The organism is uncultured Selenomonas sp., from assembly GCF_963528755.1.
Classification (GTDB): Bacteria; Bacillota; Negativicutes; order Selenomonadales; family Selenomonadaceae; genus Selenomonas.
In genome coordinates, this window is sequence record NZ_CAURXA010000001.1 from 115052 (window position 1) to 228764 (window position 113713).

The 113713-nt window shown below is 57.7% G+C and carries 117 protein-coding genes, 2 tRNA genes, 1 other RNA gene, 1 pseudogene and 2 riboswitches (2 of these 123 cut by a window edge); of the genes and pseudogenes, 107 read left to right on the forward strand and 14 right to left on the reverse strand.

Going from position 1 to position 113713, the window contains the following annotated elements:
* Positions 1-721 carry the 5' portion of an ABC transporter substrate-binding protein gene (locus RWS31_RS00550; RefSeq protein WP_314595262.1) on the reverse strand. 269 nt of this gene lie to the left of the window's left edge, so only the first 721 of its 990 coding nucleotides appear in the window; its start codon is at positions 719-721; its stop codon lies off the left edge, out of view.
* A gap of 266 nt (positions 722-987) precedes the next feature.
* Between RWS31_RS00550 and RWS31_RS00555 the strand changes: the two genes are divergently transcribed.
* The 13 genes from RWS31_RS00555 (at position 988) to RWS31_RS00615 (ending at position 20431) form a co-directional block, all read left to right on the forward strand.
* Positions 988-2484 (forward strand): PAS domain-containing protein, encoded by a 1497-nt coding sequence (locus RWS31_RS00555; RefSeq protein ID WP_314595264.1) that lies wholly within the window; start codon positions 988-990, stop codon positions 2482-2484.
* Between the two features lie 182 nt (positions 2485-2666).
* A complete protein-coding gene (locus tag RWS31_RS00560) occupies positions 2667-3455 on the forward strand; it encodes an amino acid ABC transporter substrate-binding protein (RefSeq protein WP_314595266.1) in 789 nt (262 codons plus the stop codon).
* Positions 3456-3702: 247 nt separating this feature from the next.
* Positions 3703-4500: a diaminopimelate epimerase gene (locus RWS31_RS00565; RefSeq protein WP_314595269.1), complete on the forward strand. Its 798-nt coding sequence runs from the start codon at positions 3703-3705 to the stop codon at positions 4498-4500.
* A gap of 182 nt (positions 4501-4682) precedes the next feature.
* Entirely contained in the window at positions 4683-5138 is a 456-nt protein-coding gene (locus tag RWS31_RS00570) for a MarR family transcriptional regulator (RefSeq protein ID WP_314595271.1), read from the forward strand.
* Between the two features lie 29 nt (positions 5139-5167).
* Entirely contained in the window at positions 5168-6244 is a 1077-nt protein-coding gene (locus RWS31_RS00575; RefSeq protein WP_314595274.1) for an efflux RND transporter periplasmic adaptor subunit, read from the forward strand.
* Positions 6241-9288: an efflux RND transporter permease subunit gene (locus RWS31_RS00580; protein WP_314595275.1), complete on the forward strand. Its 3048-nt coding sequence runs from the start codon at positions 6241-6243 to the stop codon at positions 9286-9288. The genes RWS31_RS00575 and RWS31_RS00580 overlap by 4 nt, the downstream gene beginning before the upstream one ends.
* A gap of 141 nt (positions 9289-9429) precedes the next feature.
* A complete protein-coding gene (locus RWS31_RS00585) occupies positions 9430-11370 on the forward strand; it encodes a diguanylate cyclase (RefSeq protein WP_314595277.1) in 1941 nt (646 codons plus the stop codon).
* Between the two features lie 184 nt (positions 11371-11554).
* The gene (locus RWS31_RS00590) at positions 11555-11830 is read left to right on the forward strand and encodes a YhdT family protein (protein WP_314595279.1); all 276 of its coding nucleotides are present in this window, start codon (positions 11555-11557) and stop codon (positions 11828-11830) included.
* On the forward strand, positions 11827-13311 hold the full coding sequence (panF, locus tag RWS31_RS00595) for a sodium/pantothenate symporter (protein ID WP_314595280.1): 1485 nt from the start codon (positions 11827-11829) through the stop codon (positions 13309-13311). Before RWS31_RS00590 ends, panF begins: the two co-directional genes overlap by 4 nt.
* Before the next feature lie 51 nt (positions 13312-13362).
* Positions 13363-14526, forward strand: coding sequence for an exonuclease SbcCD subunit D (locus RWS31_RS00600; protein WP_314595283.1), 1164 nt, complete (start codon positions 13363-13365; stop codon positions 14524-14526).
* Positions 14523-17597 carry an SMC family ATPase gene (locus RWS31_RS00605; protein ID WP_314595285.1) on the forward strand — a complete coding sequence of 1025 codons (3075 nt, stop codon included), beginning with the start codon at positions 14523-14525 and terminating at the stop codon, positions 17595-17597. The genes RWS31_RS00600 and RWS31_RS00605 overlap by 4 nt, the downstream gene beginning before the upstream one ends.
* A gap of 38 nt (positions 17598-17635) precedes the next feature.
* Positions 17636-18673: a type I restriction-modification system subunit M gene (locus tag RWS31_RS00610; protein WP_314595287.1), complete on the forward strand. Its 1038-nt coding sequence runs from the start codon at positions 17636-17638 to the stop codon at positions 18671-18673.
* Positions 18674-18766: 93 nt separating this feature from the next.
* The gene (locus RWS31_RS00615) at positions 18767-20431 is read left to right on the forward strand and encodes a methyl-accepting chemotaxis protein (protein ID WP_314595289.1); all 1665 of its coding nucleotides are present in this window, start codon (positions 18767-18769) and stop codon (positions 20429-20431) included.
* 81 nt (positions 20432-20512) lie between these two features.
* On the opposite strand, the gene RWS31_RS00620 is transcribed toward RWS31_RS00615, so the two are convergent.
* From RWS31_RS00620 to RWS31_RS00630, 3 genes are all read right to left on the reverse strand, one after another.
* Positions 20513-21919, reverse strand: coding sequence for an MATE family efflux transporter (locus RWS31_RS00620; RefSeq protein WP_314595291.1), 1407 nt, complete (start codon positions 21917-21919; stop codon positions 20513-20515).
* A gap of 352 nt (positions 21920-22271) precedes the next feature.
* Positions 22272-23180: an IS3 family transposase gene (locus RWS31_RS00625; protein WP_314595293.1), complete on the reverse strand. Its 909-nt coding sequence runs from the start codon at positions 23178-23180 to the stop codon at positions 22272-22274.
* Positions 23177-23515, reverse strand: a complete 339-nt coding sequence (locus RWS31_RS00630) for a transposase (protein WP_314595295.1) — start codon at positions 23513-23515, stop codon at positions 23177-23179. Before RWS31_RS00630 ends, RWS31_RS00625 begins: the two co-directional genes overlap by 4 nt.
* A gap of 40 nt (positions 23516-23555) precedes the next feature.
* On the opposite strand from RWS31_RS00630, the gene RWS31_RS00635 reads away from it, so the two are divergent.
* The 4 genes and pseudogenes from RWS31_RS00635 to RWS31_RS00650 all read left to right on the forward strand — a co-directional run bounded on the left by RWS31_RS00635 (position 23556) and on the right by RWS31_RS00650 (position 27944).
* The gene (locus RWS31_RS00635; protein ID WP_314595297.1) at positions 23556-24074 is read left to right on the forward strand and encodes a restriction endonuclease subunit S; all 519 of its coding nucleotides are present in this window, start codon (positions 23556-23558) and stop codon (positions 24072-24074) included.
* A 243-nt stretch (positions 24075-24317) separates the two neighbouring features.
* Positions 24318-24588 (forward strand): annotated as a pseudogene (locus tag RWS31_RS00640) (type II toxin-antitoxin system RelE/ParE family toxin).
* A gap of 1 nt (position 24589) precedes the next feature.
* Positions 24590-24862 (forward strand): helix-turn-helix transcriptional regulator, encoded by a 273-nt coding sequence (locus tag RWS31_RS00645; protein ID WP_314595300.1) that lies wholly within the window; start codon positions 24590-24592, stop codon positions 24860-24862.
* 22 nt (positions 24863-24884) lie between these two features.
* Positions 24885-27944 carry a type I restriction endonuclease subunit R gene (locus RWS31_RS00650; protein ID WP_314595302.1) on the forward strand — a complete coding sequence of 1020 codons (3060 nt, stop codon included), beginning with the start codon at positions 24885-24887 and terminating at the stop codon, positions 27942-27944.
* A 312-nt stretch (positions 27945-28256) separates the two neighbouring features.
* Here RWS31_RS00650 and RWS31_RS00655 read toward each other — a convergent pair whose 3' ends face one another.
* Complete coding sequence (locus RWS31_RS00655) at positions 28257-29129, reverse strand: RsiV family protein (RefSeq protein WP_314595303.1); 873 nt, start codon at positions 29127-29129, stop codon at positions 28257-28259.
* Between the two features lie 158 nt (positions 29130-29287).
* Between RWS31_RS00655 and RWS31_RS00660 the strand changes: the two genes are divergently transcribed.
* Positions 29288-30445 (forward strand): MFS transporter, encoded by a 1158-nt coding sequence (locus RWS31_RS00660; protein WP_314595305.1) that lies wholly within the window; start codon positions 29288-29290, stop codon positions 30443-30445.
* 74 nt (positions 30446-30519) lie between these two features.
* Here the strand turns inward: RWS31_RS00660 and recQ are convergent, their stop codons facing one another.
* Entirely contained in the window at positions 30520-32301 is a 1782-nt protein-coding gene (recQ, locus tag RWS31_RS00665; RefSeq protein WP_314595307.1) for a DNA helicase RecQ, read from the reverse strand.
* Between the two features lie 155 nt (positions 32302-32456).
* On the opposite strand from recQ, the gene RWS31_RS00670 reads away from it, so the two are divergent.
* From RWS31_RS00670 to sucD, 8 genes are all read left to right on the forward strand, one after another.
* Complete coding sequence (locus RWS31_RS00670; protein ID WP_314595309.1) at positions 32457-34064, forward strand: TolC family protein; 1608 nt, start codon at positions 32457-32459, stop codon at positions 34062-34064.
* Positions 34061-35200: an efflux RND transporter periplasmic adaptor subunit gene (locus RWS31_RS00675; protein WP_314595311.1), complete on the forward strand. Its 1140-nt coding sequence runs from the start codon at positions 34061-34063 to the stop codon at positions 35198-35200. Before RWS31_RS00670 ends, RWS31_RS00675 begins: the two co-directional genes overlap by 4 nt.
* Before the next feature lie 18 nt (positions 35201-35218).
* Positions 35219-35959: an ABC transporter ATP-binding protein gene (locus tag RWS31_RS00680; protein WP_009645082.1), complete on the forward strand. Its 741-nt coding sequence runs from the start codon at positions 35219-35221 to the stop codon at positions 35957-35959.
* 12 nt (positions 35960-35971) lie between these two features.
* A complete protein-coding gene (locus tag RWS31_RS00685) occupies positions 35972-37189 on the forward strand; it encodes an ABC transporter permease (RefSeq protein ID WP_399553714.1) in 1218 nt (405 codons plus the stop codon).
* A gap of 278 nt (positions 37190-37467) precedes the next feature.
* Positions 37468-38892, forward strand: a complete 1425-nt coding sequence (locus tag RWS31_RS00690; protein WP_314595313.1) for a carbon starvation CstA family protein — start codon at positions 37468-37470, stop codon at positions 38890-38892.
* Positions 38893-39087: 195 nt separating this feature from the next.
* The gene (locus tag RWS31_RS00695) at positions 39088-40068 is read left to right on the forward strand and encodes a KpsF/GutQ family sugar-phosphate isomerase (RefSeq protein ID WP_314595315.1); all 981 of its coding nucleotides are present in this window, start codon (positions 39088-39090) and stop codon (positions 40066-40068) included.
* 250 nt (positions 40069-40318) lie between these two features.
* Positions 40319-41509, forward strand: coding sequence for an ADP-forming succinate--CoA ligase subunit beta (gene sucC, locus RWS31_RS00700; RefSeq protein WP_009645122.1), 1191 nt, complete (start codon positions 40319-40321; stop codon positions 41507-41509).
* A gap of 21 nt (positions 41510-41530) precedes the next feature.
* Positions 41531-42436: a succinate--CoA ligase subunit alpha gene (sucD, locus tag RWS31_RS00705; protein ID WP_264919468.1), complete on the forward strand. Its 906-nt coding sequence runs from the start codon at positions 41531-41533 to the stop codon at positions 42434-42436.
* A 440-nt stretch (positions 42437-42876) separates the two neighbouring features.
* Here the strand turns inward: sucD and RWS31_RS00710 are convergent, their stop codons facing one another.
* The 5 genes from RWS31_RS00710 to RWS31_RS00730 form a co-directional block, all read right to left on the reverse strand.
* Positions 42877-44208, reverse strand: a complete 1332-nt coding sequence (locus RWS31_RS00710; protein WP_314595319.1) for a threonine/serine exporter family protein — start codon at positions 44206-44208, stop codon at positions 42877-42879.
* Positions 44209-44335: 127 nt separating this feature from the next.
* Positions 44336-45667 (reverse strand): threonine/serine exporter ThrE family protein, encoded by a 1332-nt coding sequence (locus RWS31_RS00715; RefSeq protein WP_265071132.1) that lies wholly within the window; start codon positions 45665-45667, stop codon positions 44336-44338.
* A 213-nt stretch (positions 45668-45880) separates the two neighbouring features.
* Positions 45881-47641, reverse strand: coding sequence for an NADH-dependent [FeFe] hydrogenase, group A6 (locus RWS31_RS00720; protein ID WP_314595321.1), 1761 nt, complete (start codon positions 47639-47641; stop codon positions 45881-45883).
* Positions 47641-48891, reverse strand: coding sequence for an NADH-ubiquinone oxidoreductase-F iron-sulfur binding region domain-containing protein (locus tag RWS31_RS00725; protein ID WP_314595322.1), 1251 nt, complete (start codon positions 48889-48891; stop codon positions 47641-47643). The genes RWS31_RS00720 and RWS31_RS00725 overlap by 1 nt, the downstream gene beginning before the upstream one ends.
* A gap of 126 nt (positions 48892-49017) precedes the next feature.
* Positions 49018-49509: an NAD(P)H-dependent oxidoreductase subunit E gene (locus RWS31_RS00730; RefSeq protein ID WP_006191644.1), complete on the reverse strand. Its 492-nt coding sequence runs from the start codon at positions 49507-49509 to the stop codon at positions 49018-49020.
* 157 nt (positions 49510-49666) lie between these two features.
* On the opposite strand from RWS31_RS00730, the gene RWS31_RS00735 reads away from it, so the two are divergent.
* From RWS31_RS00735 to RWS31_RS00745, 3 genes are all read left to right on the forward strand, one after another.
* Positions 49667-50821: a metallophosphoesterase gene (locus RWS31_RS00735; RefSeq protein WP_314595325.1), complete on the forward strand. Its 1155-nt coding sequence runs from the start codon at positions 49667-49669 to the stop codon at positions 50819-50821.
* Positions 50822-50830: 9 nt separating this feature from the next.
* Positions 50831-51835, forward strand: coding sequence for a hypothetical protein (locus RWS31_RS00740; RefSeq protein ID WP_314595326.1), 1005 nt, complete (start codon positions 50831-50833; stop codon positions 51833-51835).
* Between the two features lie 279 nt (positions 51836-52114).
* A complete protein-coding gene (locus tag RWS31_RS00745; RefSeq protein ID WP_314595328.1) occupies positions 52115-52399 on the forward strand; it encodes a glutaredoxin domain-containing protein in 285 nt (94 codons plus the stop codon).
* Between the two features lie 120 nt (positions 52400-52519).
* On the opposite strand, the gene rpsT is transcribed toward RWS31_RS00745, so the two are convergent.
* Entirely contained in the window at positions 52520-52783 is a 264-nt protein-coding gene (gene rpsT, locus RWS31_RS00750) for a 30S ribosomal protein S20 (protein WP_009645094.1), read from the reverse strand.
* A 148-nt stretch (positions 52784-52931) separates the two neighbouring features.
* On the opposite strand from rpsT, the gene RWS31_RS00755 reads away from it, so the two are divergent.
* The 7 genes from RWS31_RS00755 to RWS31_RS00785 all read left to right on the forward strand — a co-directional run bounded on the left by RWS31_RS00755 (position 52932) and on the right by RWS31_RS00785 (position 58709).
* Positions 52932-53387 carry an RpiB/LacA/LacB family sugar-phosphate isomerase gene (locus RWS31_RS00755; RefSeq protein ID WP_265071139.1) on the forward strand — a complete coding sequence of 152 codons (456 nt, stop codon included), beginning with the start codon at positions 52932-52934 and terminating at the stop codon, positions 53385-53387.
* Positions 53388-53498: 111 nt separating this feature from the next.
* Positions 53499-53574, forward strand: a tRNA-Asn gene (locus RWS31_RS00760).
* A gap of 5 nt (positions 53575-53579) precedes the next feature.
* Positions 53580-53654: transfer RNA gene (locus RWS31_RS00765), tRNA-Glu, on the forward strand.
* A gap of 242 nt (positions 53655-53896) precedes the next feature.
* Entirely contained in the window at positions 53897-54496 is a 600-nt protein-coding gene (locus RWS31_RS00770; RefSeq protein ID WP_265071140.1) for a hypothetical protein, read from the forward strand.
* A 209-nt stretch (positions 54497-54705) separates the two neighbouring features.
* Complete coding sequence (locus RWS31_RS00775; protein ID WP_294175692.1) at positions 54706-55809, forward strand: M48 family metallopeptidase; 1104 nt, start codon at positions 54706-54708, stop codon at positions 55807-55809.
* Between the two features lie 9 nt (positions 55810-55818).
* The gene (trpB, locus tag RWS31_RS00780; protein WP_009645073.1) at positions 55819-57042 is read left to right on the forward strand and encodes a tryptophan synthase subunit beta; all 1224 of its coding nucleotides are present in this window, start codon (positions 55819-55821) and stop codon (positions 57040-57042) included.
* Between the two features lie 293 nt (positions 57043-57335).
* The gene (locus RWS31_RS00785) at positions 57336-58709 is read left to right on the forward strand and encodes a DUF389 domain-containing protein (RefSeq protein ID WP_314595331.1); all 1374 of its coding nucleotides are present in this window, start codon (positions 57336-57338) and stop codon (positions 58707-58709) included.
* Positions 58710-58860: 151 nt separating this feature from the next.
* Here the strand turns inward: RWS31_RS00785 and RWS31_RS00790 are convergent, their stop codons facing one another.
* Entirely contained in the window at positions 58861-59397 is a 537-nt protein-coding gene (locus tag RWS31_RS00790; protein ID WP_314595333.1) for an OstA-like protein, read from the reverse strand.
* A gap of 186 nt (positions 59398-59583) precedes the next feature.
* Here RWS31_RS00790 and RWS31_RS00795 point away from each other — a divergent pair, with 186 nt between their 5' ends.
* The 71 genes from RWS31_RS00795 (at position 59584) to RWS31_RS01145 (ending at position 113016) form a co-directional block, all read left to right on the forward strand.
* The gene (locus RWS31_RS00795) at positions 59584-60591 is read left to right on the forward strand and encodes a deoxyguanosinetriphosphate triphosphohydrolase (protein WP_314595335.1); all 1008 of its coding nucleotides are present in this window, start codon (positions 59584-59586) and stop codon (positions 60589-60591) included.
* A gap of 219 nt (positions 60592-60810) precedes the next feature.
* Positions 60811-62595, forward strand: a complete 1785-nt coding sequence (gene dnaG, locus RWS31_RS00800; protein WP_314595336.1) for a DNA primase — start codon at positions 60811-60813, stop codon at positions 62593-62595.
* A 78-nt stretch (positions 62596-62673) separates the two neighbouring features.
* Entirely contained in the window at positions 62674-63801 is a 1128-nt protein-coding gene (gene rpoD / locus RWS31_RS00805) for an RNA polymerase sigma factor RpoD (protein WP_009645128.1), read from the forward strand.
* 29 nt (positions 63802-63830) lie between these two features.
* Entirely contained in the window at positions 63831-64526 is a 696-nt protein-coding gene (locus RWS31_RS00810) for a class I SAM-dependent methyltransferase (RefSeq protein WP_314595338.1), read from the forward strand.
* The gene (locus RWS31_RS00815) at positions 64520-65314 is read left to right on the forward strand and encodes a Nif3-like dinuclear metal center hexameric protein (RefSeq protein ID WP_314595339.1); all 795 of its coding nucleotides are present in this window, start codon (positions 64520-64522) and stop codon (positions 65312-65314) included. Before RWS31_RS00810 ends, RWS31_RS00815 begins: the two co-directional genes overlap by 7 nt.
* 117 nt (positions 65315-65431) lie before the next feature.
* Positions 65432-65790: RNase P RNA component class A (gene rnpB / locus RWS31_RS00820), an RNA gene on the forward strand.
* A gap of 27 nt (positions 65791-65817) precedes the next feature.
* Positions 65818-65987: riboswitch (cyclic di-AMP (ydaO/yuaA leader) on the forward strand.
* 18 nt (positions 65988-66005) lie between these two features.
* Entirely contained in the window at positions 66006-66656 is a 651-nt protein-coding gene (locus tag RWS31_RS00825) for a C40 family peptidase (RefSeq protein WP_399553723.1), read from the forward strand.
* 121 nt (positions 66657-66777) lie between these two features.
* A riboswitch (FMN riboswitch) is annotated at positions 66778-66891 on the forward strand.
* 186 nt (positions 66892-67077) lie between these two features.
* Positions 67078-68181, forward strand: a complete 1104-nt coding sequence (gene ribD / locus RWS31_RS00830) for a bifunctional diaminohydroxyphosphoribosylaminopyrimidine deaminase/5-amino-6-(5-phosphoribosylamino)uracil reductase RibD (protein WP_314595343.1) — start codon at positions 67078-67080, stop codon at positions 68179-68181.
* 3 nt (positions 68182-68184) lie between these two features.
* Positions 68185-68838: a riboflavin synthase gene (locus RWS31_RS00835; protein ID WP_314595344.1), complete on the forward strand. Its 654-nt coding sequence runs from the start codon at positions 68185-68187 to the stop codon at positions 68836-68838.
* 50 nt (positions 68839-68888) lie between these two features.
* Positions 68889-70103, forward strand: coding sequence for a bifunctional 3,4-dihydroxy-2-butanone-4-phosphate synthase/GTP cyclohydrolase II (locus RWS31_RS00840; protein WP_314595346.1), 1215 nt, complete (start codon positions 68889-68891; stop codon positions 70101-70103).
* Positions 70104-70139: 36 nt separating this feature from the next.
* Positions 70140-70754, forward strand: a complete 615-nt coding sequence (locus RWS31_RS00845) for a DJ-1/PfpI family protein (protein ID WP_314595348.1) — start codon at positions 70140-70142, stop codon at positions 70752-70754.
* A gap of 12 nt (positions 70755-70766) precedes the next feature.
* On the forward strand, positions 70767-71234 hold the full coding sequence (gene ribE / locus RWS31_RS00850; protein WP_009645130.1) for a 6,7-dimethyl-8-ribityllumazine synthase: 468 nt from the start codon (positions 70767-70769) through the stop codon (positions 71232-71234).
* Between the two features lie 12 nt (positions 71235-71246).
* Positions 71247-71804, forward strand: a complete 558-nt coding sequence (gene yfcE, locus RWS31_RS00855; protein ID WP_314595350.1) for a phosphodiesterase — start codon at positions 71247-71249, stop codon at positions 71802-71804.
* A gap of 29 nt (positions 71805-71833) precedes the next feature.
* Positions 71834-72637, forward strand: a complete 804-nt coding sequence (gene cas6 / locus RWS31_RS00860; protein WP_314595352.1) for a CRISPR-associated endoribonuclease Cas6 — start codon at positions 71834-71836, stop codon at positions 72635-72637.
* 174 nt (positions 72638-72811) lie between these two features.
* The gene (locus tag RWS31_RS00865; RefSeq protein WP_314595355.1) at positions 72812-73075 is read left to right on the forward strand and encodes a ribosomal L7Ae/L30e/S12e/Gadd45 family protein; all 264 of its coding nucleotides are present in this window, start codon (positions 72812-72814) and stop codon (positions 73073-73075) included.
* A gap of 94 nt (positions 73076-73169) precedes the next feature.
* Positions 73170-73547 carry a 30S ribosomal protein S12 gene (rpsL, locus tag RWS31_RS00870; protein ID WP_006191709.1) on the forward strand — a complete coding sequence of 126 codons (378 nt, stop codon included), beginning with the start codon at positions 73170-73172 and terminating at the stop codon, positions 73545-73547.
* A gap of 42 nt (positions 73548-73589) precedes the next feature.
* Positions 73590-74060 carry a 30S ribosomal protein S7 gene (rpsG, locus tag RWS31_RS00875; protein ID WP_006191712.1) on the forward strand — a complete coding sequence of 157 codons (471 nt, stop codon included), beginning with the start codon at positions 73590-73592 and terminating at the stop codon, positions 74058-74060.
* Between the two features lie 39 nt (positions 74061-74099).
* Positions 74100-76178, forward strand: a complete 2079-nt coding sequence (fusA, locus tag RWS31_RS00880; RefSeq protein ID WP_314595358.1) for an elongation factor G — start codon at positions 74100-74102, stop codon at positions 76176-76178.
* A gap of 19 nt (positions 76179-76197) precedes the next feature.
* Positions 76198-77385, forward strand: a complete 1188-nt coding sequence (gene tuf, locus RWS31_RS00885) for an elongation factor Tu (RefSeq protein WP_314595359.1) — start codon at positions 76198-76200, stop codon at positions 77383-77385.
* Positions 77386-77564: 179 nt separating this feature from the next.
* Positions 77565-77918 carry a 30S ribosomal protein S10 gene (gene rpsJ / locus RWS31_RS00890; protein WP_006191717.1) on the forward strand — a complete coding sequence of 118 codons (354 nt, stop codon included), beginning with the start codon at positions 77565-77567 and terminating at the stop codon, positions 77916-77918.
* 15 nt (positions 77919-77933) lie between these two features.
* Positions 77934-78593 carry a 50S ribosomal protein L3 gene (gene rplC / locus RWS31_RS00895; RefSeq protein ID WP_006191718.1) on the forward strand — a complete coding sequence of 220 codons (660 nt, stop codon included), beginning with the start codon at positions 77934-77936 and terminating at the stop codon, positions 78591-78593.
* A 23-nt stretch (positions 78594-78616) separates the two neighbouring features.
* Positions 78617-79240, forward strand: a complete 624-nt coding sequence (gene rplD / locus RWS31_RS00900) for a 50S ribosomal protein L4 (RefSeq protein WP_006191719.1) — start codon at positions 78617-78619, stop codon at positions 79238-79240.
* Positions 79240-79521: a 50S ribosomal protein L23 gene (gene rplW / locus RWS31_RS00905; RefSeq protein ID WP_009645115.1), complete on the forward strand. Its 282-nt coding sequence runs from the start codon at positions 79240-79242 to the stop codon at positions 79519-79521. Before rplD ends, rplW begins: the two co-directional genes overlap by 1 nt.
* 25 nt (positions 79522-79546) lie before the next feature.
* The gene (rplB, locus tag RWS31_RS00910; RefSeq protein ID WP_009645099.1) at positions 79547-80371 is read left to right on the forward strand and encodes a 50S ribosomal protein L2; all 825 of its coding nucleotides are present in this window, start codon (positions 79547-79549) and stop codon (positions 80369-80371) included.
* 49 nt (positions 80372-80420) lie between these two features.
* Entirely contained in the window at positions 80421-80702 is a 282-nt protein-coding gene (rpsS, locus tag RWS31_RS00915) for a 30S ribosomal protein S19 (protein WP_009645084.1), read from the forward strand.
* A 23-nt stretch (positions 80703-80725) separates the two neighbouring features.
* A complete protein-coding gene (rplV, locus tag RWS31_RS00920) occupies positions 80726-81058 on the forward strand; it encodes a 50S ribosomal protein L22 (RefSeq protein ID WP_009645138.1) in 333 nt (110 codons plus the stop codon).
* Positions 81059-81074: 16 nt separating this feature from the next.
* Positions 81075-81746: a 30S ribosomal protein S3 gene (rpsC, locus tag RWS31_RS00925; protein ID WP_006191728.1), complete on the forward strand. Its 672-nt coding sequence runs from the start codon at positions 81075-81077 to the stop codon at positions 81744-81746.
* Positions 81746-82195 (forward strand): 50S ribosomal protein L16, encoded by a 450-nt coding sequence (rplP, locus tag RWS31_RS00930; RefSeq protein WP_009645139.1) that lies wholly within the window; start codon positions 81746-81748, stop codon positions 82193-82195. The genes rpsC and rplP overlap by 1 nt, the downstream gene beginning before the upstream one ends.
* Positions 82185-82397 (forward strand): 50S ribosomal protein L29, encoded by a 213-nt coding sequence (gene rpmC / locus RWS31_RS00935; protein ID WP_006191731.1) that lies wholly within the window; start codon positions 82185-82187, stop codon positions 82395-82397. The genes rplP and rpmC overlap by 11 nt, the downstream gene beginning before the upstream one ends.
* Before the next feature lie 28 nt (positions 82398-82425).
* Positions 82426-82683 (forward strand): 30S ribosomal protein S17, encoded by a 258-nt coding sequence (gene rpsQ / locus RWS31_RS00940; RefSeq protein ID WP_006191734.1) that lies wholly within the window; start codon positions 82426-82428, stop codon positions 82681-82683.
* A 51-nt stretch (positions 82684-82734) separates the two neighbouring features.
* On the forward strand, positions 82735-83085 hold the full coding sequence (rplN, locus tag RWS31_RS00945; protein WP_006191735.1) for a 50S ribosomal protein L14: 351 nt from the start codon (positions 82735-82737) through the stop codon (positions 83083-83085).
* A 14-nt stretch (positions 83086-83099) separates the two neighbouring features.
* Positions 83100-83432: a 50S ribosomal protein L24 gene (gene rplX / locus RWS31_RS00950; RefSeq protein ID WP_009645091.1), complete on the forward strand. Its 333-nt coding sequence runs from the start codon at positions 83100-83102 to the stop codon at positions 83430-83432.
* Positions 83433-83453: 21 nt separating this feature from the next.
* The gene (rplE, locus tag RWS31_RS00955; RefSeq protein WP_009645131.1) at positions 83454-83993 is read left to right on the forward strand and encodes a 50S ribosomal protein L5; all 540 of its coding nucleotides are present in this window, start codon (positions 83454-83456) and stop codon (positions 83991-83993) included.
* A gap of 17 nt (positions 83994-84010) precedes the next feature.
* Positions 84011-84196, forward strand: coding sequence for a type Z 30S ribosomal protein S14 (locus tag RWS31_RS00960; RefSeq protein WP_009645105.1), 186 nt, complete (start codon positions 84011-84013; stop codon positions 84194-84196).
* A gap of 200 nt (positions 84197-84396) precedes the next feature.
* Positions 84397-84795, forward strand: a complete 399-nt coding sequence (gene rpsH / locus RWS31_RS00965; protein ID WP_009645148.1) for a 30S ribosomal protein S8 — start codon at positions 84397-84399, stop codon at positions 84793-84795.
* Positions 84796-84813: 18 nt separating this feature from the next.
* On the forward strand, positions 84814-85365 hold the full coding sequence (gene rplF / locus RWS31_RS00970; RefSeq protein WP_314595366.1) for a 50S ribosomal protein L6: 552 nt from the start codon (positions 84814-84816) through the stop codon (positions 85363-85365).
* Positions 85366-85393: 28 nt separating this feature from the next.
* Complete coding sequence (gene rplR / locus RWS31_RS00975; RefSeq protein ID WP_314595368.1) at positions 85394-85753, forward strand: 50S ribosomal protein L18; 360 nt, start codon at positions 85394-85396, stop codon at positions 85751-85753.
* Between the two features lie 19 nt (positions 85754-85772).
* Positions 85773-86303 (forward strand): 30S ribosomal protein S5, encoded by a 531-nt coding sequence (gene rpsE / locus RWS31_RS00980; protein WP_006191759.1) that lies wholly within the window; start codon positions 85773-85775, stop codon positions 86301-86303.
* 12 nt (positions 86304-86315) lie between these two features.
* Entirely contained in the window at positions 86316-86495 is a 180-nt protein-coding gene (gene rpmD, locus RWS31_RS00985) for a 50S ribosomal protein L30 (protein ID WP_006191760.1), read from the forward strand.
* 25 nt (positions 86496-86520) lie between these two features.
* The gene (rplO, locus tag RWS31_RS00990; RefSeq protein WP_314595370.1) at positions 86521-86961 is read left to right on the forward strand and encodes a 50S ribosomal protein L15; all 441 of its coding nucleotides are present in this window, start codon (positions 86521-86523) and stop codon (positions 86959-86961) included.
* A complete protein-coding gene (secY, locus tag RWS31_RS00995; protein ID WP_009645098.1) occupies positions 86962-88218 on the forward strand; it encodes a preprotein translocase subunit SecY in 1257 nt (418 codons plus the stop codon). It begins immediately after the preceding gene.
* 13 nt (positions 88219-88231) lie between these two features.
* Entirely contained in the window at positions 88232-88876 is a 645-nt protein-coding gene (locus tag RWS31_RS01000; RefSeq protein ID WP_314595372.1) for an adenylate kinase, read from the forward strand.
* 172 nt (positions 88877-89048) lie between these two features.
* Positions 89049-89267 carry a translation initiation factor IF-1 gene (gene infA, locus RWS31_RS01005; protein WP_009645081.1) on the forward strand — a complete coding sequence of 73 codons (219 nt, stop codon included), beginning with the start codon at positions 89049-89051 and terminating at the stop codon, positions 89265-89267.
* Positions 89268-89311: 44 nt separating this feature from the next.
* On the forward strand, positions 89312-89425 hold the full coding sequence (gene rpmJ, locus RWS31_RS01010) for a 50S ribosomal protein L36 (RefSeq protein WP_005842139.1): 114 nt from the start codon (positions 89312-89314) through the stop codon (positions 89423-89425).
* Positions 89426-89439: 14 nt separating this feature from the next.
* Complete coding sequence (gene rpsM, locus RWS31_RS01015) at positions 89440-89814, forward strand: 30S ribosomal protein S13 (protein ID WP_006191768.1); 375 nt, start codon at positions 89440-89442, stop codon at positions 89812-89814.
* A gap of 16 nt (positions 89815-89830) precedes the next feature.
* The gene (gene rpsK, locus RWS31_RS01020; protein ID WP_006191770.1) at positions 89831-90223 is read left to right on the forward strand and encodes a 30S ribosomal protein S11; all 393 of its coding nucleotides are present in this window, start codon (positions 89831-89833) and stop codon (positions 90221-90223) included.
* 18 nt (positions 90224-90241) lie between these two features.
* Positions 90242-90835, forward strand: a complete 594-nt coding sequence (gene rpsD / locus RWS31_RS01025) for a 30S ribosomal protein S4 (RefSeq protein ID WP_264919413.1) — start codon at positions 90242-90244, stop codon at positions 90833-90835.
* 62 nt (positions 90836-90897) lie between these two features.
* Positions 90898-91857, forward strand: coding sequence for a DNA-directed RNA polymerase subunit alpha (locus tag RWS31_RS01030; protein WP_314595376.1), 960 nt, complete (start codon positions 90898-90900; stop codon positions 91855-91857).
* Between the two features lie 14 nt (positions 91858-91871).
* A complete protein-coding gene (rplQ, locus tag RWS31_RS01035; protein ID WP_314595377.1) occupies positions 91872-92210 on the forward strand; it encodes a 50S ribosomal protein L17 in 339 nt (112 codons plus the stop codon).
* Positions 92211-92369: 159 nt separating this feature from the next.
* Complete coding sequence (gene nikB / locus RWS31_RS01040; RefSeq protein WP_314595378.1) at positions 92370-93329, forward strand: nickel ABC transporter permease; 960 nt, start codon at positions 92370-92372, stop codon at positions 93327-93329.
* Complete coding sequence (locus tag RWS31_RS01045; RefSeq protein WP_314595382.1) at positions 93326-94144, forward strand: ABC transporter permease; 819 nt, start codon at positions 93326-93328, stop codon at positions 94142-94144. The genes nikB and RWS31_RS01045 overlap by 4 nt, the downstream gene beginning before the upstream one ends.
* A 23-nt stretch (positions 94145-94167) precedes the next feature.
* A complete protein-coding gene (locus RWS31_RS01050; protein WP_314595384.1) occupies positions 94168-95724 on the forward strand; it encodes an ABC transporter substrate-binding protein in 1557 nt (518 codons plus the stop codon).
* Positions 95721-96488, forward strand: a complete 768-nt coding sequence (locus RWS31_RS01055; protein ID WP_314595386.1) for an ABC transporter ATP-binding protein — start codon at positions 95721-95723, stop codon at positions 96486-96488. The genes RWS31_RS01050 and RWS31_RS01055 overlap by 4 nt, the downstream gene beginning before the upstream one ends.
* Before the next feature lie 18 nt (positions 96489-96506).
* Complete coding sequence (locus tag RWS31_RS01060; RefSeq protein WP_314595696.1) at positions 96507-97295, forward strand: dipeptide/oligopeptide/nickel ABC transporter ATP-binding protein; 789 nt, start codon at positions 96507-96509, stop codon at positions 97293-97295.
* Position 97296: 1 nt separating this feature from the next.
* Positions 97297-98043: a class I SAM-dependent methyltransferase gene (locus tag RWS31_RS01065; protein ID WP_314595388.1), complete on the forward strand. Its 747-nt coding sequence runs from the start codon at positions 97297-97299 to the stop codon at positions 98041-98043.
* A gap of 83 nt (positions 98044-98126) precedes the next feature.
* A complete protein-coding gene (locus RWS31_RS01070; RefSeq protein WP_314595390.1) occupies positions 98127-99131 on the forward strand; it encodes a protein tyrosine phosphatase in 1005 nt (334 codons plus the stop codon).
* A 169-nt stretch (positions 99132-99300) separates the two neighbouring features.
* Positions 99301-100326: a branched-chain amino acid aminotransferase gene (locus RWS31_RS01075; protein ID WP_314595391.1), complete on the forward strand. Its 1026-nt coding sequence runs from the start codon at positions 99301-99303 to the stop codon at positions 100324-100326.
* Positions 100327-100404: 78 nt separating this feature from the next.
* A complete protein-coding gene (locus RWS31_RS01080) occupies positions 100405-101340 on the forward strand; it encodes a DUF1848 domain-containing protein (protein WP_314595392.1) in 936 nt (311 codons plus the stop codon).
* Positions 101341-101409: 69 nt separating this feature from the next.
* Entirely contained in the window at positions 101410-102180 is a 771-nt protein-coding gene (locus RWS31_RS01085; protein ID WP_314595394.1) for a Fic family protein, read from the forward strand.
* Between the two features lie 103 nt (positions 102181-102283).
* Positions 102284-103006, forward strand: a complete 723-nt coding sequence (locus tag RWS31_RS01090; protein ID WP_314595395.1) for an MBL fold metallo-hydrolase — start codon at positions 102284-102286, stop codon at positions 103004-103006.
* Positions 103003-103581, forward strand: coding sequence for a peptidylprolyl isomerase (locus tag RWS31_RS01095; protein WP_313972322.1), 579 nt, complete (start codon positions 103003-103005; stop codon positions 103579-103581). Before RWS31_RS01090 ends, RWS31_RS01095 begins: the two co-directional genes overlap by 4 nt.
* Position 103582: 1 nt before the next feature.
* The gene (locus RWS31_RS01100) at positions 103583-103891 is read left to right on the forward strand and encodes a GIY-YIG nuclease family protein (protein WP_314595397.1); all 309 of its coding nucleotides are present in this window, start codon (positions 103583-103585) and stop codon (positions 103889-103891) included.
* A 145-nt stretch (positions 103892-104036) separates the two neighbouring features.
* Positions 104037-104507: a transcription elongation factor GreA gene (greA, locus tag RWS31_RS01105; protein WP_006191814.1), complete on the forward strand. Its 471-nt coding sequence runs from the start codon at positions 104037-104039 to the stop codon at positions 104505-104507.
* Positions 104508-104592: 85 nt separating this feature from the next.
* Entirely contained in the window at positions 104593-106074 is a 1482-nt protein-coding gene (lysS, locus tag RWS31_RS01110; protein WP_399553724.1) for a lysine--tRNA ligase, read from the forward strand.
* A gap of 45 nt (positions 106075-106119) precedes the next feature.
* The gene (locus tag RWS31_RS01115) at positions 106120-106359 is read left to right on the forward strand and encodes a hypothetical protein (protein WP_313972325.1); all 240 of its coding nucleotides are present in this window, start codon (positions 106120-106122) and stop codon (positions 106357-106359) included.
* Positions 106360-106554: 195 nt separating this feature from the next.
* Positions 106555-107241 carry a cell division ATP-binding protein FtsE gene (gene ftsE / locus RWS31_RS01120; RefSeq protein WP_314595401.1) on the forward strand — a complete coding sequence of 229 codons (687 nt, stop codon included), beginning with the start codon at positions 106555-106557 and terminating at the stop codon, positions 107239-107241.
* Positions 107231-108118, forward strand: coding sequence for a permease-like cell division protein FtsX (gene ftsX / locus RWS31_RS01125; RefSeq protein ID WP_009646532.1), 888 nt, complete (start codon positions 107231-107233; stop codon positions 108116-108118). Before ftsE ends, ftsX begins: the two co-directional genes overlap by 11 nt.
* Positions 108119-108130: 12 nt before the next feature.
* Positions 108131-109276, forward strand: coding sequence for a peptidoglycan DD-metalloendopeptidase family protein (locus tag RWS31_RS01130; protein WP_314595403.1), 1146 nt, complete (start codon positions 108131-108133; stop codon positions 109274-109276).
* Between the two features lie 15 nt (positions 109277-109291).
* The gene (locus RWS31_RS01135) at positions 109292-110443 is read left to right on the forward strand and encodes a S41 family peptidase (protein WP_399553716.1); all 1152 of its coding nucleotides are present in this window, start codon (positions 109292-109294) and stop codon (positions 110441-110443) included.
* A 183-nt stretch (positions 110444-110626) separates the two neighbouring features.
* Positions 110627-112645 carry an OPT family oligopeptide transporter gene (locus RWS31_RS01140; RefSeq protein ID WP_314595407.1) on the forward strand — a complete coding sequence of 673 codons (2019 nt, stop codon included), beginning with the start codon at positions 110627-110629 and terminating at the stop codon, positions 112643-112645.
* Between the two features lie 152 nt (positions 112646-112797).
* Positions 112798-113016, forward strand: a complete 219-nt coding sequence (locus tag RWS31_RS01145; RefSeq protein ID WP_314595408.1) for a cell division protein ZipA — start codon at positions 112798-112800, stop codon at positions 113014-113016.
* Positions 113017-113095: 79 nt separating this feature from the next.
* Here RWS31_RS01145 and RWS31_RS01150 read toward each other — a convergent pair whose 3' ends face one another.
* Positions 113096-113713: the 3' portion of an aminotransferase class I/II-fold pyridoxal phosphate-dependent enzyme gene (locus RWS31_RS01150; protein ID WP_314595410.1), read on the reverse strand. It continues 558 nt past the right edge of the window; the window shows 618 of its 1176 coding nt (coding positions 559-1176); its start codon lies beyond the right edge, outside the window; the stop codon is at positions 113096-113098.

Genomic DNA, 113713 nt, shown 5'->3' on the forward strand with positions numbered 1-113713 from the left:
TGGAAAGAAGCGTCGGGACGGCAGAGGCCATGATGTTGTCTGTCGGCTCGAAGAAGGCGTCGACGTCGCCGACGAGGCTGTTCGCCGCCTGCTGGATGTCATTGACGGTCGAGATCGTCGCCGTGCGAACCTTCAGCCCGCGGCTCTCGGCGTATTCGGCAATCGCCTTCGCCTGTACCTCGGAGTTGACCTCGCTCGAGCAGTAGATGATGCCGATGGTCTTGACATCGGGGCAGATCTTCAGCATGAGGTCGACCTGCTCCTTGATGGGGCTCATGTCGCTTGTTCCCGTGACGTTGCCGCCGGGCTTCTCGTTCGAAGCGGCGAGCTTCGCGCCGACGTAGTCCGTGATCGCCGTGCCGACGATGGGAATGTCGTGCGTCGCGTTCGCCATGCTCTGTGCGGCGGGCGTCGCGATCGCACAGACGAGATTCATCTTCGCGTTGACGAAACGCTGCGCAATGTTCTGCAGGTTCGATTGATCGGCCTGCGCGTTCTGGCGGTCAATGGAGATGTTTTTGCCTTCCTCGAAGCCGCGCTCCTTGAGTCCGTCGGCGAAGCCCTTGTTCGCCGCATCGAGTGCATTGTGCTCGACGAGCTGCACGACGCCGATCTTCACGTCCTTCGTGTCGGCGCTTTGGCCGCAGCCGACAAAGCCGAGGCTCGCTGTGAGAAGAGAAGCGCCAAGGATGAGCGCCTTGAACTTTTTGGAAATGTGCATGAGGATTCCGCCTTTCTTCTGTGTGGGCAACGCATCTGAGGCCGCGTTGCCGAACAGTTCTTGATAAAGATTCCAGATGGATACATGTAGAGAATGTTGACGCAATATGGATATTATACATGTTTACAGAAAGAAATGCCATAGCTCTATGGAAATCAGGACAAAGCTTTTGGTTGACAATTGCCCATAAGAGATATATTCTAGTACTTAAGGCGAAAGCATATTTGGAATTCGCTCGGTAACTAGTATCATTGGAGGAGATTTTGATGTTTAGCATGAAAAAAGCTGCGGCCGCTCCGAATGACGGGCAGAATCTGGCGGCAGCCATTCAGAGAGTTGCGCAGAGGCATGAGAAGAACCAGCTTTTCTCCAAGGCGGATTCACGCGAACCATGGGCGGACGCGTTCAATGCGCTCATCGACAAGGTGAATGAGGAGATCGAGTACCAAAAGTTCCGCATCCGCACGATCAATGATGCCGTCCATTCGGGGCTTTGGTATATGAAGATCAATGCGGACTTTAGCATAGCCTATGCCATTTGGTCGGATGAGTTCCGTCGTATGGTCGGCTTCCATGACGAGAACGATTTCCCGAATACGATCGAGGCTTGGAGTTCGCGCCTGCATCCCGACGATGTGGATGGTACACTTGCTTCCTTCACGCGGTGCATCAAGGATCTGAGCGGCAATACGCCTTATGACGTCGACTACCGCATGAAGGTACACGATGGCAGTTACAAATGGTTTCATGCCTCAGGCAACGTCGTGCGCAGCCAGAGCGGACATCCCGAGGAGATCATTGGCGTCTTTGTTGACATCGATGAGGAAGTCAAGAACAAGGAATATCTCGATTACACACTGAAACGCTATGAGGCAATCGACAGCATCCTGGCGGAAGGCTCGTGGAACATGAAGGTCATCGGCGATGATCCGACGAATCCAAACAATGAGTTCTGGTGGTCGGATCGCTTCCGCCACCTCTTGGGTTTCTCCAATACGACGGACTTCCCGAACAAACTGAACTCGTGGGCCGATCGCCTGCATCCTGAGGACAAAGAGCGCACCTTGCAGGCGTTCCGATCGCATATCATGGATCGCAGCGGCAGGACGCCGTTCGACCTTGAGTATCGCTTGAAGACGAAGACGGGCGAATACCTGTGGTTTCACGCCGTGGGCAAGACGATCCGAAAGCCCGACGGCACGCCCGTCCTGGTCGCCGGCGCCATCGAGGACATCACGCTGCTGAAGACTGGCAAGGAGCAGTTCTACAAGGAATTTGGCTCAAGGATGGACGGACTGTACAATTCGATCGAGACGATCACGACGCGCGTGGGCGAAACGACGCAGCGCACGACCGAGATCACCGACGTACAGGCGGAAATCACGCGGGCAGCGGAAGATACGCGTGCGCAGACCGAGAATACGCTGAAGATGACGGAGCTCATCATGAACATCTCGAAGCAGACGAACCTCCTCGCGCTCAATGCCTCGATCGAGGCGGCACGCGCGGGCGATGCGGGCAGGGGATTCTCCGTCGTCGCCGAAGAGGTGCGAAAGCTCGCTGACAGCAGTCAGGAGGCCGTCGGCAAGATCGTTGAGGCGCTCGGCTCGATGGAAAAGGCGTCGGCCAACATCGAGGAAAAGATCAAGTCGATCAACCTTCTGCTTGAAGAGCAAGCGGCAAACATGAAGGAGATCAATACGTCCGTAGTGCAGGCGAAGGAGATTTCAGGCGACATCGAGAAGCTTTCGAAGAGCATGTAAGGAAACGTTGATCATCGGAAAAACGCCGCGAGGGAGCATGGTTTCATGCTTCTTCGCGGCATTTTCACGCAGTTGGGGAAGAAAATAGAAAATCATGACGAGATTCCCCCTTGGCAAATCCTCGCTGTCCATGTATAATATCACTATGATAATACTTTAACGGAGAAAAGGAGTGCTTTGTTTTGAAGAAAATTTTATTCGTCTGTTTGTCCCTCGTGCTCGCGGCAGGCCTTATGGCAGGCTGCGGCGGACAGAGGGCGGCAAACGATGCGCCGAAGAAGATCGTCATCGGTCTGGACGACAACTTCCCGCCGATGGGTTTCCTCGACGAGAAGAACGAGATCACGGGCTTCGACGTAGAACTGGCGAAGGAGGCAGCGAAGCGTCTCGGCACGGAGGTCGAGTTTAAGGGCATCGACTGGGCAAGCAAGGAGGCTGAGATTCAGAGCGGCCGCATCGACGCACTGTGGAACGGTCTGGAAATCACGGAAGAGCGCAAGAAGAACCTGCTCTTTTCCGAGCCGTACATGAACGATCAGCAGGTGATCTTCAAGCGTGCGGACGACACCTCGATCGCGAAGGAAGACGACCTCAAGGACAAGATCGTCGCGACGCAGAGCGCCTCAGGCACGGCGGAGGACTATGTGGATGGTCACAAGGACGTGACGGGCTACAAGGACGTCAAAAAGTACGCGGACTATTTGTCGGCATTTATGGATCTTGAAAACGGCCGCGTCGATGCGATCGTCTGCGATGAGATCATCGGCCGCTACTACATGTCGAAGCATCCCGACAAGATCGCCGCGCTCGACGGTCATGTCGGCCCCGTGACGCAGTTCGGCGTCGCTTACCGCAAGGATGATACGGCGCTCAAGGAGAAAATGCAGAAGGTTCTCGACGAGATGCGCGCCGACGGCACGATGGCGAAGATCTCGGAGAAGTGGTTCGGCAAGGACATCACGAAGTTGTAGGAAGCGCTGATAAAATGAGGTCGCCCAGATTTGCACAGATGCGCTGTATCTATCGAGGAGACAAACCACAGGCGTAGCGGTGCTACGTCGAGGATTTGTCGACGACGAGAGGACAGCGTAGATGTGTGAAGATGGGTGGCTGGATTTATCAGTGATTCCTTTAATGTTTTAGCTGGTTTGGAGGCTGTGCGCGAGCTTGGGGCTTGTGCACAGCCTTGCTGTATCTTGAGGTTTTGGGAGATAGATCATGGAATTGGATTTCATCAAGCTGAGTCCGTTGGGAAATACGACGGTGTTTTTGCGCGGGGAAGCCGCACAGGAGGCGCGTGCCGCGCTTCTCTCTGAGGCGATGGATTACGATCATCTGGCGGCGGAGCAGGCGGCTTTCCTCGTTGCGCCGCATTCCGAGGAGGCGCTTCTTCGCATCGAGATGTCGGGCGGCGAGTTCTGCGGCAATGCGACGCTTTCAGCGGCGGCTCTGGCGGCAGCTGAAGGTGCTGAGTCACCTTTTTTTATTGAGTGCTCGGGTGCGGAAGGGCCTCTTCGGGCGGAGGCGCGTCCGCTCGGTGCAGGACATTGGCTGGCACGCGCCGAGATGCCGCAGGCGCATGAGCTGAGGCGGTTTTCGCTTGCGGGGCTTTCGTTTGGGGATGCGGCTATATGTGTATCGATTCCGGGCATCACGCATCTCGTTGTCGAAGCTGCAGACCTTTCGGCGTCAGATTACGACGCGCTGCTTGCGCGCCTGATGCGTGAGACGGGCGCTGATGCTTACGGAGTCGTGCCGTTTGAGCGCATGGGACGCGATCACTTTCGCATCCGTCCCTACGTCGCTGTGCCGAGCGCTAAAAGCTGCGTCTTTGAGCGTGCCTGTGGTTCGGGAAGTCTGGCTCTTGCACTTGCCGAAGGAAGTGAGTGTGGGCGCATTGCCGTCGAGCAGCCGGGTGGCACGCTCTTCGTTGAGACGGGTAAGCAGTTTTTCCTCGAAGGCGAGGTACTCATTTCTTGCCGTGGTACGGTGGAACTGGGAAACGTGGGACTGTGAGATGACGGAGGCTCATATCCACAATCGATCCTATGGGTTCTCAGAAAGGTTGTAGGAAGAGTACAGCCATGGACATTTGTTGAAATATAAGGAAAATGTTGATATAATCAACTAAGAGAAAATATGTACGCATGGATGTGAGCTTGCTGCTGCATTTGATCGTGTATGAGAGGGGGATCTTGATGGAGAATTTGCAGGTGGCGCGTTGTTTTTCTATTTTGGACGGACGTTCGCGCAGCTATGTGTTGGAAGCATGTCGTCCTTTGCAGCTTACGTATTCGGAGTACGTCCTGCTGTTGCGCCTTTTTGACTGCGAGGGGGCGAGTCAGGAGGATTTGTCGCGTGCTCTGCAGACGGACAAGTCCGCCGTGGCGCGCACGCTCAAGCTCCTGGAGCAGAAAGGCTTCATCTGTCGCGAGAAGGACACGGAGGATCGCCGCATCAAGCGCATCCGCCTGACGGAGTACGGACGCATGCAGCATCCGTTCCTGCTGTCCGTGATGAACTCGTGGGTTAATTATCTGATCGATACGTTGTCGCCGCAGGATGTCTCCTGTGTGGAACGCAACTTCCGGATTTTGGCGGAACGCTCGTCGAAGGCGGATTTTCGCGAGCTCATTGGGAAGATGGCGCGGTGAAACCCGCAATGCGGAGAGGGGGAAACGATGTGAGATATGGGGCACGCAGTATTCTGACGCTCCTTTTGGCAGGGCTGCTCGTCAGTGCCGCAGGCTGCGGCGATACGCCGCCCGAGAAGGTGAAGCCGCCGTTGGTGCGCACCGAGCGCGTCGAGACGAATGAGGCGGCGCACGCGGTCAACTATGCGGGCAGTGTGCGCGGCCGCTACGAGAAGAATCTGGCATTCCAGGTAGGCGGCCGAGTCATCGCGCGTGCGGTCAACGTCGGCGACCGCGTGGAAGCGGGAGCGCCGCTCCTGCGCCTCGACGCCTCCGACATCGTGCAGAGGTCGAGGCAGGCCGATGCCGCAGTCGATGCAGCGAAGGCGCAGCTCGATCTCGCGGCGGCAAATGCGGCGCGCTACCGCGAGCTTTACGCGGCCGAGGCCGTGCCCGCCGCCGTGCTCGACCAGTACGAGACTGCCTATGAGGCGGCGGCGGCGAGCTACCGGCAGGCGCTCGCCCAAGCGGCAGAGGGGCACAATGCCGTTTCTTACACGGAGCTTCTTGCTGATGCGCCCGGCGTGATTTCTGCCGTGGCAGCAGAGGCAGGACAGGTTGTCGCCGCAGGACAGACGGTCGTGACACTTGTCGAGTCGGGCGACCTTGAGGTCGAGATCGCCGTGCCCGAAGATCGTCTTGCCGATGTGCCGCCGGGCAAGGAAGTCGCCGTCTCCTTCTGGGCGCTCGGCGCAGGCGTCGTTTCCGGCACGGTGCGCGAGGTCGCGCCGATGGCGGACGCCGTCTCGCGCACCTACCGCGTGCGCGTCTCTGTGCCCGCACCGCCGGCCGGCATGGCGCTTGGCATGACGGCGAATGTGGCTGTGGGACGGGCGCAGACTTCTGCTGTGCGCCTGCCGCTCGCTGCCATTTACCAGACGGGCGGCACGCCTTCGGTCTGGCTCGTCGGTGCGGACAACAAGGTGTTCTTGCAGGAGGTCGTGGTCGACGGCTATGATGGCAACGACGTGCTCGTCCGGGGACTTCCCGACGGCGCTCTTGTCGTGACGGCGGGCGTCCACAAACTGCGCGAGGGCGACGAAGTGCGGACGGGGGATGCGCCATGAGGAATCTTACGGAAATCTCCCTCAAGCACAAGGGTCTCGTCTGGTATTTCATTCTCGTCGTCTTTATCGGAGGCATTTTTTCCTATGGCAAGCTCGGCAGGATGGAAGATCCCGACTTCACGATCCGCCAGATGGTCGTGTCCGTCGCCTGGCCGGGTGCGACAGCGCAGCAGATGGAAGAGCAGGTCACGGACAAGCTGGAGAAGAAGCTGCAGGATGTGCCGGGACTCAAGGAGCTCAAGAGCTATTCACGCGAGGGACAGGCGGTCATCTATGTGACGCTGGACGACGCTGTGGCGAAGGAGGATATTCGTCCGACGTGGCGTGACGCACGCAATCTTTGCGAGGATGAGAAGCGCAGCCTGCCCACAGGCGTTTACGGCCCTTTCTACAATGACCGCTTCGACGATGTCTTTGGCTCGGTCTACGCTGTGACGGGAGATGGCTGGTCCTACGAGGAGATGCGCGAGCAGGCGGAAAAGACGCGCCGTGCACTGCTTGCGATCGAAAACGTGCAGAAGGTCGAATTGATCGGCGTGCAGCCGGAGAAGATCTACGTCGAGGCCGCGCGCGAGCGTCTCGCGGAGCTTGGCATACCGCCCGACGCGATTCTTTCTGCCATTCGCACGCAGGAGGAGATGACGCCGGCGGGCATGATTGAGACGCAGACGGACAACGTCTACGTGCGCGTCTCGGGCGCTTTCGACGACCTTGAGGCGATCCGCGCCCTGCCGATCGCCGCCAGCGGGCGCACCTTCCGCCTCGGTGACGTCGCGAGCGTCACGCGCCGCTACGCCGAGCCGGCCGAGCCGAAGATGTACTTCAATGGCGAGCCTGCCGTGGGCATCGCCGTTTCCATGCGCCCGGGCGGCAACATCCTGACGCTCGGCAAGGATTTGCAAAAGAAAATCGCCGCGCTCAAGGACGACTTGCCGCTCGGCTTGGAAATTCATCAGGTGTCCGACCAGCCGCAGGTTGTCGCCGAGTCGATCGATGATTTCGTCGACACGCTCAGAGAAGCCGTCATCATCGTGCTCGCCGTGAGCTTTCTGACGCTCGGCCTTCGCACGGGTTTCGTTGTCGCCTGCTGCATCCCGCTCGTACTGACGGGCGTCTTCCTCTTCATGTACGGCGCAGGCATCGACTTGCAGAAGGTGTCTTTGGGTGCGCTCATCATCTCCCTCGGGCTTCTGGTCGACGATGAGATCATCGCCGTCGAGATGATGAGCGTCAAGCTCGAAGAGGGGCTTGACCGCTTCAGCGCCGCCTCGCACGCCTTTCGTGCGACGGCGCTTCCGATGCTGACGGGCACGCTCATCACATGCGCGGGCTTCATCCCCGTCGCTTTCTCGAAGGGCATGGCAGCGGAGTTTTGCGCCTCGCTCTTTCCCGTCATCGCCGCCGCGCTGCTGCTCTCTTGGATCGTTTCCGTCATGGTCGCGCCGCTCCTCGGTTATCACATCATCCGCATTGAGCCGAAGCGCGATGAAAAGGGCGAAGCCTTGCTCCATCAAGGCCGGTTCTATCGCGTGTTTCGCCGTGTGCTGGAGGCATTTTTAGCACATCGCCGTCTCGTGCTCGGCGCGACGGCGCTCGTTTTCGCTGCATCCATCGCGCTTTTGGGCGCTTGCCGGCAGGACTTCTTCCCGCCGTCTTTGCGACCTGAGATCATCGTCGAGATGCACCTCGCCGAAGGCTCTTCCATGAAGAATACGGACGGCGAGGCGAAGCGCTTCGCTGCCTTCCTCGACGGCCTTGCGGACGAGTATAGGAACTATTCCGTCTATGTGGGTGAAGGTGCGCCGCGCTTCGTGCTGACCTTTGAACCCGTCTTGGCTGCGGACAATTACGCGCAGTTCGTCATCGTCGCGAACGACAAGGAGTCACGCGAGGATTTGACGGCGAAGATCCGCAAGGAGCTTTCCGAAAACTTCCCGAACGTGCGTGCAAACCTCAAGTTCATCCAGACGGGGCCGCCTGCGGCGTACCCCATCATGCTGCGCGTCGAGGGAGAAGACAAGGAAAAAGTCATGTCGCTTGCCAATGAGGTTGCCGACCTCGTGGCGAGCGATGCGAACACGCGCGACGTGAACCTCGACTGGCAGGAAAAGAGCAAGGTTCTGCACCTCGCGCTCGATCAGGACAAGCTCAAGGCGCTCGGACTTTCGACGCAGATGGTGCAGCAGATGCTTTACACGGAACTGGCGGGAGTGAAAGCGGCGGAACTCTACGAGGGTGACCGCACGGTGGACATCGTGCTACGTCTCAGGGAGGAGGCGAGGGACGACCTCTCGCGCCTCGAAGAATTGCCGATCTACCTGCCGCGGGCGGGCTACGTGCCGCTCGCGCAGGTGGCGAAGATTTCCTATGATGCGGAAAACGGCATCATCTGGCGGCGCGACTTGAAGCCCGCCGTGACCGTACGCGCCGACATCATCGCGGGCACGCCGACGGATGCGGCGAAAAAAGCGTACGCGGCGACGAAGGAACTACGCGAGAATCTTCCTGCAGGATACGCCATCGAGCCGGACGGAAGCCTTGCAGACAGCGAGGATTCGATGAAATATCTTCTCGTGCCCGTGCCCGCCATGATCTTCCTCATCATGACGCTTTTGATCTTCCAGGTGCGCGAAGGCCGCGCCATGCTCATCACACTCTTGACAGCTCCTTTGGGCATCATCGGCGTCGCCTGCGGCATGTTCCTCACGGGCGAACCGATCGGCTTCGTCGCCGACCTCGGCATCCTCGCTCTCTCGGGCATGATCATAAGGAACTCAGTCATCCTCATCGACCAGATTCAGAAGCATATCAAGGCGGGCGAGTCGCCGTGGCAGGCGGTCATCGACTCCGCCGTGCTGCGCTTTCGTCCTATTATGCTGACGGCCGCTGCTGCGATCCTCGGCATGATTCCGCTGATGACGAGTTCCTTCTGGGGACCGATGGCGGTGGCGATTGCGAGCGGGCTTTCTGTGGCCACCGTGCTGACGCTGCTCGTCCTGCCCGTCATGTACGTCACCGTCTATCGCGTGAAGCGGGAGACTTGAATGTGACGGGAGAAAAAATGCTCTCCCAATCGCTGGACTTTTGTACTAATATGTGATATATTATGGCAAAAGGGTCTTGCTTTTGCAGGAATGACGGTTGGAAGGCTTTCGCGGTCAGCAGCGAGAGGGCGGTGCATGGCGATGTTGGGGAAAAGAGGGCGCAGAACGGCGCACGATTTTCTGCGGATTCTTGTGTTCGCAGCTGTTCTCTTTGTCATCGCCGCCTCCCTGCCGAAGGCTTTGCCTGCAGTCGCCGCGCATGGTCTCTCTCCAGATTCCCACGAAATGGCCGGATTTTCCTTGCAACATTCTGCTAAAGAGGAAGCTGAGCCTACGGAACTGCACTATTGGCAGAGCGCGAACCTTCCAGATGAGGAAGAAATGCAGGAGCTTCTGCAGAAGGCGCAGGACGGCGCCGAAGGATGGCAGTGTGTGACTTATCCCGCACAGCCGCTCCTTTCGAGCGAGACGCGCTATGTCTATCTGACAACGAGTCTGCCCGAAGAGGGGCGCAGCGGCACGGGCCTGTTCTTCAAGACGACGAACCAGTCGGTTCGCCTGTGGCTCGACGGCAAGCTCCTTTACGAATATGGCTCGATGGAGGACGGCGACTACAGCTACGGCACGCGCTGGCATCTCGTTCCTCTGCCAGAAGGATATGCAGGGAAGACACTGACCTTCGGAATGCATTCTTTGAGCACGGTCGATCTCGGACGCTTTGACCACCTGCGTCTGCGCGACATGCGTGCGAGCGTGGCGGAGCTTTTCTTCGCCGATCTGCCCTTTGTCTTCGGACTTTCTTTGATCTTCATGATGGGGGCTATCGTCGCCATCTACAGCTGCACCTTGCGCCGCAACCGAGGCGCCTACGTCTTTCTGTTGCTGTTCTTCCTCGTCTACGGCGTCTGGATGGTCAGCGTGATGAATGTGAAGTATTTCCTTTTCGATTCGCCGCGCTTCTGGTGGTTCGTGCAGCTTACGGCAGTGTATGGCATAGCGATCTTGGCGTTTCAGTTCCTCGCAGGCTTCCTGCCCACCGCGCAGCGCCGCACGATGCGTCTCTTGGCCGTCCCCTTCGTGCTCCTTTTGGCTGCGTCTGCTCTCAGCGAAATCTTCGTCGCACGCGGCAGTTTCTTCGCCTGCATGAACTTTTACTATCCGCTGGCGGGCATCTTTGCGCCATGGGCGAGCCTCTTGCTCTGGCGCGAGGCGAAGCGCGGCAACGAGTACTGCCGCACGGCGCTCGTCCCGCTCCTTTCGATCGCGCCGCTCGGGCTTTTCGACGGACTTTGGTTTCAGTACCATCTGTTTGCGTGGGACACGTACATCACGCCTTTCGCGCTGCTGTCCTTCGTCGTCTTCGTCCTGAGCACGATCCGCATGCGCATCCGAGACGAGGTGCGCAGTGAAGCGGTGCAGAAGTCTCTGGAGAATGAAATTGTCGAGGTGAAGGAAAAAGCGCAGATCGATCCCTTGACGCGCTGCTTCAACCGCTACAAGTTCAACGATACGTTCCCCGAATGGGTGAAGGTGGCGCAGAATACGGACGGACATCTCGCGTTCATGATCCTCGACATCGACTTTTTTAAGCGCGTGAACGACGACTATGGACACGACGAGGGCGATCATGTGCTGCGCTCCTTCGCCGGGATTTTGCACACCTCGCTTGACCGTCGTCACCTTCTGGTTCGCTGGGGCGGTGAGGAATTCGTCATTCTCTGCCTACACTATTCGCTGAAAGAGGCGGAAGTTTTCGCTAATCATCTGCGCGAGCGGATCGCACAGGCACCAATTTGCAATTATCGTCCTATCCAGTGCAGCATCGGCGTTTCACGATGGCATGGCATCCAGAAGGACACGGTGGAGGCGCTCTTGAAACGTGCAGACGATGCGCTCTATCGGGCGAAGCAGGAAGGGCGCAACTGCGTGCGCATCGAGCAGATGGAAAGCTCTTCGCCCGATGGCGAGAGGTCGAAGAGCGCAGAAGGCTCGCTGCTCGACAGCGAGAAGACGAAATGCACCGAGAATCCAATGGTTGCCGGCGAGCGTGCGGAGTGCACCGAAAGCGTGCCCGTGCATTGAGCAGGAAAACAAGAGTCACATGGAGAAATAACAGGGGTCGGCTGTATGCCGCGAAGTTTCGCGAAAAGCGTCTTCGCGCTGCAGGCGGCTCCTGTTTGCTGTTTCTGGCAGACGCCGATCAGACGGGGATTCCCGCTGATACATTTGGGGAGGAGACTCCTCAAGGAGAAAGGAAAATCATACAATGACAACAAAAGAGAAGTACCGTCAGGTAAGGCGCGAGGCCATAGCCACAGGACTGGCACTCGTCGCTCTCATCGTCTATTGGCTCTTCGCTGGTTTCGGCACGGCGAATCTTCTTGACAATAGCATCCGCATCGCGGGGCTGCCGCTCTGGGTCGTCCTTGGTACGTTCGGCACATGGGCGATGGCGCTCGTCATCGTCACACTCCTGCTGCGCTTCGTCTTCCGCGACATGCCGCTCGACGACGAGGAGAGGCGGAAGGGGGGCGAGGCATGATGGAAAAGCTCTCTGTCCTCTTGCCGCTCCTCGCCTTTATGGGGCTGATGCTCGCCGTCAGCTTCGCCGTGCGCGTGCGCAGGGAAAAGGAAGGCGCAGGCTTCGTCTCGCAGTACTTCATCGGCAATCGCGCGATCGGCGGCTTCGTGCTCGCCATGACGACGGTCGCGACATACAGCTCCGTCAGCTCGTTCGTCGGCGGCCCCGGCATGGCGTGGAAGGTCGGCTTCGGCTGGATCTACATGGCGGTCGTGCAGGTCACGGCGATCTTCCTCGTGCTCGGCATCTTCGGCAAGCGCGTCGCGCTCCTCTCGCGCCGCCTTGACGCCGTGACCATCGTCGACATCATCCGCGCACGCTTCGGCTCGGATATGCTCGCGAACCTTTCCGCCTTCGTCATCGTGCTGTTCTTTCTCGGTACGATGACGGCGCAGTTCGTCGGCGGCGCGAAGCTCTTCGAGGCGGTTACGGGCTACAGCTATTTTACGGGACTCGTGCTCTTCGGTGCCGTTGTCGTCATCTACACGGCGATCGGCGGCTTTCGCGCCGTCGCCTTGACCGACACGCTGTGCGCCGTCATGATGATGGTCGGCATCGTGCTGCTCTTTTACTTCGTGCTTGAGGCGGGCGGCGGCTACTGGGCGATCCTGGAGACGATCGAGCGCGAGCATCCGGCGATGCTCACGCCCCTGTCTGCCGGCGACATGCCGCTCGGCCTCTATTTCACGCAGTGGCTGCTCGTCGGCATCTGCACGATCGCGCTGCCGCAGTCCGTCGTGCGCGGCATCAGCTACCGCGACACGCGCGGACTGCATCAGGCGATGCTCATCGGCACGTTCGTCATCGGCTTCATGAACATCGGCATCAACTTCACGGGCATCCTCGCGCACGGCGTGCTGACAGGTCCTGTGACGGACTATGGCACGGTCGACAACATCATCCCGCAGGCAATCGCACGCTCGATGCCGCCCGCACTTGCAAGCATCGCCATCATCGGCCCTCTGGCGGCATCGATCTCGACGATCTCGGGGCTTCTGATCGTCGCTTCGTCGGCGATCATCAAGGACGTCTACATGCACGAGAAAATGAAGAAGGGGCGCGTCCCCTCGATGCGCCGCCTGCGCCTCCTGTCCATGACCTCGACTGTCGTCATCGGTGCGCTCGTCTTCTTTCTCGCGGCTTCGCCGCCGAACCTCATCTGGCTCATCAACATGTTCGCCTTTGGCGGACTTGAGACGGCGTTCCTCTGGGTCATGCTCTTCGGCCTCTATTGGCGGCGTGCCAACAGGGCGGGCGCGATGCTCTCGATGGCGGGCGGCACCGTCGTCTACTGCGCGGCGCAGGCGCTGAAGATCCACGTCTTCGGACTGCATCCCATCGTGCTGGGGCTTTCGTCGTCGCTCGCCTTCTTCCTGCTCGGCACGTATCTGGGCAAGCCGACCGCCGCGGAAAGGCTTCGCGTGTTCTTCCCCGACAAATAAATCCGCCTTGCGGCCATCTCGCGCCGCCTTCGTATGAAAGGAAGGTTTCCCATGCGCTTCATCCATACCGCCGATTGGCATCTCGGGCGGCTCTTTTTCGGCCGCCATCTGACGGACGATCAGGCGCACGTCCTCGACGAGCTTGTGCAGCTCGCGAGAGACGCACGCGTCGAGGCCGTCGTCATCGCGGGCGACATCTACGATCGCGCCGTGCCGCCCGTCGAGGCGGTCGAGCTCTTCGACGATACGCTCTCGCGCCTTTTGCTCGACGAAAAGCTCAAGGTGATCTACATCGCGGGCAACCACGACAGCGCTGCGCGTCTCGGCTTTGGCAGCCGCCTCCTTGCAGGGGGCGGCGTTTTTGTCGCGGGGCAGCTGCAGGCGGATGCCGCGCCCGTCGTCCTCGATGACGCGCACGGCAAGGTCGCCTTTTCGCTCCTGCCCTACATGGAGCCGGCGACGGTGCGCTTCGCTTACGGCGAGGAAGCGCAGGACCTCATGGGTTTCGACGAGGCGACCTCGTTTGCCGTCGCACGCGCGGCGGCGCTCGTGCCCGAGGGCTGCCGCAGCGTCGCCGTCGCCCATGCCTTCATTGCGGGCGGCGCATCGTCCGAGTCGGAGAGGCCGCTTTCCGTCGGCGGCTCGGACAGCGTGAGTCCCGCGTGCTTCGCGCGCTTTTCCTACACGGCGCTCGGGCATCTGCACGCGCCGCAGCAGGCGGGGGCGGCAAACATTCGCTACGCAGGCTCGCTCATGAAGTATTCGTTCAGCGAGGCGGGGCAGAGGAAGGGCGCGACCATCGTCGACCTCGCCGCCGACGGCTCTGTGAGCGTCGAGAAAGCCGCGCTCGCCGCGCCGCACGACCTCCAAGTCGTGCGCGGCACGCTTCAGGAAATCCTCGAAGACCGCGAGCGCTTTCCGAAGAGCGAGGACTATACGGCCGTCGAGCTTATGGACAAGGGGCCAGTGCTCGACGCGCACGGCAAGCTCAGCCGCATCTATCCGAATGTCCTGCAGGTCACGCGCCCGGGACTCATGGAGCAGGCCGGCGCTCTGCGCGAGCAGGGCAGGAAGAAGCTGGAGCGTCCCGACGACGTGCTCTTCGGTGAGTTCTTTGCCGACATGACGGGCGAGACGCTCGACGAGGCGCAGAAGAAGGAGCTTTTTGATGTGCTCGAAGAGCTGCTGCGCGAGGAAAGGGAGGCGAAGATATGAGGCCGCTGCGATTGACTATGGAGGCGTTCGGCTCGTATGGGAAGAAGACCGTCGTCGATTTCACGGAACTCGGCGAGAGGAGCTTTTTCCTCATTCACGGCCGCACGGGATCGGGCAAGACGACGCTGCTCGACGCCATCTGCTTCGCCTTTTACGGCGAGGCGAGCATGGCGGGGCGCACGGGCACGATGATGCGCACGGACGAAGCGCCGCGCGAGGCGAGGACGAGCGTCGACTTCGTCTTTGCTTTGGGAACGCAGAAGTACCATATATGCCGCACGCCGTCCTATGAGCGCATGAAGAAGGACGGCACGGGGCTGACGCCGGTGCAGGCGTCGGCGATGCTCTGGCAGGTTGAGGAAGGAGAAGCAGCAGAAAATGAGGAGCGCGTGCTCGCACAGCGTCCGTCGTCGGTGACGCAGAAGATGACGGAACTTCTGGGCTTCGGCCCTGCCGAGTTCCGCCAGGTAGTCCTCCTGCCGCAGGGCGCGTTCCGCGATCTTTTGACGGCGAAGGTGGACGAGCGCGAGGCGCTCCTCGCGATGCTCTTCAAAACGGAGCGCTACCGCAGATTGGAGGAACTCTTCAAAAGCCGCGCCAAGGCGATGGAAGCGCGAAGAGCGGAAATCAAGGCGCAGGAAGGGGCTCTCCTCGCGGGCGGTGCGGCAGATTCGCTCGACGCGCACCAGGCGGCGAGCGAGGAGAAGGAAAAGGCGCTCGCCGTCCTCGAAAAGCAGGCGGTAGCGCTGCAGGAAAAGCAGGAAGCGGCGCAGCGTGCCGAGCAGGAGGGCATCCGTGCGGCGGAAATCCTGACGCGCTGGGAAACGGCGCGAAAGACGCTCGCCGACCATGAGGAGAAGCGCGGCTCTGTCGAGCGCTACCGCGCACAGCTCGAAGAGGCGCAGCGTGCGGCACAGATCGAAGACGTGGCGGCGGGCGCGGCGCGTGACTGCGAGAAGGCGAAGGAGCGCGAGGCTGAGTGCGCCGCGCAGGAGAAGCGGCGCGAGAAGGCGGCACATGAGCTGAAGCGTGCCGAAGACGCGCTGACGCACGAGAAGGCGCGGGAAGGCGAGCTGGAAGAGGGTAAGGCGCAGGTGCGCAAGCTCGAAGAATACGGCGCGTGCGCGATCGACTTGGCACAGGCGCGGGCGCGTGCGAAGAGCCGTGAAGAGGCGGCGCATGAGGCGGCAGAGAAGGCGGCGCAGGCGAAGGCAGCGCAGGAAAAGCTCGCCGCCGATCTTCTCGCGCTCGGCACGCGCGAGAAGGAGCTTGCCGAGCGTGCGGCAAAGGCCGAAGGGCTTTCCCTTGCGCTCGCGCAAAAGGAAAAGGAGCGCGAGGCGCGGCAGAATCTCGCCCTATTGCAGAAGCGTGCAGCAAAGGCGCAGGAAGCCGCCGAGAGCGCAGGCGAAAAGGCGCGTGCAGCGCGAGAGGAGCACGAGACGAAGCGCAGGAATCAGCGCGCCTTGGAACACGTCTACATGGAAGGCCAGGCGGCGCTCCTAGCACGCAGTCTGGAAGACGGCAAGGCCTGCCCCGTCTGCGGCTCGACCGCGCATCCGCATCCGACGGTGAGCAAAGATGAAGTGCCTGAAAAGGCGGATGTGGAGCGCGCGCGAAGCGAGGCGGAAAAGGCGGAGAAGGCGCGCGAGCAGGCGGAAAAGGCGCAGACGGCGGCAGAAGCCGACCTCGCCGCCGTGCGCGGCGAGTTGGCGGCGGCGCAGAAGTCGCTGACGCAGACGACGGAGGACGAGGGAAGCCTCGCCGCCGCCATTGCCTCCTTGCAGGCCGAAGTCAAGGCGGCCGAGCAGGCGGCAGCGGCACAGAAGGAGGCCGCCGCCGGGCGCGAGACGCTTGCCGCAAGACTCGCGCAGGCGGAAGCCGCAGAAAAGGAGGCGGCGAAGGGCGCGGAAGCAGCCAAAGCCGAGGCTGCACAGGCGGCGGGAGCGCTGCAGGAAAAGAGCGCGTCTCTGCCCGAAGCATACCGCGAGCCGAAGGCGGTTGAGACGGCGCTCACGGCGGCAAGACGCGGCATCGCAGAGCGGGAGAAAGCGCTGGCCGCGGTGCAGGACGCCTTCTCCGGCGCAGAGAAAGAGCTTGTCGCAGCCAAGGCAGCCGCCGAGGCGGCAAAGACGACAGCGGCGCTCGCGCAGGAAGAAGCGCGAAAGAGCGAGGCGCTTCTCGCCGAGCGCTTGAAGAGCGCGGGATTCTCGGATGAAGCGGCGTTTCGTGCCGTGCTCACAGGACACTTCGCGACAGCAGAAGGCCGCAAGGAAGTCTCCGATCGTATCCGCGCCTATGAGGACAAGCGGACGGCCTTCGCCGAGGCAGAAAAAAAAGCCGCCGAGGAGGCGGCAGGCATCGCTCCGCCCGACCTCGCCAAGCTCAAAGTAGCGCGGGAGGAAGCGGCTGCCGCGTGGACGGCAGGCACGCGCGAAGCCGCTGCACTGGCACAGGAGCTGAAGGAACGCAGGTCGCGCGAGGAGCAGCTGCAAAAGCTCGCTCTTGAAGCGGCTTCACTTGAAGCCGCCTACCATACGACGGGCAGGCTCGCGGAAGTCGCCGCCGGGCAGAACGCCCATCGCATGCACTTTCAGACGTATGTCCTGCGCTCCATTCTCGCCGACGTGGCGGACGCCGCGAACATGCGCCTCCTGCGCATGACGCACGGGCAGTACCGCCTGGAGCGCAAGGAAGGCATCGCCGATATGCGCAGGAGCGCGGGACTTGACCTCGAAATCTTCGACGAGAACACGGGCTACGCACGCCCTATGGCGACACTCTCGGGCGGCGAATCCTTCCTCGCCGCCCTCGCCCTTGCGCTTGGCCTCGCCGACGTCGTCACCAACTACGCCGGCGGCATCCGCCTCGACACCATCTTCATCGACGAAGGCTTCGGCACTCTCGACGCCGAGACCCTCGACCTCGCCATAAAAACTCTCATGGACCTCCAAAAAGGCGGCCGCCTCGTTGGCATCATCTCTCACGTGGAGGAACTAAAAAACCGCATCGACGTGCGGCTTGAAGTGGAAAAGGGCGAGGACGGGAGCACGGCGAGGTTTGTTGTGGGGTAGGGAGATTGCGAGTACATACGCACTATGGAGGCGATACGATGGACAATAAGAAGGAAATGGAGCGGGCGGAGCTGCATCGGGCGATTTGGCAGATTGCGAACGATCTGCGCGGCTCGGTGGATGGCTGGGATTTCAAGCAGTATGTCTTGGGCACGCTCTTTTATCGTTATATCTCGGAGAAGCTGACGAACTACCTCAACCGTGAGGCGCAGGAGGCGGGGGAGGCGGATTTCGACTACGCCGCTCTGCCCGATGAAGAGGCGGAGACGGAGCGCGAGAATCTCGTGGAGGAGCAGGGATATTTCATCCTGCCGAGCGAGCTTTTTGCCAATGTGCGAAAAAGTGCGCCGACGAATGAAAACCTCAATGAAACGCTGGAAAAGGTGTTTCACAACATTGAAGCCTCGGCGACCGGCACGGCGAGTGAAAACGATCTTGCGGGGCTTTTTGAAGACCTCGACGTCAACAGCAACAAGCTCGGCGCTACGGTCAAGGAGCGCAATGCAAAGCTCGTGAAACTCCTCGATGGCATCGGCGAAATGCAGCTTGGGCACTATCGAGACAACACGATTGATGCCTTCGGCGACGCCTATGAATATCTCATGGGCATGTATGCTTCAAACGCCGGCAAGAGCGGCGGCGAATACTACACGCCGCAGGAAGTCTCCGAGCTTCTGACGCGCCTCACGGTCATCGACAAGGCGCGGGTGAACAAAGTATACGATATATTCATACCGTCTTTGATACAATCGCATATTGCACAAAAAGCCCGAAACCGCATGGTACAAGCGGTCTCGGACTTTTTGTGTTTTTTTGCGAAGCACGCGGAGGTCACTGAAGCTTTGGAAGGAGTCAAATTTTACTTTCCCCCACCACATCATCCTTGGGAACGAGGATCAAACGAGAATACAAATGGACTGCTTCGCGAATACTTTCCTAAAGGACAAGACATCACCGACATACCGGATGCATACATTCAGGAGATGTTTGATAAATTAAATCGACGTCCACGCAAATGCCTAGGATACAGAACTCCCTACGAGGTCTATTATTCAAAGACGTTGCACTTGACTTGACAATTCACGTCACAAAAGTATAACATAGGAACCGTGCGCATGTTTTGCCCCGGTATAATAGCTTCACGTTATGCAAGAAAGGTTCTGAAAGCAATGTCTATCCGCGTCAAACTCCTCTCCATTCTCATCACGCTCTTTGTCTTCATCGTTGCGCTCGTCGGATTCAACTTCCACACGTTCGATCAGCTCAAGGGCGACTCGCCGATGGTGAACGCTTCCGGCTCGCTGCGCATGAAGGCGTACCAGCTATCGTGGCTCTCCGCGCGCCTCGTCTCGGCGGACGGCGCGGATGCCGAGACGATCCGAAAAAATATTGAGGAATTTATCGCCCAGTACGACAAGATCCTCAAAGGGCTCGATGCGGGTGATCCTGCGCTGAACCTCACGAAAACGGAAGATCCTGCCGCACGTGCGCAGCTCGATGTGGTAAAGCCGCGCTGGGAGGCCTACCGCGCGCAGGTCACCGCCGTGATGAACGCGGACACCCCCGAGGCACGCGCATCAGCGGACGCCAAGGTCGCCGCCTCGGTTGCAGACTACGTTGCCGAGGTCAATAAGCTCGTCGGCGCGTACGATGCCGCAAGCCAGGAAAAGATCGCCGCCTCCAAGACCGTACAGGAGATCGTCATCCTGCTCGCCCTCATCATCGTAGGCGGTGCATTTTTCGTCATATTCACGCAGATTCTCCGCCCGCTCGCCATGCTGACACACTCTTTTGCAGATATCGCAGAGGGCGACGGCGATCTCACACAGCGGATGCACGCCGAGCGCGACGATGAGATCGGGCAGATCGTGCAGTATTTCAACAAATTTGTCGCGAATTTGCAGACCATCATGCGCGGCGCACAGGACGCCGCCGAGCAGGTCTCCGCACTCTCGACGAACCTCTCGCAGGCGAGCAGCGAAAGCAGCCGTGCCGTCGAACATGTCGCGCACATCATTACGGATGTCGCGGGCGACGCGAACGCACAGAATGCAGACATGCAGGGGCTTGCCGACCGGGTCACTGCGATTGCGGGCAACATGACGCAGATGCTTGACTATGCGCAGCATTCGTCCGAACTCTCGGTCGGATCGAAGGAGAATGCGGAAGCAGGACGCACGAACGTCAGCAATGTCTCGGCGCAGACGGATCGACTGCGCGGCATCGTTGACGAGATGAACGAAAATGTCCGGACGCTCACCCAATACGCGGAGGACATCAACCAGATCGTCGACATCATCAAGGAACTCTCCGGGCAGACCAACCTCCTCGCCCTCAACGCCGCCATCGAGGCCGCACGCGCGGGAGAGTCGGGACGCGGCTTTGCCGTCGTTGCCGAGGAGGTGCGCAAACTCGCCGAGAACTCCGGCAATGCCGCCGATGAGGTGACGAAAAAAATTGCCGACATCCGCGGTCAAGTCACGCAGACGCGCACGGCAAACGATACGCTCGTGCGCGAGCTCGACGAGATCATCACCGTTGTGAAGGGGCTCACAGGCGCACTTGACACCATCCTGGAGAGCTCGCGCGCCAGTGCCGACGCCGTTGCCGAGATCAGCGCGCTCAGCCGCTCGACTTCGTCCGATACGAAGGACATGGAGACAACGACGCAGGGCGTCGCAAAGAGCGCCACGCATATCGCGAGTCTTTCCGAGGACTCCGCCGCCGCCATCGAGCAGCAAACCGCTTCCATCGAAGAGTTCACCGCCACCGCCGAAAACCTCGCACAGCTCGCGGCGAACCTCGAGGGGCTGGTCGGCAAGTTTAAGGTATGATATTGCAATCGTCCGACACATAGAAAAGAGCGCAGGCAACAATGTCCGCGCTCTTTTTTTATGCCGGAACAGGTTCGCGTCTCAGAGCTCTTTGGTCAGCCAAATGCCTTTACCGATGCGGTACTGTGTCAAGAGCATCTTGAGCGCTTCGTCGATGAGCAGCGCGCCCCATATCCCATAGAGCCCCATCCCGAGGGGAAAGGCTAAAACATATGCAATGCCGGAGCGCAGGATCGCGCTGACAAAGAGCGAATACTGCGCGATGAAGCGGCTGTCCCCCGCCCCGCGCAGTGTGCCCGCAAGCACCTGCGCCTGCGTCTGCGGCACGACGAGAACAGCGACAATGGCGAGGATGCCCGCACCGAGCGCGACGGCATCCATGTCTGCAATCATCGCGGAAAAAATTGTTCCGCGCAGCAGCAGAATCGCGGCGGCGACGGCGAGCGAGATGATAAGCCCCGACTTTTGCGCCGCTTTCATATAGAGACGCGCGAGGTCGCGGCGCTTCTCCCCGAGCTTTCGCCCGGCAAAGGATGCGCTTGCCGTACTCATGCCGCGCCCGAAATAATAATAGAGATCCCACAGGATGATGCAGTAGTGGTGCGTCCTGACGGCAACCGTGCCGAGCTCGGCGATCAGGCGGGCAAAGACGAGCAGTCCGAACCGCTCAAAGATCTGCTCCAGGAAGGAATTCGTGCCGACCTCCAGCACGGGGGACAGGGTTTTCCGCTCGAAGGCAAATGTTCCCTGCTCGCGCAGATCGACGCCTTCTTGTCGCTGCCGGAGCACGGCATAGAGGAGGACGAGGACGATCACCGCTTCCCCGATGATCGTCGCGATCGCCGCGCCCTTGATCTCCATCCGCGGGAAGCCGAATGCGCCGAAGATCAGCACATAGTTCAGGCAGACGTTGACGAGGTTTCCTGCGACGCTCGCCTGCAGGATGATCTTCGTTTGCCCGATGCCGATCTGCACGGCAGTGAGGATCGCCGACATCGCCTTGAAAAACAGCGCGCCGATCAGATATGTGAAATAGACGAGCGCGTATCTGATGTATTCGTCGTTCGCGCCCATGAGCCGCAGAATCTCTTCGCGGTATATATAGCCAAGGCTCGCAAGCACGGCGTAGACCGGAACGGTCAGCGCCAGCGACTGCTTGATGCAGCTGTTGAGCGAGCGGTAGTCGCGCGCGCCTTTTCTGCGCGCAGTGACCGCCGTGACACCCGTGCCGAGCGCCTTGCCGAACATCTGCATGAGCATCTTCGGCTGGCTGACGATCCCGATCGCCGCCGCCTGCGCGATGCCGAGACTCCCGACCATGACGAGATCCGCGAGCAGGATGAGGTTGATGAAGATGCCCTTGAGCGCCGTCGGCCACGCCACGCGCCAATAATCCCGGTACAGCGCCTTTGCCGGCGGGATATTGCCCTGTTTTTCACCTGCACCCAAATGGGGTTCGAGTGCAAAGAACCGTACGATCGGATTCATGTCCCGCCCTTATACTTCCGTGCGGCAGGGCGAAATAGGAACTATTACCGTATGCCCTGCGGCAGTTCGGCAGAACTCCACGTCCATCCGGTACACATCGCGGAACATGCGCTCCGTGAGGATGTCCTTGACGGATCCCTCCGCATACAGCTTCTTTTCGTGCAGGACGACGACCTGATCTGCGGCGGATGCGAGCAGATTCAAATCGTGCAGGACGATAATGCTCGGCGAATGTACAATCTAAGTGCAACAATTGTTGAAATAAAAGAATGACACAAGGGTGCTTCTGGTATAATGGTGGTTTTGATATTGTCAAGATCAGTTGACAAATTCCCCACAAGGAAATGAAATCTTAAGAAACTACGTCCAGGGAATCATAGAACTGTTGGCGTTTCACCATCGGAGGAAGTCCGCCATTTCTTGAACAAATTCGGCGGTTGTTCCAATAGCTCATGAAATATCGCCAAATTAACACCTTCAATTCTTCCGTCGTCACCTTTTGCGTGTCATAACGACCATAAAGCAGTTCCGACTTCATTCGAGCCCACATGCTCTCACAGCGTGCGTTGTCATGACAGCGACCACCAGCGCTGTTCATGCTTTGCTGAATCCCGTAGTCTTGAACAGCTTTTCGATATAACTGACTCGTATATTGGCTGCCGCGATCGGAATGCAGAATTGCCCCTTTGAGTTTCGGATAGGAAAGCATAGCGTTAGCGAGCATCTTGACACACAAGGGGGCTTTCATGTTCGTATCCACGGAAAGACCGAGTACACCAGAGTCAAAGCAATCGAAGAGCGCTGAAATATAGAGTTTTCCATCACATGCCTTGATTTCCGTCACGTCCGTAATGCATTTGGAAAGAGGCGTATCGGCATGAAAATCGCGCCGCAGAAGATCTTCCGACATTTGTGCCGCTCGATCTGCTTTGGTGATACCGTTCGGCTTTCGGTTGGGGCGATGGCTAAGTCCGATTTCTTCCATGACGCGGTAAACCGTTCGCCCGCTCGGGATATGGACGCCTTCCGGCTGCTTGATTTTGAGTGCTTGCCACATGCGGATTCTTCCGTAGGTGTCATTGCATTCATCCTCCGCATGAATCTGCATCATGGCATCGGCTAGCGCCTGATATTTCCACGGACGATCTTTGTTTGACAAGTACTGATAGAATCCCTGCCTCGTGATATCGAGAATCTTGCAATAGAAGCTGATGTTTCCTTTGATTGCGCCATCTGAGGTCTTGATCGCGATGAAATTCATGCGTTCGTTTTTGTTGACTTCAGACGGCTGGCGGCGAAAAAAGCGCTTGCTTCTTCCAGAAAGTCGTTCTCTTTCTTTAGCCGCCGAATCTCTTTATCCTGCGCTTTGAGTTGTGCACGAAGCTGGGTGATTTCTTCATGCAGGGACATGGCGCTCGTGGGTGTTTGTGTACCGTGTCCAAGATCAAGATATCCCATACGGTGGGCACGGCTCCACGTGTACATGGTGTTTTTTGAAATCCCCAATTCACTAGCAGCCTTCGCCTGACCGATTTCTTGGGCGAGTTTTACTGCTTGAACTTTGAACTTGTGATCATATTGCTTGTTTGTTGCCATTTTGACCTCTCCTTCTCAGCGTTAATTATACATCAATTCCTTGCGAAGAAGTTGTCAACTTTATTTATACAACATCAGAATATTATATGACGCCATTCAACACATACATCCTTCTAGTATAAAGAGCAGTCTATATCCTGCAAATTCTCTTTTGATGGCAACCACTGCCACGATCGGCGAATATGCGTTACTTATGAAGCCATCTTTATCTAACCAGCAAATGACAAATTTCTCGATAAAGGAGGGATTTCAAGAAATACTTAACATAAAATTCGCGTTTTATTATTTTCATGTGCTTGCAGTGTGGTGCAAGAAGAACGCCAACCAGAGAGGTGGAATGCCAATTATTACTGTTGCAAAACTAAAGACCTTTTCATTCCCCATCCCACCGCTCGAAGTCCAGGCAAAAATCGTCTCCATCCTCGATCGTTTCGACACGCTCTGTAATGATCTCACGCAGGGCCTCCCCGCCGAGATCGCCGCACGCAAGAAGCAGTATGAATACTACCGTGACCGACTGCTGACCTTTCCAAGAAGCAAGCTCGAAGAGCGCAGCTGATTGGCGAAAAGGTCGTATGCGAAAACGCCCCAAGAGCGCAAGCCGAAAGCGCGGCGCGATTGGCAGGCGTTGAAAGATAGCAACGATATAGGAACACGGCAAGCGATATGATAGATTTGATTATATTCCTCAAAAGGAATATAATCAAGCTGAGGAGCTGTTTTGGTGTTTGAAATAATTTTTTTCTCAACTGATTCTGGGAAACAACCAGTGAAAGAGTTTCTTGATGAATTGGATGTCAAGATGAGAAACAAGATTCTTGATAATCTCAAACATTTGCAGATTCACGGGACGTTCTTGCGTGAACCCTATTCCAAGCCGTTGGGGGATGGGATTTTTGAACTCCGGACAAGATGGGGAAAAGATATTTACGCGCGTGCTGTATTTCTTCTTTGCGGAAAAGAGGATAGTTTTAACGCATGGATTCATTAAGAAAACGCAGAGGACTCCGGTACGAGAAATCGAACGTGCGAAAAGATATCGTGTGATTTATTGCGAGAGAGAGGGGAAATGACATGGACGATTTAGATCGCTATATTGCAGAGCAGATGAAAGATCCCGCTTTTCGCGAAGAACACGAACGGACACGTTTGGAATTTGCCCTTACAGAACTTCTTATTACGGCACGCATGGAGCAGGATTTGACGCAAAAAGAATTGGCGGAGAAATCGGGGGTTCGCCAATCGAACATCAGTCGCATTGAAAAAGGACAGGCGATGCCGTCTTTGGTGACGCTCGATAAGATTGCAAAGGCACTGGGAAAGGAAGTCCGAGTGAGTTTTGTCTGATGGGGGTGAGGAGGTCAGTATATTGTACTATAACCTGATTGCAAGCGCAGAAGAGAGCACGGTGCTTGCGCAGTATGTTCGCGAGGAGCGTGCGCCGTATGCGGCGTATCAGTCGGAGGCGGCGCTTGAGCGGGCTTTGATCGCTCTGCTGGAAGAGGAGGGCTATACGTATCTTCGGATTCACGACGAGGCGGAGCTGATCGCGAATCTTCGGGAGCAGCTTTCGGCGCTCAACGAGTATGCGTTCAGCGATGCGGAGTGGGAGCGGTTCTTCAAGGCGTCGATCGCGCCTGCGGGCGACGGCATTGCAGAGAAGACGCGGCGCATTCAGACGGATTACATTCAGAATCTTCGGCGCGATGACGGAACGACGAAGAACATCAAGCTGATCGACAAGGAGAACATTTACAACAATCGTTTGCAGGTCATCAACCAATATGCGGTGAAGGGCGGCGCGGACGCTCAAGCAGAGACGGCGGCGGCTCATGCGAACCGCTACGATGTGACAATTCTCGTCAACGGCTTGCCGCTCGTGCATTTGGAGCTGAAGCGGCGCGGCGTGGAGATTCGGCAGGCGTTCAACCAGATCAACCGCTACCAGCGCGACAGCTTCTGGGCGGGTGCGGGGCTGTATGAGTATGTGCAGGTGTTCATCATTTCGAACGGGACGAATACGAAGTATTATTCCAATACGACGCGTGCAAGTCATATCCGCGAGATGGATGCGGCGGGGCGCAGGGCGAGCAGGAAGACGAGCAACAGCTTTGAGTTCACGTCGTTTTGGGCGGATGCGAGCAATCGCCTCATCACGGATCTCATGGATTTCGGACGTACGTTCCTCGCGAAGCATACCCTGCTCGCCGTCTTGACGCGCTATTCGATCTTTACGACGGAAGAGGTGCTGATGCTCATGCGTCCGTACCAGATTGCGGCGACGGAGCGCATTTTGTCGCGCATCAAGATCGCGTCGAATTACAAGACTTGGGGCAAGATCGAGGGCGGCGGCTATATCTGGCACACGACGGGTTCGGGCAAGACGCTGACTTCGTTCAAGACGGCGCAGCTTGCCGCAGGGCTTTCGGATATCGACAAGGTGCTCTTCGTGGTCGACCGCAAGGATCTTGACTATCAGACGATGAAGGAGTACGACCGCTTTGAAAAGGGCGCGGCGAACGGCAATACGTCGACGCGCGTGCTCGCGGGGCAGCTCGCGCATGACGCGGCGCGAATCGTCGTCACGACGATTCAGAAGCTCGCCATGTTCATCAAGCAGAACAAGACGCACGCGATTTACGGCAAGCATGTCGTGCTGATTTTCGATGAGTGCCATCGTTCACAGTTCGGCGACATGCACACGGTGATTGCGAAGGCGTTCAAGAAGTATCATATCTTCGGCTTTACGGGAACGCCGATCTTCGCGCCGAATGCGTCGGGCGCGGGCAAGCCTTCGGCGCGGACGACGCCGCAGCTTTTCGGCGACAAGCTCCATACCTATACGATTGTGAACGCCATCAACGACGGCAATGTACTGCCGTTTCGCATTGACTACATCAACACGATGAAGAGCAAGGCGGAGATCGAGGACAAGGAAGTGCGTGCCATCGACCGCGAGAAGGCGCTCGCCGCGCCCGAGCGCATCCGTGTCGTGACGGAATATATCCTCGCGCATTTCGATCAGAAGACGATGCGCGGCAAGGCGTATTCGCTCAAGGGACAGCGCGTGCTGGGGTTCAATTCGATGTTCGCGGTCGTGTCGATTCCTGTCTGCATGAAGTATTACGAGGAGTTCAAGCGTCAGCTTGCAGCGGCGGGGCGCGACCTTGCGGTTGCGACGATTTTCAGCTATGCGGCGAACGAGGACGATCCCGAGGACGCTTTGCCCGATGAGGATTTTGATACGGCGGGGCTTGACCGCACGAGCCGCGACTTTCTTTCGGACGCGATTGCGGACTATAATGCGCGTTTTTCTACGAATTTTTCGACGGACAGGGATTCCTTCCAGAATTATTACAAGGATCTTTCTCAGCGCATGAAGAAGCGCGAGATCGATTTGCTCATCGTCGTCAATATGTTCCTCACCGGCTTTGACGCGACGACGCTCAACACGCTTTGGGTGGACAAGAACCTCAAGTACCATGGGCTGATTCAGGCGTTTTCACGCACGAACCGCATTTTGAATTCGGTCAAGACGTTTGGCAATATCGTTGCTTTTCGCAATCTGGCGAAAGCGACGGACGATGCAATCTCGCTTTTCGGTGATGAGAATGCCGAGAGCGTCGTGCTACTGCGCGGTTTTCGTGACTACTACGACGGCTATGACGATGCGAGCGGTCGTCACCACAAGGGCTATGCGGAGCTTATCCTGGAGCTGCGCGAGAAGTTCGCTGTCGGTGAGCCGATCTTGGGCGAGCAGGCGCAGAAGGATTTCGTGCGCATCTTCGGCAACATTCTGCGCCTCAGGAACATTCTCACGGCGTTTGATGATTTTGAGGAAAATGATCCTCTCCTGCCGCCGCGCGATTTGCAAGATTACCAGAGCATGTACTTGGACATTCATCGCGAGATGATGGGTGCAGGAAATGCGGAGAAGGAGAACATCAACGACGATGTCGTGTTCGAGCTGGAATTGATCCGGCAGGTGGACATCAATATCGACTACATTCTTCTGCTCGTGGAGAAGTATCATGCATCGAACGGCCTCGATCAGAGCATCATCGGCGCGATCGACCGCGCGGTCGGCGCAAGTCCCGAGCTTCGGAGCAAGAAGGAGCTGATTGACGGCTTCATCAAGACGGTCAACACGAGTACGAAGGTGATGGAGGACTGGCGCACCTATGTCGATGCGGAGAAGGAAAAGGCGCTTGAGAAAATCGTGCAGGAGGAGAAGCTGAAGCCCGAGGAGACGGAGAAGTTCGTCCGAAGTGCGCTGCGCGACGGCAGGTTCAAGACGACGGGCACGGCGATCGACACGATTCTGCCGCCCGTGCGCCGCTTCGGCGGCGCTCGCGCCGAGAAGAAGGCGGGCGTCATCGAAAAGCTCAAGGCGTTTTTCGCGACGTTTATGGGGCTGGTGGAGGAGTGAGGGAATCGCCTGCAAAAAACAGATGCGGTCTGTATTGAAACTATACAGACCGCATCTGTTTTTTATTTTTGCACTGCACTAGAACAGATCCTCCATCAGGCGGATTTCGTAGATTGTGTCGTCTTCATGGGTGTAGAAGATGAGGGAGGAGTCGGATCTTTCATAGCTATAGGCATAGTCGGGTTCGCCGCTGTTGCCTTCAAGTCCCTCGGGCAGATAGCTGAAGGCGCGCTCGATATCGGCGGTGGTGCTGCCGACATGCAGACCTTGCGGCGTCTCGATGTCGTTGGTGACGGCAGAGGGCGTCTGTTGTCACTTCAACGGATAAGCCTCGGTGAAAAGCTCGGGGGCGTCCGCGCGCTCGATGGTCAGCGTGAAGTCGCCGGAGGCGTAGGGGGCGAGAGCGTAGGGCGGGTAGAGGAAGACGAGTTCGCCGCGCGTACCCATGTACCAGGAGAAGGTATCAAATCCTTTTTCCGGCCTGTGGAATCGTTTGAGCTGCTCTTCAATGTCGTAGGCGAAGAGATCCTCCTCGCGTCTAGGGTATTGGGTGCGGAAGGCGGCGGCGAGCGCTCGGAGCAAAGCTTCGCGGCTTGTGACGATGGAGGCGAGGGGGACCTCTTTTCCTGTCTTTGCGTCGAAGGTCGTGCCGCCTTCGCCGTGCATCGGGTGTATGCCGCCGGTGTAGGAGATGCCGAAGCTGCGGAAGCTGATCATTTGTTTGTCGACGCGTCCCCACTTCGTGATGACAGAGTAGTCGAAGTAGGCGATGTCTTCGAGGAAGCCGCCTTGGCGGTCGCCGTTCTTGCATTCATAGGCGAAATCGAAGCCCTTTTTTGCAGCTTGCGCCTCGTGCTTGTTCCAGGCGTCGAGGGCGCGAGAGAGCGTTTCGCGCTCTTCGCCTTTGACGTGAAGTACAGGATGACTGCTGTAGGTCACGCATTTGCCGTTGGCATTCAAGGCCTCGATGCGATGGTCTTCGACGAGGAGCCACGGCACGGGAGCTTTGACGGAGCGTTCCTCGTCTTTGTCGGCGGAAGTCTTTGCCGGACGCGTGTACTCTTTGATTGTATCTTGCTGCGCTGCCGCATGGGCGGTGGATGCAAGGGGCAAGGTGTCTGAGACAGGCGCAAAAGGAGCGAGCAAGAGGACGGTTGCGAGGGAGAGTGCGTGGATTTTTTTCATGGGATGAACCTCCTTTTTGATGGCTCTGCAATATATTTTACTTTTTTCGTGTGCAAAATCGTATGTGAAGTTGCAGCAAGACTTCGTTTAGGCTGCTGTTTATCGGTTGACAAGCCATCGGGAATGTGTTAGTCTCCCCTAGAACAAGGGGGTTGAATATGCAAAACAACAGTTTGCCCGTTGATCGCTCGCGCAGTTTGCTGCATCGCGCCAATCAGGCTTTTTTCTTTGTCGGCGGCTTCGGCGTGGCATCTTGGGCGCCTCTCGTGCCGCTTTTGAAGGCGCGGCTCGGCGTCGCTGAGGATGTGCTTGGACTCTTGCTTCTTTGCATCGGCGTCGGCTCACTGGTGACGATGCCTTTTGCAGGAGTATTGGCCGGGCATTTCGGCTGCCGCCGCGTGATCGCTGTCGATTCGCTCGTCTTTGCGGCGCTTCTTGTGGCTCTTGTCAGGGTGGACAATATCGTTCTTGCTGTGCCGACGCTTCTTTTGTTCGGCTCTTCCATGGGAATTATCGATGTCACGATCAATATCCATGCCGTGCGCGTAGAGCAGCTTTTGAAGAGACGCGTGATGAGCGGCATGCACGCGCTTTGGAGCGTGGGCGGTTTCATGGGGGCGGGACTTTTCGGCGTTTGGATGGCGCTCGGATTCACCCCCTTGGGCGCGACGGCGTGTTCGGCGGGCATCATCGTGCTCTTGGTGCTCGCATTCGCGCGATTTTTGCTCGCGGGCAGGAGTGCACCCGAGGGCAGAGCGCTCGCCGTGCCGCACGGCATCGTCGCCTTTGTCGCGGCGGTCGCCGGTATATCCTTCCTCGTCGAGGGCGCTGTCATGGACTGGTCGGGCGTGTTTCTCACGGAGGTGCGCGCGATGGACATGTCTCTTGCGGGCACGGGCTTCGCTGTCTTTTCTGCGGCGATGCTCCTCATGCGGCTCTTGGGTGATGCGACTGTCAATCGCCTGGGTGCGCGCCGCGTCGTATTCTTCGGTTCGGTCATTGCCATCGCGGGTTTCTTGCTCGTGATTGTTTCGTCTTCCGCGTGGCTCATCTTCCCTGGTTTCTTCGCGATCGGGTTCGGCTGCGCGAACATCGTGCCGATTTTCTTCTCATTGATGGGAAAGCAGCAGGATATGACGATCAATGCGGCGGTCGCGGCGGTGTCGACGTGCGGTTACCTCGGCGTGCTCATGGGGCCTGCCGCCATCGGTTTCATCGCACACAGCACGAGCCTTTTGGCGTCGTTCGCACTATTGGCTGTGCTGCTCTTCGTACAGCTTCTCATTGGGCTGCATGTGTTCCGTAAGGTGGCGTGAGAAAAATTTCATCGGCGTGCGCTTCCAAAGGCGGCGCAAGGGCAGCAGCAAAAACTCTTGCGCCGCCTTTTCGCTTATGGGCGATGCTCTTTGATGCACGCGAGAAAAGCCTCGCCGTAGCGCGCGCATTTTCTTTCGCCGACGCCCTTGACGTGCAGGAAGTCGTCGAGCGTTTCGGGCAGTACTTGGCACATGTCGCGCAGTGTTGCATCGGAGAAGATGACGTAGGGCGGCACGCGGTCGCGTGCGGCTAGCTTTTTTCTGAGTGCGCGGAGGTAGTCGAAGAGTGAGATGTCTACGGGCTTTTCCTTCTGTTTTCGGGGGAAGTTTTGGAAGACTTGCTCCTTGCCGCGCAGCACAGCGTAGGCGGGTTCTGCGAGCTGCAGCACGGGGTATTCGCTCTCGGTGAGCGAGAGATACCCCGTGGCGATGAAGCGTTGAATCGAGCGCTTGATCTCGGCGAGCGTCTGCTCCTGCATGATGCCGTAGGTCGACAGTTCGTCGAGGTGCAGCGTGCGCACGCGCTGCTCGGCGGAGCCTTTGAGCACCTGCGCTGTCAGCGTCATGCCGTAGCGTCCTCTCATGCGGTAGACGCACGAAAAGATTTTCTGCGCATCAAGCGTCACGTCTCGTCGCTCGAAGTCGCCCTTGCAGCTGCTGCAGCGCTCGCACGAGACGGCGGGGCTTTCCTCGCCGAAGTAGCGCAGGATGAAGGAGCGCAGGCATTCGGGCGTGTGGCAGTAGTCGGACATCTTCTGCAGGCAGCCGAGTTCGTGCGCCTTACGCGCGGCATCCTCGGTCGAGATGTCGATCAGGTATTTCTGCGTCATGACGTCCTGCGGCGAGAAGAGCAGGATGCATTCGCCCGGTTCGCCGTCGCGTCCCGCGCGTCCCGCCTCCTGATAGTACGACTCGATGTTTTTCGGCATGTTGTAGTGGATGACGAATCGCACGTTCGACTTGTCGATGCCCATGCCGAAGGCATTTGTCGCGACGATCGCCTGCACGTTGTCGTAGAGAAAGTCGTCCTGCGCCTTTGAACGCTCTTCGTCGCTGAGTCCCGCATGGTAGGGACTGACGGCGAATTTTTTTTGCTGCAGAAAGCGGCTCAGGGCGTCCGTCTCCTTGCGCGTCGCACAGTAGATGATGCCGGCTTCTTCGCGATGCGTGCGCAGGTAGTTCGCAATGAAGTCCCTGCGGTCGACGCCTGTGAGGACGCCGAAGAAGAGGTTTGGTCGGTCGAAGCCTGCGACGTGCACGGCGGGGCGGTGAAGCGCGAGGAGTGAGATGATGTCGTCTTTGACGCGCGGCGTCGCCGTCGCCGTGAAGGCGCCGATCAAAGGACGCTTCGGCAGACGTTCGATGAAGGGCGCGATGGCGCGATAGCTTGGGCGAAAGTCGTGCCCCCACTGAGACAGGCAGTGCGCCTCGTCGATGGCGATGAAGGAAACGGTCTGCTCTTGCAGCAGGGATTGGAAGAAGTCGGTTTCGAGCCGCTCGGGCGCGACATAGACGATCTTGTACGCGCCTTGTGCGATGGCACTGAGCCTTGTGCGAGCCTCCGCCTGCCCAAGCGAGCTGTTGATGAATGTCGCGGGCGCACCGGCCTCCGTAAGCGCGTCGACCTGATCTTTCATCAGCGAGATCAAAGGCGAGATGACGAGCGTGATGCCCGGGAGCAGCAGCGCGGGCACTTGGAAGCAGATGGATTTTCCCGCGCCCGTGGGCATGATGGCGACGGTCTCGCGGCCTTCGAGCAGGCTCTTGACGACGGTCTCCTGTGCAGAGCGGAAGCTCTTGTAGCCGAAGGTCTGCTGCAGGATCTGCAGCGCACGGGCGAAGTTTTGCTCAGGCATGGATGGACTTCCTTTCCTTATTTTTTATTCTACACCTTTCGCGAAAAATCGTTAAATCCCTCTAAAGCTCAGCGATTTCTTATTGTTAGACGAGGGAACGGGCAGTATAATAAGCAACATAAGTGGAAATATATCCCTTGGGGAGGAGAGAGACGATGAAGAAATGGCGCAGGAAGCCTTGGTCGCTTTTGTTGGCGGGAGCTTTCCTTTACAGCATGTCATCCGTGGGAGCGGCAGCTGACCTTTCGCTTGCGGGAGCGGTCGAGCTTGCGCTTTCGCAGAATGCGGATCTGAAGATCACGAAGCAGGCGGAGGAGTCGGCGCTTGCTTCACTCGGCGAGGCGAAGAGCGAAAAAGGCTTCTCCGTCAGCGCTTCGGGCGGCTATTCCGTAGGCAGAAATTGGAATGATCGCGGCAACACGACGTCGTCGGGACTTAATGCATCTGTCAAGGGCGGCATCAATATCTGGGACGGCGGCAAGGCGAGCGGCGGTATCGACAGCGCCAAGATCGCCATCTTGACGGCGCGCCTCAAGACGGCACGCGCCGAGGAAAAGCTGCGTCTTTCTGTCATTGAGGCGTATTACAACGCGCTACAGGCGAAGAAGACCGTCGGTGTGAACAAGGCGTCCGTCGACAATTACCAGGCGCATTTGACGAACGTCGAACAGCTTTTCTCGGCGGGCAGCAAGGCGCGCATGGACGTGCTGCGTGCCTCCGTGGAGCTTTCCGATGCACGCCAGACGCTCATCAAGTCGGAGAACGACTATGAAATCAGTCTGGCGAAGCTTAGGAATCTTGTGAACATGGACAGGGATGAGCCGCTTCGCCTCACCGACGATGCCGTATACAGCCCGTTCGCCTCTGCGCTTTCCGACTGCCTCGCCTTCGGTGTCGAGAACCGTAAGGAGCTTTGGATTGACAATTACGATGTTGTACGCAAGGAGCTTGACATCGAGGTGGTCAAGGCCGGCTATACGCCGCAGGTCGACTTCTCACTGAGCGCGTCGGCGAACAAGGACTTTGAGCCTGCGTCGGCCAGCAGCCGCGGCGTGACGGCAGGCATCAATATGAATTGGAACATCTTTGACGGCGACAGGAAGAAGGCGCGCATCGAGGCGGCGGAAGCGGCGCTCGATGCGGCGCGGCTGCAGCTGGAAAAAGACAGGAACGATGTGGATTACGACATCCGCGCGGCGTACTTCTCGATGAAGGAGGCGGAAAACCGGCTGAACTCGACGCAGGACGCCGTAGACAAGGCGAAGGAGGACTACTTCATCGCACGCGAGAAGTACCGCGCGGGTGAAGGCATCATGCTCGATGTCATCGACGCGCAGCTCGCGCTCTCGAAGGCGGAGACGAACCACATCAGTGCACAGTACGACTTTGCACGCGGCAAAGCGCAGGTGGAAAACGCCATGGGGCAGAGCCTCACGGAGAGCGAGCAGCGTGCGGCAGACGCCATGGATGCCGTGCCGCTGGCGAGAGGAGAGATCAGCCGCAGGGATGCGGTGCGTGCTTACGAAGAGAATGAGAAGGCGATGAAGGAGCGTCAGGACAAGACGGTCATTCCCTTCCGCGCGTCTGAGGTGGATGCGGCGAAGCAGCCCGCCGTGCAGAAGGAAAGAGTGGCAGGCGCGAAGGATTCGAATACAATGAATACAGCGAATGCGGCAAGTGCGGCAAATGCGACGCATGCAGCTGATCCAGACAGTGCAGCGAATGCGGCGGCAGCGGCAGCTGGAAATGGAGGACGGGCATGAAGATTTTCGGCAAAGACATCACCTTCGGTACGAAGGCGAAGATAGCAGTGACCGCGCTCGTCCTCGCTGGCTGCGCTTTCGGCGGCTACAGCTACTATGAGGCGCAGCAGGCGGAAAAGGCCATGCGGGAGTCTGCGGGCGAGACGGCGACAGCAGTGCGCATGGAGATGAAGTCCACCGTGTCGGCGACGGGCACGATCATTCCTGTCGATTCCGTCGAGGTTAGCTCGAAGATCACGGCACGCATCAAGAATGTGCTTGTCAAGGAAAACGACATCGTGACGGCGGGCGAGACGGTTGCGACGCTCGACGCCAAGTCGCTCGTGACGAAGCGCGATCAGGCACAGTTCAAGGTCACGAATGCAAAGGCGAAGTACGACCGCGAAGCCTACCTCTACAGCATCGGCGCGAATCCGCAGACGACGTTCGAGGACGCGCAGTACAACTACGATGCTGCCAAGAGTGTCCTGGAAGAGACGGAGTCCGATCTCGCTGAGACGATCATCCAGGCGCCGATCAGCGGCATCGTCGTCGGAAAGCCCAAGACGGCGGGCACGATGGCGACGGCGGGCACGGACTATCCGACTGTCATCATGCGCATCGCCGACCTCTCGAAGAAGCAGATCATGGCGAAGGTCGATGAGACGGACATCGGCAACATCAAGGTCGGCCAGCAGGCGACGTTCACGGTCGATGCTCACTCGGGCAAGACCTTCACGGCACGCGTCTCGAAGATCAGCCAGACGGATACCGCGAACACTTGGCAGACCGTGTCCTCTTCGAGCAGTACGACGACTTCGACGGCGAGCGTTATCTACTACTATGTGACGCTCGATGTCGACGATCCCGAGAATCTGCTGCTGCCGGCCATGACGGCACGTCTTGAAATCGAGACGGCGACGAAACCCAGCGCACTCGCCGTTCCCATCGCCGCATTGAAGACGGACGCCTCGGGATCCTACGTCGTCGTTGAGATGCCCGACGGCACGAAGGAGAACCGCCCTGTCAAGACGGGCATCTACAGCGATGATTATGTGGAAATCCTCGATGGTCTCATCGAAGGCGAAACCGTATCGATTTCCTACACGGCGACGCAGCCACAGGTTGTGATGGGCGGCGGCCACCCGCCGATGTAAGTGCGGAAAGGAACGATCATGGAGCAAAAGGCGAAGGAAGAGCGAGCGGCGCAGGAAAAGGCAACGATTGAGCTTCGGGGCATCAAAAAACTCTATCCGATGGGTGATCAGATCGTCGCCGCGCTCGCGGGCGTCGATCTTACGATACGAAAGGGCGAGTTCGCCGCCCTCATGGGGCCATCCGGCTCGGGTAAGTCGACGCTCATGAACATCCTCGGCTGCCTCGACCGTCCGACGGAAGGCTCTTACAAACTCGACGGCGAGGAGGTCGCGCACCTCTCGGATGACGCGCTCGCTCTCACGCGCAATAAGAAGATCGGCTTCGTATTTCAGAACTTCAACCTGCTCTCGAAGAGCAGCGCGGCTGAAAACGTCGCCCTGCCGCTCATCTATGCGGGCGTTGGAAGAGGCGAGCGGCGTGAGCGTGCCATGCACCTCTTGGAGGCCGTCGGTCTCGCTGACCGCGCCGACCACCAACCCAACGAGCTTTCGGGCGGACAGCGCCAGCGCGTCGCCATCGCCCGCGCCCTCGTCAACGATCCGCACATCGTCATGGCAGATGAGCCGACGGGCAACCTCGATACGAAGTCGACGCATGAGATCATGGAACTCTTCGAGAAGCTTCACGCCGCCGGGCGCACGATTATCCTCGTCACGCACGAGCCGGACATCGCCGCCTGCGCGAGTCGGCAGCTCCTCGTGCGCGACGGTCTCATCACGCGCGACGAGGGCAGGGGCGTCAAGATGGATGTCGTATAGGAGGGAAGTCGCTTGTTAATTTGGGAAAGCATCACCATCGCCCTGCATGAACTCTTTGCGAACAAAATGCGCTCCATCCTCACCATGCTCGGCATCATCATTGGCGTCGCCGCCGTTATCGCCATGGTCTCCATCGGCATGGGGGTCAAGAGCAACGTTGAGGACTCGATGGCGAGCCTCGGCAGCAACATGCTCATCGTCACGCCTGGCGCGGCGAACTCGGGTGGTATTCGCGGTGCGGCAGGATCGCGCGAGACGCTCAAATACGACGATGCCGTAGCGATCAAGAAGAAGATCAAGAACATCGACTACGTTTCGCCCATCGTGCAGCGCTCCTATCAGATCGTCTACGGCAATCAGAACTGGAACACCGTCGTCATGGGCGTGACGCCCGAGTACATGGCGATTCGCTCGCTCACGCTGACGGTCGGCACCTTCATCTCGCAGGCCGACAACGACAAGCGTCAGCGCGTCGCCGTCATCGGTCCGACCGTCGCCGCGAACCTCTTCGGCAGTGAGAACCCCATCGGCAAGAATATCCGCGTCCACAACCAGCCGTTCAAGATCATCGGCGTCCTTGCGAGCAAAGGGCAGTCCTCCATGGGGCAGGATCAGGATGATGTGGTCATCGTGCCTCTGATGACGGAGCAGGAGCGACTTCTCGGCATCACGCACATCCAGATGATCAATCTGCAGGTCAGCGAGGCCTCGAAGATCGTCCAGGTACAGAGCGAGGTCGAAACGTTGCTGCGCCAGCGTCATCACATCCTGAATGGCAAGGAGAACGACTTCACCGTCAACAACCTCACGAGTCTCGTAGAGACGATGTCGCAGCAGACGACGATGCTGACGATCCTCCTCGGCAGCATCGCGGGCATCTCGCTCCTCGTCGGCGGCATCGGCATCATGAATATCATGATGGTCTCCGTCACGGAGCGCACGCGCGAGATCGGCATACGGAAGGCGCTCGGCGCGACCTTCGGCAACATCATGCTGCAGTTCCTCATCGAGTCTGTCGTCATGGGCGTCGTCGGCGGCATCCTCGGTATCTGCCTCGGCTGCGCCATCTCCGTTGCCATCTCCCACCTTGGCGAATTCAAGACCGTCATCACGGCGACTCCGATCCTCGTATCCTTCTCGTTCGCCGTCGGCATCGGCCTCTTCTTTGGCATCTATCCGGCAAGGAAGGCCGCGAAGCTTGATCCGATCGACGCGCTTCGTTACGAGTAAAAAGTTGCTGGAAATAGGGAACTGAATAAGTTCGTTGCGGTGAGATGCGTGAAGAACTCGGTGCAGCAGCGCATAGAAGAATGGGGCTGTGACAAAATACGAGAGCATGTTGTCACAGCCTCTTTTTCTTTGGAAAACACTATTGACAACTTGGCGAAAAAGGTTTACATTGAATCCGTAAACATGTTTCAACAATAGTCCGAATATTGCCTATATGAAGGAGAGGAGGGGCGGCACGACGGTCTATAGACTGACGGACAGAAGGAGAGTGATTTGCGATGGTTACATTTTTGGTGGCATTGCTCGCTTTGATTCTGGGCTACGTCATCTACGGCAGGGTTGTCGACGTGATTTTCTCGCCTACGGACAAGCCGACGCCTGCATTGGTGCACGATGACGGTGTGGATTACATTCCTCTGCCGACGTGGAAGGTCTTCATGATCCAGCTTTTGAATATCGCTGGTCTCGGACCTATTTTCGGCGCTTTGCAGGGGGCGCTTTGGGGGCCGTGCGTCTATTTCTGGATCGTTCTCGGCACGATCTTCGCGGGCGGTGTGCACGACTATATGTCGGGCATGATTTCTCTGCGTGAAGACGGCAAGAGCATCTCAGAGGTCGTCGGCAGTCACATGGGCAAGACGATGCTCTTCATCATGCGCATTTTCTCAGTTGTGCTTCTCGTCCTCGTCGGCACGGTTTTCGCGACAGGACCTGCTATGCTTATTGATGGCAAGCTGTTGTCACTCGGCTCTATCGGCGCGATCAAGATCTGGCTCATCATCATCTTGATTTATTACTTCCTTGCGACACTTTTGCCGATCGATACGTTGATCGCGCGTTTCTATCCGATTTTCGGCGTCTGTCTCATCGTCATGGCGTTCGGCATCATGGGGGCGATGCTTGCGGGCGTCGGCGGTCACGTCATGCCGGAGATGGTTTTGGCGAATCTCCATCCGCAGAATATGCCGATCTGGCCGCTGATGTTCATCACGGTCGCCTGTGGCGCTATTTCGGGGTTTCATGCCACGCAGTCGCCCATGATGGCGCGCTGCCTGAAGAATGAGCGTCTCGCGCGCCCTGTCTTTTACGGCGCAATGGTTTCTGAGGGCTTCATCGCTCTCGTCTGGGCGGCGGCGGGCGTGACCTTCTACGAGAGCACGGGCGGCCTCGGTGCCGTGCTTTCGTCCGCGGGTCCTGGCGGCGTCGTCTACGATATCTGCGTCGGCTTCCTCGGCCCTGTCGGGGCGGCTCTCGCACTGCTTGGTGTCGTCGCCTGCCCGATTACTTCGGGCGATACGGCGTTCCGCTCGGCGCGCCTGACGATCGCTGACTGGCTCGGTCTTGATCAGAAGTCGACGAACAAGCGTCTCGCGCTTGCCATGCCGATTCTTGGTGTCGGCGCTGTCCTCACACAGATGGATTTCTCGATCATCTGGCGCTATTTCTCATGGACGAACCAGACGCTGGCCATGATTGTCCTGTGGACGGGATCGGTCTACCTCTATCGTACGTTCCGCGGCAAAATCTACTACATCATCGGCATGATTCCTGCGACCTTCATGTCGGCCGTCACGGTGACGTACATCCTGCAGGCGAAGGAAGGCTTTGGCCTTTCAACGGATGTTACATATCCCGTCGGTATTGCCGCCGCTGCGCTCTTTTTATTCCTCTTTTTGCGCACGACGGTGTTGCGACATGAGTGAATCCCTCTTCTGCCCGTGCGGCAGAGGCGGACGAGTCATGGAATGACAAGAAAGAACAGCGAATTAGAAGCTGCCGAGTCACCCGAAAAGATTCGGCAGCTTTTTTTGTCTGCTCTACACATAATGCATTTCGGGGTGTATAATAGAGTGCAGGGTTTTAGTAAAATTGTAGGTATAGCTAAAGGAGAGCAACGAATGAGACGAGATGTGATACGAGAAAAGGCGAGGGAGACGCTGGCGATGGAAGCAGCGGCGGTGAGGAAATTGATGGAGAATGTGGATGAGGAGTTCTGCCGCGCGGTTGAGTGTGTGCTTGACTGCACGGCTCGCATCATTGTCACAGGCATGGGAAAATCCGGGCATGTCGGGCGCAAGATTGCCGCGACACTTGCGAGCACGGGCACGCCTTCGTTTTTCATGCATCCGGCGGAGGCGTTTCACGGCGACCTTGGTATGGTGACGGACAAGGATGTAGTCCTGGCGATTTCCAACAGCGGCGAGGTGCAGGAAGTCGTGAAGATCCTGCCCGTCATCCATCGCATCGGTGCGACCATCATCGCCATGACAGGTAACCGTTCTTCGCAGCTCGCCGAGTACTCAGACTACGTCGTCGATATCGGGCATGAGCCAGAGGCTTGCCCCTTGGGACTCGCGCCGACGACGAGCACAACGGCAACGCTCGCCATGGGCGACGCCATCGCCGTCGCCGTGATGTCCGTGCGAAATTTCAAGAAGCAGGATTTCGCGCTCTTCCATCCGGGCGGCGCCCTCGGTCGACGCCTCTTGCTCAAGGTGCAGGACGTTATGCACACGGGCGAGGAAAACCCTGTCGTCTCGGGGGAGAAAACGGCGAAGGATGCGCTCTTTGTCATGACGGAGAAGGGCTTGGGCGCCGTCTCTGTCACGAATGAAGAGGGCCAATTCATCGGGCTTCTGACCGACGGCATCATTCGCCGCGCACTTGCGAAGGACTATGCTTTCCTCGATGAGCCTGTGCACGAGATCATGTTTACCGAGCCGCTGACGATCCGTGCCGATGAACTGGCGACGGCCGCGCTATCCGTCATGGAGAAGCATGAGCCGCGCCCCGTGACGGTGCTGCCCGTCATCGACGAGAAGGGGGCGCCGGTCGGCATGATCCATCTGACCGATCTTTTGAAGCAGGGGGTGGTTTGAGCCGCATTCTGCCGTTGGGAATGGATGTGCCATGTAGCGTCGCAGCGTGTCGTCGCTATGTTGAGAGAATGGGTTCAGCGCGGGAGAATTTTGCGATAAATCTAGGATATGATAAGTTCCGTCTATGATAATATTTCTAAGAAATCACTAGACAAACGAGCAAAAAAATTATACAATATAGTTGTTTATGGGATGAAATCAGAGGAAGTAATATCCTCGTCCCGAGAACCATCAACAGGGAGGCATGGTTATGAATATTCATGAGTACCAGTCCAAGCAAGTCCTGCGGGAATTCGGCGTCAATGTGCCGAACGGCCTGCCGGCGTTCAGCGTGGAAGAGGCGGTCGAGAACGCGAAGAAACTCGGCGCCGCTGTCACGGTCGTTAAGGCGCAGATCCACGCGGGTGGCCGCGGCAAGGCGGGCGGCGTCAAGATTGCCAAGTCCGTTGAAGAGGTCGAAGGCTACGCGAAGGAGCTGCTTGGCAAGGTTCTCGTCACGCATCAGACGGGTCCTGAGGGCAAGAAGGTCGGTCGCCTCCTGATTGAAGAAGGCTCGAATATCAAAAAGGAATACTACCTGAGCTTTGTCGTTGACCGCGCCACGGCGAGGATCGTCATGATGGGTTCCGAGGAAGGCGGCGTTGAGATCGAGAAGGTCGCTGCCGAAACTCCGGAAAAGATCATCAAGGAATATATCGATCCGGTCATCGGACTTGCTCCGTTCCAGGCGACGCGCATGGCGTATGCCATCAATATCCCGGCTCCTGCGATTCGCAAGGCGGCGGCTCTGATGGAGAAGCTTTACAATGCGTTCATCGGCAAGGACTGCTCGCAGGTTGAGATCAATCCGCTTGTCGTCACGGCCGAGGATGATGTGATCTGCCTCGATGCGAAGCTGAACTTTGACGACAGCGCACTGTTCCGTCATCCCGACATTGTCGAGCTGCGCGATGAGACGGAAGAGGATCCGAAGGAGCGCGAAGCTGCGGCTGCCGGCCTCAACTACGTCAACCTCGGCGGTGATGTCGCATGCATGGTCAACGGCGCAGGTCTTGCTATGGCTACGGTCGACATCATCAAACATTACGGCGGTGAGCCTGCCAACTTCCTCGATGTCGGTGGCGACTCTGAGCCTGAGAAGATCGCTAAGGCGTTCAACATCATGCTCGAAGGCGGCCAGGCGAAGGGCATCTTCGTCAACATCTTTGGTGGCATCAATCGCTGCGACAACATCGCGAACGGCATCATCGAGGCCGCGAAGATCATCTCCAAGGACGGCAAATCCCTCCCGGTTCCTGTCGTTGTCCGTCTTGAGGGCACGAAGGTCGAAGAAGGCCGCGAGATCCTGAAGAACACGCCGATTGCCAACGTCTTCCCCGCACCCACGATGGAGGGCGGCGCCGAGCAGATTGTCAAACTCGTTGCTGAGGCGAAGGCTTAAATCGAAAGGGAGGTCAAACACATGTCAGTTTTGATTGATAAAGATACAAAGGTTATTGTGCAGGGCATCACGGGCAAAGCGGCGACGTTCCACACGAAGCAGATGCTCGACTATGGCACGAAGATCGTTGCAGGCGTAACGCCGGGCAAGGCGGGTCAGAAGGTCGAGGGCGTTCCCGTGTTCAATACGGTTGCGGATGCTGTGAAGGCTACGGGCGCGACGGCTTCAGTCGTCTATGTTCCCCCTCGTTTTGCGGCGGACAGCATCATGGAAGCGGTTGATGCCGATCTCGATCTCGTCGTCTGCATCACGGAGCATATCCCTGTCCTCGACATGGTGAAGGTGCGCCGTTACATGGAAGGCAGGAAGACGCGTCTCGTCGGCCCGAATTGCCCAGGCCTTTTGACGTCCAAGCAGTCGAAGCTCGGCATCACGCCGGCTACGGTCAGCAAGCCCGGTCATGTCGGCGTCATCTCGCGCTCCGGTACCTTGACGTACGAGGCTGCCTTCCAGCTCACGAACGCTGGTATCGGTCAGACGACGACGGTCGGCATCGGCGGCGACCCCGTCAAGGGCACGGACTTCATCGACGCTCTGCAGCTCTTCAAGGATGATCCCGAAACGTTGGCCGTTCTGATGATCGGTGAGATCGGCGGCACGGCGGAAGAGGATGCTGCGAAGTGGATTCAGGAGAACATGAAGGACAAGCCAGTTTCTGCCTTCATCGCAGGTCGTCAGGCGCCTCCGGGCAAGCGCATGGGTCATGCTGGCGCGATCATCTCGGGTGGCAAGGGCACGGCGGCTGACAAGGTCGCGGCTCTGAACGCTGCGGGCATTCCTGTTGCCGATACGGTCGCTCACATCGGTGAGACGATGGTCAAGCTCCTCAAGGAGAAGGGTCTCTTCGAGAAGTGCCACACCTGCTGATTTCCAGCGAGATGAAGAAGTGCTGATGGGAGGAAGCTGCCCAAGTTTGCGCAGCTGGATGTATCCGTGCTTCCTAAATAGCGAGAAGCCACTGCGATCTGCGGTGGCTTCTTCTTTTACTTTGAGAAAAGAAGCGTCACATGTGATAAATCTGTCCACATGCGGCGCTTTGAGATTTTTGGACTGCTCCTCAAAATACGGACAGTGAATAAGAATCCCTCCTGTTATAGAATAAGAACTACAACAGGAGGGATTCGTTATGCCAAGACAATATACAAAAACTGAGCAACTATCCGATGAAATCTTCCGTCTCAAGGCAGAAGGAAAAACACATCCATATACCAGGAGGGAACGATGGAAGCCCTGCGCAAATTCATCGGCGAAATTCCTTACGATGATGAATTTGCGCTCGATGTGTCGTGCGATATGACATCGCGCTGTCAGTCTTCCTGATCGACGAACCTCGATGCGAGCAGTTTCTTCTCCTGTGCGATTTTGTTGCGCTGGATTTGTCTTGACCAGAAGATGCTGGGAATAGCGACGCCGATGGCGATGCCGGCGATGATGGTCGCGGCTTCGACGCCGTTTCTAAGAGCCGCGAGCAGGAGGGGGGTGCTGACCTCGTTGATGTTTAAGAGTGTGAAGAAGAAGCGGTAGAGAAGAACGCCGGGAATCAAAGGAATAGCGGAAGGGATCGTCAGCACGATGTTTGGCGTGTGAAACCAGTGGATGGCGAAGAGCGCGAGAACGCCGACGAAGGCGGAGGCGAGGAAGGTACCAGCCGCCTGGCTCATGCCAAGCTCGAACATGCAGAGGTTCCGAAGGAGGATCGTGATGATGCCGCCTGTGGAGACGACCCACAGCAGGCGGCGCGGCACGCTGAAGATCAAGGAGAAGCCGCCGGCTGCGATGGCGGCGGCGAGTGGATGGTAGAGGTAGATCTCGCCGGGACTGAGGCTCACGGTCGTGAATGAACTGACATGTCCAAGACGCAGGGCAATCGCCATGCCGAATGCCGTGCTGCAGACGATGAGGAGCGTGTCGAACGCCCGCGTCATGCCCGAGGTGATGAAGTGGTTCAGAAGGTCGTTTGCCGCGTTGATCAGAGGCACGCCGGGCACGATGAAGAGCGTGCAGGCGACGATGGGCAGCATGGGCGTCGCAGACAGATCGAGGTCTTGCAACAGCACGGCGGCGAGCGTCGCAGTAAAGGCGGCGATGGCGATGCTGGCGTAGACGTTGAAGCCGTGCTCGTTGCAAAAGCGCCGTGCATAGAAGCCGAGGAAGGCACAGAGCGCCGTGAGGAAGAAGGCGGCGAGATCGCAGCCGAAGAGGGCGCATGAGCCGGCGCACGCGAAGCCCGCACCGAGCGCCGTCAAGAAACCGTTGTAGGGGGATTTTCGTTTTTCCAGGGCTTCGATCTCGCGCTCGAAAAGTTCGAGCGACCAGGCGTCGCGCATGGCGCGCCAGATCATGCGGCTGACGGCGGAGAGGACGAGCATGTTCACGCGATGCGTGCGGCACTTGCTGAAGCGCGTGTAGGTACGCTCTTCGTCTTTGATGTTGAGCATGATAGTCGTGTAGGCGATGTGGCAACTGACGTTTTCCGCAGGGATGCCCATGTATGCCGCCGTGCGCATGATGTACTGCGAGGTGCGGTCGGAATCGGCGCCGTTTTCCATCATCGTGCGTGCGACGAGGAGGATCAGATGCATTTTGTAGATGATCTGGGAGAAGGGGTGGGTGAGAACATGTTCTTTCGTTTCTGCCATGGGGAGACTCCTTTCCTGTCCAAGGGATGGCGTGGGATCTGCTATGCCTTAAAGGTATTTTATGATAATAGTTTGGAATATTGTGACGATTCTTCATAGACTGCCCAGCGGGCAATCTATGAAGCGGTCAGTCCTCCTGATCGACAAATCTCGACGCGAGCAGTTTCTTTTCCTGTGCGATCTTGTTCTTGCGGATCTGACGTGACCAGAAGATGTTTGGTATGGCGACGCTGACGGCGATGCTGATGATGATGGTCGCCGCCTCGATGCCGTTTCTGAGTGCGCCCAAGAGGACTTCCGTGCTGACATCGTTGATGTTGAGGAGCGTGAAGAGCAGGCGGTAGAGCAGGATGCCGGGCACGAGAGGGATGGCGGACGGCGTCGTGAGGACGACGTTCGGCACGTGAAAGCGATGGATGGCGGAGAGCGCGGCGATGCCGACGACGCCGCCGCCGATGAGCGTTCCCGTCGCCTGACTGAGGCCGAAGTCAAACATGCAGATGTTTCGGAGCAGGACGGCGACGGCACCGCCGACGGATACCGCCCAGAGGACGCGCTTCGGCACATTGAAGAGCAGCGAGAAGCCGCCCGCCGAGATCGCTGCGGCAATCGGATGGTAGATGTAGATGTCGCCGGGACTGAGGCTGATCGTCGTGAATTCGGTGATGCGACCGAGGTGCAGCGCGATTGCCGTGCCGAACGCCATTGAACCGATGATGAGCACGGTGTGGAAGGCTCGTGTGATGCCCGCCATGATGAAGTTGTTGAGCATGTCGTCTGCCGCATTGATCAGCGGCACGCCGGGCACGATGAAGAGGGCGCAGGCAACAATGGGGTGCATGGGCGTCGCGGAGTGGACGACGCTCTGCGAGAGCGTCGCCAAGGAGGTCGCGACGAAGGCGGCGATGGCGATGCCCGCATAGTTGTTAAAGCCGCGCTTGTTGCAGAGGATGCGTGCGTAGAAGCCGAAGAAGGCGCAGACCGCCGTGACGAAGAAGGCGATGAAGTCACCGCCGAAGAGCAGGCATGAGCCGCCGCAGGCGAAGCTGGAGCCGATGGCGGTCGCGAAGTTCGAGTAGGGATTCTTGCGGCTTTCTACGGTTTCCAGTTCTTTTTCAAAGCGTTCGAGTGACCAATTGTCGCGCATGGCACGCCAGATGACGCGGCTGACGGCGGCGAGGACGGTCATGCTCACGTTGTGCTTGCGGCATTTCGTGAGTTCCGTGTAGGTGCGCTCCTCGTTCTTGACGTTGAGGAGAAGCGATGTATACATGATATGGCAGCTGACGTTTTCGGCAGGGATGCCCATGTAGGCCGCCGTGCGCATGATGTAGCGCGTCGTTCGGTCGGAGTCGGCGCCGTTTTCCATGAGGAGTCTGCCGACTGTCAAGATCAGGTGCATCTTGTAGGTAATCTTGTAAAATGGGTCTTTGAATACTTGTTCAAGGGATGATTGCATAGTTTGTTAACCTCTTTGCTTAGGAATGCTCGTGTGCTTTATTTTTGTATGTGGGTATAGCTTATTTCGTCGTTGGCATTCTAGACGAAATCGTATTTCTATTTTGCCTTAAATCTTATCCAATAGCAAGGAAATATGATATTATTTCTAAAAAAGGGGGCGCAAGCGCCCCCTCATCGTATTCTTGGCAGAAGATCTGCCGCGCTGTCTTCGTTATTTTCCTGCGCCCGTGAAGTCGTAGAGCTTCTCCGCCTTGTGAAAATGGGTGTGCAGCAGTTCGTGTGCCTTGCCTTCCAAGGGTGCGCCGAGGAATTCTTTGTAGATGCGCACAACTTCAGGATTTTCATGCGATTTTCTCACGGGGAGATTCTTGTCGATTTCATAGAGAGCCTTCATGCGCTCGGCGCGGCGCGCGTTCGTCGTATTGAGAGGCTGTCCTCCGCCGCCTTGGCAGCCGCCGGGGCAGGCCATGACTTCGATGAAATCGTAGGGACTTTTGCCGGCCTTGAGTTCATCCATGATGTGCTTGGCATTCTTGAGCGTGTGCGCGACGGCGACGCGCACCTTGCGCTCGCCGAGGTCGACGGTCGCTTCCTTGATGCCGTCCATGCCGCGCACGGCGAGAAAGTCAATGGAGGGGAGCGTCTTGCCCGTCGCCTTTTCGTAGACTGTGCGCAGCGCGGCTTCCATGACGCCACCCGTCGTGCCGAAGATTGCGCCCGCGCCCGAGCATGTGCCGAGCGGGCTGTCAAAGTCCTCTTCGGGCAGATCGTGGAAGGTGATGCCGACGTAGTGGATGAGTTTGGCAAGCTCGCGCGTCGTGATGACGATGTCGACGTCCTGATGGCCGTCCCTGCCCATCTCGGGACGCGCGGCTTCGAACTTCTTCGCCGTGCACGGCATGACGGAGACGGTCACGATGTCCTCGACGGGGATGCCCGACTGCTTCGGATAGTAGGTCTTGGCGACAGCGCCGAAGATCTGCATGGGCGACTTTGCCGTCGAGAGGTGGGGCAAGAGGTCGCTGTAGTGTTTTTCGACGTAGTTGACCCAGCCAGGGCTGCACGAGGTCATCATGGGAAGCGTGCCGCCGTGTTCCAAGCGGTGCAAAAATTCATGACCTTCTTCCATGATCGTGAGGTCGGCGCCGAAATTCGTGTCGAAGACGCGGTCAAAGCCGAGGCGCTTCAAGGCGGCGATCATCTGTCCCGTGACGATGGCGCCAGGCGGCAGGTGGAATTCGTCGCCCAAGGAGACGCGCACGGCGGGCGCGACCTGCACGATGACATGCTTCTTCGGGTCTTGCAGGGCGTCGAGGACGCGCTGCGTATCGTCTTTTTCCGTGATCGCTCCCGTCGGACAGACGAGGCTGCACTGGCCGCAGAGGATGCAGTCGGTCGCTTCCAACGGGCTGTCGTAGGCGGTCGTGACGGTGATCTTGTCGCTTCGGCCAGCGAAATTCAGGGCTTCGATGCCCTGCACGTCCTTGCAGGCGCGGATGCAGCGGCCGCATTTGATGCACTTCGTCGGGTCGCGTGCGATGCTCGGGTTGTTCGCCGCGTCCTCTTTGCTTTCGACGACGATGGGCAGTCCCGTATGGCCGATGTTGAAGCGGCTGCAAAGCTCCTGCAGGTCACAGCGGTGGTTGCGCGGACAGTTCAGGCAGTCCTGGTTGTGGTTGGCGAGGATGAGCTGAAGGATGGCGATCTGCGTGTCGCGCACGATCTGCGTGTCCGTATGGACTTCCATGCCTTCCCAGACCTCGGTCGCGCACGCTGCCATGAGGCGGCGGCTGCCCGTGACTTCGATGGAGCAGATGCGGCAGCGAGCTTTGACGCGCTGATCGGGGTGGTAGCAGAGATGCGGGATATTGATGTGCACCTTGCGTGCGGCGTCGATGATCTTCGTGCCCTTGGGAACTTCGACGGGAATGTTGTTGATTTTCAGGTGTACGAGTTCTCTTTCTTCTGCCATCAGTGTACGCCTCCGATCCGGAATGTTTCAGGGAAGAGCTTGAAGGCGGCGGAAAGAGCATTTTCGGCGCTTTCGCCGAGACCGCAGAGGGCGGACATGGGCATGATGCGCGCGATCATCTTCATGTTTTCGAGATCCTTTTCCATCGCTGTTCCTTGCGCGAACTTTTCCAAGATGAGCTTGATGTGGAGGACGCCCTCGCGACACGGCGTACACTGGCCGCAGCTCTCGTGCGAGAAGAACGCCTGCGTCATGCGCAGAAAGTCGAGGACGCTCGTGCGCTCGTCGACGACGAGGATCGCGCCCGAGCCTACGGTCACGCCGGCCGCCTTGAGGTCGTCGTAGGTGTAGGGGACGTCGAGGATGGATTCGTCGGCGATCTTGCCCGACGCGCCGCCGAACTGGATGAGGCGGATGCGGCGGCCGCCCTGGATGCCGCCCGCAAGGTCATAAATGATTTCGCGCACGGTCGTACCGAAGGGGATCTCAAAGACGGCAGGATGCTTGACGTTGCCGCCGACGGAGACGAGCTTCGTGCCGAGGGATTCACCCGAGCCGTAGCTGATGTATTCCTTCTTGTCGTCGAGGAGGAGATGCGGCACGATGGAAAGGCTCTCGACGTTGTTGACGCACGTCGGCAGCGCGAAGAGACCGCTCTGCTTGATGAAGGGCGGCTTCATGCGCGGCCGGCCCGCCTTGCCCTCGATGGAGCGGATGAGGGCCGTGCCCTCGCCGCAGACGTAAGCGCCCGCGCCCGAGCGGAGGTGGATGTGAAAGTTGAAGCCTTCCTTGCCGAGAATGTTCTTGCCGAGGAAGCCGCAGCGCTCCGCCTCTTCAATGGCGTTCTTGAGGCGCGAGCGAAGGTGCGCGTATTCTTCGCGCAGGTAGATGTAGCCGTCCTGTGCGCGGATGCTCCAGGCGCCGATTGTCATGGCCTCGATGAGGTTGAAGGGGTCGTTCGTGATCAGTTCGCGATCCTTGAAGGTGCAAGGCTCGCCCTCGTCGGCGTTGCAGATGATGACCTTGTGCTCGCCCTTGACGGCACGCGCCTGCGACCACTTGCGTCCCATGGGGTAGGCGGCGCCGCCGCGTCCCTTGATCTGGGCTTCGGAGAGAAGGGAGGCGATGTCCTCGCCGTCCATTGTCACGGCCTTTTTGAGAGCGTTGAAGCCGCCAATCTTGAGGTAGGATTCGATGGACATGGGATCGTAGCGGTGGAAGTTCTTTGTCATGAAAGAAACCTTGCTCATATAGTCTCCTTTTGTGTGTATGTCGTTTTATTTCCGGTCCTTTTTGTGCGCCTCGCAGAGAGGAGGCGCGGCTGCAAGAGGTGGAGCGCTCTTGCAGCATGGGTTTGGTAAAGATGTGCAGGCCGCTTACTGCAGCGTGTGCAAAAGTTCCTCGATCTTCTCGCGGCTGTCAAGATGCCCGTAGACTTCGCCGTTGACGCGCACGGCGGGCGCGATGTCACAAGCGCCGAAGCACGGCGTCTTTTCGAGCGTGAAGCGTCCGTCGTAGGTAACTTCACCGACGTCGATGCCGAGGAGGCTCTTGAGCGCAGAGAAAAGCGTTTCGTTCTCGTTGATGCGACAGACGACAGAGTCGCACACTTGGATGGGGTATTTGGCGCGCGGCACAGGCGACAGGCTCGCGTAGAAGGTCAGACAGTCGTAGATCAGAGAGATCTTCAGCGGCAGTTTCTCCGCCACATAGTAGGCGGCAGGCTCGGGCACATAGTGGCGCTCGAAGAGGTCCTGCACGTCGAGCAGGATGCCGACGATCTGCGTCGGGTCGTAGGAATGAGCCTCAAGCACGCGGTCGATCTTCTCGCGCGTCGCGAGTTCGAGACTCTTGGGGTCGGCGTTCATGGCAGCATCTCCTTTTCTTGGAAGAATATACTTTCTCTTCTATCATTATACAGGAAAAATGGATTCATTCAAGAGAAAGGAGTACATGAGTATGTTTCTCCGTCCGTTTGTGCTATAATGTCTGCGATATCATCTGTTTGACTTTCGGAGGTGCAGCTTGGTCTCCTTTCTCATCATCTTGGTCACCGTTCTTGCAGTGTTCACCGTGGCGGCGCTTTGGGCGCTGCGCTATCTTCTCGCTGGGCGTGTGCTGTTTATTTGCCGCGTGCTGGTTGGCGTCGTGTTCACCATTGCGGCGGTGTCCTTCTTCTTGCGGCGCAATCCGTTCGCAGGGATTCTTTCGGACGGTGCGACGATTTCTCTGGCGTCTGTCTTCTTCCTCGCTTTGATGTTCTTGTTTCTCTTCGTGTTGGCAACCGTCGCCCTTCGTGCCGTCTATCGCAGGACGCTCGCCGTGCCCGAGGATGCGGGGCGGCGCAGGGTTTTGAAGGCGGCGGGTGCGTATCCTGCGGCGGCGCTCGGTGCGGCGCTCTACGGCAATCTCTACGAGCGGAATGCGACGGTTGAGCGTCGCTACGACATCTCCGTTGCGGCGTCGGCACTCGCGGGCTATACGGTCGCCCAGCTCAGCGACGTGCATCTCGGCATGTTTTTCTCTCTTGAGCGATTGGAGCGCCTTTTGCAGCAGGTCGCCGACGCTGCTCCCAACGCACTCTTGCTGACGGGCGACATCTTCGACCATCCCGAGTGGACGGTGGACGCCGTGCGCCTGATCGACGGCTTTGCCGCCGCCTTTCCTGATGGTATATGGTACTGCCACGGCAATCACGAGCATATACGCGGCATTGCGCTCGTAGAAGAAGCGCTGGCGACGTCGAAGATTCACTTTTTGAAAAATGAGGCGCAGTGCGTGAGGCAGGGAGCGCAGCAGCTCTACTTCGCGGGCGTCGACTACCCGATGTCGGAGTACAGGAAGAGACTCGATGCCGAGGCATTCCAGCGCGAGAAGGCGGCGTATGCGAAAGCGGCGCTCGAAACGATTCCAGAAAACGCCGTGACCGTCCTGCTCGCGCATCATCCCGAGTTCATCGACGATGGTGCTGAGTACGGCGCACGTCTCGTGCTCACGGGGCACACGCACGGCTCACAGTTCGGCATCTTCGGCCTGCCTCTCTTCCCCGTGTTCAAGTACACGCGCGGCATCGTCGAGAAGGGGAAGACGACGGGCTACGTCCACTCGGGCAACGGCAGTTGGTTCCCGTATCGCCTCGGCTGCCCGCCCGAGATCGCGTACCTCGTCTTGCGCGCTTAGGAGGAAGCAATGAAAATACTCGTGACAATACCGCATTACTATGCACATGACCCACAAGGCATCTATGCTTCGAACGGCGACCCTGAGCGCAAGGCAGGGAATCTTCGGAAACTCATCGTTCATCTGAAAACCCTGTTTGAAAGTCCACAGGCATATTGCCGCTACGATCTGCAGAATGCGGACGGCTCGCGCTTCACGGATGCCGATTTGCAGGCGGGCAGGCCGATTGCACGCTCACTGGCAAACTACTATGCGGCAAACGAGGCGCTTCATGCCAAGGTCGATATCGTGCTATCGACGGCGGGCGAGCGTCATGTGCTCGATCGGCTTGGCTTGCCGCAGGGCATGTACGAGCGAAAGGATTTTCCCGATGTCGATCCGAAGCTTCTGGGATTCACCTGTCAGGATGTACTCAAGGAGAGACGCGGCGAATACGACTACTACTGCTACATGGAGGATGACCTCGTCGTGCACGATCCGCTGTTCTTCCAAAAGCTCGCGTGGTTCGATGCGCTCTTCGGTGCGGAAGCCGTTCTTTTGCCGCATCGCTTCGAGTACAATGAGCAGTGCGTATTCCCCAAAGGGTATGTGGAGACAGACGGTTTCGAGGCGGGAAGCGAGCTGGTGGAGCGGCTTTCCTTCGCTCAGAAGTACATCGACTTTGCCGAGCGTCCCGTATTGACGGCGGCGCTGCCTGGCGGCGAGGTGCGCTTCGTCAAGGCGCGCAATCCTCATGCGGGATGCTTCTTCTTGACGGCAGCGCAGTTCGAGCTATGGCTGAGCTGTCCTTACTATGGCGAGCGCACGGGGGAATTTTCCTCGACGTTCGAGAGTCCCGCGACATGGGGGCTCATTCGCACCTTTGGCGTCTACAAGAGTGATTTTCCCGTGGCGGCTTTTTTTGAGATCGAGCACGCAGGGGCGCGCTTCCTGGGGCAGAGCCTTTCCAAGGAACCGCAAAAGCGCATCGATACGGCGTCGTTTGCGCGAGAAGGCATCCATTTTTCATTTTGATGCAGGAGGTGCAGCCAGACTTTGCGGCATGCTACACCGTCCGACGTGAGCACGGGGGGTTCGCAAGCTAAAGCCTGCCGCATAGTTGATATACCAGTCGCGGTCTTTCGGTGTGACGAGGAGAGTGAGGGTACTGTTTTCTGCACCGACTGCGAATTTTCCGATGTTGATTCTTTTTGCAAATGTAGAAGAAATGGATATAATATAGAAGAGACGGCGTGCTTCGTCGTGGAATTTTTGTCGGAAGGAAAGACTCTTTAAGGGAAGGCGGTCATTCGATTGAAGAAGATTACGGTGCTCTATATGGACGGCTGCCCGTATTGCCGCAACGCGGCGCGGGCGATGGACGAATTGGAAAAGGCGTATTCGGCCTACGAGGCGGTTCCCGTTGAATGGATCGAGGAAACTCGTGAGAGAGAGAAGGCGCAGGCGTTTGCCAAGGAGTATTACTATGTGCCATCGATGTTCGTAGACGGTGCGAAACTCTATGAAGCGAAACCCGGCGAGAGCTATGAAGAGTGCAAGCGTTGCGTCGAGGCGGTCTTTCAGGCGGCTGTAGAATGACGGGCGGAGATGAGGATTGCACTTTACGCAATGTTTCGGGCATAGAAAAATCCCATCTCCATAAGCAATGCGTTTTCGCGTTGCTTATGGAGATGGGATTCTATCGTGTCACTGGTGAGTCTACGCCATGGCGTTGACCTTGCGGGCAAGGCGCGACTTCTTGCGGGCAGCGCAGTTCTTGTGGAACACATGGTTCGCTGCAGCCTGATCGATCGTCTTGCAGGCAGCCTTCAGGAAGGACTTCGCTTCATCAGCGTTTCCTGCCTCAACGGCGTCGAGTACATGGCGGGAAGCCGTACGAACGCGGGACTTCTCCGCAGCGTTCTTGGCGCGGCGCTTCTCATCCTTCTTGACGCTGCGGATGGATGCTTTGATGTTCGGCAAATGTTTCACCTCCCTTGAAGGAAATTACACTGTAGTATATTAGCATGGATGGGGGGAAAATGCAATATTTAATTTTGTGGCAGGGAAATTGGAAATAACTGCGAATGAATAAAAGGGATTCAATAGCCGGATCAAGGGAGGTACTTCGATGAAGAAAACAATCGTCATAGGCGCAGATCATGCGGGCTATCCCATGAAGCAGTTCTTGCTGCAGCAGTTGACGGAAGCGGGCTGCAGCGTCGAGGATGCGGGCACGTATGATGAAGCGTCCTGCAACACGCAGCCCTATGCGCAAAAGGTGGCGGAAGAGGTGGCGAAGGGCGAAGGGAAGCTTGGCATCCTCGTCTGCGGCACGGGTGCGGCGATGTGCATCATGGCGAATAAGGTCAAGGGAGCGCGTGCCGTCGTCGCGCACGACCTGTTTACGGCTCGCATGACGCGTACGCACAATGACGCTAACATCCTCTGCATGGGGCAGCGCGTCATAGCGAACCATATGGCCTGGGAGATAGCAAAGACGTGGCTCTCCTATGAGCCGCTTGGAGGCAAGTATGCTGAGCGGCGCGAAACCATCGCAAGGTATGAGGAAGAGCATATGAAATGACGAGGGTCTGTGCGCATTGCCGGAAAAAGTGGGAAGTTGTAAAAATAATGCTTGCGCCCCCTTTCATAATCGTGTATAATATCCCTTGCTGGTGCATGAGCACCGCATGATTCCTCGATAGCTCAGTAGGTAGAGCGCCTGACTGTTAATCAGGTTGTCGCAGGTTCGATCCCTGCTCGAGGAGCCATTCTCGGCGCGTTGGTCAAGTGGTTAAGACACCGCCCTTTCACGGCGGCTTCACGGGTTCGAATCCCGTACGCGTCACCATAAGGCAGAAGCAGCACCGTCCAGTCGGGCGGTGCTTTTTTGTGTGCATCCTTGGATGATTGTTGAAAAAGATAGAGAAAAGCATGCGTTAATTTTAATGAAGAGGATGCTCGCCTTTTAGGAAGGATTTTTTCTTTCCGCGACGAAGTGTTTCAGCGAACAGAGAAGATTTGACATTTTTTGAGAGAAATTCGCGAGGAGGGTGAGGAACTGCTATGCTCGTCGGTGGTGTTGTTTGTTCTATGGCGTTTTATTGTCAGCGCTGCGGCAAGATTCATGTGCACGATGTGCCGTATTTTCTCGGCGTAAAGCGCTTCTCTCTTCGCTGTGCAGGCTGCGGGCACGAGCAGGCGCTGCTGGTGCGTGGGGACAAGGGCTGCTTTGAGGTCCATGTGCCGTGCGTCGCCTGCAATAAGGAGCATGTGATTGCTTGCAGTCTCGCGCAGCTCAGGCACATGGATCTTGAGAAGGTCTATTGCAGTCGAGATCGCTTCGAACTGGGTTACATCGGAAAGCGCCGTCGCATCGAGGAACTTTTGGCGTTCAATCAGGCGGAGTTTGACAGGCTTCATCCTGCTGACGGCGCAAATTTCATCGGCAAGCAGCAGCTTCTTCTTGAGGCGGTCAACCGTGTGCATGAGTTTGTCGCTGCGGGTGATGTCGTCTGCCCGTGCGGCAGTCATGATTTCATCGCACATGTCGATGGCGCGTCCGTGTTCCTAGAGTGTAGGAATTGCGGCAGCAGCGCCGTGATTCCTGCTGAGAGCGCGGCCGATCTTCGCCGTCTCCTGTGCGGTTCATCGATCCGCTTCCTGGCGCCGACGGTGCACAACAAGCGCTAGAGAATCAGAGACCTCGCAGAGACGAAAGGTACGTTTGTGGAGATAGAGACTTGCGGTGCAATCTTTGCAAAAAGATGGTCGCAGGTCTTGTTTTTTTACCGAAAAAGGATTTTCATCGAATATCGTCGAAAAGGTGTTAAAGAGTAAACTATTGTTTATGGGTTTATGCGTAGCCGCTTCTTGATGAAAGCAAGGGAGATGATGTGAAAATGAATACTTGGAAAAAACGTGTGGCTGCAGGACTTACAGCGGGCGTGCTCGCCTTCGGAGGAAGCTTCGCCCTGCAGCCTGCTCCTGTGGCGGATGCGGGTTGGGGCGATCTCATCGGTACGGTCATAGGCGGCTTCCAGGCAAAGGCTGAGGCGGAGAATCAAATCAAGGAACTCGACCAGACGGAGGAGGGGCGGCAGGCGCTTTTCGCCTCGTACCAAGAAGAGCTTGGCGTAGAAGAATATTCTCCGTGGGAGGGACTTTGCAGCCGTGCGATTGAACGCGTTTCGGCTGGTATCGCTAAGAGCGATCCTTCTGTCCGCGACAAGCCGTTTCTTTGGTTCATTAATCAGGACGACACCTTCAATGCCTTTTGTTCGCTCGGTCATGTGATGTCGATCAACCGCGGACTTTTCTATTATCTGCAGAATGAGGACGAAATTGCCGTCGTCTTGGGGCATGAGATGGGGCATGGAATGAAGAACCATGTGGCGGATGGTTGGCGCAAGAAGATCGACGTGGCGATCGGTGCGCAGGTTCTTGCCGATATGACGAATGCGTCGGCGGTTAGAAACGTCGTGCTCAATACGGTTGTCACGCAGATCAACCAGGTGTCGATCGGCCGTGCGCACGAATGGGAAGCAGACGGACTTGCACTCAAGTATATCACGGACGCGGGGTACAATCCCGGTGCTGCAGCCGCCGTCTGGCAGCGCTTCATGGAGCAGATGGGCGACAATCGGCAGAATTTCGTCAGCGAGATGTTCGATCCGTCCGATCATCCGACGAACAAGGAGCGCCGTGACAAGTACATGCAGAGCGTCAAGGAGTACAGCGGCGGACATGTCGAGGTCAAGGACGGCGTCGTTTATGTCAAGGGCAAACGATTCGTCGTTCCCGCTGAGACCGACAATATGTCGAGCGCCGAGCGCGCCTACTTCGTGCAGGGCAACTTGGCGGCGGCATACCACAACGGGCATAACAAGGAGAGTGCCTATGCGGACGGAAACGTCGTCATGCTCGGCGCACAGCCGGTCATGACCTGCCTTAGAGGCGACGACTCCGCAGCGGCGCTCGCCGAGAAATTGAATCAGGTAAAGTGAGGAAGATGTATGGATTTCAAGCGTTATCTCAAGGAATATCCGAACAAGGAGGGGCGTTTCGGCAAGTTCGGCGGCGCCTACCTGCCAGAAGAACTCGTGCCTGCTTTTGCGGAAATCAACGAGGCGTATCTGACGATTTGCCATTCTTCGCAGTTCATCAATGAGCTGCGGCGCATACGCCGCGAGTTTCAAGGGCGGCCGACGCCTGTCTACCACTGCGAGCGCCTTTCGCGCAAGATCGGCAATTGCCAGATCTATTTGAAGCGTGAGGATTTGAATCACTCGGGTGCGCACAAGCTCAATCACTGCATGGGTGAGGGGCTTCTGGCGAAGTTCATGGGCAAGAAGCGCATCATTGCTGAGACGGGCGCGGGACAGCACGGCGTGGCGCTCGCGACGGCGGCGGCCTTCTTCGGGCTCGACTGCACGATCTACATGGGCGAGGTCGACATCAAGAAGCAGGCGCCGAATGTGGCGCGCATGAAGGTGCTCGGCGCGAAGGTCGTGCCCGTTTCGCGCGGTGCGAAGACGCTCAAGGAAGCTGTCGATGCGGCTTTTGAGGATTATCTGGCGAACTACAAGGAGACGATCTACTGCATCGGCTCTGCTGTCGGACCGCATCCGTTCCCCATGATGGTGCGCGATTTCCAGACGGTCGTAGGCATCGAGGCGCGCGAACAATTCAAGGAGATGATGGGGTTCCTGCCCGATGTTGTGACGGCGTGCGTGGGCGGCGGCAGCAACGCTATCGGCATGTTCGTGCCGTTCCTCGACGATCCTGTGGAGATCGTCGGCGTCGAGCCTCTGGGGCTTGGCAAGAAGCTCGGCGATCATGCGGCGTCCATGTCGTATGGCGAAGAGGGCGTCATGCACGGCTTTGACAGTATCATGCTCAAGGACGCGGCGGGCGAGCCGGCTCCTGTGTATTCGGTAGCAAGCGGACTCGACTACCCATCCGTCGGCCCCGAGCACGCCTTTTTGCGCGAGATTGGGCGCGTCAAGTACGATACGGCGACGGACGAGGAGGCGATCGGCGCCTTCTTCAAACTTTCGCGCTACGAGGGAATCATCCCCGCGCTCGAAAGCTCTCATGCGGTCGCCTACGCCATGCGCCGCGCCAAGGAGATGGATACGGGCTCGATCCTCGTCAATCTCAGCGGCAGGGGCGACAAGGATCTCGACTACGTCATTGAGAAGTACGGTACGGGCGAGAAGTATCTGGAATTTGCTTGAACGCTTGGATGAAGGAACATTAAGAGGCCTTTGGGAATTACCCACAGGACTCGCATGCAAAAGGAGCTGCTTTACGGCAACTCCTTTTGCATGCGGGTCCTGTGTATGCTCTTATAGTATATTTCTTTCTATACACATGCTTTCCTGCTGGAAAAGTTAGATTGTACGACTTCTTACCGGGCTGACGGTTTTTGAGCTGGGAGGTTCGATATGATGGTGAAGGGCTCGAAAATATTCATGAAACATGGTATGCTTCTATATAATGAAAGTATCCCGATGCCCAGACGAAGGAGATGGTTTGTTTGGCTTGGAATAAGCTGAAAGATTTTTTTGATTTGCATGGCGACATCGCGTCGATACGGGAAATTACAGATCGGATCAACGCCGGCGTGCGATTTCGGGGGACGAATCTCTGTGTGCTGATATTGGCCATCTTTATCGCCTCCATCGGACTCAACATGGACAGCACGGCGGTCGTCATCGGCGCGATGCTGATCTCTCCGCTGATGGGGTCGATCTTGGGTATCGGCTATGGCCTTGCCCGGTATGACAGCACATATATCCGCTCTAGTGCAGGCAGTCTGTTGGCCCAAGTGCTCATTTCGGTTGCCACATCGGCACTTTATTTTTCCCTTACGCCCATAGCTACACCTTCGTCGGAACTGCTTGCACGGACATCACCGACCATCTGGGATGTTTTGATCGCTGTTTTCGGTGGACTGGCAGGCATCATCGGTATAACACGTAAAGAAGGTGGAAATGTCATCCCCGGCGTTGCGATTGCGACGGCTCTCATGCCTCCTCTCTGTACCGCAGGATATGGCATTGCTACGGGTGTGACTGCATATACCGTAGGTGCGTTATATCTTTTCTTCATCAATAGTTTCTTTATCTGTTTGACCGCATTCAGTGTCCTGAAAATCATTGACATTCCATCCAAGATCAAGCGGGACTCCGTGGAATTTTCAAGACAGAAACGCTACCTGCTGACATTTGCCATACTTGTCACATTGCCCAGTTGTTTCTTTGCGTATCAGAGCGTGCAGGAAAATCTGGAGAGCGAGCAGGCGAAGATTTATATCGAGGAGAATTTCAAAGTGCCGCCTCATCTGGCGATCTCCTATACCTTGGATAGTGAGAAGAAAATATTGACGGTATTTACGATTGCCGGAATATCGGAGGATGATTTGACGGTATTGACGGAGAAACTGCATGAAAAGGCATATCTCAAACCTTTCCGTCTGGAGGTTTTTTCTGCAGAAACGGTGGAAGAGCGGGAAAAGATGGAGGCGATGATCGATCAGAGACTCAGCGAGGTTGAAAAAAGAGCCATTCCTTCCGTACAGGAACAACAGACAGTGACCGCACTCAAATCTGCTCGAGAGGAAAGTGAAAAGCAGGGCACTTATATATTGGACTGGAATCGTGAGGCACGTATCGTGTTCCCGGAAATCTCCCGCATCGTCGTTGGGAGTGTGCGCGGCCCTGCTGCGACTGCAGATCCATCGGCTTCTCTGAGTGAAATGCCGATTGCTTTTATATACTTGAAGGCCAATATGGACGAAGCGTTGCGTGCTCGTTTGACCGAATGGATTTCCACTAAGGCGCAGCGCCGTGTACAGGTGCAGTTCTTCCCCGAATCCACACAGGCAGAGGGAAAAACGTAACGATATTGCCGAGTCTATGTTCAGCGAGTCGTTGGGCAGACGCCAAAAAGCCCGCTCAGTCCCCGTGAGTAAGAGGAATGGGTGGGCTTCAGTTTGTGAAATCTCGTGTTCGTTTCGACGGTGCGGTGTGAAGAAGGTCGTGTACTGCAGCTTAGAGCAGTTCGTCCTTGGCGACGTCGTAGAAGGCGTGCTCCGCCTTGATCTCGCGCTTGCCTTGGCGAATCCTCACGTTGTCGTCGAACTGTGCGACCTGAGTGTCCCAGTTGAAGAGGCCGCTGTCCGACTGAATCGTGACCTTGGGACGCTCAAGGAAGACGTTGCCTTCGACGACAGCCTCGTGCGTCTTGCCGATGACATGAGCCTTGTCGCCCGTGAGTTTCAAGCCGTCCTGCGAGACGCTGACGTTGCCCTCGCACCAGACCTCGAAATCGGGGGAGTTGACGCCACTCTGGGCATCGAAGGCGCCGTTTTTCAGGTACTTGAGCGCCGTCGCAAGGTCGACCTCGGCATGGTCGGCCTGGAAAGTGCAGCCGTTGGCGACGATGCGAATGTTGCCGTCGAAGACGCAGCGTCCCGAGGAGAAGTCGAGACGGTAGGAGTCAAAGGAGAAGTTCGGTGCGGCAAGAGCCGTCGCGCTCAAGGCGAGCAGAACGAACATCATGAGAACCGAAACAAGTTTTTTTTCCATAAAGACGCTTCCTTTCATTGGCGTGAAAAGTATTTTCCATGCAGGTCCTTTTTCTATCATACAGCATGAAGGCGGGTTTTTCCAGCGAATTTTCCTTAAAGGCTAAGTTTCAGCAGGATAAAGCGGTGCTCTTGCCGTATTATTTCATCATATAATGGAGGAGAAGCAGGAAGAGGAGGCGGACAAATGACGATACGGGAAAAACGTGAGGCGTTGGAGTATGAAATACTTTCCCCCCTTGCGGCGAAGAGCAGGGAGAGCCGGCGGCGAGCACCGATCGTACCGTGCCCTTTCCGCACGGACTTTCAGCGCGACCGCGACCGCATCCTGCACTCGAAAGCGTTCCGGCGTCTGAAGCGCAAGACGCAGGTTTACATCGTTTCGGGCGATCACTACCGTACGCGCATGACGCACAGTTTGGAGGTGTCGCAGATCGCCCGCACGATCGCGCGAGGACTTTGCCTCAACGAAGATTTGACGGAGGCGATCGCACTCGGTCACGACGTCGGTCATACGCCTTTTGGTCATGCGGGCGAGGCGGCGATGGCGGAGATCATCGGACACTTCGCGCACAACGAGCAGAGTCTGCGCGTCGTCGAGTATTTGGAGCGCGATGGCGCGGGTCTCAATCTGACCTTCGAGGTCAAGGACGGCATCGTCAACCACACGGGAAAGCACTTGCCGAAGACACTTGAAGGGCGCATTGTGCGCATTGCCGACCGCATCGCCTACCTTTGCCACGATTACGACGACAGTCTGCGCGCGGGTATGCTTGAGGCGGGCGATCTGCCGACGCTCGTTTACGCGAAGCTCGGGCATACGACGTCGGAGATGATCACGGGCATGGTCTCCGACCTCATTGTGCATTCAGAGAAGCGGGAGGACATTGCGCTCTCTCCTGCCATGCAGGAGGTCATGGATGCTTTTCGGGCCTTCATGTTCGAGCATATCTACCATTCGGAGCGGCTGGCGCGTGAGAGGAAGCAGGCGGTGTTCGTGCTGCGCGAGCTTTACGCGCACTACATGGAACATTTCGAGGAACTGCCCGAGGAGTTTCGTCGCTATGAAACGCGCTGGGGCAGGCAGCAGACCGTCGTCGACTATGTGGCGGGACTCAGTGACAACTATGCCGTGCATACGTTTGCACGCATCTTCATGCCGCCCGTCGGCTTTTCCGTGCCGGGCGATGCGTGATTTTCAGGACGGAACTTTTGTGGTTTTTCGTGCTTGTACCGCTGCAGCAGATTTCGGCAAAATTTTTTGGCGTAACGGAAAAAAAGAGGATATTTTCAATTTATAGGGAATATAAAATTTAGTGGAATTTGAGTGGATGTTCCGCGTGGCTCGTTCGTTTCAAGACGGTAGAAAAATCGCAGAAAATCAAGGAGAGGGAGCAGCGAAGGGTGAAAAAGCATGAGGAATGAGGCGATGGACGCCTTTGTCGAGCGCGTACGCGCAGATTCCGACATCGTTGCCGTCGTTTCCTCCTATGTTGCATTGAAGAAAAAAGGAAATCGTTATTGGGGCTGCTGCCCGTTTCACCACGAGAACACGCCGTCTTTTTCGGTAGTTCCCGAGCAGGGATTTTTTTATTGTTTCGGCTGTCACGTCGGAGGAAACGTATTCAAGTTCCTCTCGCTTATCGAGAACATCCCCTATTTCGAGGCAATCAAACTGCAGGCGGAAAAGCTCAATATTCCTTTGCCGCAAAGAGAGAGAAGTGCAGCGGAAATCGCGCGTGACAAGAAGGCGGAGGAACTTCGCCGCGTGCATGAGATGGCGCAGACCTTTTTTCACAACTGTCTGACCAAGACGCATTACGGCGAGGCGGCGAAGGCCTACCTCGCGGGGCGCGGCATCGGCGAGAGCGTCATCGAGGCTTTCGGCATCGGCTATGCGCCGCCCGCATGGGACAAGCTCGCCGTCGCCTTCGAGAGGCGCGGCGTGCCTGCTGCGCTCCTTGAAGAGAGCGGCTTGGCGGCGAAGCGGCAGAAGGGCGCGGGTCATTACGACCGCTTTCGCAATCGCGTGATCATCCCGATCCGCGACGCGCGAGGGCGCGTGGTGGCGTTCGGCGGACGCATCTTGGGAGACGGCGAGCCGAAATATCTGAACTCGCCCGAGACGCTGATCTTCAACAAGCGACGGCTGCTCTTTGGTCTCGATCGAGCGCATCGCGCCATCGCGCGCGCGGGATTCGCTATCGTCGTCGAGGGCTATATGGATGCGATTTCCGTTGCGGCTGCGGGCATAGAGAACGTCGTCGCCTCCCTCGGCACAGCTTTTACTGCAGAGCAGGCGAAGCTTCTGCTGCGCTATGCGCCGGAACTGCGCTTCTGCTATGACAGCGATGCTGCGGGACAGGAGGCGACGCTTCGCGCGCTTTCCGTCGCGCGCGCGGCGGGGGCGACGGTCAAGGTGCTGCGCGTGCCCGACGGCAAAGATCCCGACGAATACATCCGAAAACATGGCGAGGCGGCTTTTCGAAAACTCGTCGAAGCGGCGCTTCCCTTCATCGAATACCGCATGGTGCGCGTATTGGAGACGGCGGACAAGGAGAGCCTGCAGGGCAGGCTCGATACACTCGCGGCGCTTCTGCCCGTGCTCGCCGAGGTGAAAAGCCCTGCGGAACTTGATGGTTATATCGTGCGCACGGCGCGTGAACTGACGCTCGACGAAGGGCTCATACGCGCCGAGCTTGGCCGGGCGGCAGGATCTTCTGCGCCGCCCGCTGCCGTGCGAGAGATGACGCGGCGCGCCTTCGAAAAGGCGGACGATATCCTGCAGCGTGCAGGGCGGATCGTGCTTCGGACAGCGTGGCATGATCCGGCTGTCACGGAGCATATTGTCTCCCTCGTGCCGTTCGAGGCTTTTTCGACAGAGGAACAGTCAAAGGCACTCGCGTGGCTCTATGGACTTCATCTTGCGGGCGAGAGGCCGACGGATGCGCGTGCGCAGGCGGAGCTTTCCGAGGCGGTCGCGACGGAGATCAGTCGATCGCTTGCCGAGGACACGGGGACGATGGACGCGCTGGAGGCTTACGATGACTCCATGCGACGCTTGCGCAGGACGTATCTTGCGCAGCTCTTTGAGGAGCATACGCGGCGCGCTGATCGATGGGAAAAGGAAAATGATGCGCGGTTCTTGCAGGAATTAGCGCAGATTCAGCGAATAAAGAACGAAATGGAAGGGCTATGAGCAAAACAAAGGCATTTTCCCAAGCGGGCGTCCTTGCCCGACATGACGAAATGAGCAGCAGAAAGGAGGCGCGATTCCATGGCTGAGAAAGCGAACAAGACGGTTCTCGACGTGGAGAAGAAGCCGACGCAGAGCTCTGCCATCGTGTCGAGCCTTCTCACAAAAGGGCGGGGCAACGGCGGCGTGCTGACTTACGGTGAGCTGATGACGGCATTGCAGGAGCAGGAACTCACGCCGGATGAAATCGACGACCTTTATGAGACGTTCAGCAACAAGGGCATCGAGATTGTGGATGATTCGAACCGTGCACAAGCGGAGGTAGACGAGGACAAGGCTGAGGAAGAAGTGGATATCGATCTCAGTATTCCCGAGGGCATCAGCATCGACGATCCCGTGCGCATGTATCTGAAGGAGATCGGCCGCGTGCCTCTCCTTTCCGCAGATGAGGAAATCGCTCTTGCCAAGCGCATGGAAGCGGGCGACGAGGAAGCGCAGAAGGAATTGGCGGAGGCGAATCTGCGTCTGGTCGTGAGCATTGCCAAGCGCTATGTCGGCAGGGGCATGCTGTTTCTCGATCTCATACAGGAGGGGAATCTCGGCCTCATCAAGGCGGTCGAGAAGTTCGACTACAACAAGGGCTACAAGTTCAGTACCTATGCGACGTGGTGGATTCGGCAGGCGATCACGCGGGCTATCGCCGATCAGGCGCGTACGATCCGCATCCCCGTCCACATGGTCGAGACGATCAATAAGCTCATTCGCGTTTCACGCCAGCTCCTGCAGCAGCTTGGCCGGGAGCCGTCGCCCGAAGAAATCGCCGAGGCTATGGAGATCAGCGTGGAGCGCGTGCGCGAGATCATGAAGATTGCGCAGGAGCCGGTTTCCTTAGAGACGCCGATCGGCGAGGAAGAGGACTCCCATCTCGGCGACTTCATCGAGGATCAGGACGCGCCTGCGCCGGCGGAGGCCGCATCCTTCATGCTCCTCAAAGAGCAGCTCGAAGAAGTCCTCGACACGTTGACGGAGCGCGAGGAACGCGTCCTGCGCCTGCGTTTCGGTCTGGACGACGGCAGGGCGCGCACGCTTGAAGAGGTCGGACAGAACTTCGGCGTGACGCGCGAGCGCATCCGTCAGATCGAGGCGAAAGCTCTCCGGAAGCTGCGGCATCCGAGCCGCAGCCGCAAGCTCAAGGACTTTCTCGATTGATTGGATGCCGAAAAAGATGAAAAGGGGCGGTGACGGTGCCAGAACTCGATGAGCGTCTTGCGGCCGTCGCCGCTTTCGTGCCTTTGGGTGCACGCCTTGCCGATATCGGCACCGATCATGCGAAACTGCCGCTCGCCCTCGTCGTTGCGGGAAAGATTGCACACGCGATCGCCGTCGATGTGAACGAGGGGCCTTTTGAGGCGGCGCGGCGAGCCGTGCGGACGGCAGGGCTGGCGCGGACGGTCGAGGTGCGCCTCGGTGATGGTCTTGCGGCGCTTGCACCTGGCGAGGTCGACAGCGTCGCTGTCGCGGGCATGGGAGGCTCGCTGATCGCGCGCATCCTCACGGACGGTGCTGCCGTGCTGCAGACGCTGGAAACCCTCGTCCTGCAGCCGCAGAGCGATGCGGCGGAGCTTCGCACCTGGCTCTATGACAACGGCTGGCACATCGCGGAGGAAAGCCTTGTGCGTGCGGGCGGCAGGCTCTATGAGATCCTTCTGGCAAGGCGAGGGAAAAAGGAGAAGCCAGAGCCGATCCTCTTGGAGATCGGCCCTTGCCTTTGGCAGAAGAAGCCGCCGCTCTTGAAAGAACATATCGAGCAGCTGCTTTTTCGTGTGCGCCGTGCGAGAGAAGGCATGGGAAAGAGTGCGCGTGCAAGGGAAGGGGCGGCGTATCGTGCACTCGGAGAAAAGGCCGCTGCATTGGAGGAAAAGCTTATATGGTAAAGTTGCAAGACATTATGCAAGCGATGGAGCGCATCGCGCCGCGCCGCTTGGCAGAGGAATGGGACAACCCCGGACTCCTCGTCGGCTCGCCGCACGATGAAGTGAGGAAGATCCTCGTCGCGCTCGATGTGCGCGAGGAAACGGTGGAATGTGCAATCGAGGATGGCTGCGATCTGATCGTCGCGCACCATCCTCTTATTTTTCGCGGACTCAAGGCAGTGCGCACGGACGATGCGACGGGACGCAAGATCGCGCGTCTGATTAAGGCGGACATCGCTGTCTTTGCCGCGCACACGAACCTCGACAGTACGGTGGGCGGCGTCAATGATGTGCTCGCTGAAAAGTTGGAATTGAAGGGAGTTGTGCCGCTTGCCGAAGGCGCGGCAGACAGCGAGCCGGGTCTTGGGCGCATCGGCTCGCTTGATGCGGAATTTTCCCTGGATGATTTTGCTGCACGCGTCAAGGTGAAATTGGGGCTTTCGTCGATGCGCATTGTGCGTGCAGGCGCTCACAGGATTTCCCGTGTCGCCCTCTGCGGCGGCAGCGGTGCAGAGTTCATCGGCAGGGCGGCGGCCAAGGGCGCCGACGTCTATGTGACGGGCGATGTCAAGTATCACGATGCCGAACGCGCCATAGGTCTTGGGATCCATATTCTTGATGCCGGGCATTTCGCGACGGAGCAGCCGATCGTTGCCCGTCTTGCTGAACGGTTGAAGAAGGAACTTGGCGATGGTGTGGAAATTGTCGCTGAAACAAAATCTAGTGATTTTTTCAAGTTTATTAACTAGATATATGATAAATGGAGAAAATAGAATTAGTGTTCTCTTATAATAATTGTTTGCATGTGCCTCGAATCGTTTGACAAATCCTTGGGCAACTGGTATAATGGTCACGTTGTGAGTTTGCTGAGCATCCGGGCAATCGCGGGCGTTTCGCCTGAGGAAAGTCCGGGCTTCAGAGGGCAGCGTGCTGGATAACGTCCAGCGGGGGCAACCCTAGGGAAAGTGCCATAGAGACTTAGACCGCCGCATGGCATAAGCCGTGTTGGCAAGGGTGGAAAGGTGCGGTAAGAGCGCACCAGCAGTCAGGTGACTGGCTGGCTAGGCAAACCCCACGCGAAGCAAGACCGAATAGGGAAGGGATGAGGCGGCCCGCCGACCTTCCGGGTAGCGTCGCTTGAGCCGTCCGGCAACGGGCGGTCCAGATAAATGATTGCCACTGCCGTAAGGCAGCACAGAACCCGGCTTATAGGACGCCCAGCGAGCAAAACAACGAGGAGCTAATACGCATCAGCGAAGAAAAGCCGAATCCAGCTCAGGAGCGGGGGAACCATAGTTTTTGGGGTGAATGATGAGGCGGCAGAAGGACGGCAGGGATAAGGTTGCTCTCCAGTCGCGTCAAAAAGGGTGTTCTCTTCCCTAACCCGGCAGCTAACCTCGTAGGCGAAATCAGAGAGGGAGTGTCTATTTGAGTAGAGTAATGCGTATTTTCGTGCTGACCATGGTTTTGATGTGTGGGTTTTCTGTTGCGGGGGCTTCGGCTTTCCGAATCGGAGACCAGGGAAGCGATGTAGCGGAGATTCAGGGACGGTTGGCGAGCCTTGGATATGACGTGGCGGCGGACGGCGATTTCGGCCCCGCAACGGCAGAGGCGGTCAAGGCTTTCCAGAGTGCGCACGGCCTTGAGGCGGACGGCCTCGTCGGCTCGGCGACATACTCGGCGCTTCTCGGCAAAAACATGCCGGAAGTGAGCCGCGGTTCGAACTATATTTCACGCCGCATCATCTCGGATTCGATGCAGTATCTCGGTGTGCCGTATGTATTCGGCGGCACAACGCCGAGCGGTTTTGACTGCTCGGGCTATGTGCGTTATGTGTTCGCTAACGCCGGCATCTATCTGCCGCGCATGGCGGATGAGCAGTTCGAGGTGGGTACTCCCGTTTCGACTGATGAGCTTATTCCCGGCGATCTCGTGTTCTTCACGACGTACACTTATGGTGCATCGCATGTCGGCATCTATCTCGGTGACGGCAACTTCATCAACGCATCATCGAGCCGTGGCGTGGCGATTGATTCGCTTTACAGCTCGTACTGGGGGTCCTGCTACATCGGGGCTCGCAGGGTAATGTAATCTTTTTTGGGGGAGGCTGCAAGCCTCCTTCTTTTTTTTGTGCGCATAGATAGGATGTCCGGCGTCTCAGCTTATGAACTTGACAAATATCCTAGTCCTATGGTATTCTTTCTAGCAGAAGAGCAGTCTTTGGGGCGGGGTGGAAGTCCCCACCGGCGGTATAGCCCGCGAGCCTTTTGGCAGATTCGGTGTGATTCCGAAGCCGACAGTATAGTCTGGATGGGAAAAGACGTGCAAGTTGCGTTACGGAGACTGTGAAAAGAGTGTTCTTTTTGCGGTCTTTTTTTGTGCAAAAACTACACGCACAAACGTCCACTTTGTGGACATTGTGCGCCGCCCTTACAGGAGCCTAGCCAATCGGTCTGCGCCTTTGGCTTGACCTCTTGGGGCTTCATGGTAAGAACAGGAAGGAGGTGGAGAGATGCAGCAGGACGAGGACTTTATGCGCGAGGCGCTTCTGCTCGCTAAGAATGCCTTGGGGCGCACCTCGCCCAATCCGCTTGTCGGTGCCGTCATCGTGCGCGAGGGGCGCATTGTCGGCGCAGGCTGGCACCGCAAGGCGGGTACGCCGCACGCCGAGGTGCACGCGCTCGCCATGGCGGGCGATCTCGCGCACGGCGCGACTGCCTATGTGACGCTGGAGCCATGCTCGCACCACGGGCGCACGGGGCCATGTGCCGAGGCCTTGATCAAGGCAGGCGTCAAGCGCGTCGTCACCGCCATGCTCGACCCGAATCCGCTCGTCGCAGGGCGCGGCAAGGCGATGCTCGAAGCGGCGGGCGTCGAGGTGACGGTCGGTGTGCTCGCCGAAGAGGCGCGGCGGCTCAATGAAGCGTATCTCAAATGGGTGACAGAGAAACTGCCCTTCGTCACGCTCAAGACGGCGATGACGCTCGACGGTAAGATTGCGACGGCAGCGGGGAAATCGCAGTGGATCACGGGCGAAGCGGCGCGGCGGCGCGTGCATGAGATGCGCGACGTGGCGGACGCCATCGTCGTTGGCATCGGCACGGTGCTCGCCGACGATCCATCGTTGACGACGCGTCTGGCGGACGGTACGGGCAGGAATCCCGTGCGCGTCATCGTCGACAGCCGCGCGCGCACGCCGCTCGCAGCGAAGATCGTACAGGACGGTGCGGCGAAGACGCTCATCGCCGTGACATGCGCCGCGCCCGAGGAGCGTTGTGCAGCTTTGGAAGCGGCGGGCGTCGAGATCGTCCGTGCAGGCGAGGGTGAGCGTGTCGATCTTGACGCGCTTATGCGCCTGCTCGCGGCGCGCGACCTGACCTCTGTATTCGTTGAGGGCGGCGGCACGCTGAACTTTTCGCTCTTGGCGGCGGGGCTGGTCGACAAGATTCATGCCTTCATCGCGCCGAAGATTGTTGGCGGCAAGGAAGCTCTGACGCCCGTCGAGGGCGCGGGATTCGCCGAACTTGCCGATGCCGCACTTCTGACAAGACTGACGGTGGAGCAGGTCGGTGCGGACATCCTCCTCACGGGCTATGTGGCGAAGGGAGCGAGGTAGCCTTTGTTTACAGGAATCATTGAAGAGGTCGGCGCATTGGAGCGCCTTGCGGGCGGTGAGATTGCCATACGCGCTGAAAAGGTGCTCGAAGACGTCGCGCTCGGCGACAGCATCGCGGTCAACGGCATCTGCCTGACGGTCACGCACTTCGATGCGGCGCATTTCACGGCGGATGTCATGCCCGAGACGGTTCGGCGCACGTCGCTTGCAGAGCTGAAGCGCGGCAGCCGCGTGAACTTGGAGCGCGCCCTGACGCTTCGAAGCCGCCTTGGCGGTCACATCGTCAGCGGCCATATCGACGGTGTGGGCACGATCGCCGCCATGCAGGAGGAGGGAAATGCCATCCTCTTGACGGTACGCGCAGATGCCGACATCCTGCGCTACATTGTAGAAAAGGGTTCGGTCGCGCTCGACGGCATTAGCCTTACGGTGGCACGCGTGAGTGCGGCGGACTTCACGGTCAGCTTGATTCCGCATACGCGGGAGATCACGAATTTGCGCGAAAAGCGCAGCGGCAGCCGATTGAATATCGAGACGGATATCCTCGGCAAGTATGTGGAGAAACTTTTTCCGGGAGCGCGCATAAAGGGAGAAAGCGACGCGCCGAAGAGCGCGGGCAAAATAACGATGGATTTTCTGCGACAGCAGGGATTTTAAGGGAGTGCGGAAATTATTCGTACTTCCCAGAGATAAGGAGATGCAGTAATATGTCAGATTTTGCAACGGTGGAGCAGGCAATCGAGGATATCAAGTACGGCAGGATGGTCGTCGTCGTGGATGACGAAGATCGTGAGAACGAGGGCGATCTCATCGTCGCGGCGGCGACGGTCAAGCCTGAGGACATCAATTTCATGGCGAAGTACGCGAAGGGGCTGATCTGCACGCCGATCGACGGCAAGCGGCTCGATGAGCTGAATATCGGGCAGATGGTCGTGAACAACACGGACAATCACGAGACGGCGTTCACGGTTTCCATCGACGCCTACAATACGGATACGGGCATCTCGGCTTTCGAACGCTGCCAGACGATCAAGCTCTTGCTCGATCCGAAAGCGAGGCCATCGTCCTTCCGCCGTCCTGGTCATGTATTCCCGCTGCGTTCTGTCGAGGGCGGCGTGCTGCGGCGCACGGGCCACACGGAGGCGACAACGGATCTCGCACGCTTGGCAGGATTCTATCCCGCGGGGCTTTGCTGTGAGATCATGGCGGACGACGGGCACATGATGCGCACGCCCGAGTTGAAAGAATTTGCGAAAAAGCACGGACTCAACATCATCACGGTCAAATCGCTCATCGAGTACCGCAAGCGCACGGAGAGTTTCGTCAAGCAGGTTGCCGACGTCGACTTCCCGAGTCGTTACGGTCACTTCCGCATCAAGGCGTATGAGAGCACGCTCGACGGCAAGTGCCACATCGCTGTCATCAAGGGCGATGTCGCGGGCAAGAAGAACGTGCTCGTGCGCGTCCACTCCGAATGCCTGACGGGCGACGCGCTCGGCTCGCTGCGCTGCGACTGCGGCGACCAGCTCGCCATTGCCTTGAAGAATATCGAGAAGGAAGGCGAGGGCGTCGTGCTCTATATGCGCCAGGAGGGGCGCGGGATCGGCCTCGCGAACAAGATGCGCGCTTACGAACTGCAGGACAAAGGCGCGGATACCGTCGAGGCGAACGTCGAACTGGGCTTCGCGCCCGACCTCCGCGACTACGGCATTGGCGCACAGATCCTTTCCGATCTCGGCCTGACGAGCATCCGCCTCATGACGAACAATCCCGCCAAGCGCGCGGGACTTGAGGGATACAACCTCGAAATCGTTGAGCGCGTGCCGCTTGTCGTCAAGGCGAACAAGTTCGACAAGCGCTACTTGAGCGTCAAGAAAGTCAAGATGGGACACCTTTTGAACGATGAAGATCTGGGGAAATGATAATGACTTCGTGGTTTGAAGCATGGGAGAAAAATAATGGAAACAATTCTATTGGTGCTTCTTGAAGAATATGCTGATTGGGAAGCTGCGTATATCTCGTCGGGGGTTCACCTGCTTGGTCAAGGAAAATTTGAAATCAAGACGGTTTCGCTTTCGACACAAAGTGTGCGCTCCATCGGTGGACTTCAGACGATACCAGACTATACGATAGATACTGTGCCAGACGATTATGCGGCATTGCTTTTGATTGGAGGAATGCGGTGGCGTGAAGAATGCGCACGGAAACTGTTTCCTCTGGTAACGCATTGTTCGCAAAATGGCAGATTGTTAGGCGGTATTTGTGATGCAGTAGGATTTTTGGCTGCGGCGGGTGCTTTGAATGCTGTGAAGCACACGGGAAACAGTTTGTCTGAGCTGCAGTGGGGAGATTCGCAGTATAAAGGTGCGGTGCATTTTCAGTCCAAACAGGCGGTTTGTGACAAGAATACGGTTACAGCCAATGGTTCTGCACCGTTGGAATTTGCCCGAGAAGTCTTGCTCGCATTGCATGTTGCGGATGAGGCTCTGATCGAGGACTGGTATGCTCTACATAAATTAGGGTATTATAATACGGCTATGCGTAATCGTTTTACAGCGATAGAGCAGAATTAAGGAGAGATAATCATGGCAAAAACGATCGAAGGTTTTATTACAGGCAAGGGGCTTCATATCGGCATCGTGGCGGCGCGTTTCAATGAGTTCATCACGAGCAAGCTCTTGGGCGGTGCGCTCGATGCGTTGCATCGTCACGAGACGAAGGAGGATGACATCGACGTCGCCTGGGTGCCGGGCGCGTTCGAGATTCCGATTGTTGCCAAGAAGATGGCCGAGAGCGGCAAATACGATGCCGTGATTTGTCTCGGCGCGGTCATTCGCGGCGCGACGACGCATTATGATTATGTCTGCAATGAAGTGTCGAAGGGCGTCGCGCAGGTCGGGCTTTCGACGGGCGTGCCGACGCTCTTCGGCGTCCTGACGACGGAGAACATCGAGCAGGCGATCGAACGTGCGGGCACGAAGGCGGGCAACAAGGGAGCGGACTGCGCCCTGGCGGCGATGGAGCTTGCAAGCCTGCTGAAGAAGATCGGCTGAGGGGGCGAGGTCATGAAAATCGGCATCATCAGCGACACGCACGGCTGCGAGAAACGTTGGCAGCTTGCCTACGAGAAGCACTTTTCCGACGCCGACCTCATCATCCACGCGGGTGACGTGCTCTATCATGGCCCGCGCAATCCGATGCTCGAAGATTACAATCCCGCCAGGCTCGCCGACAAGATCAACGCGAGCGTGCCGCCCGTCCTTATTTGCCGCGGCAACTGCGATTCCGAGGTCGACCAGCTCGTGCTCAAGACGCCGATTCAGACGCCTTACGCCTACGCTTTTGCGGGCGGCAAGCGCATCGTCGCGACGCACGGGCATCTTATCGAGAGCGACGCCGCCAAGGATGAGGCGGCACGCACGATGTGCGCCGACGTCTTCATCACGGGGCATATCCACACGAACGTCCTCGAAAAGCGCGGTGCGACCGTGTTCGTCAATCCCGGCTCGCCGTCTCTGTCGAAGCGCGAGGACGGCAGGGCGACCATCGCTTTAATGACGGATGAAAAGATCACGATCCTCGACCTCGATATGGATGAAGTGCTGATGGAATTGAAATTTTGAAAGATGCGGCGCAGGAGAGGATGAAGTAAATGATCGGCGCTGTCGTCTATCGGCTGCGGGCAGAAGATACTGCCCATGTGCCAGTTTTTCACGGACGTTGGCTGCATGGGCTGTTCTTCAAGATTATGGAAGGATATTCGGCGGAGCTTTCCACCTATGTCCATGAGGCGCTTAACGTAAAGCCGTTCACCGTGTCGCTTCTCAAGTGGCGGCAGGAAAAAGACGAGGGCGGTTATCGCGCGATCGCCAGGGGCGAGAGCCTGAGCTGGCGCGTCACGGCGCTTCGGGAGGACGTATTGCAGGCAGCGCTCTATGTTCGCACGGGCGAGGTTCTGAAAGCGGGGAATTTGCCGCTTCGCGTCGAGAAAGTCAAGGCGGACGGCACAGAGGATTCGGGCGTCGTCGATGAGATGGAGCTTGTCGGCGCGGCGCTTGGCGCAGGGCGCATCACGGAACTTCGTCTGCGCTTCCTCTCGCCCGTCGCCTTTCGCCGCGACGATAAGGACTATCCGACGCCCGATCCCGTCTTCATCTTTTCGTCGCTTGCCGACAAGTGGCAGCAAGCCTCCATGCCCGTGGAGATGGATCGCGCCTGGGTTCGCGAGGCGGCGGCGAAGGCGCTTCTGGCAGAATGGCACGGCAGCTCGCGCCGCGTCTACTTCGGCGGCGACCGCGGCATGCTAGCGTTCTCGGGCAGGTTCAGCTACGATGTTACGGCTTTGAATGAAGAAGAGCAGCACGCACTCCTTCTTCTCGCCCAATTCGCCAACTTCTCCGGCGTCGGCAGACTTACGGGACAAGGATTCGGCGAGACGAGGGTTGTGTGTCGGTGAAAATGGTGAGCCGATCTCTCTTTCGAGCTCGGCTCATCATTTCATTTATGACACACGAGGCGCAGTGTACATAAAAATGCCGATAAAATAAAGTGTTGACATAGTTTTTCCCTTTTGTTAATATATATAGGTGCCTGACACTGAGCAGGAATCGTGCGTTGGGAGGGAAGCTGCATGACGTTGAAATCGCTGAGGGACGCGGAGCGGGTCATCGGGGTCAAGCAGGTCACGAAGGCCGTGCAGAAGAGCCGTGCGGACGCCGTTTTTTTGGCGGACGATGCGGATGAGCGCGTGACGCAGCCGCTTCTCGATCTCGCGAGTGAGATCGGCGTGCAAGTCGTGCATGTCCCCACGATGCAGGAGCTTGGAAAGGCTTGCTCCATCGAGGTCGGCGCCGCTGCGGCGGCCGTACTCAAGAGCGATGCCTCAGGTCGGTAAATGCTTCGCCTGCCGCAAGGCGAGCGGCTCAAGGAGCTGCGGCGGAGTAATTATAAATAATAAATTCTCAATATGAAGGAAGGAGGTGCATCAAATGCCTACAATTAATCAGCTGGTTCGCAAGAGCCGCAAGAGCATGCAGGAGAAATCGAATGCACCGGCACTGAAGAATTGCCCGCAGAAGCGCGGCGTCTGCACGAGGGTCTACACGACGACCCCGAAGAAGCCGAACTCGGCTCTCCGTAAGGTCGCCCGTGTTCGCTTGACGAACAGCATCGAGGTGACGGCATACATTCCCGGTATTGGCCATAATCTGCAGGAGCATAGCGTTGTCTTGATCCGCGGCGGCCGTGTCAAGGATCTGCCTGGTGTCCGCTACCACATCATCCGTGGTTCGCTGGATACGGCAGGTGTTCAGGATCGCGGTCAGGCGAGGTCGAAGTACGGCGCGAAGCGCGCGAAGAAGAAGTGAGACGCTTTTTCTGAGAAGAGATTATAGCCAGGAGGGGTAAGTATGCCAAGAAAAGGTGCCGTACCCAGACGTGACGTGTTGCCGGATCCGGTATACAAGTCCAAGACGGTTACAAAATTTATCAACAAGGTGATGCTCTCGGGCAAGAAGAGTGTTGCCGAGCGCGTCGTTTACGATGCGTTTGAGACGATTCGTGCCAAGACGGGCAAGGATCCTCTGGAGGTTTTCGAGACGGCGCTGAAGAATGTCATGCCGGTTCTCGAGGTGCGCGCGCGCCGTGTCGGCGGTGCGAATTATCAGGTGCCGGTCGAGGTCCGTCCCGATCGCCGCATGACGCTCGGCATTCGCTGGCTTGTGAACTACGCGAGGCTGCGCGGCGAGAAGACCATGGATGAGAGGCTTTCGGGCGAGCTCATGGACGCAGCGAACAATACGGGCGCGGCGATCAAGAAAAAAGAAGATACGCATAAGATGGCTGAGGCTAATAAGGCATTCGCTCATTATCGTTGGTAATCCCAAGCAGTATCTCAACTAGTTAAGGAGCGATAATAAGTGGCAAGAGAGTTTTCTCTGGAAAAAACTCGCAATATCGGCATCATGGCTCACATCGATGCCGGAAAGACAACGACGACAGAGCGTATCCTCTTCTATACGGGCATTACACATAAGATCGGTGAGGTTCATGATGGCGCTGCCACGATGGACTGGATGGCGCAGGAACAAGAGCGCGGCATCACGATCACGTCGGCTGCGACGACCTGCCATTGGAAGAATCATCGCATTAACATCATTGATACGCCCGGTCACGTTGACTTCACAGTCGAGGTGGAGCGCTCGCTGCGCGTTCTCGATGGCGCTGTTGCCGTCCTGACGGCCAGAGGCGGCGTCGAGCCTCAGACGGAGACGGTCTGGCGTCAGGCGGAGAAGTACAATGTCCCGCGCATGGCTTATGTCAACAAGATGGACATCACGGGCGCGGACTTCTTTAACGTCATCAAGATGATGCAGGAGCGCCTGCAGGCAAATCCGGTGGCAATCCAGCTGCCGATCGGCTCGGAGGATACGTTCTCCGGCATCGTCGATCTCATCAAGATGGAAGCGATCATCTATGAGGACGACCTTGGAAAGGTCGCCGATGAGGTGGCGATTCCCGATGATATGAAGGATATCGCCGACGAATACCGCGACAAGCTCCTCGAAGCCGTCGCCGAAGAGGATGACGACCTCATGGAGAAGTACCTCGGCGGTGAGGAAATCTCGGAAGATGAGATCCGTAAGGCCATCCGCAAGGCGACGATCGCCTGCAAGATGACGCCGGTGACATGCGGCTCTTCGTACCGCAACCGCGGCGTACAGCCGATGCTCGATGCGATCGTCGACTTCATGCCCGCACCGATCGACATCCCTGCGATCAAGGGTGTCAACCCTGATACGGGCGAAGAGGATCATCGCGATTCGACGGACGACGGCCCCTTTGCGGCGCTCGCGTTCAAGATCATGGCCGATCCTTACGTCGGCAAGCTCGCGTTTTTCCGCGTCTACTCGGGCACGCTTTCTTCCGGCTCTTATGTCTTCAATTCGACGAAGGGCAAGAAGGAGCGCATCGGCCGCATCCTGCAGATGCACGCGAATCACCGTGCCGAGCTTGATACGGTCTACAGCGGTGACATCGCTGCTGCCGTCGGCTTGAAGGACACGACGACGGGCGACACGCTGTGCGATGAGTCGAAACCGATCATTCTTGAGTCGATGGAGTTCCCCGACCCGGTCATTTCGGTCGCGGTCGAGCCGAAGACGAAGAACGATCAGGAGAAGATGGGCATCGCCTTGCAGAAGTTGGCGGAAGAAGATCCGACGTTCCGTGTGCGCACGGATCAGGAGACGGGTCAGACGATCATCTCGGGCATGGGCGAGCTTCATTTGGAAATCATCGTTGACCGCATGCTGCGTGAATTCAAGGTCGACTGCAATGTCGGCAATCCGCAGGTTGCGTACCGCGAAACGATCCGCAAGTCTGCAAAGGCGGAAGGCAAGTTTGTCCGTCAGTCGGGCGGTCATGGCCAGTATGGTCATTGCTGGCTCGAGCTCACGCCGCAGGAGCCGGGCGAAGGCTTCACATTCGAGAACAAGATTGTCGGCGGTGTCATTCCGAAGGAGTTCATCAACCCGATCGAGAACGGCGTGCGCGAGGCTATGGACAACGGCGTCATCGCGGGCTATCCGATGGTCGACGTCAAGGTCACGGTCTACGACGGTTCGTACCACGAGGTCGACTCTTCGGAAATGGCGTTCAAGATCGCCGGCTCAATGGCGTTCAGGAATGGTGCTGAGAAGGCGAATCCGGTGCTCCTCGAGCCTTATGTAAAGGTCGAGGTCATTGTGCCGGAAGAGTATATGGGCGATGTCATGGGCGACATCAATTCACGCCGTGGCCGCATCGAGGGCATGGAAGCGAGAAACGGCGCCCAGGTCATCAATGCGTTCGTTCCGCTGTCCGAGATGTTCGGATATTCGACGGATCTGCGCTCCAAGACACAGGGTCGAGGGAACTACTCCATGGAAGTTTCTTACTATGATGAAGTTCCTAAGAATATAGCCGAGGCTATCATCGCCAAGAACAAGGGCGAGTAACGAGGGAGGAAAAAACAATATGGCAAAGCAGAAGTTTGAGAGAACCAAGCCGCATGTCAACATCGGTACGATCGGCCACGTCGATCACGGCAAGACGACGCTGACGGCAGCAATCACGAAGGTTCTGTCCAAGAAGGGCATGGCTCAGTTCGAGGACTACGCGGACATCGACAAGGCTCCGGAGGAGAGGGAGCGCGGCATCACGATCAACACGGCGCATGTCGAGTACGAGACGGACAAGCGTCATTATGCGCACGTCGATTGCCCGGGCCACGCCGACTACGTTAAGAACATGATCACGGGCGCTGCTCAGATGGACGGCGCGATCCTCGTCGTCAGCGCCGCCGACGGCCCGATGCCGCAGACGCGCGAGCACATCCTCTTGGCCCGCCAGGTCGGCGTTCCGGCGATCGTCGTCTTCCTCAACAAGGTTGACCAGGTTGATGATCCTGAACTTCTTGAGCTTGTCGAGATGGAAGTCCGCGACCTCCTCACGGCTTATGAGTTCCCTGGCGACGATATTCCGGTCATTGCAGGTTCTGCGCTCAAGGCTCTTGAGGACGATGCGGAGCAGGAGAAGAAGATTCTCGAGCTCATGGATGCTGTCGATGAGTACATTCCGACGCCGACGCGCGATACGGAGAAGCCCTTCCTCATGCCGGTTGAGGATGTCTTCACGATCACGGGCCGCGGCACGGTCGCAACGGGCCGCGTCGAGCGCGGTGAGCTGAAGCTCAACGATACGGTTGAGATCGTCGGTCTCGAAGATGAGACGAAGCAGACGGTTGTTACGGGCATCGAGATGTTCCGCAAGATGCTCGACACGGCTGTCGCCGGCGACAACATCGGCGCTCTTTTGCGCGGTGTCGATCGCAAGGACATCGTCCGCGGCCAGGTTCTCGCGAAGCCCGGCTCGATTAACCCGCACACGAAGTTCAAGGCTCAGGTCTACGTCCTCAAGAAGGAAGAGGGCGGCCGTCATACGCCGTTCTTCACGAACTATCGTCCTCAGTTCTACTTCCGCACGACGGATGTCACGGGCGTTGTCCGCCTGCCCGAGGGCACGGAGATGGTCATGCCTGGCGATAATGTCGAGATGGAAGTTGAGCTCATCACGCCGATTGCCATCGAGAAGGGTCTGCGCTTCGCGATCCGCGAGGGCGGCCATACGGTCGGCGCCGGCCGCGTGACGGAGATCGAGGGCTAAAGCAAAGGTTTCCAACATCATAAAGGCTTTTATAAGGGCTGCGGTCTCGCAGCCCTTTATAAAGGCTTTGTGTATTTATCTCATTTCTGGAATCACTGACAAGTTCAGCGCTTCCTTATTGCTCCCATGCGATGACGCGGCAGATGGCTCGGCAGAGCCGAGGGAACTGCTGCGGAGAAATGTTTGGGCCATGGAGTCCGGACGACAAGGAGGAAAAAACATTGTCGAAACAGCAGAAAATCCGTATTCGTTTGAAGGCCTACGATCACAAGGCTCTCGACCAGAGCGCGGTTAAGATTGTCGATACCGCGAAGAGGACGGGTGCTCGTGTGTCGGGTCCGATTCCGCTCCCCACGGAGAAGAACATCTACACGATCCTGCGCTCCCCGCACGTCAACAAGGATTCGCGCGAGCAGTTCGAGATGCGCACGCACAAGCGCCTCATCGACATCCTCGATCCTTCCAACAAGACGGTGGACGCACTGATGCGCCTTGACCTGCCGGCCGGGGTGGACATCGAGATCAAGCTGTAAGGGGAGGTGGAATTTATGTCGAAAGCTATTTTGGGAAGAAAACTTGGCATGACGCAGATCTTTACGGAAGAGGGCACTGTCGTCCCTGTCACGGTTGTCGAGTCAGGTAACAATGTTGTCATCATGAACAAGACCGTGGAGAACGACGGCTACAACGCCGTCCAGATCGGCTTCGGCGAAGTCAAGGAGAAGAGGGTTACGAAGCCTCTGAAAGGTCACTTCGCCAAGGCGGGAGTCGCGCCTGTGCGCTTCATCCGCGAGATGCGTCTTACTGATGCTTCGGAATATAACGTCGGTGACACCATCGGCGTTGACATATTTGCTGCCGGCGACCTCGTCGATGTGACGGGCACCTCGAAGGGTAAAGGTTTCGCTGGTACGATCAAGCGCCACAACTTCGCGCGCGGCCCCATGGGTCACGGTTCGAAGTCGCACAGAGAACCCGGCTCGACGGGTGCGATGATCAGCGGTCATGGCGGCCGCGTCTTGAAGGGTAAGAAGCTTCCTGGCCAGATGGGTCATGCGAGGGTCACGGTGCAGCGTCTTTCCGTCGTCCGTGTGGACGCGGAGCGCAACCTCATCCTCATCAAGGGCGCAATCCCGGGCCCGAAGAAGGGTCTTGTCGTGGTTCGTGCCACGGTCAAGCCGGACAAGCCGAAAAAGGCGGAAAAATAATCTGGAAGGAGGATTGCTAACTTATGCCAAAAGTAGCAGTTTATAATAGCGCAAACCAGCAGGTTGGCGATATCGAATTGAATGACAGCGTCTTCGGCGTGGAGATGAATGCCGGCCTCGTGCATCAGGCCGTCGTCATGCAGCTCGCATCGCGCCGTCTCGGCACGCATGCGACGAAGACGCGCGGCCTCGTGAGGGGCGGCGGCAGAAAGCCGTGGAGACAGAAGGGCACGGGTCGTGCAAGAAGCGGCTCGACGCGCTCGCCGCTGTGGGTCGGCGGCGGCACGGTCTTCGGCCCGCAGCCGCGCTCGTATGCTTTCCGCATGCCGAAGAAGCAGCGCCGCCTCGCGATCAAGTGTGCGCTCTCGGACAAGGTGGCGAGCGGTGATTTCATCGTCCTCGACGACCTTCAGTTCGATGCCCCGAAGACGAAGAGCGTCGTCAAGATGCTCGGCGATTTCGGCGTCGATGCGAAGAGCCTCATCATCACGCTCGATGAGAACGAGAACGTCGAGCTTTCTTCGCGCAACATCCCCGGCGTCAAGGCGATCAACACGATGGGCCTCAACGTCTACGACATCCTGAACCACACGAAGCTCTTCATCACGAAGGCTGCGATAGAAAAGATTGAGGAGGTGCTCGCATAATGGACGCACGCGATATCCTCATCCGCCCGCTGATCACAGAGAAAAGCACCCAGCTCATGGAGGAAGGCAAGTATGTCTTCGTCGTCGCCAAGAAAGCGAACAAGATCGAGATCGCCAAGGCGGTCGCTGAGGTCTTCAACGTGAAGGTCGCAAACGTGAACACGGTCAACGTCAGCGGCAAGATGAAGCGCATGGGTCGCTTCGTCGGCAAGCGCTCGGACTACAAGAAGGCGATTGTGAAGCTCGCTCCGGGCGAGACGATCGAGTTCTTCCAGGCATAAAATCGAGCAAAGGAGGTAAAAAGAAGTGGCAATCAAAAGTTTCAAACCTTATTCCGCAGGCCGCAGGTTCATGACGGTCGCGTCGTTTGACGAAATTACGACGGACAAGCCGGAGAAATCCCTCGTCGAGAGCCTTAAGAGCCATGGCGGACGCAATCAGCAGGGCCGCATGACGGTTCGCCATCAGGGCGGCGGTCACAAGCGCCGCTACCGCATCATCGACTTCAAGCGCACGAAGGATGGCATCCCTGCCCGCGTCGCGACGATCGAGTACGATCCGAACCGCAGCGCACGCATCGCTCTTCTGAACTACGCGGATGGCGAGAAGCGCTACATCCTCGCGCCGAACGGTCTCAAGGTCGGCGACAAGGTGGAATCGGGCGCAGAGGCTGACATCAAGGTCGGCAACGCGCTTCCCATCAAGAACATCCCCGTCGGCACGATGATCCACAACATCGAGCTGAAGATCGGCAAGGGCGCACAGCTTGCAAGAAGTGCCGGCAGCGCCGTCCAGCTCATGGCGAAAGAGAACGACTATGCGCTCCTGCGCCTTCCCTCGGGCGAGCTTCGCAAGGTGCACATCAACTGCCGCGCGACGATCGGCCAGGTCGGCAACCTCGAGCATGAGAACATCACGATCGGCAAGGCGGGGCGCAACCGCTGGCTCGGGAAGCGCCCGGAGAACCGCGGCGTAGCGATGAACCCGAACGACCATCCGCACGGCGGCGGCGAAGGGCGCAGCCCGGTCGGCCGCAAGCATCCGGTCACGAAGTGGGGCAAGTGCGCGATGGGCGCCAAGACGCGCCGCAAGAAGGCGTCGGACAAGCTCATCGTGCGTGGCCGCAAGTAATTCGTGGGGGAAGGCAGCTCAGGCTGCCTGAGCGGAAGGAGGATATATTTTGTCGAGATCAGTCAAGAAGGGACCTTTCGTACAAGAAAGTCTCGTGAAGAAAATTGACGCGCTCAATGCGGCGAACGACAAGAAGGTCGTGAAGACGTGGTCGAGAAGTTCCACGATCCTGCCGGATTTCGTGGGTCACACGATCGCCGTGCACGACGGCCGCAAGCACGTTCCTGTATATGTGACGGAAGATATGGTCGGACACAAGCTCGGAGAGTTCGCTCCGACGCGCACGTTCAAGGGCCATGCCGGCGAAGAGCGCAAGACTTCGCTGAGATAAGAGCGAAAGGAGGCATTTCCCCTTTGGAAGCAAAAGCTACAGCCAAGTATGTACGGATTGCGCCGCGCAAGGTGCGTGTCGTCATGGATCTCATCCGTGGCAAGAACATCGCCGAAGCTTTCGCAATCTTGAAGTTCACGCCGAAAATCGGTGCGGACGTCATAGAGAAGGTATTGAAATCCGCCGTTTCCAATGCCGAGAACAACTTCGACATGAATGTCGACAAGCTCTACATCAAGACGGCTTATGTCGATCAGGGCCCGACACTCAAGCGCATCCACCCGCGTTCGCGTGGGCAGGCGTTCAAGATTTTGAAGCGCACGTCCCACGTCACCGTCGCCGTGGAAGAAAGATGAGGAGGAGGGAAAAGGTTTGGGTCAGAAAGTAAATCCGAACGGCATCCGCATCGGCATCGTCAAGGATTGGGATGCAAAATGGTACGCAGATAAGGACTTTGCAGACAACCTGCATGAAGATATTAAGATCCGCAAGTATTTGAAAGACAGCCTCGGTGCTGCCGGCGTCTCGAAGATCGAGACGGAGCGCTCGAAGAACCGTCTGAAGCTCACGATCCATACGGCGAAGCCCGGCATGGTCATCGGCCGCGGCGGCTCGGGCATCGAGCAGATCAAGGAAGGCCTCAAGGGCAAGACGGAAAAGACGGTCGACATCAACATCTCCGAGATCCGTCAGCCCGATCTCGACGCGACGCTCGTCGCCGAGAACATCGCGCAGCAGCTTGAGCGCCGCATCGCGTTCCGCCGCGCCATGAAGCAGTCGGTCGGCCGCACGATGCGCCTTGGCGCCAAGGGCATCAAGGTCAAGGTTTCGGGTCGCTTGGGCGGCGCGGAAATCGCCCGAAGCGAGGCGTATCGCGAGGGCAGCATTCCGCTGCACACGCTGCGCGCCGACATCGACTACGGCACGGCGGAAGCCCGCACGACGTACGGACGCATCGGTGTCAAGGTCTGGATCTTCAAGGGCGAAATCCTTCCAGAGAAGAAGCAGTCCAAGAGGGCTGCCGCTGAAGGGAGCGAAGCTTAATGTTATTACCGAAGAGAGTCAAATACCGTAAGCAGTTCCGCGGCCGCATGAAGGGCAAGGCACATCGCGGCAACACGGTCAGCCACGGTGAGTTCGGCCTTGTGGCTCTGGAGCCGGCTTGGATCACGAATCGTCAGATCGAAGCCGCCCGTATCGCCATGACGCGTTACATCAAGCGCGGCGGCAAGGTCTGGATCAAGATTTTCCCCGACAAGCCGGTCACGGCGAAGCCGGCCGAGACCCGTATGGGCAGCGGCAAGGGCTCGCCCGAGTACTGGGTGTGCGTCGTCAAGCCCGGTCGTGTGCTCTTCGAGATGGACGGCGTGTCGAAGGAAGTCGCCATGGAGGCCATGCGCCTTGCAGGCCACAAGCTGCCGATCCGCACGAAGTTCGTCACGCGCGAGGAGTCACTGAAAGCAGCAGAGGGCGGTGAAGTAAATGAAGGTTAATGAGATACGCGACTTGAATGCCGGGGAGCTTGTTGAAAAGCTCGCTTCGCTCAAACAGGAGCTGTTTAACCTCCGTTTCCAGCACGCTACCGGCCAGCTGGAGAATCCGATGCGTATCAAGGAAGTCAAGAAATCGATCGCGCGCGTCAAGACGGTGCAGCGCGAGCTTGAGAATCAGGACGTTTGCTTGGCGAAGAATTGATTGATATGCAGAGGAAGGAGGCTCTTTGATGAGTGAGAGAAATGAACGCAAGACGAGAGTCGGCAAGGTCGTAAGCGACAAGATGGACAAGACCGTCGTCGTCGCCGTTGTCGACATTGAGCAGCACAAGCTCTATAAGAAGGCCGTCAAGAAGACGGTGAAGTTCCAAGCGCACGACGAGAACAACGAGGCGCATGTCGGCGATACGGTGGCTCTGATGGAGACCCGCCCGCTCTCGAAGCACAAGCGCTGGAGAGTCGTGAAAATCGTCGAGAGAGCGAAATAATTTCGCTGCGATCTCGAAAGGGAGGTTCATACATTGATTCAACAGCAGACCATGCTGAATGTTGGCGACAATACGGGCGCGAAAGAGATCATGTGCATCCGCGTGCTCGGCGGCTCGTACCGCAAGTATGCCAACATCGGTGATGTTATCGTGGCTGCCGTCAAGGCAGCAGCCCCCGGCGGCACGGTCAAGAAGGGCGATGTCGTCAAGGCTGTCGTCGTCCGAAGCGTCAAGGGCATCCGTCGTCCGGACGGCTCTTTTATCCGCTTCGACGAGAACGCCGCCGTGCTCATCAAGGAAGACAAGACGCCGAGAGGAACCCGTATTTTTGGCCCCGTGGCCAGGGAGCTGCGCGAGAAGGATTTCATGAAGATCGTTTCCTTGGCTCCTGAAGTTCTTTGATAGGAGGCGCTATTTTGTCACAGGTGAAACTGCACGTAAAGAAAGGCGACACGGTCGTCGTCCTCGCAGGCAAGGACAAGGGCAAAGAGGGCAAGATCGTCGAGGCTCTGCCGAAGAAGGGCAAGGTCGTCGTCGAGGGCGTGAACAAGGTGAAGCGCCATACGAAGCCGAGCCAGAAGTACCCGCAGGGCGGCATCATCCAGAAGGAAGCCCCTCTGAACGCCTGCAAGGTCATGCTCGTATGCCCGGCCTGCAAGAAGGCGACGCGCACGGGCAAGAAGGAAGTCAACGGCAAGATGGTTCGCGCCTGCAAGAAGTGCGGCGAAGTCATCGACCAGACGAAATAATTGAGGAAGGAGGAGCACGGTTTGGATAGATTACAGGAAAAGTACAAGAACGAAGTTGTGCCTGAGCTCACGAAGAAGTTTGGCTACAAGAACATCATGCAGCTTCCAAAGATCGAGAAGGTCATCATCAACATGGGCGTCGGCGAAGCCGTCGGCAATCCCAAGGCTCTCGACTCCGCCGTCAATGATCTGACGATCATTGCGGGACAGAAGCCCATCCTGACGCGCGCGAAGAAGTCGCTTGCCGCCTGGAAGCTCAGGGAAGGCATGCCGATCGGCACGAAGGTCACGCTGCGCGGCACACGCATGTACCAGTTCCTCGACAAGTTCATCAACGTCGCCCTGCCGCGCGTCCGCGACTTCCGCGGCGTGAGCAGCACGGCTTTTGACGGCCGCGGCAATTATGCGGTCGGCCTCAAGGAGCAGCTCATCTTCCCCGAGATCGAGTACGACAAGATTGACAAGCTGCGCGGCATGAACATCGTCATCGTCACGACAGCAGAAAAAGATGAAGAGGCGCGCGAGCTCTTGAAGCTCATGGGCATGCCCTTCAAGGCTTGAAGAAGGAGGTATGAACTGTGGCTAAGAAATCGATGATCGAAAAGTGGAGCCAGCAGCCGAAGTTCAAGGTGCGCCAGCACAACCGCTGCAAGATCTGCGGTCGTCCGCATGGCTACATGAGGAAGTTCGACATGTGCCGCATCTGCTTCCGCGAGCAGAGCTACAACGGCGCCATTCCCGGCGTGACGAAAGCCAGCTGGTAAACTACACGCACAAACGTCCACTTCGTGGACATTATGCGTCGCCCTTACAGAAGCCTAACCAATCGGTCTGCGCCTATGGCTTGACCTCTTGGGGCTTCATGGCAAAAAAAATTCGCTTTTGAGCGAAAGGAAAGGAAGCCGTTCCGCATCTTTTGCGCGGCGTCTTCCTCGAAACATATGAAAGGGAGGATATCGGTTCCATGGTAATGACTGATCCTATTGCAGATATGCTGACGCGCGTTCGCAACGCGAACTCCGTCTACCACTCCAAGGTGGAGATTCCCGCCTCCAAGATCAAGAAGGCAATCGCCGAGGTCTTGAAGGAAGAGGGTTTCATCAAGGATTACACCTTCACGGCAGACTCGAAGCAGGGCATGCTGACGGTTTTCCTCAAGTACGGCCCCGCACGCGAGAAGGTCATCACGGGCATCAAGCGCATCTCGAAGCCCGGTCTTCGCGCTTATGCGAAGCACGATGAACTGCCGCGCGTCCTCGGCGGACTCGGCATCGCCATCATCTCCACATCGAAGGGGATCATGAGCGACAAGGAAGCCCGCAAGGCCGGCCTTGGCGGCGAAGTCGTCGCCTATGTCTGGTAAACGTCTGGAGGTGAAAAGATGTCGAGAATTGGCAGAGCACCGATTGAGATTCCCACTGGCGTAACCGTCAAGATCGAGGAAGTCAACAAGGTGACAGTAAAGGGTCCGAAGGGCGAGCTTTTCCGCGAGCTTCATCCGGACATGAAGATCGCGGTCGAGGGCAATGTCCTCACAGTCACGCGCCCGTCGGACGACAAGGAGCACCGCTCCCTGCACGGTCTTACGCGCACGCTCATCAACAACATGGTCATCGGCGTGACGGAAGGCTTCAAGAAGACGCTCGAAATCAATGGCGTCGGCTACCGTGCCGCGAAGCAGGGCAAGAATCTGAACCTTTCCTTGGGTTTTTCCCATCCCGTCATTGTCGAGCCGCCCGCAGGCATTACGCTTGACGCGCCCAGCGCGACGAGCATCGTCGTTTCGGGCATCGACAAGGAAGCTGTCGGCGCCATCGCTGCAAAGATCCGCAGCTATCGTCTGCCTGAACCGTACAAGGGCAAGGGCATCAAGTACGAGGGCGAGCACATCCGCCGCAAGGTCGGTAAGGCCGGCGCCAAGGCGAAGAAATAAGGCAGCTTAAAGGAAAGGAGTGACCATAGTGCTGATCAAGGCAGACAAGAACAAGGCAAGGCAGAAGCGCCACCTGCGCGTCCGTAACCACGTTTCGGGCACGGCAGAGCGTCCGCGCCTCAACGTATACAGAAGCCTCGCGAACATCTACGCGCAGGTGATTGACGACGAGAAGGGCGTGACGCTCGTCTCGGCAAGTTCGAAGGACAAGGGATTCTCGGACTACGGCGGCAACATCGAGGCCGCGAAGGCTGTCGGCGCTGCTGTCGCGAAGCGTGCGCTTGAAAAGGGCATCACCGAGGTTGTCTTTGACCGCGGGGGCTACATCTACCACGGTCGCGTCGCGGCGCTCGCAGAAGCAGCGCGCGAGGCAGGCCTCAAATTCTGACTTGCAAGGAGGTAAATGAATGGCTAGAATGGACAGGAACCATGACAGGGACCGGGACAGAAACAACGAGACTCCTGAATTTGAGGAGAAGGTCGTTTACATCAACCGCGTTGCCAAAGTCGTCAAGGGCGGCCGCCGTTTCTCCTTCAGTGCTCTCGTAGTCGTGGGCAACAAGAAGGGCAAGGTTGGCGCAGGCCTTGGCAAGGCGAGCGAAGTGCCCGAGGCAATACGAAAGGGCATCGAGGACGCGAAGAAGAACCTCATCGAGGTTTCCTTGAAGGATACGACGATTCCGCACGAGATGATCGGCATCTTCGGTGCAGGCCGTGTGCTCTTGAAGCCTGCCGCCAAAGGTACCGGCGTCATCGCGGGTGGTCCTGCACGCGCCGTTTTGGAGCTTGCGGGCATTCGCGACATCCTCACGAAGTCTCTTGGCTCGTCGAATCCGAACAACATGGTTCGCGCCACGGTCAAGGGTCTCGAGCAGCTCAAGCGTGCTGAAGCGGTCGCTGAACTGCGCGGCAAGACGGTGCAGGAACTCTTAGGTTAAGGAGGAAGTTCGATGGCAAAGGTCAAAATCACTCTTACGAGAAGCCTCATCGGTCGTCCCGAGACGCAGAGAGCCACCGTTCGTTCGCTCGGACTTCGTAAGCTCAACTCGTCGGTGGAGCGTGAGATGAACGACGCATTGAAGGGGCAGATCCACAAGGTCGAACATCTCGTGAAGGTCGAGAATATATAAGAAAGAACAAGGAGGTGCAAGCAGTATGAAGTTACATGAATTGTCTCCGGCGCCTGGCTCCAAAAAGACGCGCAACCGCGTGGGTCGCGGCATTGGCAGCGGCAACGGCAAGACCGCAGGCCGTGGGCACAAGGGGCAGAATTCGAGGAGCGGCGGCGGTGTCCGCACGGGCTTCGAAGGCGGCCAGATGCCGATCTACCGCAGGCTTCCAAAGCGCGGCTTCAACAATGTGTTCCGCAAGATTTATGCGGAGGTCAACATCGAAACCTTGAACCGCTTTGAGGATGGCGCTGTCGTCGATCCTGTCGCACTCGTCGAAGAAGGCATCCTGAAGAACGTCTGCGACGGCATCCGCATTCTCGGCAAGGGCGAACTCACGAAGAAGCTCACGGTTCGCGCCAACGGCTTCACGAAGTCGGCGGAAGAAAAGATCAAGGCGGCAGGCGGACAAGTCGAGGTGATCTGATTGTTTTCAGCCCTTGCGAACATCTACAAGATTCCGGAGCTAAGACAGAAGGTCATCTTCACACTCATCATGTTCGCCGTGTTCCGGCTCGGTACGCACATTCCTGTGCCGGGCGTTGATCCGTCGGCCATTGAGCAGCTGTTTGCTACGGGCAACCTGTTCGGCCTGTTGGATCTCTTTTCCGGCGGTGCATTCAGCAAGTTTTCCATCTTTGCGATGAGCATCACGCCGTACATCAACGCGTCGATCATCATGCAGCTTCTCACGGTTGTCATTCCGACTTTGGAACAATGGTCCAAAGAAGGGCAGGAAGGGCACAAGAAAACGACGAAGGTCACACGCTACCTGACCGTAGCGCTCGCCTTTTTCCAGGCTGTCGGCATGTCGATCGGCCTGAAGCAGGCGATCTTGAATCCCAATCCCGTCTCTATTCTGATCATCGCGATCACCTTGACGGGAGGCACGATATTCCTCATGTGGATCGGCGAGCAAATCACGGCGAACGGCGTCGGAAACGGTATATCGCTCATCATTTTTGCCGGTATCGTCGCAGCATTGCCAAAGAATCTCGGCACGATCTACAGTTATTTGCAGGCGGGGACGATCAGCTATTTCAACGCATTCGTCTTTGCCGTCATCGCTCTCTTGATGATCGTGTTCGTCATTTACATCCAAGAGGGCAACCGCAGAGTCCCGATTTCCTACGCGAAACGGGTCGTCGGAAAAAAGACGTATGGCGGAAGTTCCAGCCATATCCCGCTGAAGGTCAATCATGCGGGAGTCATCCCAATCATCTTTGCGTCATCCGTGCTGATGTTTCCAGTAACCGTCGCCCAGTTTATTGAAGTTCCCTGGGTGACCACACTCGCCGGTTATTTTGCGTGGGGCACACCGCTGCAGACCAGCATCTACGCGCTGCTCATCATCTTCTTCACGTACTTTTATACCGCGGTTACTGTAAAGATATCGGATATGGCAGAGAACCTGAAAAAATACGGTGGCTTCATCCCGGGTATACGTCCGGGCAAGCCGACGGAAGAATATCTCGATACTGTCATGACGCGCATCACGCTGGCAGGCGCGTTCTTCCTGGCATTCATCGCAGTGCTGCCGAACCTCGTCGCGGGCGCGACCCACATCGAGGGTGTGTACTTCGGCGGCACGGCACTGCTCATCGTCGTCGGGGTTGCGCTGAACACGATGAAGCAGATCGAATCCATGGTGGTCATGCGCCATTACCAAGGTTTCATGAAATAGGAGGAGTCCTTTGATGCATATCCTGTTAATGGGTCCGCCGGGTGCCGGCAAAGGCACGCAGGCGGCCAATCTCGTGAAAGAGTTCGGCATTCCGCACATCTCGACGGGCGACATGTTTCGTGCCGCCGTGAAGGAGGGGACGGAGCTTGGGCTACAGGCGAAGGCCTGCATGGACGCCGGCAAGCTCGTGCCGGACGAGGTCACGATCGGCATCGTAAAGGAGCGGCTCGCGAAGCCCGACTGCAAGAAGGGCTTCATCCTCGATGGTTTTCCGCGTACGGTGGAGCAGGCGGATGCTCTTACGGGCATCCTCAAAGAGCTGGGGCTATCCCTCACCGCAGCCCTCAACATCACGGTGCCGGCAGCGGACCTCATCGAGCGTGCTGTCGGACGCCGCATCTGCAAATCCTGCGGCGCGACGTACCATGTGAAGTTCAACCCGCCCCAGAAGGCGGGGGTTTGTGACACATGCGCGGGCGACCTCTACCAGCGTGCAGATGACAGCGAGGAGACGATGAAGAATCGCCTCTCCGTTTACGAGGCGCAGACGAAGCCCTTGATCGCCTACTACGAAAAGGCAGGCGTCTACAAGGAGATCGACGGCAGGAAGGCCATTGACGAGGTCAAGGCCGCCATGATCGCCGCCTTGAAGGACTGAGCTGCGTGTCCGAGAGCCACCGAACGATAAAGACGCGAGAGCGTCACGGCGGGCGCGGGTTTGGCGTCCGAGAAAATACGATGTTGGGCATGGGCAATTCCCGATGCGGAACGCTCCTTTCACGGAAGATGGACAGCTTTCGCCCAACCCAATTTCAGAGAGGGAGAAGCTCATGTCAAAACAAGATGTAATCGAAGTTGAGGGCAAAGTGCTGGAAGCGTTGCCCAACGCGATGTTTCAAGTCGAGCTGGAAAACGGTCACGTCGTTCTGGCGCACGTCTCGGGGAAGATCCGTATGAATTTCATCCGCATCCTTCCCGGCGACAAGGTCACGATTGAGCTTACGCCTTACGACCTGACGCGCGGCCGCATCACCTATCGTTTCAAGTAGACGCGGCCGCTATTCGGCAGGCAGCGCAGAAGGAGGCAAAGTCAATGAAAGTCAAGCCGTCCGTCAAACGGATTTGCGAAAAATGCAAGATCATCAAGCGCAAAGGACGCGTCATGGTCATTTGCGAAAACCCGAAGCATAAGCAGAGACAAGGTTAAGGAGGTGCTTTTCTATGGCACGTATCGCCGGTGTGGATTTACCGCGTGACAAGAGAATCGAGATTGCTTTGACATATATCTATGGGATCGGCCTGACAACCTCCCAGAAGCTTCTGAAGCTGGCAGGCGTCAACCCCGACACGCGCACGCGCGACTTGACGGAAGATGAGGTCGTGAAACTGCGCGACGTCATCGACAAGGAAGCGATCGTCGAGGGCGATCTTCGCCGTGAGCGTCAGATGGCGATCAAGCGTCTCGTCGATATCGGCTGCTACCGCGGCCGTCGTCACCGCTTGGGACTTCCCGTGCGCGGACAGAACACGAAGAACAACGCCCGCACGAGGAAAGGTCCCCGCAAGGCCATCGCAGGCAAGAAGAAGGACAAATAAAAGGGAGGGTCATTGAGTGGCAGTAAAGAAAACGACGCGGACGAAGAAAAAAGACCGCAAGAACATTGAATATGGCGTTGCGCATATCAGCTCCACCTTCAACAACACGATCGTCACGCTGACGGACAAGAGCGGCAATGCCCTCTCGTGGGCGAGCGCGGGCGGCCTCGGTTTCCGCGGCTCCAGAAAGAGCACGCCGTTCGCTGCACAGATGGCGGCGGAAGTAGCGGCGAAGGCCGCGATGGAGCACGGCTTGAAGCAGGTCGAGGTCTACGTCAAGGGCCCCGGCGCTGGCCGTGAAGCTGCAATCCGCTCCCTGCAGGCGACGGGCCTTGAAGTCAACATGATAAAGGACGTCACCCCGATTCCGCACAACGGCTGCCGTCCGCCGAAGCGCAGAAGAGTTTGATGGAGGTGCAGAAGAAATATGGCTATTGATAGATCCGCAACCCTCAAGCGCTGCCGTTCGCTCGGCATCGAGCCGGGCATGGTCGGCATCAGCCGCCAGTCCAAGCGTCAGCCGCGCCGCCAGGCCCGCAAGGTCAGCGAGTATGGCATGCAGCTCAAGGAAAAGCAGAAGGCGAAGTTCATCTACGGTGTTCTTGAGAAGCAGTTCCGCAAGTACTATGAGAAGGCGAAGACGATGCCGGGCGTCACGGGTGAGAACCTCCTCGGTCTCCTGGAGCGCCGCATCGATAACGTTGTATACCGCCTCGGTCTCGCGCAGACGCGCCGTCAGGCTCGCCAGCTCGTGACGCACGGTCACATCCGCGTCAACGGCAAGCGCCTCGACATTCCGTCTGCGCTCGTTCGCGCTGAAGATGAGATCACGATCGATGAGAAGAGCCGCTCGAATGCGTTCTTCAAGACGCTCGCCGAGAACTACAAGCCTCTGAACCTTCCCGCATGGCTCACTGCCGACGGTGCGAAGCTCAGCGGTACGGTCACGCGCTATCCGAGCCGCGATGAGATCGACGTCCCCGTCAACGAGCAGGCGATCGTCGAGCTGTACTCCAGATAATCTCTTGCCGGTATTTTCAATATGATTGACTGCATGAGAACAATGGAGGAGGGTTATCCCAGATGATCGAGATCGAAAAGCCAAAGATCGAGATAGTGGAAATCAGCGAAGATAATCGTTATGGGAAGTTCGTCTGCGAGCCTTTGGAGCGTGGCTACGGCACGACCCTCGGCAACAGCTTGCGGCGCATCCTCTTGTCATCCCTGCCGGGCGCTGCGATCACCTCGATCCGCATCGACGGCGTACTGCACGAGTTTTCCACCATTCCGGGCGTCCGCGATGATGTGACGAACATCGTGCTGAACCTCAAGTCGCTCTGCTTCAAGATGTACAGCGAAGAGCCGCGCGTTCTTCGCCTCGATGTCAAGGGTGAGAAGGAAGTCACGGCGGCGGACATCATCACCGATCCCGACGTTGAGATCTTGAACCCCGATCTTCACATCGCGACGCTTAACGAGGACGGAGAGCTGCACATGGAAATGACCGTTGAACGCGGCAAAGGCTATGTGGCGGCGGAGAAGAATAAGAAGCCCGATCATGTCATCGGCGTCATTCCGATCGACTCCATCTTTTCTCCGATTCAGCGCGTCAACTACACAGTGCAGGATACGCGCGTGGGCAACGTCACTGACTATGACAAGCTCATCCTCGAAGTGTGGACGGATGGCTCCATCCGCCCTGAAGAGGGCGTGAGCCGTGCGGCGAGCATCCTCATCTCGCACTTCAAGCTCTTCCAAAACATGGCGGGTATTCCCGAGATTGAGGAAGAGGAGGAGATTGTTCCTCCCGAGCCTGAGGAGCCGGACGCTTCCAAGGTTCTTGAGACGACGATTGACGATCTTGACCTCTCCGTTCGCTCTTTCAACTGCTTGAAGCGCGCGAACATTAATACGGTCGCAGATCTTGTCTCGAAGACGGAAGAAGACATGATGAAGGTCAGGAACCTCGGCAGAAAATCCTTGGAAGAAGTCAAGAAGAAGCTCGAGGAATACGACTTGACATTGAAGAAAGAAGAAGAATAAGAGAGGGATAAACCATGAGCTATAGAAAATTAGGGCGTAATTCGAGTGCCCGTAAGGCACTCTTCCGCAGCATCCTGGCCTCCTTCTTCAAGCATGAACGCATCGAGACGACGGAAGCGAAGGCAAAGGAAGTCCGCAGCCTCGCGGAAAAGCTCATCACGCTGGCAAAGCGTGGCGATCTTGCCGCCCGCCGTCAGGCGATTGCCGATATTGGCGATGAAGAAGCAGTTCGGAAGCTTTTCAGCGATATTGCAAGCAAGTACACGGAGCGTCAGGGCGGCTACACGCGCATCCTGAAGCTCGGTCCCCGCCGCGGCGATGCCGCGCCGATGGCGCTTTTGGAGCTTGTCTGAAGATACGCTGAAAGTAAGAAAGCAAGGAACAGGGGCCCTGCCCGTAAGGTGGGGGCTCCGCATCCTTGCTTTTTTGTTATGACAGGAAAGAGGCGGCTCAATCTTTTCAGGAGATTTTCTATGAAATGTTTTGTGTAGGAAAGATGAGAGGCTTTGCGAGTGGTACAAAAAATGATGAAAAATTATGTGATCGGACGATTCCTGCAGATGGTGCCGATGCTTTTGTGCATTACGTTTTTGGCGTTCGCCGCGATGCGGTTGGCGGGTGACGACGCTGTTGACTTGATGTATGAGAAGTCGGGCGGCGTGACGGAGGAGGTCAAGGCGGCGAAGCGTGCGGAGCTGGGCCTTGATCAGCCGTTCCTCGTGCAGTACGGAGCATGGCTCAAGGGAGCTGTCACGGGGGATATGGGAAAATCGTATATTTCGGGCAAGCCGGTATGGGAGACGTTCATGGAAAAGCTGCCGACGACGCTCTACCTGATGCTTGCTTCCGTTCTCATGACGCTCGCTTTCGCCGTGCCTCTCGGCATCTTGGCGGCGGTGCAGCAGAATCGTTGGGTAGATGTTCTCATTCGCATCGGCACCTTTGTCGGCAACTCCCTGCCGAATTTTTTCGTGGGGCTTTTGCTCATCTATGTCTTTGCCGTGCGACTTGAGTGGCTGCCGATCTTGGCGAAGACGGGCGACGGACGCGCCGTCCTTCTGCCTGCGCTGACCTTGGCAATTGCCATGGGTGCGAAGTACACGCGCCAGATTCGTGCCGTGGTCTTGGAGGAGTTGGCAAAGCCTTACGTCGTGGGGGCGCGTGCACGCGGTGTGAAGGAACGCACGATCCTTGTGAAAAGCGTGCTGCGTAGCTCTCTCGTGCTCATCGTCACGCTGCTCGCACTGTCGATGGGCTCTCTTCTCGGCGGCACGGCGATCGTCGAGACGATTTTCCTTTGGGACGGTGTGGGAAAAATGGCGGTCGAGGCGGTCTTGGCGCGCGATTATCCGCTGGTGCAGGCGTATGTGGCATGGATGGCGGTGATCTATGTCGTGCTGAATCTTGCGGCGGATATTTTTTACCGTCTGCTCGATCCGCGCGTCGGCTATGAAAAGGCAGGGGCATTATGACGGTGCGCAGGTATCGCCCGCTGCTGCCGTATGCAGCGGCCGTGGGCGTCGTGCTCATCATCGCCTTCTATGCGCCGCTCTTGACGCCGTACGATCCCTATGCACAGGATTTGGAGCGCGCGCTTCTCGCACCGAGCGTCGAGCATCTTCTGGGGACGGACCGCTACGGGCGTGATCTCTTGTCGCGCGTCCTCGTGGGCGCACAGACGACGCTCGGTTCGGCGCTGGCGTTGCTGCTCTTCGTGAGCTGCACGGGCAGTTTGATCGGAGCGGTCTCGGGCTATCGCGGCGGGCGGCTCGACGCCTTTTTCATGCGGCTCGCCGATATGCTGCTCGCGTTTCCGCAGCTCGTCTTTGCGATCGCAATCGCGGGTGCTTTCGGCGGCGGGCTTTTTTATGCGGCGGCGGCTCTCGCGTTCCTTGGTTGGGCGAAGTATGCACGCATCGCACGCGGCTTGACGCTCTCTTTGTGCGCACTGCCGTACATGGAAGCGGCGCGCATGGCGGGCGGCAGTTCATTCGCCGTTCTTCGCCATCACGTTCTGCCGAATATCGCGGGACCGATTCTCGTCACGGCGGCGCTCGATCTCGGCACGCTCACGATGGAGCTGGCCGGGCTCTCGTTTCTCGGACTCGGCGCGATGCCGCCGACGGCGGAGTGGGGTTCGATGATGAGTAGCGGGCGCAGCATGCTGCAGACGACGCCGTGGGTCATCCTAGCGCCGGGAGCGGCGCTCACTCTCACGGTGGCGGCGTTCAACCTGTTCGGCGACAAGCTGCGCGATGTGTTGGCGCCGAAGCAAGTAAGCAAGTAGGAAAAAGAGGAGGCTACAGGAAAATGAAGATGAACAAGAAGAGATTGGCGACAGCTTTGGCAGGGCTTTTTGCGGCGGCGGTTTTCGCGGGCTGCGGTGCGGACAAGAACGAGGCGGAAGGGGAGAAAGTCTTTACCTACGGCACGATGTCGTACGGCGCGGCGATGGAGAATGCGGGCACGAACCCGCATGTTTCCTATAACGGTTGGAGCACCCTGCGCTACGGCATCGGCGAGACCTTGTTCCGATTCAATGAGAAGATGGAGCCTGTGCCTTGGCTTGCCGAGAGCTTTGAGCAGGTCGATGAATATACGATGAAGATCAAGCTGCGCGACGATGTCGTGTTTTCCAACGGCAAGAAGATGACGGGCGAAGCGGTCAAGGCGTGCTTGGAAGACCTCGTGGCAAAGCATGACCGCGCGCCGAAGAATCTGAAGCTCAAGTCCATCACGGCGGACGGGCAGACCGTCACCCTCGTATCGAGCGAGAAGATGCCGACGCTCATCAACGCATTGGCAGATCCCTATGCCTGCATCATCGACATGGAAGCGGGAGAAAAGGATCGCATCGTCGTCGGCACAGGCCCGTATGTGGCGCAGAAGGTCACGGATACCGAAATGGAACTTTCGAAAAACGAGAAGTATTGGGGCGCTGTCAAGCCGAAGCTCGACAAGATCATCGTCAAGAGCATTGCCGACGGCGATACGCTGACGATGGCGATGCAGAGCGGCGAGCTTGATGCTGCGCAGGGATTGCCCTATGCGAGTTTGGAGCTTTTCCAAAAGGACAGCGCGAAGTACAAGATCAGTCAGGCCGATACGTCGCGCGTCTATCAGGCGGCGTTCAACTACAAGACGCCCGAGTTGCAGGACGTGCGCGTGCGTCGGGCGATTTCCATGGCGCTCGATAAGGAGAACTTCTGCAAGGTGCTGCTGAAGGGCAACGGTACGCCTGCGGTCGGCCCGTTCCCCAAGAGCATGCCGTTCGGCGGTGATGCCGTGCGGGCGGCCGCCTACGACTTGGAGGGGGCGAAGGCGCTCTTGAAGGAGGCTGGCTACGAGGATACGGACGGAGACGGCTATGTGGATAAGGGCGGCAAGAACTTGGAGCTTCGCTACCTGACGTATCCGTCGCGTCAAGAGCTGCCGATTCTCGCCGAATCGCTGCAGGCGAATCTCAAGAAGATCGGCATCAAGCTGAATGTCAACTCGACGGATAGCTACAAGTCGTTCTTGAAGAGCGGCGACTATGATATATTCGCCAAAGCGCTCGTAGCGGCGCCGACAGGTGATCCCGAGTATTATTTCCTGGGCAATCTCCTCAAGGATTCTGTCGATAACAGCGGCTTTTACTACAGTCCGCAGGTGGAAGAGCTCGCCGCTAAGCTGCACAACACCTACGGCGCCGAAGCGCGCGCTACGCTTGCCGTCGCCATGGAGCAGCAGGTCTTGGATGACTGCGCCGTTCTCTACGCATCGCACCTGCGTATGAGTCTCGTGATGAAACCGGGCATCGAAGGCCTCAAGGCGCATCCATCCGATTACTATGAAGTAAGCGCGGAGCTGGAGAAGAAGTCGTGAGTGATACGCCGCTTCTCGCCGTACGCAATCTCACGGTTTCGTACGGCGAAAAGCAGGCGGTGCGCGGCGTGAATTTCTGTCTGCATCGCGGGGAGATCCTCGTCCTTGCGGGGGAGTCGGGCAGCGGCAAGAGCACGCTTCTGCGGGCGGTCATGGGCATCTTGGACGCGAGCGTCTGCACGGGAGAAATCCTTTGGGAAGGGACGGATGTTCTGCAGCTCTCCAAAGATGCACGGCGAAAACTCGCAGGCGAGGAAATCGCGATGGTTTTTCAAAATGCAGGCGCGTCCTTCTGCCCCGTACGCACGATTGGCAGCCAGCTCTATGAGAGCGTATGCGCCCATAGGGCGTGGAGCTATGCCGAGTTTCGCGAACAAGCCGAGGCGTTGATGGTGCAGATGCAGCTTCCGCGTGCAGTACTCGATGAGTACCCGTTCCGCCTGTCGGGCGGCATGGCGCAGCGCGCAGGCATCGCAGCCGCGATGCTCCTGCAGCCGAAGCTCATCTTGGCGGACGAGCCGACTTCGGCGCTCGACGCGCTGACGCAGGTGCGCGTCGCGAAGGAGCTCATGGCGCTTCGCCGACGCACGGGCGTCGCGATGCTTCTGGTCACGCACCACATGGGGCTGGCGTATCACATGGCGGATCGCATTCTCGTCCTGCGGCGCGGCGAGACGGTGGAGCAAGGTACGCGCGAGGAAATTTTCCGCCATCCGAAGGAAGCCTATACGAAGGAGTTGATCGCCGCCGTGCCGAGATTGTAGGTGGAATGAAGCGTGGAAATGATTTTGAGAGCCGAAGGGCTGGTAAAGTCCTTCGGCAAAGGGGCAGAGCGGCGGCGCGTGCTGGACGGCGTGGACTTTGCCGTTGCGGCGGGCGAGTGTCTGGGCATCGTCGGGCAGAGTGGCTGCGGCAAGAGCACCGCCATGCGCATCGCCGCACGCCTTTTGGATGCGGACGAAGGGCGCATCTCCTTTTGCGGCAAGGACATCACACATACGCGCGGGCGCGAGCTTCGTGAAGTGTACGGCGCGATGCAGATGATCTTTCAAATGCCCGAGGATTCCTTTGACCCCAGAAAGACGCTCGGTTGGAGCATCGCCGAGCCGCTTATGCGGCACGGTTGGAAAAAGGAGCGGCGCGAGGAGCGCGTGGCGGCGCTCTTGCAAGAGGTGGGGCTTTCTGCGAGCTTTGCCGCGCGCTATCCGCACGAGGCAAGCGGCGGCGAGTGCCAGCGCGCCGCTATCGCGCGCGCCTTGACGCTCTCGCCGAAACTTCTGATCTGCGATGAGGTGACGAGTGCGCTTGATGTCACGGTGCAGGCGCAGGTCGTGCGCCTCCTGCGCCGCATCTTGCAGGAGCAGCGGGCGGCGTGTCTCTTCGTCACGCACGACCTCGCGCTTTTGCCTGCAATCGCTGACCGCGTCATCGTCATGCACGGCGGCAAGGTTGTGGAGGAAGGAACGGTGCAGGAGGTCGTGCGGCAGGCGAAGTCGCCTCATACGCAGGCGCTTTTGGCGGCAGATTTTTTCCGTTTGCCGCGAGAGGAAGATGGAGGGGAGACAACATAGGATGAAAACGAAGGAAATGATAGCGAGAGAAGAAGCGCTGGGAAAGCGGATTGAAAGCTACTGGGACGCGAGGAGCCCGAAGTTCTCTGCCGTGCGGCGAAGGGAACTCGAAGGCTCCGACGCTGCACGTTGGCAAAAGTTCATAGCGTCTCATTTGCCCGAGAAAAAGCCGCTGCGCATCCTCGACGTCGGCACGGGTGCAGGTTTCTTTGTTGTGCTGCTTACGCGCATGGGACATGAGGTCACGGGCATCGACATGTCGGCGGGCATGATCGATGAAGCGCAGAAGAACCTCGCGGCGTTCGGCTGCCGGGCCGATCTTCGGAAAATGAACGCGCAGCAGCTTGACTTTTCGGACGAATTCTTCGATGTCGTCATCAGCCGCAACCTCACATGGACGCTGCCCGATGCGATGGAGGCGTACCGCGAGTGGCATCGCGTGCTCAGGGCGGGCGGCATGCTCTTGAACTTCGATTCGGATTACGGAAAGACGACATTTTCGGCGGCGGATGCTCGGGATTCTGTACACACGGGCATCGGCGAGGCGCTTCTCATTGAATGCAACAAGATCAAAGACGAGCTTCGCGTCAGCACGCATCGCCGTCCTCTTTGGGATGCAGATCTCCTCGAAAAACTCGGTTTTTCCGTGCAATACGACGCCGACATCGCGTCCCTTGTGCATGGTGACGAGAGCCTTCGCTACGATGATGTGCCGCTCTTCGGCATCTATGCGAAGAAAGTGAAGTGAGATGCGGGCGGTTTCTCGGCTTTTGTCTTTGTATATGCTATAATAAGGGAGGTTTGAAAAAAGTCGAAGGGAGATATGAAGAAATGCAGAGGAAAATGTGGATGAGTCTTTGCGCCGCAGTGCTTCTTGTCTTGGGAGCGATGCTTGGCGCGGCAAATGTTGTTTCAGCGGAGGAGGCGCCGCCGCGCATGCGCAATCTTGGTTATATCTGGCGTATCGACGCCGATAATGTGCGGGGACTGCCGCGCAACTTCCGCACGATGGAGGATGAGTTCCATGCTCCTTACAAGAAGGACATGGACGATTCCTATGTGCCGACGCGCGAGGGGCTTGAGCGTCTCCATGCATCGGGCAGCGGAGAGTTTTCTGCGAGCGGCTTGCATTCCTTGCTGGAAGCGCTTGCCGAGAAGACGCAGATGCCGATCTGCATCGTCGACCTGCGTGAGGAGTCGCACGGCTTCTTCGACGGAATAGCGGTCAGCTGGTACGGCGAGCACGATTGGGGCAATGTGGGCTTGACGCAGGAAGAGGCGCTCGCCGATGAGGCGGAGCGCATCCATGGTGCGGCAGGGCAGATGACGGCGGTTGCGCACCTCGGTGGGGAGAAGAATCCCCTCGATGAGCACGAGATCTTCGTGGAAGAGGCGCAGACGGAGAAGGAGCTTGTCGAGGCCGCAGGGCTTCGTTACAAGCGCATTGCGGCGACCGATCATATATGGCCATCGCCTGCTGCTGTCGATGAGTTTGTACAGTTTTACAAGAGCTTGCCCGAGAACATTTGGCTGCACTTCCATTGCCAGGCGGGCGAGGGACGCACGACAGAATTTCTCGCGATGTACGATATCTTGAAGAATCCTGCGGTGCCCTTGCAGGACATCCTTTATCGTCAATGTCTGCTCGGCGGCAGCTATGTCGCGCATGTAGAGCCTGAGGATTCAACGTATTGGAAAGTGCCGTACTATGCGGAAAAGGCGAAGCACATCGCACTTTTTTACCGCTATGTGCAGGAGAACGAGTCGGCGGGCTTCGCTGTTTCATGGTCGGATTGGCTCGCTGCGCACGAGTCGGATGACGATGCCGATGAATAACTTTTGGAAAAGGGATTGACGGCGCAAAGAGTTCGATGTAGTATATTCACAGGATTACAGAAGGATGGCTGTGACAGTGGATGGAGATTCCTCCTGAGTAAACAGATGTCTTTTTGCTGATTCGGAAATGTATGCCTTTTCTTGTGGCATGAACTTGGGAGGAATCATTATGGAGAAGAAGAATATCGATTGGAGCAGCTTGGACTTTTCCTATCATGTGACGGAACAGCGCTACGTTGCCAATTATAAGAACGGCGCTTGGGATGAGGGCGGACTCACGGGCGACGACAAGATCGTGCTGAGCGAAGATGCGGGCGTCCTGCAGTATTCGCAGTCGGTCTTCGAGGGACTCAAGGCGTACACGACGGAGAACGGCAGGACGGTCTGTTTCCGCCCCGATCTCAACGCGCACCGCATGTACGAGTCGGCGAAGTATCTTGAGATGCCGCCGTTCCCCGAGGAGCGCTTCCTCGATGCCGTGCGTCAGGTCGTCAAGGCGAATGAGGCTTGGGTGCCGCCTTACGGCAGCGGTGCGACGCTCTACATCCGTCCCTACATGTTCGGCTCAAGCCCCGTCATCGGCGTTGCGCCGGCAGACGAGTACCAGTTCCGTATTTTTGTCACGCCCGTCGGCCCGTACTTCAAGGGCGGAGCGAAGCCCATTACGGTCAAGGTCAGTGACTTCGACCGCGCTGCGCCGCACGGCACGGGTCACATCAAGGCGGGGCTCAACTATGCGATGAGCCTGCATGCTATCATGACGGCGCACCGCGAGGGATTTGCCGAGAACATCTACCTCGATGCGGCGACGCGTACGAAGGTCGAGGAGACGGGCGGCGCGAACATCATCTTCGTCGATGCGGATGGCAATCTCGTCGTGCCGAAGTCGCCGAGCATCCTGCCGTCGATCACGCGCCGCTCCATTACCTATGTCGCTGAGCATTATCTCGGTCTCAAGGTGGATGAACGCGAAGTGCTGTTCTCCGAGGTGCCGAACTTCAAGGAATGCGGCCTCTGCGGCACGGCGGCGGTCATCTCGCCCGTCGGCAAGATCAATGACCACGGCAGGGAGATCTGCTTCGCGAGCGGCATGGAGAAGATGGGGCCCATCACTCAGAAGCTTTATGATACCTTGACGGGCATTCAGATGGGTCATATCGAAGCGCCCGAGGATTGGATTTACGAGATCAAATAAGCCTTGTGCGAGGGGCGTATACGAGAAGCCGGGCGGGAGTCTTCCCCGTCCGGCTTCTTTGCAGGAAGGGGGAGAGCCATGATTTTGAATACGGGGAGCCGCACGGACATCCCTGCCTTTTATGCCGAGTGGTTCGTGCGGCGCCTGCGCGAAGGATTCGTCATGGCGCGAAGCCCCTATGACCCGCAGCGCATCACGCGCTATGTTCTCGATCCTGCCGTCGTCGATCTCATCGTTTTCTGTACGAAGAACCCTGCGCCGCTTCTCACGTACAGGGACACACTCGCATCCTTTCGCCAGTTCTGGGGCGTGACAATCACGCCCTATGGAAAGGACGTCGAGCCAGAGACGCCGCCCGTCGAGGCGGTGATCGCGAGCCTTGCCGCCTTGTCGCGCATGGTTGGCAGCCGCGCCGTGCATTGGCGCTATGATCCCGTATTCATCACAGAGAAGTACACGCTCGACTTTCACAGGCGGACTTTTCGCCGCATGGCAGAGAAATTGTCGGGCGCGACAGAGAACTGCGTCGTGAGCTTCGTTGACCTCTATAAGAAGACGCAACGCAATTTTCCCTCTTTGCGCGAGGTCAGCGCAGAAGAGCGTCTCGCGCTCGGTGAGACGTTCGCAGCAGTTGGACGCGAGTTCGGCATCAAGGTGCGAACCTGCCTCGAAGGAGACGATCTCGCGCCCTTCGGCATCGACACGCAGGGCTGCATGACGCAGGCTGTCCTCGAAGAAGCCGTCGGCTGCCGCTTCCATATTCCGCGCACCTCGGCGGCGAGAAAAGGCTGCGCGTGCCTCCTCGGCAACGACATCGGTGCTTACAATACCTGCGCTCACTTCTGCCGCTACTGCTATGCAAACGCGAGCGTCGCCGCCGTCAGAAAGAACCGCACCCGCCACGACCCGGCCTCGCCGCTCCTCATCGGTCATGTAGAACCGGGCGACATCGTGCAGGATGCGAGGCAGGTTTCGTATGTGGCGAAGAATGAGCAGCTGGGATTATTCGAGTGAGACGTGCGTTGTATTGGCGAAAATATGGTATAATCATGGGGGAAGGAAGTGAGTGCACGAGGCATGTGTATGGACAAATACGATGAAATTCTCTTGGCATGGCAGAAGCTGAACATTAAGAATGTCGCCGAACTTGAGGCGGCGCTCAATGGCTATGTCGTTCAGTTTGCTTATCATTCGGGGAAGATGGAAAATCCCAATATCACGTACCATGATACGCGCGAGATCTTTGATCGCGATGGCGTCACGAATTTTACGGGAGATGTTCGGACGATCTTTGAGATACGCAATGCCAAAGATGCCAGCAATCTTGTTCTGGACGCCTTTGCCCAAAGAATGGCCTTGACGCCGGAGTTCATCTTGGAGCTTCATCACGAACTGACGAAGAATACGTACGATCCGCGCAGATGGCAGGTTGGTGAACGGCCGGGCGCTTTCAAGAAGCATGATTATGTCACGGGGAGATATGAGGTCGGCAGTGCACCGGAAGATGTGCAGACAGAGCTTGCAGATTTGCTTGATGAGATTCATCAGGAAACGATTCGCACGAATGAAAATATTTTTACGGCCGCAGCCTACCTTCATGCGAGGTTTGAGAACATCCATCCTTTCGCAGACGGCAACGGCCGTGTCGGTCGACTGGTCATGAATTATTTCCTGCTGCGGAACAATCATCCGCCAATCGTTATTCATGAGGAGGATCGGAAACTCTACTACCAATCTCTCGAAGCCTTTGACGTCAAAGAAGAGATCGCCCCGCTCAAGCTCTTTTTGAAAGCGGAGCTTGTCAAGACATGGGATCGTCCGCGATTTTTGCGCCATGCGCATGTATCACGGTGAATGCGGGGAAATTTAGGGGAACGGGTGCAGAAGAGCAAAGGAATTGTCTTTTCCCGTATTCTTCTGCTATAATGATACAGGCACTTCTGGAAGGAGGCAGCTTTTGGAGATTGCATATTTATTGAACAGCGGCTTTGCCGTGCGGCTTTCGCGCACTTTGCTCGTCTTTGACGACTATCTCGACCCCGCGCAGGCGGTTGAGAGTCTCTTGACGGGGGCGGAGCGCGTGTATTTCTTTGTGTCGCACGCGCATTTCGATCACTTCGACGCGCATATCCTCGACTATGCGCCCTCGGTTACGCGCTACGTCATGGCGGCGGAGATTCGGCGCACGAAGCGCGGCAAGCGGTTTCCCGCGGAAAAGACGGTGTATCTTGAAAACTACAGCCACTATGAAGAAGAGGGGCTTCGCGTCAATACGTTTGACTCGACGGACACGGGCACGTCGTTTCTCGTGGAGGTCGAGGGCGTGCGCATCTTCCATGCGGGGGACTTCAACTGGTGGCATTGGAAGGGCGATACGGAGGAGAACAACAAGTTTGCACGAAACGGCTTCATGAAACAGATGAAGAAGCTTGACGGGCTGACTGCCGATGTCGCATTCTTCCCTGTCGATGGGCGGCTGGAGGAGTTCGCCGACATTGGGGCGAAGGAGTTTTGCGCACGCACGAACATCAAGGCTCTCGTGACGATGCACAGCGTCGGCTATCCGGCATGGCGGCCGGCGGCGGACTTCTTCGCTGAAGGGCGTGCCGTGCCGTATTGGACGCCGCTCGAAGCGGGGGAGAGGCGGCGCTGGACGGCGGAAGGAGGATTCACACGATGAAGAAGGCTCTCGTTTTTTTGCTGGCGACGTTCGTCCTCTTTACGACGGGCTGCTCGGCGGCAGGCATGAATGACAAGGATAAAGGAGCGAAAAAAATGGCAAATCCCATTGCAGTTTTTGAGACAAATCATGGCACGTTTGAAATCGAACTTTTCGAGGACAAGGCGCCGATCACAGTGAAGAATTTCATCGACCTTGCGGAGAAGGGCTTCTACGACGGCCTGATCTTCCACCGCGTGATCGATGGGTTCATGATCCAGGGCGGCGATCCGAACGGTACGGGCACGGGCGGTCCTGGCTACGTGATTCCCGATGAGTTCCATAAGGATCTGAAGCATGACAGCGAGGGCGTGCTGTCGATGGCGAACGCAGGGCCGAACACGGGTGGCTCGCAGTTCTTCATTACGCTCGCGGCGACGCCGTGGCTCGACGGGCATCATTCGGTCTTTGGCAAGGTCGTCAAGGGCATGGATGTCGTGCGCGAGATCGGCAAGGTTGACACGGATTTCCAAGACAAGCCGCTCGCGAAGGTCGTCATGGAAAAGGTCACGATTCGCCGCGAGGAAAAAGAGTGAGGTGAAGGCGTTCACTTACATCCTCGTCTGTGCAGACGGTACGCTCTACACGGGATGGACGAACGACTTGGAGAAGCGCCTTGCCGCGCACAATGCGGGCAAGGGCGCGAAGTATACGAGGAGCCGCCGTCCCGTGCGGCTCTTTTACTATGAGGAGTTCGAGGAAAAGTGCGAGGCGCAGCGTCGCGAGTGCGAGATCAAGCGATTGCCGCGTGAAAAGAAGATCGCGCTTGCCGCGCATTTGCCGCAGGCGGGGCCTGGCGTCGCGCTTTCGGCTGAAGCGCGGATTTTTAGCCGCGGCCTTCATTGACAAGGCGCGGCTTGCTACCTATAATGATAGGATATACGGGGCAGTATCAGACGGCGCTTCTTCCTGCGGGGCGGCCGGGCGCGGAGCGTGCCTGGCGAGGCTGCTTGCGAGAGGAGCGTCAAGTGCTGGGAAAAGGGGAATTTTGATGGCAGAAAAGCGTGTAATGCTGACGGAAGAGGGCTACAAAAAGCTGCAGGAGAAGCTCGACTATTTGAAGAGCGTGCGGCGCATCGAGGTATCGGAGCGACTTAAGGCGGCGATCGCGCTCGGCGATCTCTCGGAAAACTCGGAGTACGACGACGCGAAGAACGAGCAGGCGTTCCTTGAGGGCGAGATTCTCGATCTTGAGGCGAAGATAAGAAACAGCGACATCATCCAGGGCGGCGCATCTTCTGACACCGTGCAGATGGGAAGCACCGTCGTCGTCAAGGATGTCGAGTTCGATGAGCAGGAGACGTATACGCTCGTCGGCTCGGCAGAGGCAGATCCGACGGAGTTCAAGATCTCGAATGAATCGCCTGTGGGCGCAGCGATCATCGGCAAGAAGGTCGGTGATCGCGTCGACGTTCATGCGCCGGCTGGAATCATTCAGTACGAGGTTGTAGAAATCAAGTAAGCAAGCGATATATGAGTTAGGAGAGGAAATATTGGCTGAGAACAAGCAGCAGAATGCGGCGCAGAAGGAAGATCTGAACGATCTCATGCGCGTGCGCCGCGAGAAGATGGAGAAGTTCCGCGAGATGGGCGTCGCGCCCTTTGGACATCGCTACGAGGTCACGCGCCATGCGGACGAACTGCTCGCGGAATTCGCCTCACTCAGCGAGGAGGCGGAGAGCGAGACGGAGGTCAGCATCGCAGGGCGTTTGATGGCGATCCGCGGCCATGGCAAGGCGAGCTTCGCCGTGCTCATGGATCTTTCGGGCAAGATTCAGATCTACTTCAAGCTCGACGTTCTGGGCGAGGAGAAGTACAAGGAGTTCAAGCTCCTGGACATCGGTGACATCATCGGCGTCCGAGGCGTCGTCTTTCGCACGCGGCGCGGCGAGCTCACGGTGCGCGTCGACGATTTCACGCTTCTCTCGAAGTCGCTGCGCCCGCTTCCCGAAAAGTTTCACGGTCTGAAGGATGTGGAAATGCGCTACCGTCAGCGCTACGTCGATCTCATCATGAATCCAGAGGTCAAGGACACGTTCATCGCGCGCACGAAGATCATCCAGTCGATCCGCCGCTACCTCGACGAGCGAGGCTTCCTCGAAGTGGAGACGCCCGTGATGTCGACGATTGCGGGCGGTGCAGCGGCGCGTCCTTTCGTGACGTATCACAACGCGCTCGACATGAAGCTCTACCTGCGTATTGCGACGGAGCTGAATCTCAAAAGGCTCATTGTCGGCGGCTTGGAGCGCGTCTACGAAATCGGGCGCATTTTCCGCAATGAGGGCATCGACGTGCGCCACAATCCCGAATTTACGTCCATCGAGATTTATCAGGCGTATGCCGACTATAACGATCTCATGGACGTGACGGAGGGCATCTGCTGCCAGGCCGCGAAGGACGTGCTCGGTACGACGGCGCTGACCTATGAGGGCACGGAGATCGACCTCTCGAAGATCCGCCGCGTCAGCATGAACGACGCGGTCAAGGAGGCGACGGGCAAGGACTTTATGAGCGCCAAGACGGTCGAGGAGGCGCGTGCCATGGCGGATGCGATCGGCGTCGCCTACGAGGAGAAGCACGGCATCGGAGGCATCTTGAACGAGGCGTTCGAGGCGAAGGTCGAAGAGTCCCTGATTCAGCCGACGTTCATCACGGGTCATCCGACGGAGATCTCGCCCTTGGCGAAGCGCAATCCCGAAGATCCGCGCATCACTGATCGCTTCGAGTTCTACGTCTACGGGCGCGAGCTTGCGAACGGCTTCACGGAGCTCAACGATCCGATCGATCAGAAGGAGCGCTTCTTGGAGCAGGTGAAGCAGCGCGAAGCCGGCGACGACGAGGCGCATCCGATGGACAGCGACTACATCACGGCGATGGAGTACGGCTTGCCGCCGACGGGCGGACTCGGCATCGGCATCGATCGTCTCGTGATGCTCCTGACGGACAGCTCGTCGATTCGCGACGTGCTCTTCTTCCCGCACATGCGTCCCGAGGCTGCATCGCGTGCGCAGGAGAGTACGGCGGAGTAACAGAGCGAAGTGCAGACGTTTTCACAAAGAAAGAAGGCTGATTGCATGAATATGAACGGAGTGCCAGAAGTCTCTTCGCGTCCGCTGAAGATGCGTTCGCAGGCGGAGGTCAAGGCGCAGTACGAGGTGAAGATCAAGAAGTACAACGAGCTGATGCAGGCGCAGGGCGACCATCGCGAGCAGCGCATGGAGCTGTATGCGGAGATCAAGTTGCTCGGCTGGGTTCTCGGCAAGAAGGAAAAGACGATCATCGACGACCTCGGTTCGCATCACATCAATCGCTAGACAAGGGTGCAAAAACGTAGGGAACTGCTGTACGAAGGCGTGCGGCAGTTCTTTTTGTGTGCAGTTTATATGAAGAAATGATTGGGAAATCGCTTGGTTTTCTGTGATATAATTAAGGGAGTGAAATTAGGAGAAGTGTGCTATAATAAGTAAGAATGCCAAAAATAGGCACTTGGTATGGGGGAATTCACTGCAATGATTTATATGAAGGATGTTTCCAAGGTTTATGACAACGGCACGGTGGCGCTCGATCATGTGAATGTCAGGATCGAGAAGGGAGATTTCGTCTTTCTCGTGGGGGCGAGCGGTGCGGGCAAGTCGACCTTTGTGCGAATGCTGCTCCGGGAAATTCTGCCGACGAGCGGCAGTCTGCGCGTCAACGGGCACGATATGATGAAACTTCGCCCGAAGGATGTGCCGTACATGCGGCGCGGCCTCGGCGTGATCTTCCAGGACTATCGCCTTTTGCCTGACAAGACGGTTTATGAAAATGTCGCGTTTGCCATGGAGGTTATCGAAGCGCCGCGCCGCCTCATGCAGCGCAGTGTCAACGCTGTCCTCGATATCGTGGGGTTACGTGAAAAGTGGAAAAATTTTCCTTCGCAGCTTTCGGGCGGTGAGCAGCAGCGCGTGGCGATTGCGCGCGCCATCGTCAACGATCCCGCGCTCATCATCGCCGATGAGCCGACAGGAAATCTCGATCCCGAGACGTCGTGGGAGATCATGGACATCTTCCGCCGCATCAACGATGCGGGAGCGACGATCGTCATGGCGACGCACGACAAGAACATTGTGGATACGATGAAGAGGCGCGTCATCGCCATTGAGAGCGGGCGCATCGTGCGCGACGAGGTGAAGGGGGGGTACGGCTATGAAGCTTAGAACGACGGAGTATTTCGTGCGCGAGGTCTGCATATCGATCAAGCGTAACAACTGGATGTCCTTCGCTTCCATCAGCACGGTCGCCGTATCACTCTTCGTGCTCGGCATGTTCCTCATCATCGTGCTCAACATGAACCGCATGGCGTCGATGCTTGAATCACAGGTGCAGATCAACGTCTACTTGGACGACAAGCTCAAGGGATCGGAAATCGACGATCTCGAAGATGACCTGAAGAAGATGCAGGGCATTGAGAGCGTGCAGTATGTGAGCCGCGAGGATGCCATCGTGCGCCTGAGGGAAAGGCTCGGTGACCAGAAGTATTTGCTCGATGCGCTCGGCGACAAGAATCCGTTGCCGAATGCCTTCGAGGTCACGGTCAAGCAGCCGACGATGGTGGAGACGGCTGCGAAGGCAATCGAGAAGTTCGGCGGCGTCGAATCAGTGAAGTATGGACAGGACGTTGTCGAACACCTCTTCGACATGACGCGTCTCGTGCGTATCTTCGGCTTCACGCTCATGCTGCTCCTGGCGGGCGCGACGCTTTTCATCATCTCGAACACGATTCGTTTGACGGTCTTTGCACGCCGCAAAGAAATCGCCATTATGAAATACGTCGGCGCGACGGATTGGTTCATCCGCTGGCCGTTCCTCTTGGAGGGCGTCGTGCTCGGCTTCTTCGGCGGTGTCCTCGCTTCCATCGCGCTTCGAAGCATTTACGGGCTGATCACGGCGAAGGTTTACAGCACGCTGGCGTTTCTGCCGCTCATACCGCAGTATCCGTTTGTCAACTTCATCAGCCTCGTGATGGTCTTGAGCGGCATGGGAATCGGCGCCTTGGGCAGCACGATTTCCTTGAAGCGATTCCTCAAGGTATAGGAGGCTTTTCTCATGGTTTTTTATCCCGCAGGAGGGAAAAAGGGGAAGAAAGCGGCGGCGGCGCTTCTTTCTGCCGTCTACTTGATGACGCTTGCGCCGCTCGCTCAGGCCGAGACCCTGGAGGAGCAGCGCGACGCGCATATCGAAAAGGCGGAGCAGGCGCAGAAGAAGAAGAACGAGATCGAGTCCAGGATCGAGGGGCTTTCCGAAGAGAAGCGTGCTGTCGATGAGGCGGCAGACGAGGCGACGAAAGCCTATAAGGACGTGAGGAAGGAACTTGACGCGACCGAGAAGCGCATCGATGAGAACGAAGACAAGCTCAAGGTATTGAATAAGGATTTTGCCGTGAAACGCGACCAGCTCGCCAAGCGCGTGCGCGACATTTACATCAACGGTCAGATCAACTATCTCGACGTCCTCTTCGGTGCGAAGGACTTTCAAGACTTCTTCACGCGCATGGATCTCTTGAAACGCGTCATTCAGCAGGACTACGACCTCGTGCAGGTCGTGTTTGCGGAAAAGACCGCGATCGAGACGTCGCAGAAGGAATTGGAACAGGACAAGACGGCGAAAGAAAAGCTCGTCGCGTCCGCTGCTGACCGCAAGAAAGAGGCGGAAAAGAAGCAGGCGGCAAAACAGGCGATCATCGATAAGATGGAAACGGATCGCGCGACGCAGGAACGCATCATCAACGAAAATCTTGCGGCGTCTAAGGAAGTTGAGCAGATGATCCGAAACAGTCGCTACCAGCCGGCGTCTCCCGCTCTTTCGGGCAGCGGAGCGCTCAACTGGCCGATTAGCGGGCCGATCACCTCGCCCTTCGGCTGGCGCGTCCATCCGATCACGGGCGCGAGCCGCTTCCATTCGGGTATCGACATCGGCGGCGACTACGGCGATACGATTCACGCGGCTGGCGCGGGCATCGTCTCTTATGCCGGCTGGATTTCGGGCTATGGATATGCCGTCATCATTGACCACGGCGGCGGCATATCGACGCTTTACGGGCACAACCAAGCGCTCCTCGTCAGCGAGGGGCAGAGCGTCTCGCAGGGACAGGCGATCGCCGAATGCGGCTCGACGGGGAATTCCACAGGGCCGCACTGCCACTTCGAGGTTCGTGTTGACGGCGAACCTGTCGACCCCATGGGGTATCTTTGATAGGTGGAGGATATTTTGAAAAAGAAAACGGTTTTCCTGCTCGTCGTCGCGACGGCTGTCGTGACGCTCAACGCGACGATCTTCGGATTCTACGCCTTGATGGGGTTCAATAATCAGAAGACGAAGGACATCCTGCGCTTCTTCGGCGCTCTGCGCTTCATCGAGACGCAGTATGTGCGCGACGTCGACTATACGAAGCTTATCGACGGCGCCATCTCGGGCATGGTCAAGACACTTGATGATCCCCATTCCATCTATCTCGACCCCAAGATGTACGAGCTCATGCGCTCGCATACGGAGGGGAGCTTCGGGGGCGTCGGCATCGTCATGGGCTTCAAGGACAACAAGATCACGGTTATTTCTGTCATGGAGGGGACGCCGAGCGAGGCGGCGGGCATCAAGACGGGTGATGAGATTATCGCCGTCGACGGTGTGCCTACAAGCGAGATTGAGCCGGAAGAGGTCGTGCTGCACATCCGCGGCGAGATCGGCAGTGAAGTGACGCTCAGGGTTCGCCGCGCGGGCGAAGAGGACAAGGACTACGTCGTGCGCCGTGCGACGATCCAGGTGCATACGGTCGCAGGGCAAATGCTGCCCGATACGGACGGCATCGGCTACATCCGCATCGCCTCGTTCTCCGAGCATACGGCAGATGAGTTCAAAGATGCCTATCATGCGCTGGAAAATGAAGGCGTCAAGGGCATGATCATCGACTTGCGCGAGAACCCCGGCGGACTTGTGACGAGCTGTGTGGCGATTGCCAACATGGTCGTGCCGAAAGGGCCGGTTGTCTCCGTCGTGCAGAAGGACGGAAGACGCGAAGAATATGAATCGGAGCTCTCGGAAGAGAAATATCCGCTCGTCGTGCTCATCGACGGCAACAGCGCCTCGGCGAGCGAAATCCTCGCGGGTGCACTGCAGGATACGGGCGCGGCGACGATCGTCGGCCAGACGTCGTATGGCAAAGGCTCGGTGCAGGTCATCTTACCGCTCTACGATGACGATGCACTGAAGCTCACGATTGCCAAGTATTACACTCCGTCGGGCAGAAGTATCGACGGCACGGGCATTGAGCCGGACGTCCGCGTCGAGCCGCAGGCGGACGGCTCACAGGACGTGCAGCTCTTGAAGGCGATCGACGTCATGAAGGGCAAGCTTGCCAGCTAATATATGGCTAAAAGCGCTGCGTCAAAATGCGCAGCGCTTTCTTATTTGGGACAAATGAGGAAAATGGATTCATTTTTACGATTTTTATATAAATTTTGCTATATGTTCTATAAATATGTGCTATAATAGATAAGCATCCATTCGCCTGCTTCATGGGCGCAAATTACTATAGGGAGCGATACTATGAAAAATGAACACAACGAGTTCATGCAGCATGAACTGCGACTGCCTGAGCTTACCGTGCGCGGTATGCTCTTGGGCGCCGTATTGACAGTGATCTTTACGGCATCGAACGTCTATCTGGGGCTGAAGGTCGGTCTGACGTTTTCGTCCGCCATCCCGGCAGCTGTCATCTCGATGGCCGTTCTCAAGATGGCGAAGGATTCTAATATCCTGGAAAACAACATGGTGCAGACACAGGCCTCGGCGGCCGGCACCTTGTCCGCGATCATCTTCATCATTCCGGGCATGCTCATGATCGGCTACTGGCACGGCTTCGAGTTCATGCAGACGCTTCTTGTCGCGGCCTGTGGCGGCTGCTTGGGCGTGCTGTTTACGATTCCGCTGCGCCGCGCCATGGTCGTGCACAGCGACCTCGCTTATCCCGAGGGCGTTGCGGCGGCGGAGATCCTGAAGGTCAATGCGCATGATGAAGATGGCAAGGGCAAAGGTACAGGGCTCAAGGAAATTCTGTCGGGCAGTTTCGTCGCGGGTGTCATCGCGCTCTGCACGAGCGGCTTTCAAGTACTGTCAGGTGCGCTTTCCGTATGGATTCCCATCGGGCGCGGCATGACGCAGTTCCCCATCGGCTACTCGTCGGCGCTCGTCGGCGCGGGCTACCTCATCGGCATAGCGAGCGGTTTCGCCATGCTCGTCGGCATCCTCATCGCTTGGGCGGGCTTTGTGCCCTTTTACACGATTACGAGTACGCCGCCCGATGGCGTGACGATGCAGAAGTTCGCTGCCGCTGTCTATCAGGAGCGCGTACGCCTCATCGGTGCGGGCGCCATGGGCGTCGCCGCCATCTGGACGCTGATTACGCTCGCGCGTCCCGTCATCGACGGCATGAAGGAATCGCTTGCCGCCATGCGCATGCCCGAGACGATCAAGGATAGGCATCGCATGGACATCGACATGTCGATGAAGAGCATTGGCTTCGTATTTCTGCTGACAGTCGTCGGCCTTCTCGCAGTATTCTACGCTTTTGTCAGCCCCGAGGGACTGCCGCAGGGTCAGGTGCTCACCTTCACACTTGTCGGCGTCGGCGTCGCCGTCTTCATGGGCTTCTTCGTCGCCGCTGCCTGCGCCTACATGGCAGGCCTCGTCGGCACGTCATCGAGTCCGATCTCGGGCATTGGCATTCTCGGCATCATCGTCGCCTCGCTCGTCATGTACGCGCTCTGCTCCTCGTTTGGCATCTTCGATTTGCCGGGCGGCGAGAAGTTTGCGACGGCGACGGCGATTTTCACGACATCGATCATCCTCGCCATCGCCTGCATCTCGAACGACAATATGCAGGACCTCAAGACGGGTTGGCTCGTCGGTGCGACGCCGTGGCGTCAACAGGTCGCGCTCCTTTTGGGCTGCATCGTCGGTGCGCTCGTCATCGCGCCTGTGCTGAATCTCCTCTATGAGGCATACGGCTTTGTAGGCGCCTTGCCGCGCGAGGGAATGGATCCCGCGCAGGCGCTCGCCGCGCCGCAGGCAGTGCTCATGAAGACGATCGCCGAGGGCATCTTCTCGAACAACCTCGCATGGGAGTACATCTACATCGGTCTCGGGCTCGGCGTCGTCATCGTGCTCGTCGATCTCTTCCTGCGCCGCACGACGAGGAATCTCATGCTGCCGCCTCTGGCCGTTGGCATGGGCATCTATCTGCCGCCGAGCATCCAGACGCCGCTCGTCATCGGCGCGATCCTCGGCTATGTGCTCGATAAGGTGCTGAAAGGCCGCGGTGCGGAAGAGGGCAAGGCGGCGCGCCGCCGCGGTACGCTCTTTGCCTCGGGACTCATCGTCGGTGAGTCCATCGTCGGCGTTGCGCTCGCCGGACTCATAGCCATATCCGTATCAAGTGGCGGCAGCGAAAGTCCGCTGGCACTCGTCGGTGCGGATTTCGCCAACACGGCGGAAATGCTCGGCCTCGCCGTCTTCGCGCTTGTGGTTGTCATCCTAAGCCGCGTCGTGCTCGCGAAGGGAAAATAAAAGCAAAAGAAAAAGCATAGAAAAGCTGTCACATTTTGTCGATGTGGCAGCTTTTCGTCTTTTCATCAAGTGGCGTCTGTGATATAATGCAAGTAGAAAGAGGATTCAGAACCTTCGTTCATTCAGAACTTTCATGGAAGGAGGTTTTCCGAATGGATGTCCAGGTGGAACGGCTGCATCGTGTGAAGCCGCTTGCGCCGATTTCCTTTTTTGAAGAGACCGCGCGGCGCGAGAAGAAGCAGGAGACGCATGAGGCGAGGAAACCTCTGCGCGGCACGGAATCGGACGCTTACAGTGTGGAGATTTCGGCAGCGGGCAGGCGTGCGGCAGCACGCAGCGAGACGGGCGGCATGGTGGTGGAAGGTTTTTGATGTTTTTATGGGATGATGGGAAAAGCCCCGCTTGAGCGCTTCTCGAAAGAGAGGGCGCACAAGCGGGGCTTTTTTGTGCTTATTTCCGATGATTCTTGAGAAAGTTGCCGATTCTTGCGAGAGCCTCGGAGATCTTGTCGATGGAGGTCGCGTAGGAACAGCGGATGTGTCCCTTGCCGCTTTCGCCGAAGGCGCTGCCAGGGACGAGGGCGACGTGCTCCTTGATGAGCAGGTTTTCGGCAAATTCTTCATCCGTATAGCCGCTCGACGTGATGTTCGGGAAGATGTAGAAGGCGCCTTTCGGCTCGAAGCACGAGAGGCCGAGTTTTTGGAACCCGTCGTAGATGAGGCGGCGGCGGCGGTCGTATTCTGCGACCATCTTTTTCATGTATTTCTCGCCGCGGCGCAGAGCCTCGACGGCGGCAATCTGTGCCGTGATGGGTGCGCAGAGCATCGTGTACTGATGGATCTTCGTCATGGCGGCGATGAAGTCGGGGTTGCCGAGCGCATAGCCGATGCGCCAGCCCGTCATGGCGTAGGCCTTGGAGAAGCCGTTCAAGAGAATCGTGCGCTCCTTCATGCCGGGCAGCGAGGAAAACGCCGTGTGCTCCATGCCGCCGTAGGTGAGGTCGCCGTAGATTTCATCGGAGACGACGATGAGGTCGTGCTTTTCAGCGAAGGCGGCGATCTTCTGAAG

Bases quoted from the DNA above. Each gene is read 5' to 3' on its own strand.
- RWS31_RS00555 (WP_314595264.1), top strand. From the start codon at position 988: ATGTTTAGCATGAAAAAAGCTGCGGCCGCTCCGAATGACGGGCAGAAT.
- RWS31_RS00565 (WP_314595269.1), top strand. From the start codon at position 3,703: ATGGAATTGGATTTCATCAAGCTGAGTCCGTTGGGAAATACGACGGTG.
- RWS31_RS00570 (WP_314595271.1), top strand. From the start codon at position 4,683: ATGGAGAATTTGCAGGTGGCGCGTTGTTTTTCTATTTTGGACGGACGT.
- RWS31_RS00580 (WP_314595275.1), top strand. From the start codon at position 6,241: ATGAGGAATCTTACGGAAATCTCCCTCAAGCACAAGGGTCTCGTCTGG.
- RWS31_RS00585 (WP_314595277.1), top strand. From the start codon at position 9,430: ATGTTGGGGAAAAGAGGGCGCAGAACGGCGCACGATTTTCTGCGGATT.
- RWS31_RS00590 (WP_314595279.1), top strand. From the start codon at position 11,555: ATGACAACAAAAGAGAAGTACCGTCAGGTAAGGCGCGAGGCCATAGCC.
- panF (WP_314595280.1), top strand. From the start codon at position 11,827: ATGATGGAAAAGCTCTCTGTCCTCTTGCCGCTCCTCGCCTTTATGGGG.
- RWS31_RS00600 (WP_314595283.1), top strand. From the start codon at position 13,363: ATGCGCTTCATCCATACCGCCGATTGGCATCTCGGGCGGCTCTTTTTC.
- RWS31_RS00605 (WP_314595285.1), top strand. From the start codon at position 14,523: ATGAGGCCGCTGCGATTGACTATGGAGGCGTTCGGCTCGTATGGGAAG.
- RWS31_RS00610 (WP_314595287.1), top strand. From the start codon at position 17,636: ATGGACAATAAGAAGGAAATGGAGCGGGCGGAGCTGCATCGGGCGATT.
- RWS31_RS00615 (WP_314595289.1), top strand. From the start codon at position 18,767: ATGTCTATCCGCGTCAAACTCCTCTCCATTCTCATCACGCTCTTTGTC.
- RWS31_RS00620 (WP_314595291.1), bottom strand. From the start codon at position 21,919: ATGAATCCGATCGTACGGTTCTTTGCACTCGAACCCCATTTGGGTGCA.
- RWS31_RS00625 (WP_314595293.1), bottom strand. From the start codon at position 23,180: ATGAATTTCATCGCGATCAAGACCTCAGATGGCGCAATCAAAGGAAAC.
- RWS31_RS00630 (WP_314595295.1), bottom strand. From the start codon at position 23,515: ATGGCAACAAACAAGCAATATGATCACAAGTTCAAAGTTCAAGCAGTA.
- RWS31_RS00645 (WP_314595300.1), top strand. From the start codon at position 24,590: ATGGACGATTTAGATCGCTATATTGCAGAGCAGATGAAAGATCCCGCT.
- RWS31_RS00655 (WP_314595303.1), bottom strand. From the start codon at position 29,129: ATGAAAAAAATCCACGCACTCTCCCTCGCAACCGTCCTCTTGCTCGCT.
- RWS31_RS00660 (WP_314595305.1), top strand. From the start codon at position 29,288: ATGCAAAACAACAGTTTGCCCGTTGATCGCTCGCGCAGTTTGCTGCAT.
- recQ (WP_314595307.1), bottom strand. From the start codon at position 32,301: ATGCCTGAGCAAAACTTCGCCCGTGCGCTGCAGATCCTGCAGCAGACC.
- RWS31_RS00670 (WP_314595309.1), top strand. From the start codon at position 32,457: ATGAAGAAATGGCGCAGGAAGCCTTGGTCGCTTTTGTTGGCGGGAGCT.
- RWS31_RS00675 (WP_314595311.1), top strand. From the start codon at position 34,061: ATGAAGATTTTCGGCAAAGACATCACCTTCGGTACGAAGGCGAAGATA.
- RWS31_RS00680 (WP_009645082.1), top strand. From the start codon at position 35,219: ATGGAGCAAAAGGCGAAGGAAGAGCGAGCGGCGCAGGAAAAGGCAACG.
- RWS31_RS00690 (WP_314595313.1), top strand. From the start codon at position 37,468: ATGGTTACATTTTTGGTGGCATTGCTCGCTTTGATTCTGGGCTACGTC.
- RWS31_RS00695 (WP_314595315.1), top strand. From the start codon at position 39,088: ATGAGACGAGATGTGATACGAGAAAAGGCGAGGGAGACGCTGGCGATG.
- sucC (WP_009645122.1), top strand. From the start codon at position 40,319: ATGAATATTCATGAGTACCAGTCCAAGCAAGTCCTGCGGGAATTCGGC.
- sucD (WP_264919468.1), top strand. From the start codon at position 41,531: ATGTCAGTTTTGATTGATAAAGATACAAAGGTTATTGTGCAGGGCATC.
- RWS31_RS00710 (WP_314595319.1), bottom strand. From the start codon at position 44,208: ATGGCAGAAACGAAAGAACATGTTCTCACCCACCCCTTCTCCCAGATC.
- RWS31_RS00715 (WP_265071132.1), bottom strand. From the start codon at position 45,667: ATGCAATCATCCCTTGAACAAGTATTCAAAGACCCATTTTACAAGATT.
- RWS31_RS00720 (WP_314595321.1), bottom strand. From the start codon at position 47,641: ATGGCAGAAGAAAGAGAACTCGTACACCTGAAAATCAACAACATTCCC.
- RWS31_RS00725 (WP_314595322.1), bottom strand. From the start codon at position 48,891: ATGAGCAAGGTTTCTTTCATGACAAAGAACTTCCACCGCTACGATCCC.
- RWS31_RS00730 (WP_006191644.1), bottom strand. From the start codon at position 49,509: ATGAACGCCGACCCCAAGAGTCTCGAACTCGCGACGCGCGAGAAGATC.
- RWS31_RS00740 (WP_314595326.1), top strand. From the start codon at position 50,831: ATGAAAATACTCGTGACAATACCGCATTACTATGCACATGACCCACAA.
- RWS31_RS00755 (WP_265071139.1), top strand. From the start codon at position 52,932: ATGAAGAAAACAATCGTCATAGGCGCAGATCATGCGGGCTATCCCATG.
- RWS31_RS00770 (WP_265071140.1), top strand. From the start codon at position 53,897: ATGGCGTTTTATTGTCAGCGCTGCGGCAAGATTCATGTGCACGATGTG.
- RWS31_RS00775 (WP_294175692.1), top strand. From the start codon at position 54,706: ATGAATACTTGGAAAAAACGTGTGGCTGCAGGACTTACAGCGGGCGTG.
- trpB (WP_009645073.1), top strand. From the start codon at position 55,819: ATGGATTTCAAGCGTTATCTCAAGGAATATCCGAACAAGGAGGGGCGT.
- RWS31_RS00785 (WP_314595331.1), top strand. From the start codon at position 57,336: ATGGTTTGTTTGGCTTGGAATAAGCTGAAAGATTTTTTTGATTTGCAT.
- RWS31_RS00790 (WP_314595333.1), bottom strand. From the start codon at position 59,397: ATGGAAAAAAAACTTGTTTCGGTTCTCATGATGTTCGTTCTGCTCGCC.
- RWS31_RS00795 (WP_314595335.1), top strand. From the start codon at position 59,584: ATGACGATACGGGAAAAACGTGAGGCGTTGGAGTATGAAATACTTTCC.
- dnaG (WP_314595336.1), top strand. From the start codon at position 60,811: ATGAGGAATGAGGCGATGGACGCCTTTGTCGAGCGCGTACGCGCAGAT.
- rpoD (WP_009645128.1), top strand. From the start codon at position 62,674: ATGGCTGAGAAAGCGAACAAGACGGTTCTCGACGTGGAGAAGAAGCCG.
- RWS31_RS00815 (WP_314595339.1), top strand. From the start codon at position 64,520: ATGGTAAAGTTGCAAGACATTATGCAAGCGATGGAGCGCATCGCGCCG.
- RWS31_RS00825 (WP_399553723.1), top strand. From the start codon at position 66,006: ATGCGTATTTTCGTGCTGACCATGGTTTTGATGTGTGGGTTTTCTGTT.
- ribD (WP_314595343.1), top strand. From the start codon at position 67,078: ATGCAGCAGGACGAGGACTTTATGCGCGAGGCGCTTCTGCTCGCTAAG.
- RWS31_RS00840 (WP_314595346.1), top strand. From the start codon at position 68,889: ATGTCAGATTTTGCAACGGTGGAGCAGGCAATCGAGGATATCAAGTAC.
- RWS31_RS00845 (WP_314595348.1), top strand. From the start codon at position 70,140: ATGGAAACAATTCTATTGGTGCTTCTTGAAGAATATGCTGATTGGGAA.
- ribE (WP_009645130.1), top strand. From the start codon at position 70,767: ATGGCAAAAACGATCGAAGGTTTTATTACAGGCAAGGGGCTTCATATC.
- yfcE (WP_314595350.1), top strand. From the start codon at position 71,247: ATGAAAATCGGCATCATCAGCGACACGCACGGCTGCGAGAAACGTTGG.
- cas6 (WP_314595352.1), top strand. From the start codon at position 71,834: ATGATCGGCGCTGTCGTCTATCGGCTGCGGGCAGAAGATACTGCCCAT.
- RWS31_RS00865 (WP_314595355.1), top strand. From the start codon at position 72,812: ATGACGTTGAAATCGCTGAGGGACGCGGAGCGGGTCATCGGGGTCAAG.
- rpsL (WP_006191709.1), top strand. From the start codon at position 73,170: ATGCCTACAATTAATCAGCTGGTTCGCAAGAGCCGCAAGAGCATGCAG.
- rpsG (WP_006191712.1), top strand. From the start codon at position 73,590: ATGCCAAGAAAAGGTGCCGTACCCAGACGTGACGTGTTGCCGGATCCG.
- tuf (WP_314595359.1), top strand. From the start codon at position 76,198: ATGGCAAAGCAGAAGTTTGAGAGAACCAAGCCGCATGTCAACATCGGT.
- rpsJ (WP_006191717.1), top strand. From the start codon at position 77,565: ATGTTTGGGCCATGGAGTCCGGACGACAAGGAGGAAAAAACATTGTCG.
- rplC (WP_006191718.1), top strand. From the start codon at position 77,934: ATGTCGAAAGCTATTTTGGGAAGAAAACTTGGCATGACGCAGATCTTT.
- rplD (WP_006191719.1), top strand. From the start codon at position 78,617: ATGCCAAAAGTAGCAGTTTATAATAGCGCAAACCAGCAGGTTGGCGAT.
- rplW (WP_009645115.1), top strand. From the start codon at position 79,240: ATGGACGCACGCGATATCCTCATCCGCCCGCTGATCACAGAGAAAAGC.
- rplP (WP_009645139.1), top strand. From the start codon at position 81,746: ATGTTATTACCGAAGAGAGTCAAATACCGTAAGCAGTTCCGCGGCCGC.
- rpmC (WP_006191731.1), top strand. From the start codon at position 82,185: ATGAAGGTTAATGAGATACGCGACTTGAATGCCGGGGAGCTTGTTGAA.
- rpsQ (WP_006191734.1), top strand. From the start codon at position 82,426: ATGAGTGAGAGAAATGAACGCAAGACGAGAGTCGGCAAGGTCGTAAGC.
- rplN (WP_006191735.1), top strand. From the start codon at position 82,735: ATGCTGAATGTTGGCGACAATACGGGCGCGAAAGAGATCATGTGCATC.
- rpsH (WP_009645148.1), top strand. From the start codon at position 84,397: ATGGTAATGACTGATCCTATTGCAGATATGCTGACGCGCGTTCGCAAC.
- rplF (WP_314595366.1), top strand. From the start codon at position 84,814: ATGTCGAGAATTGGCAGAGCACCGATTGAGATTCCCACTGGCGTAACC.
- rpsE (WP_006191759.1), top strand. From the start codon at position 85,773: ATGGCTAGAATGGACAGGAACCATGACAGGGACCGGGACAGAAACAAC.
- rpmD (WP_006191760.1), top strand. From the start codon at position 86,316: ATGGCAAAGGTCAAAATCACTCTTACGAGAAGCCTCATCGGTCGTCCC.
- rplO (WP_314595370.1), top strand. From the start codon at position 86,521: ATGAAGTTACATGAATTGTCTCCGGCGCCTGGCTCCAAAAAGACGCGC.
- RWS31_RS01000 (WP_314595372.1), top strand. From the start codon at position 88,232: ATGCATATCCTGTTAATGGGTCCGCCGGGTGCCGGCAAAGGCACGCAG.
- infA (WP_009645081.1), top strand. From the start codon at position 89,049: ATGTCAAAACAAGATGTAATCGAAGTTGAGGGCAAAGTGCTGGAAGCG.
- rpmJ (WP_005842139.1), top strand. From the start codon at position 89,312: ATGAAAGTCAAGCCGTCCGTCAAACGGATTTGCGAAAAATGCAAGATC.
- rpsM (WP_006191768.1), top strand. From the start codon at position 89,440: ATGGCACGTATCGCCGGTGTGGATTTACCGCGTGACAAGAGAATCGAG.
- rpsD (WP_264919413.1), top strand. From the start codon at position 90,242: ATGGCTATTGATAGATCCGCAACCCTCAAGCGCTGCCGTTCGCTCGGC.
- RWS31_RS01030 (WP_314595376.1), top strand. From the start codon at position 90,898: ATGATCGAGATCGAAAAGCCAAAGATCGAGATAGTGGAAATCAGCGAA.
- rplQ (WP_314595377.1), top strand. From the start codon at position 91,872: ATGAGCTATAGAAAATTAGGGCGTAATTCGAGTGCCCGTAAGGCACTC.
- RWS31_RS01045 (WP_314595382.1), top strand. From the start codon at position 93,326: ATGACGGTGCGCAGGTATCGCCCGCTGCTGCCGTATGCAGCGGCCGTG.
- RWS31_RS01050 (WP_314595384.1), top strand. From the start codon at position 94,168: ATGAAGATGAACAAGAAGAGATTGGCGACAGCTTTGGCAGGGCTTTTT.
- RWS31_RS01060 (WP_314595696.1), top strand. From the start codon at position 96,507: ATGATTTTGAGAGCCGAAGGGCTGGTAAAGTCCTTCGGCAAAGGGGCA.
- RWS31_RS01065 (WP_314595388.1), top strand. From the start codon at position 97,297: ATGAAAACGAAGGAAATGATAGCGAGAGAAGAAGCGCTGGGAAAGCGG.
- RWS31_RS01070 (WP_314595390.1), top strand. From the start codon at position 98,127: ATGCAGAGGAAAATGTGGATGAGTCTTTGCGCCGCAGTGCTTCTTGTC.
- RWS31_RS01075 (WP_314595391.1), top strand. From the start codon at position 99,301: ATGGAGAAGAAGAATATCGATTGGAGCAGCTTGGACTTTTCCTATCAT.
- RWS31_RS01080 (WP_314595392.1), top strand. From the start codon at position 100,405: ATGATTTTGAATACGGGGAGCCGCACGGACATCCCTGCCTTTTATGCC.
- RWS31_RS01085 (WP_314595394.1), top strand. From the start codon at position 101,410: ATGGACAAATACGATGAAATTCTCTTGGCATGGCAGAAGCTGAACATT.
- RWS31_RS01095 (WP_313972322.1), top strand. From the start codon at position 103,003: ATGAAGAAGGCTCTCGTTTTTTTGCTGGCGACGTTCGTCCTCTTTACG.
- greA (WP_006191814.1), top strand. From the start codon at position 104,037: ATGGCAGAAAAGCGTGTAATGCTGACGGAAGAGGGCTACAAAAAGCTG.
- lysS (WP_399553724.1), top strand. From the start codon at position 104,593: ATGCGCGTGCGCCGCGAGAAGATGGAGAAGTTCCGCGAGATGGGCGTC.
- RWS31_RS01115 (WP_313972325.1), top strand. From the start codon at position 106,120: ATGAATATGAACGGAGTGCCAGAAGTCTCTTCGCGTCCGCTGAAGATG.
- ftsE (WP_314595401.1), top strand. From the start codon at position 106,555: ATGATTTATATGAAGGATGTTTCCAAGGTTTATGACAACGGCACGGTG.
- ftsX (WP_009646532.1), top strand. From the start codon at position 107,231: ATGAAGCTTAGAACGACGGAGTATTTCGTGCGCGAGGTCTGCATATCG.
- RWS31_RS01130 (WP_314595403.1), top strand. From the start codon at position 108,131: ATGGTTTTTTATCCCGCAGGAGGGAAAAAGGGGAAGAAAGCGGCGGCG.
- RWS31_RS01140 (WP_314595407.1), top strand. From the start codon at position 110,627: ATGAAAAATGAACACAACGAGTTCATGCAGCATGAACTGCGACTGCCT.
- RWS31_RS01145 (WP_314595408.1), top strand. From the start codon at position 112,798: ATGGATGTCCAGGTGGAACGGCTGCATCGTGTGAAGCCGCTTGCGCCG.